The organism is Sinomonas terricola (assembly GCF_034931225.1).
Lineage (GTDB): Bacteria > Actinomycetota > Actinomycetes > Actinomycetales > Micrococcaceae > Sinomonas > Sinomonas terricola.
Genome location: NZ_JAYGGQ010000006.1, coordinates 112,119 through 224,951 on the forward strand (window position 1 = coordinate 112,119; position 112,833 = coordinate 224,951).

105 protein-coding genes and 3 pseudogenes (1 of these 108 cut by a window edge) are annotated in these 112,833 nt (G+C 67.7%); 40 read left to right on the forward strand and 68 right to left on the reverse strand.

All coding sequences use genetic code 11. The annotated features are described in order from the left end of the window. The 4 genes in view from SPF06_RS09915 to SPF06_RS09930 are tightly spaced (at most 10 nt apart) and all read right to left on the reverse strand, a layout consistent with a single transcriptional unit that may run on beyond the window. On the reverse strand, window positions 1-1,191 hold the 5' portion of the coding sequence (locus tag SPF06_RS09915; RefSeq protein WP_323278886.1) for a Gfo/Idh/MocA family protein. 6 nt of this gene lie to the left of the window's left edge; 1,191 of the gene's 1,197 nt are visible here — the first part of the coding sequence; the start codon lies at window positions 1,189-1,191; its stop codon lies beyond the left edge, outside the window. A 10-nt stretch (window positions 1,192-1,201) separates the two neighbouring features. Then, complete coding sequence (locus tag SPF06_RS09920; protein WP_323278887.1) at window positions 1,202-2,104, reverse strand: carbohydrate ABC transporter permease; 903 nt, start codon at window positions 2,102-2,104, stop codon at window positions 1,202-1,204. Then, a complete protein-coding gene (locus SPF06_RS09925; protein ID WP_323278888.1) occupies window positions 2,104-3,006 on the reverse strand; it encodes a carbohydrate ABC transporter permease in 903 nt (300 codons plus the stop codon). The genes SPF06_RS09920 and SPF06_RS09925 overlap by 1 nt, the downstream gene beginning before the upstream one ends. Window positions 3,007-3,008: 2 nt before the next feature. Beyond that, complete coding sequence (locus tag SPF06_RS09930) at window positions 3,009-4,328, reverse strand: extracellular solute-binding protein (protein WP_323278889.1); 1,320 nt, start codon at window positions 4,326-4,328, stop codon at window positions 3,009-3,011. A 324-nt stretch (window positions 4,329-4,652) separates the two neighbouring features. On the opposite strand from SPF06_RS09930, the gene SPF06_RS09935 reads away from it, so the two are divergent. Then, window positions 4,653-5,684, forward strand: coding sequence for a LacI family DNA-binding transcriptional regulator (locus SPF06_RS09935; protein WP_323278890.1), 1,032 nt, complete (start codon window positions 4,653-4,655; stop codon window positions 5,682-5,684). Here SPF06_RS09935 and SPF06_RS09940 read toward each other — a convergent pair. From SPF06_RS09940 to SPF06_RS09955, 4 genes are read right to left on the reverse strand one after another with little or no spacing between them, the layout of a single operon-like run. Next, window positions 5,681-7,537 (reverse strand): glycoside hydrolase family 3 protein, encoded by a 1,857-nt coding sequence (locus tag SPF06_RS09940; RefSeq protein WP_323278891.1) that lies wholly within the window; start codon window positions 7,535-7,537, stop codon window positions 5,681-5,683. The two genes, SPF06_RS09935 and SPF06_RS09940, sit on opposite strands and share 4 nt — an antisense overlap. Window positions 7,538-7,552: 15 nt before the next feature. Next, window positions 7,553-8,464, reverse strand: a complete 912-nt coding sequence (locus SPF06_RS09945; RefSeq protein ID WP_428985744.1) for a carbohydrate ABC transporter permease — start codon at window positions 8,462-8,464, stop codon at window positions 7,553-7,555. 3 nt (window positions 8,465-8,467) lie between these two features. After that, window positions 8,468-9,322: a carbohydrate ABC transporter permease gene (locus tag SPF06_RS09950; RefSeq protein ID WP_323278995.1), complete on the reverse strand. Its 855-nt coding sequence runs from the start codon at window positions 9,320-9,322 to the stop codon at window positions 8,468-8,470. 46 nt (window positions 9,323-9,368) lie between these two features. Continuing rightward, on the reverse strand, window positions 9,369-10,646 hold the full coding sequence (locus tag SPF06_RS09955) for a sugar ABC transporter substrate-binding protein (protein WP_323278892.1): 1,278 nt from the start codon (window positions 10,644-10,646) through the stop codon (window positions 9,369-9,371). Window positions 10,647-10,864: 218 nt separating this feature from the next. On the opposite strand from SPF06_RS09955, the gene SPF06_RS09960 reads away from it, so the two are divergent. Continuing rightward, window positions 10,865-11,959 carry a LacI family DNA-binding transcriptional regulator gene (locus tag SPF06_RS09960; protein ID WP_323278893.1) on the forward strand — a complete coding sequence of 365 codons (1,095 nt, stop codon included), beginning with the start codon at window positions 10,865-10,867 and terminating at the stop codon, window positions 11,957-11,959. Window positions 11,960-12,003: 44 nt separating this feature from the next. Here the strand turns inward: SPF06_RS09960 and SPF06_RS09965 are convergent, their stop codons facing one another. From SPF06_RS09965 to SPF06_RS09985, 5 genes are all read right to left on the reverse strand, one after another. Further along, on the reverse strand, window positions 12,004-13,017 hold the full coding sequence (locus tag SPF06_RS09965) for a PHP domain-containing protein (RefSeq protein WP_323278894.1): 1,014 nt from the start codon (window positions 13,015-13,017) through the stop codon (window positions 12,004-12,006). Between the two features lie 87 nt (window positions 13,018-13,104). Then, window positions 13,105-14,751, reverse strand: coding sequence for an alkaline phosphatase family protein (locus tag SPF06_RS09970; RefSeq protein ID WP_323278895.1), 1,647 nt, complete (start codon window positions 14,749-14,751; stop codon window positions 13,105-13,107). 88 nt (window positions 14,752-14,839) lie between these two features. Beyond that, complete coding sequence (locus SPF06_RS09975) at window positions 14,840-15,607, reverse strand: maleylpyruvate isomerase family mycothiol-dependent enzyme (RefSeq protein ID WP_323278896.1); 768 nt, start codon at window positions 15,605-15,607, stop codon at window positions 14,840-14,842. Between the two features lies 1 nt (window position 15,608). Next, window positions 15,609-16,505: a fumarylacetoacetate hydrolase family protein gene (locus tag SPF06_RS09980; protein WP_323278897.1), complete on the reverse strand. Its 897-nt coding sequence runs from the start codon at window positions 16,503-16,505 to the stop codon at window positions 15,609-15,611. Then, window positions 16,502-17,662: a cupin domain-containing protein gene (locus tag SPF06_RS09985; RefSeq protein WP_323278898.1), complete on the reverse strand. Its 1,161-nt coding sequence runs from the start codon at window positions 17,660-17,662 to the stop codon at window positions 16,502-16,504. Before SPF06_RS09985 ends, SPF06_RS09980 begins: the two co-directional genes overlap by 4 nt. Window positions 17,663-17,849: 187 nt before the next feature. On the opposite strand from SPF06_RS09985, the gene SPF06_RS09990 reads away from it, so the two are divergent. Further along, a complete protein-coding gene (locus tag SPF06_RS09990) occupies window positions 17,850-19,136 on the forward strand; it encodes an FAD-dependent oxidoreductase (RefSeq protein WP_323278899.1) in 1,287 nt (428 codons plus the stop codon). 208 nt (window positions 19,137-19,344) lie between these two features. Here SPF06_RS09990 and SPF06_RS09995 read toward each other — a convergent pair whose 3' ends face one another. Continuing rightward, complete coding sequence (locus tag SPF06_RS09995) at window positions 19,345-19,647, reverse strand: hypothetical protein (RefSeq protein ID WP_323278900.1); 303 nt, start codon at window positions 19,645-19,647, stop codon at window positions 19,345-19,347. A gap of 138 nt (window positions 19,648-19,785) precedes the next feature. Here SPF06_RS09995 and SPF06_RS10000 point away from each other — a divergent pair, with 138 nt between their 5' ends. The 5 genes from SPF06_RS10000 (at window position 19,786) to SPF06_RS10020 (ending at window position 23,639) form a co-directional block, all read left to right on the forward strand. Then, window positions 19,786-20,070, forward strand: a complete 285-nt coding sequence (locus SPF06_RS10000; protein WP_323278901.1) for a hypothetical protein — start codon at window positions 19,786-19,788, stop codon at window positions 20,068-20,070. Window positions 20,071-20,119: 49 nt separating this feature from the next. After that, window positions 20,120-20,479, forward strand: a complete 360-nt coding sequence (locus SPF06_RS10005; protein ID WP_323278902.1) for a non-heme iron oxygenase ferredoxin subunit — start codon at window positions 20,120-20,122, stop codon at window positions 20,477-20,479. A gap of 7 nt (window positions 20,480-20,486) precedes the next feature. Then, on the forward strand, window positions 20,487-21,728 hold the full coding sequence (locus SPF06_RS10010) for an NAD(P)/FAD-dependent oxidoreductase (protein ID WP_323278903.1): 1,242 nt from the start codon (window positions 20,487-20,489) through the stop codon (window positions 21,726-21,728). Between the two features lie 275 nt (window positions 21,729-22,003). Continuing rightward, window positions 22,004-22,651, forward strand: coding sequence for a hypothetical protein (locus SPF06_RS10015; protein WP_323278904.1), 648 nt, complete (start codon window positions 22,004-22,006; stop codon window positions 22,649-22,651). Window positions 22,652-22,715: 64 nt separating this feature from the next. Beyond that, window positions 22,716-23,639 carry a hypothetical protein gene (locus tag SPF06_RS10020; RefSeq protein ID WP_323278905.1) on the forward strand — a complete coding sequence of 308 codons (924 nt, stop codon included), beginning with the start codon at window positions 22,716-22,718 and terminating at the stop codon, window positions 23,637-23,639. A gap of 133 nt (window positions 23,640-23,772) precedes the next feature. Here SPF06_RS10020 and SPF06_RS10025 read toward each other — a convergent pair whose 3' ends face one another. Then, window positions 23,773-24,285: a gluconokinase gene (locus tag SPF06_RS10025; RefSeq protein WP_323278996.1), complete on the reverse strand. Its 513-nt coding sequence runs from the start codon at window positions 24,283-24,285 to the stop codon at window positions 23,773-23,775. A 133-nt stretch (window positions 24,286-24,418) separates the two neighbouring features. On the opposite strand from SPF06_RS10025, the gene SPF06_RS10030 reads away from it, so the two are divergent. Then, a complete protein-coding gene (locus SPF06_RS10030) occupies window positions 24,419-25,174 on the forward strand; it encodes a FadR/GntR family transcriptional regulator (protein ID WP_323278906.1) in 756 nt (251 codons plus the stop codon). A 21-nt stretch (window positions 25,175-25,195) separates the two neighbouring features. On the opposite strand, the gene SPF06_RS10035 is transcribed toward SPF06_RS10030, so the two are convergent. Beyond that, the gene (locus SPF06_RS10035) at window positions 25,196-25,987 is read right to left on the reverse strand and encodes an IclR family transcriptional regulator (RefSeq protein WP_323278907.1); all 792 of its coding nucleotides are present in this window, start codon (window positions 25,985-25,987) and stop codon (window positions 25,196-25,198) included. Window positions 25,988-26,036: 49 nt separating this feature from the next. Between SPF06_RS10035 and SPF06_RS10040 the strand changes: the two genes are divergently transcribed. Then, on the forward strand, window positions 26,037-27,347 hold the full coding sequence (locus SPF06_RS10040) for an MFS transporter (protein ID WP_323278908.1): 1,311 nt from the start codon (window positions 26,037-26,039) through the stop codon (window positions 27,345-27,347). 82 nt (window positions 27,348-27,429) lie between these two features. Here the strand turns inward: SPF06_RS10040 and SPF06_RS10045 are convergent, their stop codons facing one another. From SPF06_RS10045 to SPF06_RS10060, 4 genes are all read right to left on the reverse strand, one after another. Then, on the reverse strand, window positions 27,430-28,065 hold the full coding sequence (locus SPF06_RS10045) for a CG0192-related protein (protein ID WP_323278909.1): 636 nt from the start codon (window positions 28,063-28,065) through the stop codon (window positions 27,430-27,432). Between the two features lie 120 nt (window positions 28,066-28,185). Further along, window positions 28,186-28,614, reverse strand: coding sequence for a DUF3151 domain-containing protein (locus tag SPF06_RS10050; protein ID WP_323278910.1), 429 nt, complete (start codon window positions 28,612-28,614; stop codon window positions 28,186-28,188). Between the two features lie 30 nt (window positions 28,615-28,644). Beyond that, window positions 28,645-29,667: a class II fructose-bisphosphate aldolase gene (fbaA, locus tag SPF06_RS10055; protein ID WP_323278911.1), complete on the reverse strand. Its 1,023-nt coding sequence runs from the start codon at window positions 29,665-29,667 to the stop codon at window positions 28,645-28,647. A gap of 208 nt (window positions 29,668-29,875) precedes the next feature. Continuing rightward, the gene (locus SPF06_RS10060) at window positions 29,876-31,861 is read right to left on the reverse strand and encodes a S53 family peptidase (protein ID WP_323278912.1); all 1,986 of its coding nucleotides are present in this window, start codon (window positions 31,859-31,861) and stop codon (window positions 29,876-29,878) included. A 290-nt stretch (window positions 31,862-32,151) separates the two neighbouring features. Here SPF06_RS10060 and SPF06_RS10065 point away from each other — a divergent pair, with 290 nt between their 5' ends. Next, on the forward strand, window positions 32,152-33,336 hold the full coding sequence (locus tag SPF06_RS10065; protein WP_323278913.1) for a TerC family protein: 1,185 nt from the start codon (window positions 32,152-32,154) through the stop codon (window positions 33,334-33,336). An 81-nt stretch (window positions 33,337-33,417) separates the two neighbouring features. Here the strand turns inward: SPF06_RS10065 and SPF06_RS10070 are convergent, their stop codons facing one another. From SPF06_RS10070 to SPF06_RS10080, 3 genes and pseudogenes are all read right to left on the reverse strand, one after another. Beyond that, window positions 33,418-33,969 carry an SRPBCC family protein gene (locus SPF06_RS10070; RefSeq protein ID WP_428985745.1) on the reverse strand — a complete coding sequence of 184 codons (552 nt, stop codon included), beginning with the start codon at window positions 33,967-33,969 and terminating at the stop codon, window positions 33,418-33,420. A gap of 805 nt (window positions 33,970-34,774) precedes the next feature. Continuing rightward, a pseudogene (locus SPF06_RS22120) lies at window positions 34,775-35,641 on the reverse strand (glycoside hydrolase family 32 protein); the annotation flags it as partial. A 114-nt stretch (window positions 35,642-35,755) separates the two neighbouring features. Beyond that, a complete protein-coding gene (locus SPF06_RS10080) occupies window positions 35,756-36,961 on the reverse strand; it encodes a NosD domain-containing protein (protein ID WP_323278916.1) in 1,206 nt (401 codons plus the stop codon). Between the two features lie 513 nt (window positions 36,962-37,474). Here SPF06_RS10080 and SPF06_RS10085 point away from each other — a divergent pair. From SPF06_RS10085 to SPF06_RS10115, 7 genes are read left to right on the forward strand one after another with little or no spacing between them, the layout of a single operon-like run. After that, window positions 37,475-38,746: an ABC transporter substrate-binding protein gene (locus SPF06_RS10085; RefSeq protein ID WP_323278917.1), complete on the forward strand. Its 1,272-nt coding sequence runs from the start codon at window positions 37,475-37,477 to the stop codon at window positions 38,744-38,746. Then, complete coding sequence (locus SPF06_RS10090; protein ID WP_323278918.1) at window positions 38,746-39,702, forward strand: carbohydrate ABC transporter permease; 957 nt, start codon at window positions 38,746-38,748, stop codon at window positions 39,700-39,702. Before SPF06_RS10085 ends, SPF06_RS10090 begins: the two co-directional genes overlap by 1 nt. After that, complete coding sequence (locus tag SPF06_RS10095; protein WP_323278919.1) at window positions 39,699-40,538, forward strand: carbohydrate ABC transporter permease; 840 nt, start codon at window positions 39,699-39,701, stop codon at window positions 40,536-40,538. The genes SPF06_RS10090 and SPF06_RS10095 overlap by 4 nt, the downstream gene beginning before the upstream one ends. 53 nt (window positions 40,539-40,591) lie before the next feature. Next, window positions 40,592-41,635, forward strand: a complete 1,044-nt coding sequence (locus SPF06_RS10100; RefSeq protein WP_428985748.1) for a LacI family DNA-binding transcriptional regulator — start codon at window positions 40,592-40,594, stop codon at window positions 41,633-41,635. 39 nt (window positions 41,636-41,674) lie between these two features. Further along, window positions 41,675-43,018: a glycoside hydrolase family 32 protein gene (locus SPF06_RS10105; RefSeq protein WP_323278921.1), complete on the forward strand. Its 1,344-nt coding sequence runs from the start codon at window positions 41,675-41,677 to the stop codon at window positions 43,016-43,018. A 29-nt stretch (window positions 43,019-43,047) separates the two neighbouring features. Then, window positions 43,048-44,388, forward strand: a complete 1,341-nt coding sequence (locus tag SPF06_RS10110; RefSeq protein ID WP_323278922.1) for a NosD domain-containing protein — start codon at window positions 43,048-43,050, stop codon at window positions 44,386-44,388. A 30-nt stretch (window positions 44,389-44,418) separates the two neighbouring features. Beyond that, complete coding sequence (locus SPF06_RS10115) at window positions 44,419-44,790, forward strand: hypothetical protein (protein ID WP_323278923.1); 372 nt, start codon at window positions 44,419-44,421, stop codon at window positions 44,788-44,790. Window positions 44,791-44,800: 10 nt separating this feature from the next. Here the strand turns inward: SPF06_RS10115 and SPF06_RS10120 are convergent, their stop codons facing one another. The 3 genes from SPF06_RS10120 to SPF06_RS10130 all read right to left on the reverse strand — a co-directional run bounded on the left by SPF06_RS10120 (window position 44,801) and on the right by SPF06_RS10130 (window position 47,685). Continuing rightward, window positions 44,801-45,448: a TrmH family RNA methyltransferase gene (locus tag SPF06_RS10120; protein ID WP_323278924.1), complete on the reverse strand. Its 648-nt coding sequence runs from the start codon at window positions 45,446-45,448 to the stop codon at window positions 44,801-44,803. A 105-nt stretch (window positions 45,449-45,553) separates the two neighbouring features. Then, complete coding sequence (locus SPF06_RS10125) at window positions 45,554-47,065, reverse strand: alpha-amylase (RefSeq protein WP_323278926.1); 1,512 nt, start codon at window positions 47,063-47,065, stop codon at window positions 45,554-45,556. Between the two features lie 29 nt (window positions 47,066-47,094). Next, the gene (locus SPF06_RS10130) at window positions 47,095-47,685 is read right to left on the reverse strand and encodes a TetR/AcrR family transcriptional regulator (RefSeq protein ID WP_323278927.1); all 591 of its coding nucleotides are present in this window, start codon (window positions 47,683-47,685) and stop codon (window positions 47,095-47,097) included. Window positions 47,686-47,774: 89 nt separating this feature from the next. Here SPF06_RS10130 and SPF06_RS10135 point away from each other — a divergent pair, with 89 nt between their 5' ends. Further along, window positions 47,775-48,656, forward strand: coding sequence for an SDR family oxidoreductase (locus SPF06_RS10135; RefSeq protein ID WP_323278928.1), 882 nt, complete (start codon window positions 47,775-47,777; stop codon window positions 48,654-48,656). A gap of 30 nt (window positions 48,657-48,686) precedes the next feature. On the opposite strand, the gene SPF06_RS10140 is transcribed toward SPF06_RS10135, so the two are convergent. The 4 genes from SPF06_RS10140 to SPF06_RS10155 are packed head-to-tail and all read right to left on the reverse strand — an operon-like array spanning window position 48,687 to window position 51,826. After that, the gene (locus SPF06_RS10140) at window positions 48,687-49,760 is read right to left on the reverse strand and encodes a sulfate/molybdate ABC transporter ATP-binding protein (protein ID WP_323278929.1); all 1,074 of its coding nucleotides are present in this window, start codon (window positions 49,758-49,760) and stop codon (window positions 48,687-48,689) included. Next, complete coding sequence (locus tag SPF06_RS10145; protein WP_323278930.1) at window positions 49,757-50,647, reverse strand: ABC transporter permease; 891 nt, start codon at window positions 50,645-50,647, stop codon at window positions 49,757-49,759. The genes SPF06_RS10140 and SPF06_RS10145 overlap by 4 nt, the downstream gene beginning before the upstream one ends. Beyond that, window positions 50,625-51,422: a molybdate ABC transporter substrate-binding protein gene (modA, locus tag SPF06_RS10150; RefSeq protein WP_323278931.1), complete on the reverse strand. Its 798-nt coding sequence runs from the start codon at window positions 51,420-51,422 to the stop codon at window positions 50,625-50,627. The genes SPF06_RS10145 and modA overlap by 23 nt, the downstream gene beginning before the upstream one ends. Further along, window positions 51,419-51,826: a TOBE domain-containing protein gene (locus SPF06_RS10155; protein WP_323278932.1), complete on the reverse strand. Its 408-nt coding sequence runs from the start codon at window positions 51,824-51,826 to the stop codon at window positions 51,419-51,421. Before SPF06_RS10155 ends, modA begins: the two co-directional genes overlap by 4 nt. A gap of 83 nt (window positions 51,827-51,909) precedes the next feature. On the opposite strand from SPF06_RS10155, the gene SPF06_RS10160 reads away from it, so the two are divergent. The 4 genes from SPF06_RS10160 to SPF06_RS10175 all read left to right on the forward strand — a co-directional run bounded on the left by SPF06_RS10160 (window position 51,910) and on the right by SPF06_RS10175 (window position 57,232). Then, window positions 51,910-52,803, forward strand: coding sequence for an HAD-IIA family hydrolase (locus SPF06_RS10160; protein ID WP_428985746.1), 894 nt, complete (start codon window positions 51,910-51,912; stop codon window positions 52,801-52,803). A 252-nt stretch (window positions 52,804-53,055) separates the two neighbouring features. Then, a complete protein-coding gene (locus tag SPF06_RS10165) occupies window positions 53,056-54,087 on the forward strand; it encodes a LacI family DNA-binding transcriptional regulator (RefSeq protein ID WP_323278934.1) in 1,032 nt (343 codons plus the stop codon). An 18-nt stretch (window positions 54,088-54,105) separates the two neighbouring features. Next, window positions 54,106-54,837, forward strand: a complete 732-nt coding sequence (locus SPF06_RS10170; RefSeq protein WP_323278935.1) for an HAD family hydrolase — start codon at window positions 54,106-54,108, stop codon at window positions 54,835-54,837. Between the two features lie 61 nt (window positions 54,838-54,898). Beyond that, window positions 54,899-57,232 carry a glycoside hydrolase family 65 protein gene (locus tag SPF06_RS10175; protein ID WP_323278937.1) on the forward strand — a complete coding sequence of 778 codons (2,334 nt, stop codon included), beginning with the start codon at window positions 54,899-54,901 and terminating at the stop codon, window positions 57,230-57,232. Between the two features lie 35 nt (window positions 57,233-57,267). Here the strand turns inward: SPF06_RS10175 and SPF06_RS10180 are convergent, their stop codons facing one another. The 9 genes from SPF06_RS10180 to SPF06_RS10220 all read right to left on the reverse strand — a co-directional run bounded on the left by SPF06_RS10180 (window position 57,268) and on the right by SPF06_RS10220 (window position 67,474). Then, entirely contained in the window at window positions 57,268-58,335 is a 1,068-nt protein-coding gene (locus SPF06_RS10180) for an alpha/beta hydrolase (RefSeq protein ID WP_323278938.1), read from the reverse strand. Next, window positions 58,316-58,903 (reverse strand): orotate phosphoribosyltransferase, encoded by a 588-nt coding sequence (gene pyrE / locus SPF06_RS10185; RefSeq protein ID WP_323278939.1) that lies wholly within the window; start codon window positions 58,901-58,903, stop codon window positions 58,316-58,318. The genes SPF06_RS10180 and pyrE overlap by 20 nt, the downstream gene beginning before the upstream one ends. Before the next feature lie 37 nt (window positions 58,904-58,940). Continuing rightward, window positions 58,941-60,170 carry a D-mannonate dehydratase ManD gene (gene manD / locus SPF06_RS10190; protein ID WP_323278940.1) on the reverse strand — a complete coding sequence of 410 codons (1,230 nt, stop codon included), beginning with the start codon at window positions 60,168-60,170 and terminating at the stop codon, window positions 58,941-58,943. A 143-nt stretch (window positions 60,171-60,313) separates the two neighbouring features. Beyond that, on the reverse strand, window positions 60,314-61,633 hold the full coding sequence (locus tag SPF06_RS10195; RefSeq protein WP_323278941.1) for a mannitol dehydrogenase family protein: 1,320 nt from the start codon (window positions 61,631-61,633) through the stop codon (window positions 60,314-60,316). A 10-nt stretch (window positions 61,634-61,643) separates the two neighbouring features. Then, entirely contained in the window at window positions 61,644-63,068 is a 1,425-nt protein-coding gene (uxaC, locus tag SPF06_RS10200) for a glucuronate isomerase (RefSeq protein WP_323278942.1), read from the reverse strand. Between the two features lie 204 nt (window positions 63,069-63,272). Next, window positions 63,273-64,106, reverse strand: a complete 834-nt coding sequence (locus SPF06_RS10205) for a sugar phosphate isomerase/epimerase family protein (RefSeq protein WP_323278943.1) — start codon at window positions 64,104-64,106, stop codon at window positions 63,273-63,275. After that, window positions 64,103-65,026 (reverse strand): carbohydrate ABC transporter permease, encoded by a 924-nt coding sequence (locus SPF06_RS10210; RefSeq protein WP_323278944.1) that lies wholly within the window; start codon window positions 65,024-65,026, stop codon window positions 64,103-64,105. The genes SPF06_RS10205 and SPF06_RS10210 overlap by 4 nt, the downstream gene beginning before the upstream one ends. Continuing rightward, window positions 65,023-66,090, reverse strand: coding sequence for a carbohydrate ABC transporter permease (locus tag SPF06_RS10215; RefSeq protein ID WP_428985749.1), 1,068 nt, complete (start codon window positions 66,088-66,090; stop codon window positions 65,023-65,025). The genes SPF06_RS10210 and SPF06_RS10215 overlap by 4 nt, the downstream gene beginning before the upstream one ends. Window positions 66,091-66,115: 25 nt before the next feature. Continuing rightward, a complete protein-coding gene (locus SPF06_RS10220; RefSeq protein WP_323278946.1) occupies window positions 66,116-67,474 on the reverse strand; it encodes an ABC transporter substrate-binding protein in 1,359 nt (452 codons plus the stop codon). Between the two features lie 138 nt (window positions 67,475-67,612). Here SPF06_RS10220 and SPF06_RS10225 point away from each other — a divergent pair, with 138 nt between their 5' ends. Beyond that, entirely contained in the window at window positions 67,613-68,632 is a 1,020-nt protein-coding gene (locus SPF06_RS10225) for a LacI family DNA-binding transcriptional regulator (protein ID WP_323278947.1), read from the forward strand. A gap of 168 nt (window positions 68,633-68,800) precedes the next feature. Here SPF06_RS10225 and SPF06_RS10230 read toward each other — a convergent pair whose 3' ends face one another. The 4 genes from SPF06_RS10230 to SPF06_RS10245 form a co-directional block, all read right to left on the reverse strand. Next, complete coding sequence (locus SPF06_RS10230) at window positions 68,801-69,967, reverse strand: Gfo/Idh/MocA family protein (protein ID WP_323278948.1); 1,167 nt, start codon at window positions 69,965-69,967, stop codon at window positions 68,801-68,803. Between the two features lie 38 nt (window positions 69,968-70,005). Then, the gene (locus SPF06_RS10235) at window positions 70,006-70,866 is read right to left on the reverse strand and encodes a sugar phosphate isomerase/epimerase family protein (RefSeq protein ID WP_323278949.1); all 861 of its coding nucleotides are present in this window, start codon (window positions 70,864-70,866) and stop codon (window positions 70,006-70,008) included. Window positions 70,867-70,996: 130 nt separating this feature from the next. Next, complete coding sequence (locus SPF06_RS10240) at window positions 70,997-72,049, reverse strand: Gfo/Idh/MocA family protein (RefSeq protein ID WP_323278950.1); 1,053 nt, start codon at window positions 72,047-72,049, stop codon at window positions 70,997-70,999. Window positions 72,050-72,108: 59 nt separating this feature from the next. Next, the gene (locus SPF06_RS10245; RefSeq protein WP_323278951.1) at window positions 72,109-72,456 is read right to left on the reverse strand and encodes a hypothetical protein; all 348 of its coding nucleotides are present in this window, start codon (window positions 72,454-72,456) and stop codon (window positions 72,109-72,111) included. A gap of 86 nt (window positions 72,457-72,542) precedes the next feature. Here SPF06_RS10245 and nadE point away from each other — a divergent pair, with 86 nt between their 5' ends. Next, window positions 72,543-73,388, forward strand: coding sequence for an NAD(+) synthase (gene nadE, locus SPF06_RS10250; RefSeq protein WP_323278952.1), 846 nt, complete (start codon window positions 72,543-72,545; stop codon window positions 73,386-73,388). Between the two features lie 126 nt (window positions 73,389-73,514). Here the strand turns inward: nadE and SPF06_RS10255 are convergent, their stop codons facing one another. Further along, window positions 73,515-74,072: a GlcG/HbpS family heme-binding protein gene (locus SPF06_RS10255; RefSeq protein ID WP_323278953.1), complete on the reverse strand. Its 558-nt coding sequence runs from the start codon at window positions 74,070-74,072 to the stop codon at window positions 73,515-73,517. A 134-nt stretch (window positions 74,073-74,206) separates the two neighbouring features. On the opposite strand from SPF06_RS10255, the gene SPF06_RS10260 reads away from it, so the two are divergent. From SPF06_RS10260 to SPF06_RS10275, 4 genes are read left to right on the forward strand one after another with little or no spacing between them, the layout of a single operon-like run. Continuing rightward, window positions 74,207-75,424 (forward strand): sensor histidine kinase, encoded by a 1,218-nt coding sequence (locus SPF06_RS10260; protein ID WP_323278954.1) that lies wholly within the window; start codon window positions 74,207-74,209, stop codon window positions 75,422-75,424. A gap of 13 nt (window positions 75,425-75,437) precedes the next feature. Then, window positions 75,438-76,058, forward strand: coding sequence for a response regulator transcription factor (locus SPF06_RS10265; RefSeq protein WP_323278955.1), 621 nt, complete (start codon window positions 75,438-75,440; stop codon window positions 76,056-76,058). Between the two features lie 13 nt (window positions 76,059-76,071). After that, window positions 76,072-76,884, forward strand: coding sequence for an exodeoxyribonuclease III (locus SPF06_RS10270; RefSeq protein ID WP_323278956.1), 813 nt, complete (start codon window positions 76,072-76,074; stop codon window positions 76,882-76,884). Between the two features lie 27 nt (window positions 76,885-76,911). Next, window positions 76,912-77,745 (forward strand): DUF8083 family protein, encoded by an 834-nt coding sequence (locus tag SPF06_RS10275; RefSeq protein ID WP_323278957.1) that lies wholly within the window; start codon window positions 76,912-76,914, stop codon window positions 77,743-77,745. A 4-nt stretch (window positions 77,746-77,749) separates the two neighbouring features. Here SPF06_RS10275 and SPF06_RS10280 read toward each other — a convergent pair whose 3' ends face one another. The 5 genes from SPF06_RS10280 to SPF06_RS10300 form a co-directional block, all read right to left on the reverse strand. Further along, the gene (locus SPF06_RS10280; RefSeq protein WP_323278958.1) at window positions 77,750-78,760 is read right to left on the reverse strand and encodes a LacI family DNA-binding transcriptional regulator; all 1,011 of its coding nucleotides are present in this window, start codon (window positions 78,758-78,760) and stop codon (window positions 77,750-77,752) included. A 49-nt stretch (window positions 78,761-78,809) separates the two neighbouring features. Then, window positions 78,810-79,100 carry a hypothetical protein gene (locus SPF06_RS10285; RefSeq protein WP_323278959.1) on the reverse strand — a complete coding sequence of 97 codons (291 nt, stop codon included), beginning with the start codon at window positions 79,098-79,100 and terminating at the stop codon, window positions 78,810-78,812. A 6-nt stretch (window positions 79,101-79,106) separates the two neighbouring features. Then, entirely contained in the window at window positions 79,107-79,991 is an 885-nt protein-coding gene (locus tag SPF06_RS10290; protein ID WP_323278960.1) for a carbohydrate ABC transporter permease, read from the reverse strand. Window positions 79,992-79,993: 2 nt separating this feature from the next. After that, a complete protein-coding gene (locus SPF06_RS10295; RefSeq protein ID WP_428985747.1) occupies window positions 79,994-80,998 on the reverse strand; it encodes a carbohydrate ABC transporter permease in 1,005 nt (334 codons plus the stop codon). A gap of 287 nt (window positions 80,999-81,285) precedes the next feature. Next, entirely contained in the window at window positions 81,286-81,660 is a 375-nt protein-coding gene (locus SPF06_RS10300) for a cupin domain-containing protein (RefSeq protein WP_323278961.1), read from the reverse strand. 177 nt (window positions 81,661-81,837) lie between these two features. Here SPF06_RS10300 and SPF06_RS10305 point away from each other — a divergent pair, with 177 nt between their 5' ends. Further along, window positions 81,838-82,572, forward strand: a complete 735-nt coding sequence (locus SPF06_RS10305) for a GntR family transcriptional regulator (protein ID WP_323278962.1) — start codon at window positions 81,838-81,840, stop codon at window positions 82,570-82,572. A gap of 276 nt (window positions 82,573-82,848) precedes the next feature. Continuing rightward, complete coding sequence (locus SPF06_RS10310; RefSeq protein WP_323278963.1) at window positions 82,849-84,192, forward strand: NAD(P)/FAD-dependent oxidoreductase; 1,344 nt, start codon at window positions 82,849-82,851, stop codon at window positions 84,190-84,192. 470 nt (window positions 84,193-84,662) lie between these two features. Here the strand turns inward: SPF06_RS10310 and SPF06_RS10315 are convergent, their stop codons facing one another. The 6 genes from SPF06_RS10315 to SPF06_RS22205 form a co-directional block, all read right to left on the reverse strand. After that, a complete protein-coding gene (locus SPF06_RS10315; RefSeq protein WP_323278964.1) occupies window positions 84,663-85,577 on the reverse strand; it encodes a cation diffusion facilitator family transporter in 915 nt (304 codons plus the stop codon). Continuing rightward, the gene (locus SPF06_RS10320) at window positions 85,574-85,759 is read right to left on the reverse strand and encodes a hypothetical protein (protein ID WP_323278965.1); all 186 of its coding nucleotides are present in this window, start codon (window positions 85,757-85,759) and stop codon (window positions 85,574-85,576) included. Before SPF06_RS10320 ends, SPF06_RS10315 begins: the two co-directional genes overlap by 4 nt. Window positions 85,760-85,816: 57 nt before the next feature. Continuing rightward, window positions 85,817-86,215 (reverse strand): ArsR/SmtB family transcription factor, encoded by a 399-nt coding sequence (locus SPF06_RS10325; RefSeq protein WP_323278966.1) that lies wholly within the window; start codon window positions 86,213-86,215, stop codon window positions 85,817-85,819. 70 nt (window positions 86,216-86,285) lie between these two features. Further along, window positions 86,286-86,708: a hypothetical protein gene (locus tag SPF06_RS10330; protein WP_323278967.1), complete on the reverse strand. Its 423-nt coding sequence runs from the start codon at window positions 86,706-86,708 to the stop codon at window positions 86,286-86,288. 47 nt (window positions 86,709-86,755) lie between these two features. Continuing rightward, on the reverse strand, window positions 86,756-87,325 hold the full coding sequence (locus SPF06_RS10335; protein ID WP_323278968.1) for a GNAT family N-acetyltransferase: 570 nt from the start codon (window positions 87,323-87,325) through the stop codon (window positions 86,756-86,758). A gap of 24 nt (window positions 87,326-87,349) precedes the next feature. After that, entirely contained in the window at window positions 87,350-87,832 is a 483-nt protein-coding gene (locus tag SPF06_RS22205; RefSeq protein WP_487399474.1) for a P-type ATPase actuator domain-containing protein, read from the reverse strand. Between SPF06_RS22205 and SPF06_RS10340 the strand changes: the two genes are divergently transcribed. Next, a complete protein-coding gene (locus tag SPF06_RS10340; RefSeq protein WP_323278969.1) occupies window positions 87,759-87,926 on the forward strand; it encodes a hypothetical protein in 168 nt (55 codons plus the stop codon). The genes SPF06_RS22205 and SPF06_RS10340 overlap by 74 nt on opposite strands. A gap of 40 nt (window positions 87,927-87,966) precedes the next feature. Here the strand turns inward: SPF06_RS10340 and SPF06_RS22125 are convergent. From SPF06_RS22125 to SPF06_RS10385, 9 genes and pseudogenes are all read right to left on the reverse strand, one after another. Further along, window positions 87,967-88,068, reverse strand: a pseudogene (locus SPF06_RS22125) (multicopper oxidase domain-containing protein); the annotation flags it as partial. Window positions 88,069-89,034: 966 nt separating this feature from the next. Further along, complete coding sequence (locus SPF06_RS10350; protein WP_323278971.1) at window positions 89,035-90,921, reverse strand: ABC transporter permease subunit; 1,887 nt, start codon at window positions 90,919-90,921, stop codon at window positions 89,035-89,037. 37 nt (window positions 90,922-90,958) lie between these two features. Then, a complete protein-coding gene (locus SPF06_RS10355; protein ID WP_323278972.1) occupies window positions 90,959-92,470 on the reverse strand; it encodes an ABC transporter substrate-binding protein in 1,512 nt (503 codons plus the stop codon). Between the two features lie 74 nt (window positions 92,471-92,544). Then, a complete protein-coding gene (locus SPF06_RS10360) occupies window positions 92,545-94,182 on the reverse strand; it encodes an ABC transporter ATP-binding protein (RefSeq protein WP_323278973.1) in 1,638 nt (545 codons plus the stop codon). A 272-nt stretch (window positions 94,183-94,454) separates the two neighbouring features. After that, complete coding sequence (locus SPF06_RS10365) at window positions 94,455-95,624, reverse strand: ROK family transcriptional regulator (protein WP_323278974.1); 1,170 nt, start codon at window positions 95,622-95,624, stop codon at window positions 94,455-94,457. A 1-nt stretch (window position 95,625) separates the two neighbouring features. Beyond that, entirely contained in the window at window positions 95,626-96,633 is a 1,008-nt protein-coding gene (locus tag SPF06_RS10370) for a phosphotransferase (RefSeq protein WP_323278975.1), read from the reverse strand. Between the two features lie 113 nt (window positions 96,634-96,746). Continuing rightward, window positions 96,747-98,096 (reverse strand): aspartate aminotransferase family protein, encoded by a 1,350-nt coding sequence (locus tag SPF06_RS10375; RefSeq protein WP_323278976.1) that lies wholly within the window; start codon window positions 98,094-98,096, stop codon window positions 96,747-96,749. 30 nt (window positions 98,097-98,126) lie between these two features. Beyond that, on the reverse strand, window positions 98,127-98,801 hold the full coding sequence (locus SPF06_RS10380; RefSeq protein WP_323278977.1) for a haloacid dehalogenase type II: 675 nt from the start codon (window positions 98,799-98,801) through the stop codon (window positions 98,127-98,129). A gap of 269 nt (window positions 98,802-99,070) precedes the next feature. Next, on the reverse strand, window positions 99,071-99,742 hold the full coding sequence (locus SPF06_RS10385) for a GntR family transcriptional regulator (RefSeq protein ID WP_323278978.1): 672 nt from the start codon (window positions 99,740-99,742) through the stop codon (window positions 99,071-99,073). A gap of 233 nt (window positions 99,743-99,975) precedes the next feature. Here SPF06_RS10385 and SPF06_RS10390 point away from each other — a divergent pair, with 233 nt between their 5' ends. The 3 genes from SPF06_RS10390 to SPF06_RS10400 all read left to right on the forward strand — a co-directional run bounded on the left by SPF06_RS10390 (window position 99,976) and on the right by SPF06_RS10400 (window position 103,706). Then, on the forward strand, window positions 99,976-101,259 hold the full coding sequence (locus SPF06_RS10390) for an aspartate aminotransferase family protein (RefSeq protein WP_323278979.1): 1,284 nt from the start codon (window positions 99,976-99,978) through the stop codon (window positions 101,257-101,259). A gap of 81 nt (window positions 101,260-101,340) precedes the next feature. Then, complete coding sequence (locus SPF06_RS10395; protein WP_323278980.1) at window positions 101,341-102,813, forward strand: NAD-dependent succinate-semialdehyde dehydrogenase; 1,473 nt, start codon at window positions 101,341-101,343, stop codon at window positions 102,811-102,813. 635 nt (window positions 102,814-103,448) lie between these two features. Next, on the forward strand, window positions 103,449-103,706 hold the full coding sequence (locus SPF06_RS10400; RefSeq protein WP_323278981.1) for a hypothetical protein: 258 nt from the start codon (window positions 103,449-103,451) through the stop codon (window positions 103,704-103,706). A 108-nt stretch (window positions 103,707-103,814) separates the two neighbouring features. On the opposite strand, the gene SPF06_RS10405 is transcribed toward SPF06_RS10400, so the two are convergent. From SPF06_RS10405 to SPF06_RS10420, 4 genes are read right to left on the reverse strand one after another with little or no spacing between them, the layout of a single operon-like run. Beyond that, on the reverse strand, window positions 103,815-104,912 hold the full coding sequence (locus tag SPF06_RS10405) for a tartrate dehydrogenase (RefSeq protein WP_323278982.1): 1,098 nt from the start codon (window positions 104,910-104,912) through the stop codon (window positions 103,815-103,817). Then, window positions 104,909-106,438, reverse strand: a complete 1,530-nt coding sequence (locus tag SPF06_RS10410; RefSeq protein ID WP_323278983.1) for an aldehyde dehydrogenase family protein — start codon at window positions 106,436-106,438, stop codon at window positions 104,909-104,911. The genes SPF06_RS10405 and SPF06_RS10410 overlap by 4 nt, the downstream gene beginning before the upstream one ends. 16 nt (window positions 106,439-106,454) lie before the next feature. Further along, complete coding sequence (locus SPF06_RS10415) at window positions 106,455-107,732, reverse strand: NAD(P)/FAD-dependent oxidoreductase (protein ID WP_323278984.1); 1,278 nt, start codon at window positions 107,730-107,732, stop codon at window positions 106,455-106,457. Window positions 107,733-107,763: 31 nt separating this feature from the next. After that, window positions 107,764-108,438, reverse strand: a complete 675-nt coding sequence (locus SPF06_RS10420) for a haloacid dehalogenase type II (protein WP_323278985.1) — start codon at window positions 108,436-108,438, stop codon at window positions 107,764-107,766. Between the two features lie 329 nt (window positions 108,439-108,767). On the opposite strand from SPF06_RS10420, the gene SPF06_RS10425 reads away from it, so the two are divergent. The 5 genes and pseudogenes from SPF06_RS10425 to SPF06_RS10445 form a co-directional block, all read left to right on the forward strand. Then, window positions 108,768-109,691, forward strand: coding sequence for an ABC transporter substrate-binding protein (locus tag SPF06_RS10425; RefSeq protein WP_323278986.1), 924 nt, complete (start codon window positions 108,768-108,770; stop codon window positions 109,689-109,691). A gap of 13 nt (window positions 109,692-109,704) precedes the next feature. Next, window positions 109,705-110,637 (forward strand): amino acid ABC transporter permease, encoded by a 933-nt coding sequence (locus SPF06_RS10430; RefSeq protein WP_323278987.1) that lies wholly within the window; start codon window positions 109,705-109,707, stop codon window positions 110,635-110,637. After that, window positions 110,634-111,401: an amino acid ABC transporter ATP-binding protein gene (locus SPF06_RS10435; RefSeq protein ID WP_323278988.1), complete on the forward strand. Its 768-nt coding sequence runs from the start codon at window positions 110,634-110,636 to the stop codon at window positions 111,399-111,401. The genes SPF06_RS10430 and SPF06_RS10435 overlap by 4 nt, the downstream gene beginning before the upstream one ends. 106 nt (window positions 111,402-111,507) lie before the next feature. Beyond that, on the forward strand, window positions 111,508-112,233 hold the full coding sequence (locus tag SPF06_RS10440) for a VIT1/CCC1 transporter family protein (protein ID WP_323278998.1): 726 nt from the start codon (window positions 111,508-111,510) through the stop codon (window positions 112,231-112,233). Window positions 112,234-112,483: 250 nt separating this feature from the next. Further along, window positions 112,484-112,833: pseudogene (locus tag SPF06_RS10445) on the forward strand (catalase/peroxidase HPI); the annotation flags it as partial.

Here is a 112,833-nt window from a genome sequence, read left to right on the forward strand (position 1 = left end):
ACCCCCGACTTTGGTCCAGCGAGACTCATCCGCCGCGCTCACCTCGACGGCTTCGAGGACACGCTGCACCTGGAGGGCGTCGGCGAACGACGGCGAAGGCTGCTTCCCGGCGGCGATCGCCTCGACGAGGTCCACGACCTGGTGCGTGAACGCGTGCTCGTAGCCAAGCCCGTGGCCCACCGGCCACCAGTGCCCGGTGTATGGGTGCTCGGGCTCGGTGACCTGGATCCGCCGGAACCCCGCGTTGGGCTCCTGCGCAGAGTCGTAGAACCAGAGCGAGTTCATGTCCTCGAAGTCGAACGCGAGCGAAGCCTTCGAGCCGTTGAGCTCGAGCCGCATCGCATTCTTCCGGCCGAGCGCGAACCTCGTCGCCTCGAAGACGCCGATCGCGCCCGGTGAGCCGGCGCCGCCGTCGAACCGCGCAGAGAAGATCGCGGCGTCGTCGACCGTCACCGGACCCCGCGGCCCGGAGGTGCCGCCATGCCCGCCCAGCCCCACAAAGTCCCCGGCGATCGGCCGCTCCTTGACGAACGTCTCAAGCAGCGCCGAAACGCCCGCGACGTTCTGCCCTGTGACCCATTGCGCTGCGTCGATGATGTGCGCGCCGATGTCACCCAGCGAGCCGGACCCGGACTTTGCCTTGTCGAGCCGCCATGTGAGCGGCGCGTTTGCATCCGAGAGCCAGTCCTGGAGGTACTGTGCGCGGACGTGGCGGATCTCCCCGAGCGCCCCCGAGTCGACAAGCCGCTTCGCGAGCGAGAGCGCCGGCGTGCGCCGGTAGGAGAAGCCGCACATCGAGAAAACGCCGCGGGCCGCCGCTGAGTCCGCGACCGCCGTCATCCGCTCGGCCTCGGAAACCGAGTTGGCCAGCGGCTTCTCGCACAGCACGTGCTTGCCGGCTTCCAACGCCGCGATCGCGATCTCGGCATGCAGATTCCCGGGAGCGCAGATGTCGATGAGGTCGATGTCGTCGCGCTGGATCAGCCGTCGCCAGTCCGTCTCGGTGGACTCCCAGCCGAGCTTTGCCGCGGCCGCGGCCACGCGCTCTGGGTCGCGACCGGCGACGGCGGTGAGCTGCGGCGCGAGCGGGAGGTCGAAGAAGCGGGGTGCGGTCCGCCACGCGTGCGAGTGTGCGGCGCCCATGAAGGCGTACCCGACCATGCCCACGCGGAGGGACTTCGTTTCAGTCACGGAAACTCCTTTACTTGCTGAAGCCTGCGGTGAGGCCGCTCACGAGCTGGCGGCGGGCCACGACGTACACGACGAGGAGCGGCAGCGTCGCGAGCACGACCGATGCGAGAACGGCGGGGATGTTCACGCTGAACTCGCCCTGGAACGTCCACAGCGAGAGCGGCAGGACGCGAGTCGACGGGCTCTGCGTGAGGATGAGCGGGAAAAGGAAGCCGTTCCACACGTTGAGCGCGTCGTAGATCCCCACCGTCACGACAGCCGGCCGCACCAACGGGAGCGCGAGCCGCCACATCATGGCCCAGTCGCTCGCCCCATCCAGGCGCATGGACTCGAAGAGCTCGTTCGGGACGTCGCGGAGGAAGTTGCCCAGGATGAGCACCGAGATGGGGATCGCGAACGCGACTGAGGGCAGGATGAGCGCGAGCAGGGTGTCGTACATGTGCGCGCGGGTGATCATCCAGTAGATCGGGATGATCGTCGCGTGCAGCGGGATCGCGAGGCCGAGCAGGAAGAGCTTGTTGGTCCAGTTGAGGAACCATCCCCTGCCGCGCACAATCGCGTACGCCGCCATGAACGAGACGAGCAGCGTCGGCAGCACGCTCCCGGCTGTGACGATGAGGCTGTTCGCGAAGTACTGCGCGAAATCGCTCTGCAGCACGAGCGCGTAGTTGTCGAACGTCGGCGACGTGGGCGGCAGGAGCGGGTTCGAGGAGAAGAACCCGGCCTGGTCCTTGGTGCTCGTGATCACCACGTAGTAGATCGGCAGGATGATCACGGCGAGCCAGAACCAGCCGCCGAGCGCGCCGAGCACATTGAAACGCGCCCTGCCGCGGCTCACCGCGCGTGCGGAAGCCTGCGGACGACGGCGGGTGGGCGCCGCCGGGGTCACGGGAACTTGCGTCGTGGAAGCCATCAGGCACCTTCCAATTGGCTCGCCGTGCGGTTCTTGCCGCCGAGCCGCTGCAGGATCAAGGCCAGGGCGAGGCCGATGACGACGAGGATGACGCCGAGCGCGCTCGCGGCACCCATGTCGTTGGCCTTGAACCCGGTCAGATACATGTGCAGGGGCAGGAGGCGCGTCGCGTAGCCCGGGCCGCCCGCGGTCAGGACGAATACGAGGTCAAAGTACGCAAGCGAGCCGACGGCCATGAGGGTCGAGGACGTGATGATCGTGTACTTGAGCTGCGGGAGCGTGATGCGCAGGAACTGCTGCACGCGGCCCGCCCCGTCGATCTGCGCGGCCTCGTAGAGCGAGACTGGGATCTGCCGGGCGCCGCCTTGGTAGATGAGCGTGTGGAACGGCACGAACTGCCACGCGATGACGAAGACCACCACGAACAGCACGAGGTCGGAGTTGCCGAGCCAGTCCTGCGCGAGGGCGGGGATGCCGAGGCCCGGCCCCATGCCGAAGTTCGGGTCGAGGAGGGCCTTGAAGGCAATCGCGATCGCCGCCGAGGAGAGCAGGAGGGGCACGAAGTACAGCACCGCGAGGAGCGCCCGGTAGCGCTGGCGGCCCGCCGTGAACACGCCGAGGAGGAGGCTGATCGGGGTCTGGACGATGTAGGAGAAGACCATGATCTTCGCCGTCACGATGAGCGCATTGCCGGTCACCGGGTCGGTGAGGACGCGCACCCAGCTGCCAACGCCGTCGGCCTTGATCTCCCCCAGGCCGTCCCAACTCGTGAAGCTCAGGCCGACGACGCCGATGAGCGGAACGATCGCGAAGACCAAGAAGAAGACGAGGGCCGGAGCGGCCAGCCACCCGGACGGGCCCGTGTCGCGGGCCCGCCGGGCGGCGGTCTTGGTGAAGGCCATGGCTACTTGCCGATCGTCGCGTTCATCGTGCTGACGAACTGCTCGGGGGTGATCTTCTTGAGGAAGATCTGGTCGAGGTTGGCGAGCATCGCATCACCCTGAGCCGGGCTGAGCGCCTGGTCCCACGAGAGGGTGAAGCTCGGGGCGTTCTTGACCATGCCGTAGACGTAGGTCAGGAAGTCCTTGTCCGGGGACGCCGCGAGCTTGCCCTCGATGCCCTTGACCACGGGCACAGCGCCGGAGTCGATGAGGGCCTGGGTGTCGGCGTCCGTGAACATGCCGCTCTTGATGTAGTCCTCGGCAGACTTCTTCTGCGCGTCGGTGGCCTTCGAGGAGACCGACCAGAAGTTCGAGGGGTTGCCTACGATGCTGGCCGGGTCGCCGCTGCCGCCCGAGATGGTCGGGAACGTGGTCCAGCCGATCTTGCCGTCCTTGATCGCGCTCGCGGCGTTCGTCTTCATGCTCTGGTAGATCCAGCCGCCCTGGAGGATCATCGCGGCCTTGCCCGTGTAGAGGAGGGCCTGGTCGGCGTTGCTGTCCGCGGCGATCGAGGAGAAGCCGTTGACGAAGCCGCCTGCGTCCACGAGCTCCTGGATCTTCGTAAGCGCCTGGGCGACGGCCGGGTTGGACCACGCGTTCGGCTTGTTCGCGGCGATGTCGGCGAAGACCTGTGGGCCGCCGATGCGGTCCACGAGGTATTCGAGCCACATGAGGTCGGGCCACTTCGACTGGCCGCCGAGCGCGAACGGGGCGATTCCGGCCGCCTTGAACTTGGGCACGAGGGCCATGAGCTCATCCCAGGTCTTGGGCGGCTGGGCGCCGATCTTCGCGAAGAGGTCCTTGTTGAAGTACAGGACCACAGGCTGGGCGTTGTTGTTCGGGACCGCGTACTGCTTCCCGTTGACCTGGCCGTTCTGGAGCACCGAGGGGAGGTAGCGGTCCTTGACGTCCGGGTTCTGGGCGAGGAAGTTCGTGAGGTCCTCGACTTGGCCGGCATCGACGTAGGACTTGAGGACGCCGCCGCCCCAGCCGTAGATGAACGTGGGGCCCTGCCCGGCGCCGACGGCGGTGCGGACCTTGGTCTTGTAGGCGTCGTTGGCGAAGAAGTCGAGCTTGATGGTCTCGCTCGAGTGGGCGGAATTCCAGGCGTCGACCGACTTCTGCAGCACCGGCTGGTTGCCGCCCGTCAGACCCCACATCGTTGCGGAGTCGGCGCTCACGGCACTGCCGCCGGGGCCCGCCGATCCGCAGGCGGCGAGCGTGATGGCCAGAGCACCCGCGCAGAGCGCGACTGCGGCGGTGCGGACTTTCTGAATGTTCATCGTCTTCCGTTCATCCTCCGGGGTCATCGCTGCCCACCCGGGCTGGGGAGGGGCCACCGGGCTCAGCAGCGAGCCACGGGGCCTTCGGACTGTTGTGGATGTCGAGATATCGAAATATTTCGAATTTCTATCGAGCAACAGGACCACCGTAGAGCGTGACTCGTATCACGGTCAAGGGATTTCAGGCAAAAAGTTCAGAGGCTGAACCAAAACGTCTCAAGCAAGTATCGGCCTGATCGGCGGGACGACGGCGGCAGTTGACGCCGCCGTCGCCGTCCTTCAGACTGAGGCGAAGCGAAACATTTCGAAAGTTGTAGGGATCACATGTCTCTCACGTCCTCGCGCGGCAAGCCGACACTGGCCGATATCGCGCGCCTCACCGGGGTCTCCGCGCCGACCGTGTCGAAGGTCGTCAACGGGCGCGAGGATGTCGCGCCGGAAACCCGCTCGAAGGTTCTTGCCGCACTCACCGAATCCGGGTACCAGTCCCCGGGCCACAAGCGTGCGGCGGACGCGCCGGACGTGGTCGAGGTCGTCTTCGACTCGGTGAACTCGAACTACTCCTCGACCGTCCTGAGCGGCATCCTCGCCGGCGCCGCCGCGATGGGAGTCGAGATTGTGCTCACGACGACGGAAGGCTCGCCGGCGTCGGGCACCGAGCTCGCGACGAGGGCGCAGCGCATGCAGGACGAGCAGCGCGCTGGCATGATCGTCGTGACCTCCGCGTTCAGCGACACCCACCTCGACGCGTTCCGGCGTCGCCGCATCCCCGTCGTCGTCATCGATCCTCTCAACCCGCCCGCCGCGGATGTCGTGAGCGTCGGGGCGACGAACTGGGCCGGCGGGCGCGCAGCCGCGGATCATCTCCTCGACCTCGGGCACCGACGCATCGCGTACCTCGGCGGCCCGGAATCCGCGGAGTGCAACCAGGCGCGCCTGCACGGCTACATGTCCGCGCTCATGTCCCGCGGCGTCGCGTTCGCCCCCGAACTCGTGATCCACGGGAAGTTCCGGGCCGAGCACGGGATCGAGGGGCTCGCCGCGCTCCTCGCCCTCCCCGAGCCGCCCACCGCCGTGTTCGCGGGCAACGACGGGATCGCGGTCGGCGTCCTCCGGGAAGCACGACGGCGGGGCATCCACGTGCCGGAGGAGCTGAGCCTCGTGGGCTTCGATGGGACCGTCCTCGCGGAGGACTCGGTGCCGGCGCTCACGTCGGTCACCCAGCCGCTGCACGACATGGGACGCACGGCCCTCCGCACCCTGCTCCGCGAGGCGCGCGGCGAGCAGCTCGATTCCCACCGCGTCGAGCTCGCGACCCAGCTTGTGGTCCGGGAGTCGACGGCGCGGCCGGCCTAGACGCCCGGCAAGGCATTCGAGAGACTGATGCCGTGTCCGACGCGGAACAGGGCGTCGCGGGATCCCCCGATCGAGTCCGGAGCGTGCTCGCGAACGGCGTCCATCGATGAGGGAAGTTCGAAAGGCAGCCGGCCCTTGGGCGGGATGCGTCCCGAGAGAGCATCGAGCACGGCTTCGTCGCTTGCACCGTAAACGCCCACGATTCCCGCGATCCCGTCCATCGTGGTGAACGGCGTGAGGATCGCAGCTCGGTCGAGGTTGACGATGAGGACCACAGGGGCCTTGACGGCAATGGCTCGTATCCGTTCGACCTCGGCTTCGGGGAAGTCGAGGGAGCCTTGGTGGAACCCCGATTCGAGGAAGAGCCGGTCGCGGTGCTCCCATGGCGCGTTCACCCGGACGAGCGCGAGCTGGGCACGTGCCGGGTCCGGGACGGTCTCGAAGCCTTCGGCGAGGGTGTCCGGGTCGAAGCCGTCGAGGTAGAGCGGGGTGCTGCATTTGACCGGGAGCGCATCGGGAGCGGCCTGAAGCACGGTGACAGACTCGGCCTGGGCGCGGTGCCCGGCTTCCCGGAAGGAGGGGTTGCCTACAAGTGCCGCTGCGGCGTCCTCGTCGACGTAGGGATTATCGAAGAGGCCGAGCTCGAACTTGACGGTCAGGAGGCGCCGCGCCGAGGCATCGATGCGCTCCTCGGCGACCCGGCCCAAGCGGACGAGCCTGAGGAGCAGGTCGACGCACTCCTCGCCCCCGAACTGGTCTGCTCCCGCGTCGAGGATGCGCAGCATGCGCTCTTCGGGGTCGAGGTGTTCGACGCCCCACGCCCGGGCGGGCAGGACTTGGCCTCCGACATGGTTGTCGTTGACGAGTTCCCAGTCGGTGACCACGACGCCGTCGAAGCCGAGTTGCTCGCGCAGCAGCCCGGTGACGATCTGCCGATTGAAGCCGAAGCCAACCTCCTCGATGGACTCGCCGTCGATCTCGAGGCCCACGGGCATGCCGTAGTAGGGCATGATCGCGCTCGTGCGCTTGGCGATCGCGACGCGGAACGGCTCGAGATGGTCCCAGAAGCGCCCGCCGGTGTAGGTCTGCTCGCGCCCGTACGGGAAGTGCGCGTCCTCCCCATCCTTCTGCGGCCCGCCCCCGGGAAAGTGCTTGGTGGTGCAGGCCACCGAAGTAGGCCCGACCCATTCGCCCTGCAGCCCGTCCAGATAGGCACAGCCGAGTCGGGCGACAAGCTGGGGGTCGGCGCCGAGCGTTCCCGGGAGCCGGCCCCAGCGCGGCTCGGTGGCCAGATCGATCGTGGGGTGTAGGGCGGCCCGGATACCGACGGCGAGATATTCCTGACGGACGATGTCGGCGAATTCGCGCACCCGCTCGGGCTCGCCGATCGCGCCGAGGCCGATGGGCTCGGGCCACTGGGACATGTGGCCTGCGGCGAAGGAGACGCCCGTGTTCTCGACGAAGGCGTGCCGGGGGTCGGTGGAGACTGTGACCGGGATGCCGTGCGGCGTCCGTTCGGCGAGCTTCTGCAGCGCGTTGCTCCACCGGGCTGCGAGTCGCGCGTCGGGGAGCCGATGGACGTTGAAATGGTTCATCCGTTTGCCCACGACGACGGTCGTGGTCGGTGACTTGCTGATGGCCCCCGCCGTTTCGATGAGTGCGCCGTCCTGGCCGGCCTCGATGACGGTCTGGAACATCAGCCCTGCCTTCTCCTCGAGGCTCAGCCGAGGCAGAAGGTCCTCGACGCGCGCAGCCACGGGGAGGCGGGGGTCTTCGAACGGGTCCATGATGCCGTTGCCGTTGAGGTCGCGGAACAGGGTCCCGTCCTCGGACGCGAGGTAGTCGGGTTTCATGTGCAGTCCTTTGAGTTACTTGATTCCTGTGCCGATGAGGCTCTGGGTGAAGTGGCGCTGGAGGGCGATGAAGAGCGCGACGACGGGCAGGATGACGAGTGTTGCCCCGGCCAGGAGCAGGCCGTAGTGCGTGGCGTTCTGGCCGACGGAGAAGAGCGAGAGGGCGATGGGAAGGGTGTAGGTGTTCTGCCCTTGGGCGGCGACGAGCGGCCACAGGAAGTTGTTCCAGGAGGCCAGGAACGTCAGGATCGCGAGCGTGGCAAGCGGTGCCCGGCACAGAGGCATGATGATGCCGATGAAGATCCGTGCTTCACCGGCACCGTCCAACCGGGCCGCGTCGATCAGCGAATCGGGGATCCCGGAGATGAACTGCCTCATGAGGAACACGCCGACGGGCGAGGCGAGGAACGGCAGGAACAGTGACGCGTACGTGTTCAGCAGGCCGAGCTTGCTGACCGTGACGAACATGGGGATGAACGTCACAACGCCCGGAATCATGAGCGTGATCAGGACCAGCGTGAACACGAGGCCACGGCCCCGGAATTCCATCTTGGCGAGGGCGTAGCCCGCCATCGAGCAGAAGAGGAGGTTGCCGGCCACCGTGACGCCTGCGACCACGAGGGTGTTCGTGAAGTATTGGCCGATGTTGAGCGGCCCGAACCATTGCCCGTAGTTCTCGAGCGTGAAATGAGCCGGCAGCCACGCGGTGGGGTCGGAGAGGATGTCTCCCTGGGTCTTGAACGAGCTCAGGATCATCCAGGCGAGCGGTAGCAGGGTCACGACGAGGGAGATCGTGAGCACGATGTAGACGACAGGCCGGGAGAGGCTCATGCGTGGGGCCTTGCCGGTGTTCCCACGAGGTGTGGGCGTGGCCGACGCGGCGAGGCGTCCGGTGTCGCGGAGTTCGGTGTCTTGAACGGGTCGCATGGGCTAGTCCTGGGAGCGGAGGATGCGGAACTGGATCAGGCTCACGAGTGCGATCACGACGAACAGGATGTAGCTGGACGCCGACGCCAGGCCGTACTGGCCGAAGCCGAACTGGTTGTAGGTGAAGTACGTGATCGAGAGGGTCGAGTTCAGGGGGCCGCCACGGGTCATGACGAAGGCCTCCTCGAAGAACTGCAGGAACCCGACGCTGAGCAGGACGCTGCCGAGCAGCATCGTGGGGCGAAGGATGGGCAGGGTGATGCTCCAGAACCTCCTCCATGCTCCGGCGCCGTCCACCATCGCGGCCTCCTGCAGCTCCTGCGGAACGGCCTGGAGCCCGGCGAGGAAGATGACCATGAGGGTCCCGGCATTGCGCCACGTTGCCATCACGATCAGCGCCGGCATGGCCCACGCCGTGCTGTTGAGCCAGTCGGGCCCTTGGATCCCGACGAGGCGCAGAGCGGCGTTGAGCGGGCCGTCCGGCTGGAGGATGAACCGCCATCCCGTCGAGACTGCGACGATGCTGGTCACCACGGGGACGTAGAAGCCGACCCGGTACAGCGTGCGGAACCGGCTGATCCCGTTGTTCAGGGCCACCGCGAGGGCGAGCGCAACCACGATGGTCAGCGGGATCCCGACCACGACGAAGTAGCCGGTATTCAGCATGGACCGCAGGAACGTGGGATTCGTGAAGACGGCCTGATACTTCTGCAGGCCCACGAAGTCGACACCGAAGGGGTTCCTGACGTCAGCGGCCCGGAAGTCCGTGAAAGACATCGCGAACGAGGACACGAGCGGCAGCAGCGTGAACACCGCGAAGACCGCCAGGAACGGGGCGACGAAGATCCACGGGGCGATTCGCGGCCCTGTGTGGCCGGACCGGTCGGGGTGAGAGTCCGGGTGCTCATTGCCCGATGCCTACAGTCGAGGCGGTGGCCTGGAGCTCCTGGGCGGCCTGTTGCGGTGTCGTCCCGCCGCGGACCATCTTCTCCATCTCGCTGTCGGCGGCAGAGCTGACCTGCGTCCAGCTCGTGTTCGCAGGAGGCGACTTGGCGTCGTTCAGCTGGGCTTTGAACACCTGCAGGCGCGGGTCGGCCTTCAGATCCCCCTGGTCCCAGGCCGACTGCACCGAGGGCAGGTCACCGGTGAGCTTGTAGAACTGGGCCTGCACGTCTGGGCGCGCGAGGTACTGGACCAGCTTCCAGGCGCCGTCCCGGTTCGCGGCGTTCTTGAACACCGCGAGATCCGATCCGCCGACGAACGAGGTGCCGGACTTCTCCTTCGGGAACGTCATGACCCCGATCTTGTCGCTGAAGGCCGCGCCTCCAGCACTCTCGAGCCCGCTGATCTCCGACGGCGCCCCGAACATGATCGGCGTCTTGCCGCTCACGAAGGCCGCCTCGGTGGCGCCCACTGCGCTGTCGGGGTTCTTGTTGGCGATTCCCTCTGAGAAGAAACTGTCCACATAGGAGAGGGCCCCGACCATCTCCGGGGTGTCGATGGTCCACATCGTGCCAGCCTGATCGGTCAGGTTCGCGCCGTTTGACCAGACGAACGGAAGGATCGACTGGAAGTCGTCGGCCTTCGCGCCGGTCGGCATGGACATCCCGTAGGTGGCCCCGGCCTTGGTCTGCATGGCCTTGGCCATGCCCTTGAAGTCGTCCCAGGTAGCCGGAGGGCTGGAGTAGCCAGCCTTCTCCGCCAAGTCCTTGCGGTAGTACACAACCCGGGTATCCACGTACCAGGGAACCCCGACGGCAGAGCCCTTGACGGTCGCCGCGCTGTTGGCCGCGGAGAACATCCCTGAGGCATCGACGCCGTGCGGGACCTGCTCGAACGCCGACGCGAAGTCAGCCATCCACGTCGTCCCCATCTGAGCCAAGTCCGGGGTAGAGCCGCCGGCGATGGCGGTCTGGTACTTGTCGTGTGCTGATCCCCACGGAATCGCGGTGATCTCGATCTTCGCGTCCGGGTTCTCCTGCTGGAACCCCTTGATGATCTCGCCCAGGTTCTGCGCCTCGGCGCCCTGCGCCCAGACTTTGATGGTCCCGGTCGCCTTGCCGCTGCTGATCGTGCCGGCACTTGCGGCCGCACCAGCGTCGTCGGACCGGCCGCAGGCCGACAGGGTGATCGCGCCCGCAACCACAAGGCCGACTGCCAAAGTCGATCGTCTCTTCAACATCGTCGTTTCCTCTCGAAGGGGGTGAGTCGGGGAAGTGAGCTGGTCGACGTCGATGACTGCCCGTTCCAGTAGTGTACGCGCATACATTTCCACGTGGCAAGAGTCACACCCCCCAGATTGCAAGGATGTCAGCGCGTACATCTTGTGATACCGTCAGGGGCAGGTGCCAAGCTTGAGGCACCCGAGACATCCGTTCCGGGAGCAGGGGGTCACAGCCGATGGGAAGTACGCCGACGGTCTACGACGTGGCTGCCGCGGCCGGAGTGTCGACGGCAACCGTGTCCCGGTTCTTCCGAAGCCCTGACAAGGTCAAGGCCGCCACCCAGGAGTCGATCCGCCACGCAGTCGATGAACTCGGCTATATCCCGAGCGGGCTCGCCCGGGGCCTCGCCGAGCGGCACAGCGGAGTCGTCGGGTTCTACTCGTTCAGCGGCCACGAGCCCGACGAGCTGCTCATGCCCGAGCCCGGTGATCCCGACACCGTCCGCGTAGTCAGCGACGCTTCGACCCGTCCGAGGCTCTTTCCACTGTTCGCAGATGAGGTCCTACGCGGCATCGAGCTCGAGTGCACCGTGCAGGGGCTTCCGCTGGCCGTTGGGTGGCAGAAGCGGGACGCCGGAGGCGTGGCCCTGGACGAGATCGCCCGACGCGTGGATGGGCTCGTGGTGCTCCCGCACGTCATGTCCGAGCCGATGCTCGCACGTCTCGCCCGAACCAAGCCGATCGTCGTCGTCTCGCAGGAGCCGCCGGCGGGCACGGACCTGTGCTCTGTGACAGTCAACAACCGGGGCGGGATGCACGCCCTCGTGACCCATATGATCCAGGTCCACGGAGTCAGGGACTTCTGGTTCGCCGGCCCGGTCGACGACTACGACAGGACCCAGCGCCATGACGGCTTCGAGTCGGCAATCCGCGAAGCCGGCCTTGTCCCGCCGAACGGGCTGAAGCTCGAGGCGACCCGAGGGCGCTACGACGCCCGCGACGAGCTGCTGAAGATGCTCCGGGCCGAGCGCGTCCGCCTCCCCGAAGCCGTTGTCTGCGCCAACGACCAGACCGCTCTCGGCGTGATCGAGGCCTTCTCCGAGGCCGGGATCAGGGTACCGGAGGACGTCGCCGTCACCGGGTTCGACGGAATCGACGCAGGCCGGTTCATCCAACCGGGGCTCACCACCGTGCGCCAGCCCATGGACCTGCTCGGACGCATGGCGGTGCGGATGCTCAGCGAAAGAATGGATGACCCGTCGGCCTCCCCTGCCCACACGGTCCTGCCGGTCCAGCTGCTGCTCCGGCATAGCTGCGGGTGCAGCGGTTAGCGGTAGCCGTAAGCGGGAAATCACCGCACCGTCGGAGACCGCCCCTATCGCCGTCGCCCGGTCCACTCGAGCAGCCGCTCGCGCGGCCACGTCGTGACGATGCGGTCGGCCGGCACGCCGGTGGCCTCGGCCCGGGCTGCCCCGTACCGCAGGAAGTCGAGCTGCCCCGGCGCGTGCGCGTCGCTGTCGATGCTGAACAGGCACCCGGCGTCGAGAGCCCGCCGGATGAGGTCGTCGGGCGGGTCCTGCCGCTCGGGCCGCGAGTTGATCTCGACGGCGACGCCGTTCGCGGCGCACGCCGCAAAGACCCGCGCGGCGTCGAACTCCGATTCCGGCCGCGTGCCGCGCGCGCCCGTGACGAGGCGGCCCGTGCAGTGGCCCAGGACGTCGGTGTGCGGATCCTCGATCGCGCGGAGCATGCGCCGCGTCATCGCCGCAGCCTCGGAGCGGAGCTTCGAGTGCACGCTCGCGACGACGACGTCGAGCTGGGCGAGCATCTCGGGCTCCTGGTCGAGCGTGCCGTCCTCGAGGATGTCGACCTCGATCCCCGCGAGGAGGCGGAAGCCGTCGCCCGTGTGCTCGTTGGCCGCGTCGATGAGGTCCACTTGGTGCGCGAGGCGCTCAGCGGTGAGCCCGTTCGCAATGGTGAGGTTCGGCGAATGGTCGGTCACGGCAAGGTACTCGCGGCCCAGCAGCCTCGCGGCCTGCGCCATCGCCTCGAGCGGCGAACCGCCGTCCGACCAGTCGGTATGGCTGTGGAGGTCGCCGCGCAGGAGCGCGTGGAGCTCGCCGCCGGGCAGCTGCTCGGCGCCTTCGCGCAACGCGATGAGGTAATCGGGCACACGCCCGTCGAGGGCCTGCCGGATCACCTCGAACGTGCGGTCTCCAATCCCCTTCATGCGCCGGAGCCGCCCGTCGCGCACCTGGGCGGCGACGTCGTCGTCCGTCATCCCTGCAATCACGGAAGCCGCGTTGCGGAAGGCACGCACCTTGTACGCCGGGGCGAGGTCGCGTTCGAGCCAGAAGGCGATCTCATTGAGCGCATCGACGGCATCCATGCGCCCATACTGCACCCTCCGTGTCCCGAGGGTGGTCCCTCCCCCAGGAGATTCGGCGGCTCATACGATGGCTGACCTCCGCCGGATTCAATAGGTTGCAGCGTTCGGGAGGATAACAGGCTTCGACGGCTGTTGGCTGAAATCGAAATCGTTCATCAAGTCGCCGAGCTGGGGGCTGTTCTCGCGCACGTCCGGCCTGGGATCGGGCCGCCCGTCCGTGGCGGGGTCAAGGCGCTGACCGTGGAGGAAGATGTCTTCGATGAACTTCGCGTAGGCATCGTGGCTCAGGGTCTGGTGGTCAATGTACCCCTTCTTCGCGTAGGGGCTGATGACGATCCCGGGAACCCTCGGCCCGTAGCCGTTCTGGTCGACCGTGGGCGGCGCAACGTGGTCGTAGAAGCCGCCCCAGTCATCCCACGAGAGGAATATCGCCGTGCTGTCCCAGTCCGGGCCTGACATGATCGAATTGATCAGCCCCGTGACGTAAGCCTGACCGGTACTGATCTGAGCCGGCGGGTGCTCGCTGACGGCCTCCGTGGGGTCAACCCAGCTCACCGCTGGCAGCGTGCCTTCCTTGGCCGCGCTGTAGAAGTTGGTCAACGACTGGATGTCGCCGAGCTGGCCGTCCTGCTTGACGGTGTCGAAGTAGGGCAGCGGGTTCCAGTTTCCCGGCGTGTTGACGTTCTGCGCAACGGGCGCGCACGTCATGGCCGAGTCGTCCTCGCAATCCGGCTCCGTGCCGTTGAACACGTAATAGCCCCACGAGACGTTGTGCTTGTGCAGCAGGTACGTCAAGTCGGTCCATGCATAATCCGGAGGCGCCGTCTGCTTGGTGGCGAAGAGCTGCTGCTTGAGGTTGTCTGGGAGCTGGGCTCGGTTGATCGCCGCGACGCAGGTGGCGTACGTGTCGGTTGCCCGGCAATGCTGGGCAACGAAGGCATGCAGCTCGGACGCGAGGTCGGGGCTGAAGCCCGCCCCCTGGAGCGCCTTCAGGCAGGCATCAGTCTCCGATCCCCCACGACACTGGCCGATCAGGGAATTCCTCAGGCCGGTCGTGTAATCGGGCGGAAGGCCCGGGTTCTGGAGCGCGTTGACGCAGGATTGGGGGTCGCCAACCTTGGTGCAGCTCGCCGACCATTCGGACACCATGTACAGGTGTGATGGAAGGCTCCAGGACGCGTTCGACGCGAACAAGTGGTCCTGGAGCGTGAAGTCCTTCGCATACGTCCAGTAGTTGGGCAAGTCGCGGCCGTCGTGGTAGCCCATGACGTCCGTTGTCGTGGCAGCTCCCGCGCACGACGGCTCGTTCGGGGCGCAATTGGCTGCAGATTGTTCGGCCTGGGCCACGAAGCCGTCCATCTTCCCGCCGTCAATGTCGGCCTTCGCGTTCGCCTGGCCGTGCGGACCGCCGGCGTTGCTGTCGGCCGCGTTGTAGTAGGGCGAGACGCACGAGCCCTTGGCTGGGTCCGGGAGGCACACGGTGGGGACGCCCTTCAACATGGGGATTCCATCGGCACCCGGAAACGTACCGAAGTAACTGTCGAAGGACCGATTCTCCTGCATGATGATCACGACGTGGCGGATCTTGCCCGCGGCGCTCACGTCCGGGCCTCCGGAGGTCGGAGGACTGGCAACGGCGAACAGCCCGTCCGTCACCAGGAAGAGAAGGGCGACCGCGATTCCTGCAGCGATCGCCCGCCGAGGATGGCGCTGGGTCCTCGCTCGAACGGCCATTGGCAGCTCCTCTTGCTTTGGCCCTCCGTGGTCGTGATGCGGATCACCGGAAAATAGTCCCCGAAACTGGGTGAACGCTGGATGCGCCCTAGATCCAGCGCGGCGCGGCCGGAAGCTCAGTGACGTGGGCGCCGTCGTGCGTCGCGGTGAGCGGCGCGCCGGGCTCAGTGCCGCGGCCCGCTGCCCAGCGGACGACGGCGGCGAGCGGCCCCTCGACCAAGGTCGCCCCGGGCTCGGGCTCGCCAAGGGTGAGCCCGTCGTCGGCCCCGCGCCGCACACGCGCGGCCAGGCCGTGGGTCTCGCCGCGCTTCTCCCACGCGCCCCAGATGTCACCGAGGAGGCGGCGGAGGACCTCGGCGGGGATGTCCGCGAAACGAGCGCCATTGTCAAGGTCGACGGCGTGCAGCCACACCTCGCGTGTGCGCATCCACACGGTCTCGGAGACCGGGACGAGCCGCCCCTGCGCCGTGCGGACCTGCTCCTCCCACTTATCGGCGGGGAGGTCGCGCCATTCGACCGAGAGGTGGATCGCGGAGTGGTCGAAGAGGTTCTGCAGCGCGATCGGCGGCAGGGTCGCGCCGAAGTCGATCTCCTCGTTCCGGGCCTCGGGCGAGGAGTACATGGGCATCTCGACGCCGGTCGCGGCCCACTCGACGAGCCGGGCCACCGCTCGCGCGTTGTAGCCCACGTGGGCTATCACGTGGCGGCGAGACCAGCCCGGCAGGAGCGAGGGCTCGTCCAGGTCCGCGTAGGAGAGCTCGCTGAGCTTACGCGCGAAGAACGCCGTGCCACGGCGGGCCGTGAGCAGCCCGGCGCGGACGTCGGCATCCTCGACGAGGTCTTGGCGTGCGACCACCTCAGGCCCCCGTGTCTGTGGCTGCACCCACGACTGAGGCGACCTCGACGCCGGCCGGGGCCACGGCGGGCACGTCGGCCTGGGCGCGGGCGAGATTGCGCAGCTCGCCGATGCCTTCGATCGAGACCGTGACCGTCTGCCCGTCGGTGATGTACACCTCGGGCGTACGAGCGCGCCCCACGCCGCCGGTCGTCCCGGTGAGGATGAGGTCGCCGGGGTTGAGCGTGATCATCTCGGAAATGTAGGAGACGAGGTACTCGGGCCCGTGCACGAGGTCGCCGATCGAGCCGCGCTGCATCTCCTGGCCCGCGACGGTCGTAGTGATCGCGGCGTTGCGGTCGAGCTCCTCGGGGGTGACCATCACGGGACCCACCGGAGTGGAGGCCTCCCAGACCTTGCCCTGGAGCCACTCCTTGGTGCGGAACTGGTACGAGCGCATCGACACGTCGTTCGCGACCGTGTACCCGGCGATGTATTCCCCCGCCTCGGCTTCGGGCACGCGACGGGCGCGCTTGCCGATGACGACGACGAGCTCGGCCTCCCAGTCGATCGCCGGGTCGGAGGCGGGCAGCTCAACGTCGTCGAACGGTCCGGTGAGCGTCTCGGCGAACTTCGCGAACAAGGTCGGGTACTGCGGCAGCTCGCGGCCCATCTCCTTGATGTGCGAGGCGTAGTTCAGGCCCACGCACAGGACTTTCGACGGCGAGGGGACCACCGGCGCGAGGTCCGCGCCCTGCACAGGGTGCTTGGCGCCGTCGGCCTTAACGGCGATCTCGCGCCAGCCCTCCACGGCCAGCAGCGTGCCCAGGTCTGCGTAGCCGGTGATCTCAACAAACGTGTCCCGGTCCTGGCGGACGGCGACGGTCCCGCCACGGGTGCGCAGGGTCGCGAGCTTCACTGTGTCTTCTCCTTCACTATCTTCTCCTTGTCAGGAGCTTGGCCTTCGATGAACGTGCGGTTGAAGTGCAGGCGCTCGAAGATCGGCTGGTCGCCGAACCTGAACAGGTCGAACCGGGTCTCGGCCTCGATGGACCACACGGCCCACGAGGGGACAACGATCATGTCGCCCTTGGCGACCGCGGTCCGCTCGCCGTTGAGGACAAACGCGCCCTCGCCCTCGAACACCTGGTACACGGACGAGCCCACCTCGCGGGTCGTCCGCGTCTGGACACCGGCGCGGAGGCGGTGGAACTCGGCCCGGATCGTCGGCATGACGTCCCCGCCCGTGGTCGGGTTCACGTAGCGGATCGCGGCGTGGCCCTGGCCCACAGTCGCGGGGTGGCCCTCGTCCTCGAGCGCGAGCTGCTCGGTCAGGGCGCGGTCGGTGTGCTCCCAGCGGTACGCGCCGATCGGCGAGCTCACGGTGTTCTCGAGCCGCGAGAGCGGGCGGAGGCCCGGGTGGCACCAAAGCCGCTCCGAGCGGGAGATGTCCGGGGTGGCCTCGTCCGTGACGCGCTCGGTGCCGAACTCGAAGAAGCCCGCGTCCATGCCGTGCACGAAGGGGATGTCGAGGCCGTCGATCCACGCCATCGGCTTGTCGGTCTCGTTGTGGTGTCCGTGGAAATTCCAGCCCGGGGTCAGCAGGAAGTCGCCGCGGGACATCCGCACCGGGTCGCCGTTCACCACGGTCCACACCCCCTCGCCCTCGACCACGAAGCGAAACGCGTTCTGCGAATGCCGGTGCTCCGGGGCCACCTCATGGCCGCCGAGGTACTGGATCGCGGCCCACAGCGTCGGGGTCGCGTAGGGGCGGCCACCCAGCCCGGGGTTCGCGAGCGCGATCGCCCGCCGCTCCCCGCCACGGCCCACCGGCACCAGCTCACCCGCGCGCTCGGCCAATGGCAGGAGCGTGTTCCACCGCCACACGTGCGGGACGGCCGCTGGCGCCGGCACCATGGGCATGAGCTCATCCAGCTGCGTCCACAGCGGGATCATGTTCTCCCGCGCCATGGTCGCGTACATGGCCTCGAGCTCGGCCGCCTCTTCCGGCGTCGGCTCGCTCGCGATCATCGCGTTCACCGCCGATTGGTGCGTGACGTCTCCATGGATGCTCATCGTGGCCTCCTCGCCGTTCGTGGGTCTCCCTATCGAGACTGCGAGGCCGCACCTCGCAGGGCAACGATATTCCGCAGAGCAGAATCTGATTAGCCCCCACATTGGCTGTAAAGACGCCTCGGCGCAGATATTCCGCCCTCCAGAATTTCATTGTTCTGCTGGGCGGAACCTTCCCATCCTGAGTTGCATGTCACACCTTCCCCCCACCCAGCCAACCGCCCCCACCGCCGTCGTCATCGGAGGGGGGATCGGCGGCGTCGCCGCTGCCCTCCGCCTCCGCCAGCAAGGCACGAAAGTCACGCTCGTCGAGCAGGCCCCCGAGTTTGGCGAGGTCGGCGCGGGCCTCCAGCTCGCCCCGAACGCCACCCGCCTCCTCGCAGAGTGGGGCCTCCTCGATCGCGTGCTGAGCGTCGCCGTCGCTCCGAAGAACCTTGTGTTCCGCGACGCCGTCACTGGCCGCGAGCTGCTCCGCAAGGACGTGCAGGGCGAGTTCGCCGAGCGGTACGGCGCCCCGTACATCGTGGCTCACCGCGCCGATCTGCACACGATCCTCGTCGACGCAGCCCGCGGGGCCGGCGTCGAACTCGTCAACGGCGTCACAGTCGCGCGCGCCGAGAACCTGCCCACGGGCGCGCGTGCCGTCACCACAGACGGTCGGGCGTTCGACGCCGATGCCGTCATCGCCGCGGACGGCCTCCGTTCCGCTGTGCGCGCCCAGATGTCCGACGACGAACCCATCCCGTCCGGCTACGTCGCATTCCGCGGTGCCCTCCCGATCTCCGACGTCAAACACGCCTCGGACATGGAGGATGTGGTCGTCTGGCTCGGCCCGCGCTGCCACCTCGTCCAGTACCCGCTCCGGCGCGGCGAGATGTTCAACACGGTCGCCGTGTTCCAGTCGCCCGCATTCCTGCGCGGCGAGGAAGTCTGGGGCACCGAGGACGAACTCGAGGAGGCGTATAAGGACTGCGTCCCCGAGGTCCGCAAGGCGCTCGAGAACCTCTGGCGCGTGCGCTCATGGCCCATGTTCGACCGCCTCCCACTCGCGAACTGGGTCGACGGCAACGTCGCCCTCCTCGGCGACGCCGCCCACCCCATGCTCCAATACCTCGCGCAGGGCGCGTGCCAGGCCCTCGAGGACGCACATGTCCTGGGCGGGCTCGTGCGGGAACACGTCCTTCCCGCCGACGACGGCGAGCGCCGCGAAGCGTGGGCCCTCGCCTTGCGGGAATACAACGAGATCCGCGAGCCGCGCACAAGCCGAGTTCAGACGACCGCCCGCGTCTGGGGAGAGTCGTGGCACATGGACGAGCCCGTCGCCGTCCTGATCCGCAACATGCTGTTCGAGGCAGCGGACGCCCGAGGGGCCTTCCCCTACACCGACTGGCTCTACGGCCAAGACGGGCTGAACCATCCCGCCCAACCCGTGGCCACCTCTCACCCAACCCATGGCCACCTCCTGGCGGGAGTCTGAGCCCAGACCCGGCCACGCGTTTGGCGAAAAGTGGCCACCCGTCTACCCCCAACGCGTGGCCACGTCTCACCCAACCCCTGGCCACACCAAGCACACCATGGTCCCCAGACCCCGAACGGTCACGAACTACGACCTGCTTGAGACGTATCGCGAGCTCGGATTCCTCGTTCGGATGTTCGGGCTCACTCGGGAGCACCCAGCGCGGCGCCTACTCTGACGACGTCACCGGCCCGAAATCCGAACTGATCACCGGGCCCATCCCGATCAGCTCGGACGGTGCCGAGAGCAGAGGCTCGACGACGCGCCGCACCTCGGGCCCCAGTACGGACAAACCGGCTTGGGCGTCCTCGGCGCTCCTCCAGAGGTTCAGAACAAAACGTCGGCCGCCTCCCAGATCCACCGTCAGATTTCCGAGGAAGCCGGGTTGGGCCGCGTGAAGCCGGTCGAACTCGCGCAAGTTCTCCTGCGCCTCCGCCAGCTTGGCCTCATCGAAGGAGTTGATTCTCAACACAGCATGCATCCCAGCCTCCGCGGTCCGCGCTTCCGAAAGCCGCGCCACCGGGAACCGCAGCAGCGCGAGAACTCACCACCACCAGCCTAGCCAGAGGGGACTCTTGAGCCGCGAGTGCCCGCGGCGCACGATAGGACCATGAGCGAATTACCCGACCGGGAGACTCTGCGCGCGCTCGCGGATGAGGGCAACGAACTGGCTCTGGATCGCCTCGCAGACTTGGCCGATGCCCGCAACGACCTGGACGAGCTCCACGAACTGCTGGACGAGGGAAGCCTCTATGCGGGCCGCCTGCTGACCCGCAGAGCCGTGGCCGCGCGCGACCTGCTCGAGCTCCAACGGCTCGCCGACGCCGGCTCCGACGAGGCCGGGCTCGAACTCGACCGGCTCCTCGCCAATCCGCAAAGGACGTGGCCCGAGTAGACCGGGGCAGCTCCACCGCGCTCCCACGCGCCCTACTAAAGTGGTGAGCATGAGTGACGGAATCGACGTCGGCCGCCTTGACGAGATCGACGAGGGCACGGCGCGCGTCATCGAACCCGAGGAGTCCGGCTTCGACGAGCCGATCGCCGTCTTCCACACCGAGACGGGCTGTGTTTTCGCGCTCGACGACACGTGCACCCACGAGGAGGCCTCGCTCGCCGAGGGATGGATCGAGGGCGACACGGTCGAATGCCCGCTCCATTCCTCGAGCTTCGACCTGCGCACGGGCAGGGTCCTGTGCCTTCCCGCGACGCAGAGCGCACGCACGCACAAGGTCGAGGTCGCAGACGGCCGCGTCGTGCTGTACCCCGGCGTCGACGCCGAGGACGCCGCTCGCGTCGGCGAGTAGCCCCCGGATGAACGCGGCGGCGAGCAATTCGGTGCGCCGAATCGTCGTGGTGGGCGGCGGCGTCGCCGGATTCAGCGCGATCAGCGAGCTGCGCATCCGAGGCTACGACGGCGCGATCACCCTCCTCTCCCCCGAGGGCCTCCCCTACGACCGCCCAACCCTGAGCAAGGGCTTCCTCGTCGGCACCGAGGATGCCGCGAAGATCCGCCTCGCGCCCGAGGCGTGGTACGCCGAGCGGGACGTCGAGCTGCTGCCGGTGCGTGCCGTCGCCCTCCGCCCTGCGACGGGCACGGTAGAGCTCGACGGCGGGAGGCAGCTTGCCGCGGATCGCGTCCTGCTCGCGACGGGCGGCTTCCCAAGGCGGCTCGGCGTCCCGGGCGGGGGGCTCGCGCACACCCTGCGGAGCCGTGCGGATTCGGAGGCGCTGGGTGCCGTCCTCACGCCGGGGGCGCGCGTCGCTGTCGTCGGCGCGGGCCTCATCGGCGCAGAGGTGGCGTCGGCCGCCGCCGTCCTCGGGGCGGAGGCGACGCTCATTGATCCCGTCGACCCGCCGCTCGTCCCCGCCGTCGGCGAGGCGATCGCGCGGCGGCTGCACGCGATGCACGCCGAGCGCGGGATCCGCACCATCGTGGGAGCGCCGGTGGAGATCGAGGCGGACGACGACGGCGTAGGCCGCCTCGTGCGCCTCGCCGACGGGAGCACCGTGCTCGCCGATGCGGTGGTCGCCGGGATCGGGATCCTCCCCGACACGTCGCTCGCCGAGGCTGCGTGCCTCGAGGTCGATGGCGGTGTGATCGTGGATCGCGCCGGCTCGACGTCGAACCCGGCGGTCTTCGCGGCGGGCGACGCCTCACGCCGCCGCGGCCCGGACGGTGCGCTCCTGCACCGTTCGGAGCATTGGGAGGCCGCCGTCCACTCGGGTCAGGTGGCCGCGGCCGGAATGCTCGGCCAGGAGCCGCCCGAATTCGGGGCGCCGTGGCTGTGGTCGGATCGGCATGGAGTGCACGTCGAGGCGGTGGGGACGCTCGACGAGCGGCACGCTTCCGGCGCGCGCACCTTGCTGCGCGCTGTCGACGGCGTCCCTCAGGCGGCGTTCCTCCTCGCCGCCGATGGACACCTGCTGGGCTGCGCCGCCGTCGACCTTCCGCTCATGGTGCGCGCCGCACGGCGGATCATCGACCGCGGGATCATCCCAGACCCGGACGCGCTTGCGGACCCGTCGGTCGACCCGCGAAAACTCACCCGCTAATCTCCCCCGGCGGCTCGATTTCGGCTGCGCACTTCCTTGAGGGCATCGCTGCCTGCACCTACCATGTCGGCATCAGCCCAATGTCCGCCACAGGACGGGCTGGGGTCTGGGGTGAGGAAGAAAGGACGGCGCACAGCTGAGAACCGCTCCGTCGACGGCGGGGCGGAACGTGTGGTTGTCACGCCGCCCGGGTTCGCGGCCGCCCGACTCTACAGCGTGACGACCCTTCAATGTCCTCCCTTTGCTTGAGGCCGCGCCTCAAAGGAGTGATCCTCGTGACCCCTCGGAAATTGTTCCCGCGGCGGCACTTGGGTGCCGGCGCATCCATCGTGGCGGGCCTTTTCATGGCGTCGCTCGCCCTTGCGGCCGCTGCCTTCGCGAGCGGCTCGACCGTTCTGCCGGATTCGACCGCCCAGACCCCCGCATGGGTCAACGGCCAGACAGTCACGGTTCAGTACCCCCAGCTCTTCTTCTGTGACCACAGCGTTGCGGCGTCCTCATCCACGGGCTGCGAGGTGGGCCAGGACTCCAATGTGGGTCCCGTCCCCAACGCGGACAGGAACGAGCTCTTCGTCATCGTCCCCCTGTTCGCGAACCCGTCTCCCGCACCGATGTGCCCCATCGCCAGCTGCCCCAACCACCCGCTGACGATCGATCTCTCCCGGATCGCGGGCGCTCTGGGCACTACGCCTGATGCCGTAGCCAATTTGCCGCTCCCGGCGCATAGCCACATCTTGGCCGCTCCCGGAGGCGGTTGGTGGGACATCAAGGTCGTCGCCGTGACGAACCAGACGGCGTGGGCTCAATTGGCTGCTGGAAAGAACGAGGCAACCATGGACGCTCTGCTGAACACGCCTGGCAGCGGAGTGGTCGGCCCGATCCCAACGAATTTCTACCTCTTCTTCAACATCGTGGGGAGCTAGGAACCCTGAGCCCTCCGGCGAGGCCATGCCTGCCGGAGGGCTCCCCCAGTTCAAAGGTGGACACATGACTTACGCCTCCCCGGCGCTGCCGGGCACCACTCGTCGCACCGGATTTCGGGCCACGGGAGCGTTGAGCGCCGGGGCAGCGGGCCTCGCGCTCGTTGGCGCCGGTGCGTGGCTGCCGTGGCTCACCGTGTTCAACGGGCTCACCACGATCAGAGGCTTTGCGCTCGACGGCGGCTACTTGGCGGGAATCGCTCTGCTGGCGGCGGGCATGCTCGTGCTTGCCGGCCGCCGCGGGGGATCAGCGTTCCTCCGGCCTCTCGCGATGATCGGATGCACCGTGGTCCTGGGAGACAGCCTCTTCAGCGGCTGGCGGATCGCGAGCTATGTCGGCGACCCCGGCCCGGCGGCCGGACTGGTCATGCCGGTCGCGGGAATCGGCCCGCTCGTCATGGCCGTCGGCGGTTTGGCGCTGCTGTTCGCAGGGGCCGTCGCTCCCCTGGGCAGACGGCGGCTGGAACCCGGCCTCGGCCTCCCGCTTGTCCTTGCGGTCGCGCTCTTCACGGCCGGGTGGATCCATGTGGTCCTCGCACCCGAGCATTTCGCCGAATCGCTGCTGCTAGGCGTCGGGTTCCTGGCCTCCGGCCTCATGCAGATCGCGCTCTCGTCCCTGGTTGTCGGGCGCCCGCGTGACGGAGTCTTATCACTCTCGATCGCGACCAACGTCGCCTTGATCGCACTGTACGCGTATGCCGTGCTGGTGGGCCTCCCCGGAGATGGCGGAGCCGATTCTGCCCACGCGACCGGCTTGATCATCGGCTCAGGGGAAGCCATCGAACCCACTGGGGTTGCCGCCAAACTGGCCGAACTCGTTGCCTTGGCCTTTGCGATCGTGCTCTTGCGCCGCAGTTCGACGGCGGCTGCCCGGCCTTCGCCGGAGGCACCACTGGGCGCACCGGGCCAGGCGGATTCTGCGAACGGCTAGAGCTGGCCACGCGATGGGCGAGACGTGGCCACGCGTCGGTTGCTGACGCGTGGCCACGCGTCGGTTGCTGACGCGTGGCCACGTCTCACCCAACCTGTGGCCAGCTCTCGCCTAACCCCTGGCCAGATGTCGGTCAGGCGCCCTCAAGGTGGAGCGAGTCGATGATCTCGCCGACGATGGCCTCCGGGCTCTTGGCGATGTCGATGCGGAGCGAGCCCGAGGCGAGCTCCCCGTCGGTGAGCGGCTCGAGGGTCGCGAGCTGGCTCGGGAGCAGTGTCGTCGGCATGAAGTGCCCCGATCGCCCGGACATGCGCTCGGCGAGGAGCTCGGGCGAGCCGTCGAGGTGCGCGAACACGACGCGCCCCTCGGCTTCGGCAAGCAGCTCGCGATAGCTGTGCTTGAGCGCCGAGCACGTCAGGACCGTGCTGCGGCCGGCGCGGGCCTGTTCGGACATCCAGTCGCGGATGCTCCGGAGCCAGGGCCAGCGATCCTCGTCGGTGAGGGGCACGCCGCTCGCCATCTTGTCGATGTTGGCCTGGGGGTGGAACTCGTCGGCCTCGGCCAGCTCCCAGCCGAGCCGCTTCGCGAGGGCCGCGGCGACGGTCGTCTTGCCGGAACCGGCAACGCCCATGACCACGATGTGCATGAATCCCACCCGTACCTCCGCGGAGTCGTCCTTGGCTTCCGAGGAAGCGCGTACGCGGTGGCTTCACCGCCTTTCCGAGGAAGATATCACTTTTCGATTCTTAGGTAGTATCTTTGTTGGAACGAGACGCACTATGACGTCCATCCGGAGCACGAGAGGGCGGCCCATGGCGGGAGCAGCGGCACACGAGCCGATGGCAACGGGCGACGGCGGGCCGCACCGACGCATGCTCGACGCCGTCGGCGAGGACATCGCCTCAGGCCGCCTCGAACCCGGCACGCGCCTCACGCTCGAAGAGCTGCAGAACGAGTTCGGCGTCTCGAGGACCGTCGCGCGGGACACGATGCGCGTGCTCGAGACCATGAACCTCGTCTCCTCGAAGCGCCGGGTGGGCATCGTGGTCCAGGACCCCTCGCTGTGGAACGTGTATGACCCGCAGCTCGTGCGCTGGCGCCTCGCCTCGCCGCGGCCCGAGGACCAGTACGCCTCGCTCACGGAGCTGCGCATCGGCGTTGAACCCGTCGCCGGAGCGTGCGCGGCCCAGCGTGCAACCGGCGCTCAGCGTGCCGAACTGGCAGGCCTCGCGGCCCGGTTGCGCGCCTTCGGCGAGGCCGGCGACCTCGAATCCTTCCTTGAGGCGGACATCGCGTTCCACCGGCTCATCCTCCGCAGCAGCGGCAATGAGATGTTCGCGGGGCTCGACGGCATGGTCGCCGTCGCCCTCACGAGCCGCACCCGGCAGGGCCTCATGCCCTTCCACCCGCGCAGCGAGGCCCTCGACGCCCACGAGCGCGCGGCGGCCGCCATCGTGCGCGGCGATCCCCAAGGCGCCGAGGACGCTCTGCGGGACGTCCTGCACGAGGTGCGCGCGGCGCTCAGGCTCGCGTGAACGAGATTCTGCTGGGCAGAATCAGTGGGGGCTGCTGAGCTTCGCGGCTTCGAGCGCCGCGGCCGCGGCATCGCATGCGGACGCCAGCGCGGCGACCGTCTCGGGCCGCTCGAGCACATCGGAGCGCGAGCGCGGAGCGCTGATCGACAGCGCGAGCCACGCGCGGCCCTGCCCCACGGCACGCCCCATCGCGGCGATGTCCGGCTCAGTCCGGCCGAGATTGAGCGCGTAGCCCCGCGAACGGACGAGGGCGAGCTCGCCCTGAAGGGCGCTGAACTCGTCGGCGCCGAGCTGGTCTCCCGCAAGCTGCGCCGCACGGCCGGTATAGAGCTGGCGCAGCGCTTCGCCGTCGAGCGTTGCGAGGATCGCCTTCCCACCGGAGGAGAGCCGGGCGGGCAGCACCGTTCCGGCCCGGTCCCCCACCCGCAGGAGCTGAGTCGATTCGACGCTCGCGAGGAACCGCACGCCCGTGCCGAAGCGCGCCATGAGGTTCACCGTTTCGCCCACCGCCGCAGCGAGCCTCTCGACATGCGGGTGCACTACCGCGACGACGTCTTGGAGGCGGCCCTGGCGCGTCGCCCCACGGATCGCGGGCCCGGCGGTGTACCGGCGCGACTCGTCCTGGAGCGCGAAGCCGCGGTAGACGAGCGTCGCGAGCAGGCGATGGGCAGTCGACGGCGCCACGCCGATCCGCTCGGCGGCCTCGTTGACGCGGAGCGTGTCCCGCTCCTGGAGCAGAAGGATGAGCTGGAGCGCGTTGTCCACCGATTCGATCGCGTAGGCAGGCTTCTTGACGATCTGAAACTTCTGCATAGCAGAATCCTAGTGCCAGTGCGAGCCGCCCCACGAGAGCATGAATGGCATGTCACTCACTGCTTCCGTCCGCGGCAACGAGGCCGCGCGCACCCACGGCAACGGCCCAGCGTCGGGCCCCGCGCGCCGTCGCACGATCGTCGCGATTGCCATCTGCTGGGGCATGGTCGTCTTCGACGGCTATGACCTCATCGTCTACGGAACCGTCCAGAACAGCCTCATCGAGGGCACCGGCTGGGGACTCAACGCCGCGTCCGCCGGGACCATCGGCTCGATGGCCTTCGTCGGCATGATGATCGGCGCCGTCTTCGCCGGCCGGCTCTCGGACGCGTGGGGCCGCCGCCGGGCCATCCTCCTGTGCGCCATCGTCTTCTCGGTCGCCACCGTTCTGTGCGCCGTGGCCCCCGGCGCCGTCGCGTTCGGCGCCCTCCGCCTCGTCGCGGGGCTCGGCCTCGGCGGACTCGTGCCCTCCGCCAACGCCCTCGCGGCCGAACTCGTGCCCGCGCACCGCCGCGGAGCCATGGCCACGCTGATGATGTCCGGCGTCCCGCTCGGCGGCACAGCCGCTGCGGCGCTGGGTCTCGGCATGATCCCCGCGTTCGGCTGGCGTTCGATGTTCTGGCTGGCCCTCGTCGCGCTCGTCATCCTCGTCCCGCTCGGATGGAGGTTCCTGCCCGAGACCCTCGGAGCCGTCGCCGCACCCGAGCGTGCGGGTGCCCAACGGACGACGGCGGGCGGCGGCTTCCGCGGCCTGTTCCGCGCTCCGTTCCTCGGCCTGAGCGTCCTGTTCGCGGCGTCGACGCTCTTCACGCTGTTCGCGTGGTACGGCCTCGGCACGCAGCTGCCCAAGATCATGCGGGACTCGGGCGCTGATCTCGGCCCCGCCCTCACGTTCACGATCGCGCTCAACATTGGTGCGGTGGCCGGCTCGATCGCGACGGCGTGGGCCGGCGACCGCTTCGGGACCGTCTCAACCTCCGTCGTGGCGGCGTTCCTGGCCGGCGCCGCGCTGATCTCGCTGCTCGTGGTTCCCGCGGGCAGTACCGCCTATGTCTACGGGGCGCTCGTCGTCGCGGGCGTCGGGACGCACGGCACGCAGTCGCTCGTCATTGCGGCGATCGCGGCTCGGTACCCCGACGCGCTCCGCGGCACCGCACTCGGCTGGGCCCTCGGCGTAGGCCGAATCGGCGCAGTCCTCGCGCCGCAGCTCTCGGGCCTCATGCTCGCTGCGAAGTCGATCCCGCCGGCCATGAACTTCGTGCTGTTCGGCGGTTCGGCGATCATCTCGGCGTTGCTCCTGATCGCCGTGGTGGCCCTCTCGGCCGCCCGCCGCGGGCGAGTCGCCGTCGTCGTCCCTTGAGTCGGGCTTCTGCTGCCCAAAGCCGCTTCTCCTGCGTGGATTCCCCACGGAGAAGCGGGTTTGGGCAGCAGTTACGGCTCGGTCATCCGGCGAGCGCGGCGACTGAGTCCGCCCCGTCGCGCCACCGTGCGACGAGCTGGGCACCGCCACCCACCTCGGAGCCGAGCACGCGGGCCACGCGGAGCGTTGCACCGCCGAAGGTCACCTCGCACACGCGGCCGTCGGACACGAGCGCGGGCAACTGCCCGGCCGACCCCGCGAACGGCGCCCCGGCGAACGACGGCGCCCCCGCGCCCGATGCATACACGCGCACGTCGGGCTCCTGGACGCCGACCACGGTATCGCCGTCGTGAACCTCGAGCACCGCCTGCTCCTGCTCGCCGCGCGCGCCGCGCATGAGGGCGGCGACGGCGGCGGGGTCGCCGGCGCCGTCATACACCCAGCGCGTTCCGAGGGCGGAATGCTCCATGGTTCCGATGAGCCACGGCTCGGCGCCCGCGAGCGGCGCGCCGCGATAGGTCAGGACGAGGTGGAAGATCGTGCCTCCGCGCTCGACGATGAACCCCTCGATGCCGACCTCGCCGTCCGGATCATCGAAGCGATAGCTGCCCACGCGGGAGAGTTCGCCGTCGCCGCCTGCCCACGGCTGGCGCGCCAACCACGGGTGGATGAGCTCGAGCTTGGTCGGGACAAGGGTTGCTCGGTGAATGACAGCCACGGAGCCACTGTAATAGTCCCCCCGCCCCACGGCCCGCAGGGCCTGTTGCGACACAATTCAGCGCCGGACCACTCCGTTTGAGGGCTGTTCCGGCGCTGAATTGTGTCCTTGCGAACCCTGCTAGCGGCCGAGCGCCTCGATCGCCGCCTTCGCGGACGGGTCGGAGCCCGCGAGGAACGCGTCGATCCGCTCGGGCTCGCTGTCCTCGCCGAACGCCGAGGCGGCGCGGCCGAGGTTGTAGAGCGCCCGCAGGAAGCCCTGGTTCGGCTCGTGCTCCCACGGGATGGGGCCAGCGCCGCGCCAGCCGTTGCGGCGCAGGGCGTCGAGCCCACGGTGGTAGCCGACGCGCGCGAAGGCATACGACTCGACCGTGTTCCCCGCGGACCACGCCTCCTCGGCGAGGAGCGCCCACAGCAGCGAAGACTCCGGGTGCTTCTGCACGAGGTCTCGCGCCGAGTGGCCGGTCGCGAGGCTCTGGTACACCTCGGTCTCGGCCGGGAGCCGCGTGGGCTCTGGGCCGAGGAGGTTGGTGCGGAACTCGTCACTCACTGAGGCGCTCCCCCTTCGAAGGAAATGTGGCTACTTGATCGACTTGCCCTCGGAGCCGAGCTGCTGCGCGGCTTCGACGACGCGGGCCGCCATGCCCTTCTCGGCCGAGGCGCCCCACACGCGGGGGTCGTAGGTCTTCTTGTTGCCGACCTCGCCGTCGACCTTGAGGACGCCGTCGTAGTTCTTGAACATGTGGTCCACGACGGGGCGAGTGAACGCATACTGCGTGTCGGTGTCGATGTTCATCTTGATCACACCGTAGGAGACAGCGTCGGCGATCTCCTGCTCGCTCGAGCCGGAGCCGCCGTGGAAGACGAGGTCGAACGGGTTCTCCTTGCCGATCTGCGCGCCCACCTCGGCCTGGATCTCCTTGAGCAGCTCGGGGCGGAGCTTGACGTTGCCCGGCTTGTAGACGCCGTGCACGTTGCCGAACGTGAGTGCCGTGATGTAGCGGCCGTTCTCGCCCGCGCCGAGTGCCTCGACCGTCGCGAGCCCGTCGGCGACCGTCGTGTAGAGCTTCTCGTTGATCGCGTTCTCGACGCCGTCTTCCTCGCCGCCCACGGTGCCGATCTCGATCTCGAGGATCATCTTGGCCGCTGCGGTCCGGGCCAGGAGGTCCTTCGCGATGCGGAGGTTCTCGTCGAGCACCTCGTGCGAGCCGTCCCACATGTGGGAGTTGAAAAGCGGGTTGCGTCCGGCCTTGACCTCGGCCTCAGAGGCCGCGAGGAGCGGGAGGACGAAGTCGTCGAGCTTGTCCTTCGGGCAGTGGTCCGTGTGGAGGGCGATGTTGACGTCGTAGTTCTTCGCAACCTCGCGCGCGAACGCCGCGAAGCCAAGCGACCCCGCGACCATGTCCTTGACGGAGGCACCCGACCAGTAGGCGGCGCCGCCCGTGGAAACCTGGATGATGCCGTCCGAGCCCGCCTCGGCGAAGCCGCGGATCGCCGCGTTGAGGGTCTGCGACGACGTGACGTTGACCGCCGGGAACGCGTATCCGCCGGCCTTGGCGGAGTCGATCATCTCGGCGTACTTCTCAGGGGTGGCGATAGGCATGGAAGCTCCTCGATTCAGTCCGCGCAACAAACAGAGCGGAGGCGTGCTGGCCATTCTCATCCTAGCGATCGCGCGGTCGCCCGCCCACGTGCGCCCTCGCACATGACGCCCCGGCCGGCCTGGGCGGGCCCAGACACAGGCGAGGACGACGACGGCGCCCGCTACGCCGTCGTCGTCCTCGTTTCTTCCCCCCAGATCGTGCAGCCTGTCAGTGTTGCTGGGCGACCTGCTGCGCGAAGGCCTCCGTCATGCTCCCGACGCCGGTGACGTCGTCATAGCCGGGCGTCGCGACGAGCGAGCTGTCCAGCCCGAGCGTTCCGACCGCCGTCTGGCCTGTGGCCGGGAACGCCCGAACCATGTTGATGGGCTTCGACGGGGACGTGACGTCCCGCATCGCCGCCCCGGGAGCCGCGGCCGCCTTGTACACGGCCGGGTTCGCGAACCCGATCTGCTTGCCCGTCGCCGCCTGGGCGCTCGCCATGAGACCAGCCGTGAGCGGGCACGAGAGCGACGTGCCGCCGATGCGCTCCTGGATGAACGCCCCGGTGTTGAGCGAGTGGTCGTTCGTGATGGGGCTCAAGCCGATGAGGAAGCCCGTCCACGAGTCGGCGTCGGCCGAGACGTCCGGCGAGACGCGCTTGCCGTTCGCGAGAGCGGCCGGGACAAGCGCCGCCTGATAGGCAGGCTGCGCGAAGACGGCGCTGCGGCCACCGCCCGCGCCCGCGACGAACACGCCTGGAAGCGGCCCGGCGTAGCCGAGCGTGCCGTCCGGCTCAGTGACGATCTGCTGGCGAGGCGTGCCCCACGCGGTCTCGAACAGGTAGTTGTTCGACTTGCCGAGCGCAAGGTCTGTGCCCCCCACCGCCGTCACGAACGGCGAGCTCGCCGGGAAGTCCGGCGACGTGTAGCCGAGGTTGATCTTCTCGTCGCCGGAATCGCCGCTCGAGAAGTAGAGGCCGATGCCCTCCGAGGCCGCCTGGAGGTGGATGTCCTGCTCACCGCGGAGCACGTCCGCGGGGACCGCCTCGCCGAGGTTGCCGTAGCTGTTGCTCACGATCGTCGCAAGCTTCCCGTCGAGGATGTTCGACATGGCGATGTCGATCTGGCCCTCGCAGTCCGCTGCGCCGACGTACAGAACGGACGCGCCAGGCGCCGTCGAGTGGACCGCGTCGACGTCGAGCGCCTCCTCGCCCTGCCATCCGCTCGGCTCTCCGCACAGCGCCTGGTCGTAGAACACGGAGGGAAGGTTCTCGCTGTAGGTGCTCGCGGTGAAGGCCGGAAGTCCGTGCAGAGCCGAGTACTGGTTGGCGTCCTGGAACATCGTCGGCGAGGCGTAGGCGTCGATGATCGCCACCGTCTGGCCGGCGCCGGCCGTCGAGTTGAGGGTGACGCCGTCGCCAAGGCCGTAGGCGGCCTGCATCTGGCCGGGCGTGTAGCCGCACAGGACCGTGGGAACGGACGTGGCCCCGGTCTGCGTCGGCGGAACCGTGGCTTCCTTCTCGTCCCAGTAGTGGGAGCACGGGGTCGCGACCGGAACCGGCGGGACCTGGCCCGCGGGCGCGGCGTCGCTGCCTTCCGTGGAATTCGTCGGGCGCGTGAGCGTGCGGCCCTGGTCGATGCTCACTCCGGCGACGGACGGCTCGAGATCCCCGGGGACGGTAGGCGCGCGATCCGGGCCGATGAGGTCGTGGCCCTGGAACGAGTAGGTCTGCTCGGCGACCTGGAACGCGGCGTTGATCTGGGCCACAGTGCCGCGGAACACGACGTACATGCCGCTCTCCGGGACCCCGGTGACGACCATGCCCTGAGCCTTGATCCACGCGACGAGGTTGTCCGTTGCCGCCTGCGTCGGCGCGAACTGCGCCTTCCACTGGGCCGGGCTCAGGTACTGGCCGTACTGGGCGCTCCCCGGCGTCGAGACCGCAGTGGCGAAGGCCTGGGCGCCGGCTTCGTCGCGCAGGTTGAGGTAGATCTCGCCTTCCACGGTCGTGTTGCTCAGCGGGATGCCGGTCTTGGCCCGCGAGCCCGCCCACGGGGGAACGGATCCAGGGTATGCCTTGGACTGCGACGGCGGCGGGCCGGGTGGCGCGGCCACGGCGACGGCCGCGGTTCCCAGCCCGACGGCGGAGGCGAGCGCGACTCCTGCTGCCAGTGAACGGATTGTCAGTCGACGGGAAAGCTGTTCTGCGGCCATAGACCCTTCTCCTCACAGGCGCGATCTGCCTGACTTGAGCGAGACTAGTTGTGAAAGAACCTTTGCAGGAGATCCCGGAAGCTGGGAGTTTGCCCTGAGTTTTTCCACCTCGAGTTCGCAGTCTGGGAACTGTCTGGGTTAAGCTGGTGACGCGCAGGGGAGTATCCCACGCGCTGCATCCGTCAACACGTCAGGCGCGGGAGCCTGGCCGGGTGCAGCGGTCTTCCGGAATCAGATCGGCGGATGGAAAGACTTGCGGCGGTTACGCCTGCCTGCGAAAGGGACTCCTAGTGTCCGTCTCTCCTGCCGTCTGGGCCATCACGATCGTCGTGATCCTCGGTCTTCTGGCCTTCGACTACTTCTTCCACATCCGCAAGGCGCACGCCCCGACCTTGCGCGAGGCGGCCATCTGGTCGTCGGTGTACGTCGGCGCGGCGGTGCTGTTCGGCGTCGTCGTCCTCCTCCTCGGGGGAACCGAAATGGGCGGCCAGTACTTCGCCGGCTTCATCACCGAGAAGGCGCTCTCGGTCGACAACCTCTTCGTGTTCCTCGTGATCCTCGCGAGCTTCCGCGTGCCGCGCGAGGACCAGCAGAAGGTGCTCCTCTTCGGGATCGTGTTCGCGCTCATCGCACGGACCCTGTTCATCTTCCTCGGCGTCGCCCTCATCAACAGCTTCGCGTGGATCTTCTATGTCTTCGGCGCGATCCTGCTGCTCACGGCCGGCCAGCTCCTCAAGCCCGACCACGGTGGAGACGAGGCGGACAACATCATGATCCGCCTCGCCCGGAAAGTCCTCCGCACCTCGCAGCGCTACGACGGGGACAAGCTGTTCACGATCGAGAATGGCAAGCGCGTGCTCACGCCGATGCTCCTTGTCATAGTGGCGATCGGCGGCACCGACGTCCTGTTCGCGCTCGACTCGATCCCCGCGATCTTCGGCCTCACCCAGAACGCGTACGTCGTGTTCACCGCGACCGCTTTCTCCCTCATGGGGCTGCGCCAGCTGTTCTTCCTGCTCGACGGGCTCCTCGACCGGCTCATCTACCTCTCCTTCGGCCTCGCCGCGATCCTTGCGTTCATCGGCGCGAAGCTCGTGCTGCACGCGCTCCACGAGAACACGCTCCCGTTCATCAACGGCGGCCAGCATGTGCCCGTGTTCGAAGTGACAACGGGGCTTTCGCTCGCGGTAATTGTCGGTGTCCTGGCCGTGACGATCGTGGCCTCTCTCGTGAGCCCAGCCGGCAAGGCGCAGACGGCCATCAACAACGCGCGTCGCCACGCCCAGAGCTATCTCGACCTCGACTACACCGCCGACCCGGCTGAGCGCGAGCGCGTCTACCAAGACCTCGTCGACGAGGAGCGGGAGATCCTCGCGATGGACAAGAAGTACCGGGACAAGGCGAAGGACGTCGAGGCGATCCGCGAGAAGGTGCGCGAGGCGCACGCGCGGCACGCGGAGTACCTCGCGCGGTAGCCGTCCGGTCCAGCGCACCCCGCAAACGGACGACGGCGTGTCCCGGCTGCGCGGCGCCGTCGCCCGTTCTGCGGTCGGACGCTAGGCCGGCCGCCGCCCCTTTCCCCATTGGAAGGTCGGCCCAGGTGGGTCGGGGACGGCTGCGCGCGCCGCGTCGTCGACCGCGCGACGGCGCCGCAGCTCGAGCGCGAGGCTCTCCTGGCCGCGCGCCATGGCCCAGCGATGGTTCGCCGCGAACACCGGCTTGAACAGCCAGCTCAGCCTGCGCAGGAGCGGCTTGCCGACGCTCACGGTCCAGTCGTAGCGGACCACCGTCTCAGGCCCGTCCTGGGTGAGGGTCCACCGACCGGTCCCATTGAGATCGCCTCGGGCCGAGATCGCGAAGCCGTCCAGGGTGATCGGTTCCGTGACAGTGAACGTCCAGCGGAGCGTGTACGGTAGCCAGCCCTTGGTGAACAGGTCAATGCGGCGGCCGAGGCCCTGGGCGTCGCCCGGGTCGAGCATCCGCACATCGAGGTACACCGAGGGCCACCACCGCGACAGGTCGGCGCCGTTCCGCAAGATCGACACGACCTCTTCGCGCGTCCCGGCGACGCGCCACCACGTCACGAACGAGTAGTCGGTGCTCGCCACGTTGCTCCGTTCCGGCCCTCCCGCCCGCGCTGCGGACGACTTGGCCGTCGACGACGAGGCGCACCGCCGTGTCTTGCGCGACCGTGACGGGGTTGTCGCCGAACATGATCTGGTCGGCGAGGATGTGCCCCCAGCCGCCGGAGTTCTCGTCCACGATCTGGACGGTCGCCGTCTGCCCTTGGTACGCGTTGAGATCCAAGCTCACCCAGTCGAGGTGCTCGTTGTTCTGCCCAGTCGCCGTCGCCACTACTTGACCGTTGACGACGACGTTCACCGACGTCGGGTTCGGACCGCCCCAGGGGTGGTTGCCTCCCCCGACGAGCAGGTTCACGTAGCGCTTCGAGATGGTGAACGACGGCGACGTGATAGTCCCCATCGCCGTGTCGACGTTCGTGAAGGTGTTGACGAGCCCGCTGCCGAGGTAGCCGCTCACGGGGTTCTGGTACGGAAGGGTGCCGGGCGCGGGTCCCGTTCCGACGAAGTCGCCCGTCGTCTGCCAGCCGCTCCCGTAGCTCGTGGCTTCGAAGTCCGCGAAGGTTGTGCCGTCCGGGATGCCGCCGGGCGTCACCGAACCGGGAACGTACGGATGGTTTCCGCCGCCCGCGAGGAAGTTCAGGTAGCGGTGATCGATCGTGAAATTCGGCGAGCTCAGCGACCCCGTGGAGCCGTCGCCACCGTTGAAGCTGCTCGCGTACCCGGCCCCCGACCAACCCGAGACGGTCATCTGGTTCGGCAGCGTGCCCGTCGCGGGGGCCGAGCCGAACGCGGTGCCGGTGGCCGTCCAGCCGTCGAAGGACCCCGAATCATAGCTTCCGAGGCCTGTACCTGCCGGCGGGACACCGTCGGGCGTGAATCCGTGCACTGGATCGAAGCTGCCCGTGAAGTATTGCGCGCCCGATCCACCCGCGACCCCACCCGGATTGAGATTCACGATCAGGACCCATTCCTGCTGGTTCGGATTCGCGGGGTCCGGCAGCGGGAAGAGGTCCGGGCATTCCCACGGTCCACCGGTCGCGCCGGCCGGCCCGAAATCATTCAGATGCGTCCACTGCTTGAAGTCGGGAGAGCTGTAGAACGTGACCTTGTGCTGATCCGACAGCGCTGCCGCCATGATCCATTCGTTTCCTGGCGCGTACCAGAAGACCTTGGGATCGCGGAAGTTGTTCGACCCGATGTCCAGAACGGGATTCCCCGCGTATTTGGTGAAGGTCTGGCCGCCGTCGGTGCTGTACGCGAGGGCCTGCGATTGGTTCCCCGTCGCCTTGTTCACGGCCGTGTAGATCGCGACGAGGGGAGGATTCGTACTCGTGCCGAATCCGCTCGTGTTGTTGGTGTCGAGGACGGCGCTTCCCGAGAAGATCATAGTGGCGGCGTCTTCGGGAATGGCGACGGGCAGTTCGGTCCAGTGGATGAGATCCGGGCTCACCGCGTGGCCCCAGGACATGTTGCCCCACGTGTTTCCCGATGGGTTGTATTGGTAGAAGAGGTGGTACTGCCCATTGGCGTAGACGAGCCCGTTGGGATCGTTCATCCAATTCTGGGCTGGGGTGTAATGGAATTGGGGTCGGTAGGTTTCCGTATAGGTGGTGTCGGCCGAAGCCGGGAGCGTCGGGAGAACCATTCCGGCGGCCAGGGCGATCGCTGAGACCGCCCTCCGCGTGTTCTTCACCATTGAGGCGTGCCTTTCTCGTCGTCATTGACAAACAGGCCTTACAAGGGGCGGCGCAGTCGACATGGACTGCGCCGCCCGGCATCTCGGCGGATCAAGCCGCGCGAGACAAAGGGTTCAGGGGGTTGCCCTGAACGAGTACGTGCTCTGATACGGCTGGAACTGGGCCTGCGTGCCACTGTCGAGGACTTTGGTTCCCGTGGTGGACGAGTCCAGGACGACGGTCATGACTGGCACCGCGCTCGCCGTGTTGTTGGCAGCGATGTAGTTGTTGCTCCCGGAGGACACCAAGATGATCGTCGGCGTCTGCCCTGCCGGAGTGATGGCCGAGGAGGGGACGTCATAGGTGAAGTGGTTCGCCGTGATCGTGTTGCTGTTTCCGTAGACATGGACGAGGCCGTAAAGATCGTCGAGACCATTGTTGTAGGGCTGCATCGGGCCCCACGGCTCGGGCTGGCGGAGGAAATGGTTGCTCGAGATCAGGTTCTCGCTGCAGACTCCCTCGAAGACCACCATTCCTGGGTAGAAGGCGTGGAGGCGGTTGGCTGTGATGCTGCAACGGGTCGAGGTCTTCACATGGACCATGCTGTTGCCGCGCGGGAAGATGTTGTTCCCGGCAACGAGCAGACCAACGTGGTTCTCGGCGAAAATCGAGAAGCCAACATAACCGGCGCCGATGTGGTTGTTGGTGACTTTGGAGGCCTGGCCCGACCCGACGAGTTCAACGCAGTTGCCGCACTCGGCCAGGAAATTGTCGCTCACACTCAGGGCGTCGGTGTCCCTCACGACGAGGCCGTGCTCGAGATAGACCATCCCCATGCCTTCGATCCGGCACGAGTCATTTGCAGAATCGAAAAGGATGCCGGTCTTGCCATTGACGTAGGAGTTCTGGTTGGTCCCGAACGACACTCCATCGAGGCAGAAGTTCTGGAAGACGACCGCACTCAGGCGGGGGTCGCCCGTGCGGTAGACCCGGAATGCCTCCGCGTTGCCGTCCGTGTTCTCGACCCGAATGCGGCTGCCGCCCGGGTTGATCTCATGCCAGCTCGAGGTGTCCGAGGTGTTGTAACGGATGCTGAGCGATGTGAACCCATGCCCGGAGCCGCGGATCGTCAGGAAGCTCACGTCGATGTTGACGCGGGTCTTGAGGGAATAGTCGCCCGGCGGGATGTAGATGACGCCGCCTGGCTTGGACGCTTGGCTCGTCTGCTGGGACTTGATGTCGGCGATGATGCTATTGATCACGAGGCCGATGTCGTTGTAGGGAGAGGCGGAGGGGTTTCCCGGCACGCTCCAGGTCGTGACGTCGTAGACGGTGGTCACTGTGTCGATGTTCCTATCTCTCGATGGGTCAGAGGACGCCGATGATGTTCCGGTAGTCAGCAGCCGAAGGGGCCGATTCCGTTGCGGGGGCTGCGGGTACGCTCGCGGCCGCTGCCGGTGTGGTCGCAGCCGCAGCCAGCGGAACGGCAGCGAGGGATAGCACGGCCACTTGCAGCACTTCCCGTCTGGCCCAAGCCCGTGGCGACGACGGCGCGGTCTTAGATGGCATGACATCCTTCCGAGTGCCAAAATGCCAAAACGATTTGTCTGTGGCATGCGTCACTTTAGGGACGGGAAAGAGAGCCGTCAACCGTGCTCAGAGGCCACCTGGGGGCCAAAAGAGTTTGGCCGGATCGACGAAGATTTTGGCCGGTTTTGGCACTTGACGGTCCGCTTCCGGCAGCTCTAGCGTCTTGCCAAGACGTTTTGCCAATACGTTTTTCCAAGACGTCCCGTCCCCCTGAAGTTCGCACAGAGCAGTGATCAAGCTGCAGAGGAAGATTCGGAGTAAGGATGCTTCGCAAGAAAATCGCCGTGGCGGCAGCGCTCGCCACGACGGCCGCCATCGCGATGAGCGGCTGCGGCGTAGGCGGCAGCACGTCGTCGGCGTCGGGAAAGTCCATCACGGTCCTCGTGGAGGCCGGCGGCCACGCCGAGCTCCAGCCGATCGCGGACGAGTTCACGAAGGAAACGGGCACGAAGGTCTCCTTCGTCGAGCTCCCGTATGACGGCCTGTACAACAGGCTCAACAGCGAGTTCACCTCCGGCAGCGTCTCCTTCGACGTCGCCGCGATGGATGCGGTCTGGCTGTCCGCGTTCAAGGACGGTGTCACCCCGCTGGACAGCCTCTTCACTGACGACGTGAAAGGTGACCTCTTCCCGTCCCTCGTCAAGGAGGCGAACGTCGGCGGGAAGTACATCGGCATGCCGGTATGGACCAACTCGGAGGTCCTCTACTACCGCAAAGACCTCTTCAACGACCCGGCCAACCAGGCTGCCTTCAAGGCCAAGTACGGCTATGACCTCAAGCCGCCGACGACGTGGCAGCAGTACATGGATGCCGCCGCCTTCTTCACCAAGGATGGGATGTACGGCACGGACATGAAGGGCGCGGTCGAGACGGAGTATCTCGCGATGCTCTCGCAGACCGGCGAGCAGACCATGGTCCTCAGCCCCGACGGGTCGAAGGTCTCGCTCGGCGACGCGAACAGCCTCAAGGCCCTCCAGTTCGATGATGGCCTGGCCAAGTACGCCCCTCCGGGCGCAGCGCAGGTCGACTGGGCCGCGGCCCAGAACCTCTTCAACCAGGGCAAGACCGCCATGTCGCTGTTCTGGGGCCACGAGTACCGCTCCATCCCCAAGGACGCAGCCGTCAATGGCAAGGTGGGCGTCGCCCAGATGATCGCAGGCCCCGGCGGTGTCGCCGGCGTCCCGGGCGCGTGGTACCTCTCGGTGCCCAAGGCCAGCGGGCAGCAGCAGACCGCAACGGACTTCCTGAAGTTCGCGTACGACCACAATGAGCTGTCGGCCCAGACCTCCCTTGGCCTCGTGGCCCGCAAGTCGGCGTTCGCGAAGTACGAGAACCAGAGCGGCTACGAGAACTACAAGCCGCTCATCGACACGCTCAACGCCCCGAACACGATCCCGCGGCCGGCAACGCCCAAGTGGCAGCAGATCGTAGACACCGTCCTCGTCCCGATGATCCAGAAGTCCCTCCAGCCGGGGGCCGATGACCAGGCCCTGCTGAACGCTGCGAAGGAGCAGGTCCAATCGCTAGTCAAGTAGTGGTGGACCGCGCGGGTGGCCTCACGGGCCACCCGCGCCGGTCCGCCGGAAGGAAATCCCGGACCCGCCTGACCGACCGCCGCTTCGCGGCCCTGCTGATGCTGCCCGCCGGGGCGTTCCTGGCCGTCTTCATCGGCTGGCCGCTCGTGCAGTTCGTCGTCGACGGGTTCTTCAAGATCGCACCGATCGCCGGAGGCTCGCGGGAGTTCGTCGGCTTCGGGAACTACGTCCGGCTGTTCCAGGACGCGGACTTCCTCAACGCATCGTGGCGGACCCTGCTGTACGCAGTGATCGTCGTGACGCTCGAGTTCGTCCTCGGCCTGGCCGTGGCGCTCGTCTTCTCGGCCCTGGGCAATGCGTCCCGGGTCTTCAGGACGGTGTTCCTCTACCCGCTCATGATCGCCCCGATCGTGGCGGGCCTCCTGTGGCGGTTCCTGCTGATCGACAATTTCGGCATCGTGAATGAGCTGCTGACCAGAGTCGGCATCATGCACTCGAGCTCGGACGTCCAGTGGCTGTCCAACCCGAACATCGCCCTGTTCTCGGTCGCCATTCCGGACGTCTGGCTCACGACGTCGTTCATCACGCTCGTGCTGTTCGCCGGCTTGCAGAACATCCCCGGCGATGTGATCGAGGCGGCCCGCATCGACGGCGCCCGGTACCCGACCATCCTGTTCCGGATCCTCCTGCCGCTCCTGCGCCCGGTCATCGCCGTCGCCCTCATCGTGCGCGGGATCGACGCCGCCAGGGCCTTCGACGTCATCCTCATCCAGACCAACGGCGGGCCCCAGTCCAGCACCGAGACCCTCTCGCTCCTGATCTACCGGACCATGGTCCGCTTCGGCGACCCCGGCCTGGCGAGCGCGATGGGCACGGTGTACCTCGTCGTCATGCTGGCGGTCGCGCTCGTCGCGATCCTCTCGATCTGGCGCCCCGGAAGTGAGGAGAAGCCATGAACGGGCTCGAAGTCCGCAAGCTCAGCTCGAAGACGATCCTCTGGATCCTGCTCGCCGCGGTCGTGCTCCTGTACGGCTTCCCCTTCCTGTACATGCTGCTGACGTCTTTCAAGTCGCCGCTTGAGACCATCGCGGTTCCGCCGAAGGTGCTCCCGAGCCAGTGGACCGTGGCCAACTACGTCGCAGCGCTCTCGAAGGGCGGCGTCATCGCGTCGTTCGTCAACAGTGTCGTCACGGCTTCGCTGAGCACGCTGTTCTCGCTCGCGCTGGGGCTGCCCGCTGCGTACGCGGTGGTCCGCTACAAGACCCGGACGGGCCGCTTCTTCATCGTCGCGGCCCTCGTGACCCGCATGGTCCCGCCGATCGTGATCGGCGTCCCGATGCTCTCGATCTTCCACAATCTGGGACTGTCAGATACCTCGATCGCTCTCGCCATCGCCCACACGACCATTTCGCTGCCGCTTTCGATCTGGCTCATGTCCAGCTTCTTCGAGGCGGTCCCGTCAGACCTCGAAGAGGCGGCGAAGATCGACGGCTGCTCCCGTCTCGGCGCGCTCTGGCGCGTCGTCATCCCGGTGGCATCGGGAGGTGTCGCCGTGACCGCGATCTTTGCCTTCCTGGCCTCCTGGAACGAGTTCCTCTTCGCCCTGCTCCTCACTGCAGTCCGGGCGCAGACCACGCCAGTGGTGATCGCCAACTTCCAGACCCAGTTCGGCTTGGACTGGGGCTCGATGACGGCGCTCGCGGTCGTCTACTCGGTCCCCGTGATCCTGCTGACCCTCCTCCTCCAGCGGCGCATCGTCGCCGGACTCACCCTCGGCGCGGTCAAGGGCTGACGCCCCGCGCCGGTTGAAAGGAATAATCACGCCATGGAGAACCCGGGGAAGGGATCCGTGTGAAGACGGCGGGCATCCGAGATGTGGCCAAGCTTGCGGGCGTCTCCGTGACGACGGTCTCGCATGTGCTCAACGAGACCCCGCACACCCGCGTGGCCGAGGAGACCAGGAACCGCGTCCGCGAGGCCGCGAAGTCGCTTGGCTACGGGCCCAACCGGGTCGCGCAGGCCCTGCGGACCCGACGCTCGGGACTCATTGGGCTCCTGAGCGAGGAGATCGCGACCACGCCCCACGCGGGCAGGATCATTCTCGGGGCCCAGGAGGCCGCGCGCGCCCATGGCCTCACCTTGGTCATCGTGAGCACCGAGAGGGGCGACGGCGTCACGGCGCACCAGGCGGACGTGCAGGCACTCCTCGACCGGCAGGTCGATGCGATCTTGTACGCCACCATGTACCACCGCAGGATCACGCTCCCCCCGAACCTGGGCGCCGTGCCCGCTGTCCTCATCGACGCCACGGACGGCGCGGGCGCGCTCCCCGCCGTCGTGCCCGATGAGGTCGGAGGCGGCGTCGCCGCCGTGCGGCACCTCGTCGAGGCCGGGCACCGCCGGATCGCCTTCCTGAACAACGACGACGACGTCCCCGCCACCCATGGGCGCTTGGCCGCCTACCGGCAGGTCCTCGCCGAAAGCCGCATCCCGTACGACGAGAACCTCGTGGGCGAGACGGTATCGGAAACCGCGGAAGGCTACGAGCTGGCGAAGCAGATCATCGCCCGCTCCCAGCCGACGGCCCTCTTCTGCTACAACGACCGCATGGCCATGGGCGCCTACCGCGCCTGCCGCGAACTCGGGCTGCGGATCCCGCAGGACATCTCCATCGTCGGTTTCGACAACCAGGAGATCATCGCGGCCAACATCTTCCCCGCCCTGACCACGGTCGCCCTGCCCCACTACGAGATGGGTGCCTGGGCGCTCGAGACCGCGGCCGAGATGCTCGCCGAGGGAAGCGACCGCCCTGCGGGGCCCTTCGAGCCCGTCCTGCTTCCCTGCCCGCTCGTGCCCCGAGACTCGGTCGCCCCTCCCCGGCAGGCCTGAGAAGCCCGACGACACGTCACGATCCACAGAGAGACTTTCATGCCACAGCATTCCGCGACCGACGAAAGCCCTGTCGCCGTCGACCACAGCAGCGCGACGGAACGCCAGCTCTCGCGCCCGGCCTTCCACTTCACATCCCCCTCGGGATGGATCAACGATCCTCTGGGACTGACCTTCCACAGCGGCCGGTACCACCTCTTCTACCAGCATGTCCCCGGGTCCGCCGACTGGGCCCCGCAGTGCCGGTGGGGCCACGCCACGTCCGACGACCTCCTCACCTGGCAGGTCGGGCCCATTGCCCTCGAGCCGGGAGAGGGCGACGGCGGCTGCTGGTCGGGCAGCATCGCGACGGGGCCCGGCGGGAATGCCACCCTGTTCTACACGTCGGTCGATGACGACGCCTTCGAGATCGGCAGGGCCCGCACCGCGCGTCCGGCCCCGGGCAGCGGCGTCAGCTGGGAGGGCTGGGTGAAGGGCCCTGTCGTCGCCGAACTCCCCGAAGGCGAGGAATCGGTCGCGTTCCGGGATCCCTTGGTCTTCCACGACGGCGCCGCCTGGCGCATGATCATCGGCTCCGGCCGCCCCGACGGGACCGCGGTCGCCTACGCGTGGACCTCCGACGACCTGTCCGCGTGGCGCTACGATGGCGTGTTCGCGTCGCGCCGCTCGAGCGAGGACGACGGCGTGTGGACCGGCTCCGTATGGGAATGTCCCCAGGCAATCCGCGTCGGTGAGAAGTGGGCATTGCTCGTCTCCGTCTGGGAGCCGATGCGCCCCCACTACGAGGCCTACGCCCTCGGGGACATTGTCGACGGGCGCTTCGTCGCCGAGACGCCCTGGCGTCGGCTCACCTATGGCCCCTCCTACTACGCCGGTTCGGTCTACCGCGACAAGGCAGGCAAGCCGGGGATCGTCTACTGGCTTCGCAACGTCTCCGACCCAGGCGCGGGATGGGCTGGCGCGCACAGCCTGCCGCATGAGCTCGCGCTCATCGGAGACCGGCTCGAAGTCCGCCTCCCGCTGAGCCTCGCGGGCCGCCGGGGCTACGGCGAGCCGCTCGCGGCACTCGAGGAGCGCGAGATGCCAGTCGGTGGCGCGTTCGACGTCGAATGGTCGCACGGAGGCAGCCTCTCCCTCGACGAGGGCATTCGGAATGTGTTCCGGCTCGAGCGGACCCGAGGGCCCGAGGGAAGCAGCCTGACGGCGACCTCCGACGCCGGGCAGTGGTCCGTGCCGTGCAGCGGCCCGGTGAGAGTCGTCGTCGACGGTCCCGTCGTCGAAATCATCGGCTCCTTCGGCGCACTCGCGTTCCCGGCACCCCGAGAGGGAGGCGCCACGCTTGCGTCCCGGGGCGCCGATGGCACGGTCTACACACTCGGCTGAGCTCCGTCACACCGCAAAGGGAAGAACGCATGTCAAGCAACAATCACTACGACGTGACGGCGTGGCCCGTCGGCAATCCGTTTGACGACATCGGCGAAGTCATCAACAGCATCCTCGCCGACATCAAGGACCGGCAGACTGTCGCCGACGCGAACAACGGAGGAAAGCCGGGCGCGGTGATCTACATTCCGCCCGGGGACTACCACCTTCGCACGCAGGTGGTGATCGACGTCAGCTTCCTCAGGATCCATGGCTCGGGGCATGGCTTTACGTCGTCGAGCATCCGGTTCAACGTTCCCGACGACGAATGGCCCGACTTGCATGAGCTGTGGCCCGGAGGAAGTCGCATTCTCGTCGACATTCCCCTCACCGGCGACGAGGAGGAATCCCAGGGAGCCGCCTTCTACGTCGAGCGAACCGGGAGCCCGCGCATCAGCTCGGTCGAATTCTCCGACTTCTGCATCGATGGGGTGCATTTCACCTCGGATGGCTCGGAGCTGCATCCGGAGAACACCTATGTCAACGGCAAGACCGGCATCTATGTCGCGAATGCCAATGACTCGTTCCGGGTGGCAGGAATGGGGTTCGTCTACCTCGAGAACGCTCTCACGATCTACCACGCGGACGCGCTTTCCGTTCACGACAACTTCATCGCCGAATGCGGAAGCTGCATCGAGCTGCGCGGGTGGGGGCAGGCGTCAAAGATCACCGACAACTTGATTGGAGCCGGCTTCAAGGGTCACTCGATCTACGCCGAGAACCACGGCGGGCTCCTCATCACCGCGAACAACGTCTTTCCCCGCGGTGCGAGCAGCGTCCACCTTGACGGCGTGACGCGGTCAAGCGTCACGAACAACCGTCTGCATTCGTTCTACCCCGGCATGGTGGTTCTTGCCGCGAATAGCTCGGAAATCCTCGTGGCCACGAATCATTTCTTGCGTGACCATGAGCCCTGGACGCCATTTTTCGGAGTCGACAACGGTCTGGACGACCTCAACGGGCTCCTCCGCATCAGCGGCAGCAACAACTCCGTTGTCGGCAACCACTTTTCCCAGATCATCGACTCGCAGCGCATCCGTCCGCAGGGCGCAAGGCCCGTCGTCATCCGGCTCGTGGCGGGCGCTGGCAACTTCGTCTCCAACAACCATGTGGTGGCGATGGACGTTCGGACCACGTCGAACGACTCATGCTACTCGGCTCAGGTGGACGCCCTCTTGACCACCGAGGCCGCGGACGGCCTCGCGGTGACAACGGTGATGGTCGATTCCGAATCGGCTCGAAATACGATTCTTGATTCCGGGAGCGAGACCCAGGTCGTCGCAGATCGGACGGTCAACGCGTTGAGGCCCACACCGACAATCGGCTTCTAGCCGCCCTCAAATGGAAGACATACTGGGTCGGTGGAACTCTGGCAGAAGCTTCAGATCAAACCGGACGCCGTCGTCGCCGTTGTGAACCCGCCAGCCGACGGGCATGGGCTCACCGGGCCGTTCACCCAGACGGACGACGCCGCATCGGCGAGCGCCGTCGTGGTCTTCGTGACAAATCGGGCCGAACTCACGGCTCACGGCTCCCCCGGCGTGCAGGCGGCGCTCGACGATCGTCTCGCATGGTTCGCATACCCCAAGGCGAAACAGCTCGGCACCGACCTCAATCGCGACCTCCTTGCCCAGGAGCTCGTGGCCCAGGGCATCGATCCGGTGCGGCAGGTCTCGCTCGACGACGTGTGGTCCGCCCTGCGATTCCGACCGGCGTTCCGGGCCGCGCGCTGACCGGAGCCCCTCAGGCCTTCGGCACCTGCCCGAAGACCCATCGCCGGATCCACGCGTGCATCGCGATGGCTGCGGCCGAGGCGGCGTTGATGGAGCGGGTTGAGCCGAATTGCTCTATCGAGAGCGTGGCCTGCGCCGCGGCGTGCACCTCCGGGGTCAGGCCCGGGCCTTCCTGCCCGAAGACGAGGACGCAGCGGCGGGGCAGCTCGTAGGTCTCGAGCGGTACGGAGTCCGGGAAGATGTCGACGCCGAGAATCGCCAGATCCTCCGACCGTGCCCACGAGACGAAGTCCTCGACAGTCGCGTGATGCCGGATGTGCTGGTAGCGGTCGGTGACCATTGCGCCGCGACGGTTCCATCGCCGTCGTCCGATGATGTGCACCTCTTTGGCGAGGAACGCATTCGCGGTGCGCACGACGGTCCCGATGTTGAGGTCGTGCTGCCAATTCTCAATGGCGACGTGGAATTCGTGGCGGCGGGTGTCCAGCTCGGCGACGATCGCCTCGTGCTTCCAGTAGCGGTAACGGTCCAGCACGTTGCGGCGGTCGCCGCTCGCGAGGAGCTCGTGGTCCCAGTGGTCTCCCTCTGGCCAAGGACCCCTCCACGGGCCGACGCCTACCTCGTGCTCACGCCGTTCGTCTTCGCGCTCTTCTGTCACCGATCCAGCGTAGAGGGATGAGAGGTCACCTGCTTCAGGATAGTCACGCTCTAAGCTCGGTTTAGAGCGTGACATTTCAAGAAGAACACCACTCCGGTCCGCGGTCTACCCGCGGACACGATCCCCAAGGGTGAACGCGAGCGAGCCCTTAGCGGGGACGCTCACCGACGCAAAGCCGAGCGAGTCAACGGTCACGGTCCCTCCTGTGCACGCGCCGTTCACCGATGCTCCGCTGATGACGTCGCAGTACGTCCCCGGCGGCATCCCGGTGTGAACGTGGAGGGGGGCCGAAGCGCCGCCGTTATTGATCGCGACCCACGCCTTGTTGGCGCGGCTGAACGCAATGAGGTTCGCGCCGTCGTCGTACCAATTGGCGACGTCGGCACCCGCGGCGGCGTTGTGCCACGCGACCATGTGCAGGATCGCAGGTTCGCGGTCGACGCACGCCCACGTCGTCGCGCAGTCCGTGTCGGTCACGTAGCCGTTCGTGTCCGAGGGCGGCGAGTCGTCCCCGCCGTTGAACCTGAAGGCGGAGTAGACCTGCGGCGTGCCGTAGCCGCTCGCGAGAAGGAACTGCGTCGCGAGGACGTTCGTCGCGGCGTCCTTGTAGCTCAGGGTGGAGCCGTTGCGCTCGGTGTCGTGGTTCTGGACGAACGCGAGCTCCTTGCCCGAAGGCAGCAAGCCTGCGCCGAATCCCTTGAGCGCGGCGATGCTGCCCGTGAAGGCGGACTTGAGCTCGTAGGCCGTGTCGAAGCCGAGCAGCGATCCCTGCCCCTCGAACGCCTCGGGCGCGAGCTGGCCCGTGCTCCCGGGGAACACCTCGAGCGCCATGTACGGACGGTCGCCGTCGACGGTGTTGCGCAGCCGGGCCTCCAAAGCCGCGAGGTCCGTCTGGCCGATGTGCTTCGCGGCATCGACGCGGAAGCCCGAAACGCCGTAGCCGATCAACTTGTTGAGATACCCGGCGAGCGTCGAGCGCACCGAATCGGATTCAGTGCGGAGGTCCGCAAGCCCGAGGAGCTCGCAGTGCGTGACTTCTTGGAAGCCGTTCCAATCGTGGATCCCGTTGTCCGGCTCGGGGCAGTCGGCCGGGTAGTGGTGGAAGTCCGCGTAGCCGTAGTCGGGGTAGCTGTAGTGGGTGTACGAAACACCGCCGTATGAGAGGTCGCCTTGGCCGGTCGTGTGGTTGATGACCGCGTCGACGTAGACCTTGACGCCAGCCGCGCGGCACGCGGAGACCATGGCCTTGAACTGCTCCTCGTTGCCCATGCGGCTCGTGAGGCCGTAGTCGACCGGCTGGTACACCTCCCACCAGGGGTGGCCGTCGCGCGCCAGCGAGTCCTGCGGGGGCGCGACCTGGACGCCGGCATAGCCGTTCGGGCCGAGGACGTCCGTGCATTCCTTCGCGACCGACGGCCAGTTCCATTCCCACAGGTTCGCGATGACGTCCTTGAAGTGCTGTGGCGAGTTCTGGTCAGCGGCTGAGTGCAGGGGCGGGGCGCCCGGGTCGGCGCCGGCCGGTGGGGCGGCGAGGAACGAGAAGGCGGCGGCGATCGTGGCGGCGAGGGCGAGTGGTTTAAGGGCAGAAGCCGCGCGGCGGCGTCGTGATTCCGGCACGGCCCCCACTCTGGGCGACGTTCGTCACATCAGTCAAGGTCTTTGACTGCCGTTGTTGATACGCTCAGCACGCCCTTCGCCTGCACCATCGATTCGCGGAGGATGCTGAGCAGGTCCTTCTGGCGTGATTCGCGGACCCAGCCCGCGAACGCGACCTTGAAGACGGCGATCCCCTGCTCGGCGGCCAGGCTCGCGGTTGGCTCAGGGACCCCGCGGGCCCGCAGCGCCTCGGACATGACCGAGGCGAAGGCGGAGAGCTTGATCAATTCGCGCTCCCTCAGCTCCGTGTTCGTGGACACGACCGCGTCGCGCAGCCTCACGCGCTCCGGGTCCTCCTGGAGCACGGCACCCACCGCTTCGAGCGCTGCGCCCACGGCATCCATGGGTGTCGCCGAGGCAGGTGCCTCCGCGACGGTCCTCGCGAGCAGTTCCTGCGCCATCTCCGTGCCGTAGAACAGGACTTCGCGCTTGTCGGCGAAATGCCGGAAAAAGGTGCGTTCGCTCAGTCCGGCCCGCGCGGCGATCTCCGCAACGGTTGTCTTGTCGAACCCCTGCTCGGCGTAGAGCGTCAGCGCGGCCTGCGCCAGACGTCCCCGCGCGTTCGGCTCCCATCGACCCATACCTCGATGATAGGTGATGACAGCAGCTGACATCACGTCTAGACTTGTGATGTCAGCAACTGACATCACACTCCTCGGGAGGTTCCTTCATGCGCATCTTCGTCACTGGCCCGTCCGGGTGGATAGGTTCAGCCCTCATCCCGGAGCTCATCGCGGCTGGCCATCAAGTCCTCGGGTTGGCAAGGTCGCAGGCCTCCGCTGCGAGCGTCCTCGACTTGGGTGGCGAGGTGCTGCGCGCCGACCTGAGCGACCTGGACGCCCTCCGCGCTGGGGCCGCCGAGTGCGACGGCGTGGTCCACCTAGCATTCATCCACGACTTCACCGACTTCGAGGCCTCGGTGAGGGCCGACTCGGCTGCAATCAGCGCCTTGGGCGCCGCGCTCCAGGGGTCGGGCAAGCCCCTGGCTATCGCCTCCGGGACGCCCGCCGTACCGGGCCGGCTCGCGACTGAGCGCGACAGGAGCACGTCCAACTCGCCGGCGGCCGGTCGTGAGGCCAACGCCCAGGCGCTCTTGGCCATGGCGGACCGCGGAGTCCGCTCCGTCGTCGTGCGGCTGCCCCGGAGCGTGCACGGCGAAGGCGACCGACACGGGTTCCTGCCGCGCCTGATCGCAAGGGCCCGCGACACAGGCGTCTCCGGCTACGTGGGAGATGGGTCCAGCCGCTGGCCCGCCGTGCACGTGCTGGACGCCGCTCACCTGTTCCGCTTGGCCGTGGAGCAGGCACCGGCGGGATCCGTGCTCCACGCTGTCGGCGACGAAGGCGTGCCCATCCGGGATATCGCCGAGGTCATCGGCCGCCACCTCGGGGTGCCGACCGGCGCGGTCCCGGCCACGCAATTCGGCTTCCTGGGCGGGATCCTCGCTGTTGACCAGCCCGCCTCCAGCATGCTCACCCGTGATCTGCTCCCGTGGCAGCCGTTCCAGCCAGGACTTATCGAGGACCTCGGCAAGGGCCACTATTTCGCGTGAGGCCAGGACATGCGCAGGCCTGACCTCGGCCTACCCCGCGTAGACCGAGACCGCCGCGGCCTTGACGACGAGCACGACGTCGGCCCCCGGCGCGAGATCGAGCTCGGCGGCGGCCGCCGGGGTGAGGTCCGCGACAAGGGCAGTCCCGGGGGACGCCGCGTGCACGCGGATCTGCGGACCGCGCGGCTCGAGTTCGCGCACGACGGCGCGCCATGAGTTCCGCGGCGAGCCGTGCGGCTCCTCGCCGGCCCGGAACACCGCGACGTCGGCTGGGCGGAACACGGCGACGGCGTCGTCGCCGGACGAGGGCACGTCGTGGCCGGCCGGCCCGAGGCCGAAGACCTCGCCGAGCCCCGCCACGAACAGGGAACCCTCTGCCGTCGCCGGCCCCCGCACGAAGTTGAGCCCGGCGAGCCCGGCGGCGAAGCGGCTCCGCGGACGCTCGAGGAGCGCCGCCGTCGGCCCCTCTTCGGCGACTCGCCCGCCCTCGAGCACGACGACGCGATCCGCAAGCAGGTGCGCATCGAGGGCCTCGTGGGTGATGACGACGGCGGTCCGCCCCGCGAGGACGCGCCGCAGAAGCCGGCGCAGGGCGGGGGCTGCGGCGACGTCGAGCGCCGCAAACGGCTCGTCGAGGAGCAGGAGATGCGGCTCGGCCGCGAGGGCCCGGGCGACGGCGACCCGCTGCGCCTGCCCGCCCGAGAGCTGGGCAGGACGGCGGTCGGCGAGCGCGGCGGCGTCGACCTCGCCGAGCCAGTGTTCGGCGGCGGCGCGCGCCGCGGCCCGTGGGGCACCGGCGGCGCGAGGGCCGAAGGCCACGTTGTCGAGCACGCTGAGGTGTGGGAACAGGAGCGGCTCCTGCGCGAGGAGCGCGACACCGCGCGCGTGCGGCGGAACCCACTCCCCCGTCGCGGTGTCGAAGAGGACGCGGCCGTCGAGCTCGGCGCGGCCACCGTCGGCGCGCACAAGTCCCGCGGCGAGCCCGAAGAGGGTCGACTTCCCCGCGCCGTTCGGCCCGAGGACGGCGACAGTTTCGCCGTCGGCCACGTCGAGCGAGGCATCGACGCCCCGCTCCCCCACGACCGCGTGCATGCGGAACGTCATGCTTCGGCCGATCCCGCAGCGCGCCGACCGTACGCGACGCCGACGACGACGGCCGCGACGACGACAAGCACGAGCGCGAGCGCGACGGCGGCGTCGGGATCCACTTCGCGCTGCAGATAGACCTCGAGCGGGAGCGTGCGCGTGACTCCTTCGAGGCTTCCGGCGAACGTGAGCGTTGCGCCGAATTCGCCGAGGCTGCGCGCGAACGCGAGCACAAGCCCAGACGCGAGCCCGGGCAGGACGAGAGGGAGCGTGACACGCCGGAACACGTGCGTGGGTGCCGCTCCGAGCGTCGCAGCGACGTCCTCGTAGCGGCCACCGGCGGTGCGCAGGGCCCCCTCGAGGCTCACGACAAGGAAGGGCAGCGAGACGAACGTCTGCGCCATGACGACGGCCACGGTTGTGAACGCGAGCTGCACGCCCAGCAGATCGAGCCAGCGGCCCACGAGCCCGAGGCGCCCGAACGTGTAGAGCAGCGCGAGACCGCCGACGACCGGCGGGAGGACGAGCGGGAGCAGCACGAGAGAGCGCACCCAGCGGCGCCCGCGGACCGGGCCGCGGGCGAGGACGAGCGCCATCGGGACGCCGAGGACGAGGCACACGGCGGTGCTCGAGAGCGCCGTTTCGAGGCTCAGGCGGAGGGCCGCGAGCGACGACTCGGACGTGATGAGCGGCACGAAGCGCGCCCAGTCGACACGCGCGAGAATCCCGAGGAACGGGACGAGGACAAGAAGCGCGCCGAGTGCGGCGGGAACGTAGATCCAGCGCGGAAGGCCGGAGTAGCGGCGCGACGTGGCCCTCGGGCGCCGGACCTCGCGGGGAACTGGCCCCGGACGCGAGCGAGCGCCGTCGCCGTCGTCGGCCTTAGGGCGCGCCGAAGCCGGCATCTCCGAGGACCTTCCGGCCGCTCTCCCCGCCGACGAAGTCGACGAAGGCCTGGGCCAGCGCCGCCTCCTTCGACTGCTTGAGCGCCGCGATCGGGTATCGGTTCACAGCGGCCGAGGATTCGGGGAACCCCACGCCCTCGACCTTCCCGGCCGCGCCCTTGACGTCGGTGACGTACACGAGGCCGGCGTCAGCGTCGCCCGATGTCACTTTGGCCAGCACGTCCGCGACCGATTGTTCCTCGCTCACCGGCTTGAGGGCGACGCCTGCCGAGGCCGCGGCCTTCTGCGCGGCGGCGCCGCACGGCACCTGCTTCGCGCAGACGACGAGCCGGACGCCGGGCTTCGCGACATCCTGGAGCGAGTGGATCCCTGCAGGGTTGCCCTTGGGCACCGCGAGCTCGAGCACGTTGCTCGCGAAGATCCGCGGCGTGCCGCTCGCGAGGCCCGCGGCAGTGGCCTTGGCCATGTTGGCCTCGTCCGCGGAGGCGAACACGTCCGCGGGCGCGCCGTTCTGCAGCTGCGCGACGAGATCGGACGATCCGCCGAAGTTGAGGCTCACGGTCGTGCCCGGGTGACCGTTCTCGAACTCCTGGGCGAGCTCGGTGAACGTCGCCTTGAGCGAGGCAGCGGCGAACACGCGGAGCGTCACCCCGCGCGGAGCGAACGACGACGCCGCCGCGCTCGACGTCGGAACCTCGCCACACGCGGTGAGCGCGAGAACAAGCGCCGCGGCGACCGCCACAAGCTTCGGCCAGGCGTTGAGCGTTCCCTTCACGGGGCCTTCCCTCCGGAGGTTTCGACGATGACATTCGTGGCCTTGACGACGGCGGTCGCAACGCTGCCGGGTTCGAGGCCGAGCTCCCGGACCGCCTCCGAGCTCATGAGCGAAACAACCCGGTACGGCCCGCATTGAAGCTCGACCTGAGCCATGACACGGTCTTCGACGACCTTCGTCACGAGGCCCACGAAGCTGTTCCGCGCCGACCGGGCGACCCCGCTCGCGTCACGCGGCGCCGTCGCCTGGCGGCGCGCGAGCTCGGCGAGTTCGGCGCCGTCGACCGCGGCGCGGCCCGAGGCGTCCTTCGCCGGGGCGAGCGCACCGGCGTCGACCCAGCGGCGCACGGTGTCGTCGCTCACGCCGAGGAGGCTCGCGGCGTCGGCGATGCGGATGAGGGGCATGAAGAAGATTCTATCCGCATCTGCGGACACTGTTAGCACAAGCCTCCGCAGATGCGGAAGCTGCCGCGGTAGTGCTGTGCAGGATGAAAGACTGGGCGCACATCGTCCCTCGAGCAGGAGGCACCATGGCCGAAATCGTCGCCCCCACCACCGACGCCTCCCCCGCCGCCCCGGCGCCGGCGCCAACGAAGGTCGCGTACCGCAGCGGCCAGGACATCGAGTGCTGGCTCACCGACATGGACGGCGTCCTCGTGCACGAGAACCACCCGATCCCGGGAGCGCCCGAACTCATCCAGCGGTGGGTCGACACGTCGCGCCGCTTCCTCGTCCTCACCAACAACTCGATCTTCACCCCCCGCGACCTCGCCGCCCGGCTCCGCTCCTCAGGCCTGTCGATCCCCGAGGAGAACATCTGGACCTCGGCGCTCGCGACCGCTGTCTTCATCAAGGACCAGATGCCGGGTGCGCGCGTCTACTGCATCGGCGAGGCAGGGCTCACGACGGCGCTCCACGAGGCCGGGATGATCCTCACCGATCAGGACCCGGACTACGTGGTGCTCGGGGAAACCCGGACGTATTCGTTCAACGCCATCACGACCGCGATCCGGCTCATCGTGGGCGGCGCGCGCTTCATCGCGACCAATCCCGACGCAACTGGGCCGTCGAAGGAGGGCGTCCTGCCCGCGACCGGCGCCATCGCCGCACTCATCACGAAGGCCACCGGCAGGGAGCCGTACACGATCGGCAAGCCCAACCCGATGATGTTCAGGTCTGCGATGAACCAGATTGACGCGCATTCCGAGACGACGGCGATGATCGGCGACCGCATGGACACGGACATCGTCGCGGGCATGGAGGCGGGCCTCCACACCGTGCTGGTGCTTTCCGGCATCACCCAGCAGGACGACATCGCGACCTACCCGTTCCGCCCGAACCAGGTGCTCAACTCCGTTCAGGACCTGCTCAAACAGCTCTGAGTTGGCGCTCTCAGCACTCGACTTCTCCGTGCGAAACCCGCATCTCCGTGGGAAACCCGCATCTACGTAGGTAATCCGGGCAGCAGATGCGGCTACGGGCAGCAGGCACAGGCCCTCTGCCCCCCCCCCGCGACCCATTCGCCCTTCAACGCGAGCATCTTGTAAACGCTTACAGCTCCTGCTTACACTTTTCCGGGCGCGGTCGGGGCGCCAGTTCATTCCCTCATGATGAAAGGGCTGAGGCCGTGTTGTGTGACTGACCGCGCACGCGCGACGATCCGCGACGTCGCGACCCTCTCGGGTCTCTCGATCTGCACCGTCTCGCGGGCCCTCCGGGGCCTACCGAATGTCTCTCTCGACGCCCAGAAGCGCATCGAGGATGCGGCCGAAAAGCTTGGCTACCGCGCGTCGTCGGCCGCCTCCCGCCTTGCAGGCGGGCGCACGGGCCAGGTGGCGATCATCGCGCCGAAGGCCACGAGCTGGTTCTTCGCCGAAGCCGTCGAAGCGGCCGAGGAGGTCTTCGCGGACAGCGGGCTCGACACCGTGCTCGTGAGCCTCCGCGGCCAGGGCAAGGTCCGGGACAGGCTCTTCGACGACCCGACCGAATTCTCCCAGCGGGTCGACGGCGTCCTGCTGTTCGGCGTCAATCTCGACGCGTCCCAAGTGGAAGCGCTTTCAGAATCTCGCCTTGCGGTCGCGAGCGTCGGCCTCGAGGGCGTCCCGTGGGACAACGTCGGCATCGACGACGAGGCCGCCGCGTGGGCGGCGACGCGCCACCTCCTCGACCTCGGCCACTGGGACCTCGCGATGCTCGCGGGCAGCGAACCCAGCCACGGAACCGTCACGACAGCGGCCCAGCGCCGCGCCGGCTTCGAGCGCGCCCTCGACGAGGAGCACCTCGAGCCGGACCCGGACATGATGGTCAGCGCGCCCTCGACGATCGACGGCGGCTATCAGGCCATGACCGAGCTCATCTCCACGAGGCGCGTCCCCGGGGCGGTTTTCGCGGGCTGCGACGAAGCCGCGTTCGGCGCCCTCAAGGCCATGCGCGAACACGGGCTTTCGGCGCCCAAGAAGGTCTCGCTCATCGGCATCGACGACCATCCGATGAGCTCATTCCTCGGGCTCACGACCGTCGCGCAGCCAGTTCCGGATCAGGGCGCGTTTGCCGCTACGCTGCTCGCGGAACGGCTCCAAAACCACGACGACGGTGGCGCCCCCCACGATCACCGGCTCCCCACTCCCCTCATCGAGCGCAAGACCACCCGCCGTTCACGGCACTGAACCCCGGAAGGCCTCCCCATGCTCCCCCAGACCCAGCTCGACCTCTGGACCGGAACCGACGCCCTGCTCTTCGATCTCGACGGCGTGCTCACCCCGACGGCGATCGTGCACGAGCTCGCGTGGCGCCGCCTCTTCGACGCGTACCTCGCCGCCGCAGGCAGGGGCCCCGCCTACGAGGACGCGGACTACTTCGACCACATCGACGGCAAGCCGCGCTTCGACGGCGTCCGCGATTTCCTCGCCTCCCGCGGGATCGTCCTGCCCGAGGGTCCGCTCGACGACGACCCCTCCCACGAGACCGTGCAGGGCCTCGGCAACCGGAAGAACGCGCTCTTCAACGCGATCATCGAGAACGACGGCGTCGCCCCCTACGAGGGGTCTGTGCGCCTCGTCGAGGCGGCCAGGGAGCGCGGGCTCCAGCTCGCCGTCGTCTCCTCGTCCCGCAACGCGCCCGCCGTCCTGCGGGCCGCGGGGCTCGACGGCGCCTTCCCCATCGTCGTCGACGGCTCGCTCGCGGCCCGCGAGGGGCTGCCCGGCAAGCCCGACCCGGCCACGTTCATCCACGCGGCCGAGCTGCTCGGCGTCCCGCGGTCGGCGTGCGTCGTCGTCGAGGACGCGGTCTCCGGCGTCCAGGCCGGGGCAGCGGGCGGCTTCCGCGCCGTCGTCGGCGTCGACCGCGGCGCGGGACCGGACCAGCTGCTCGCCGCAGGCGCGACGCTCGTCGTCGCGGACCTCGCCGAACTGCTCTGAGCTTCACAGCCTTCGTTCTCCGAAAGACCCCTTTCCCCACCACCCGAAACGGCGACTCATCATGACCCTCGTCTCCGCAGACCGCACTCGCTTCCCCGTCGACCCGTGGGCGCTCGTCGAAACGAGCCACGCCCCCGGTTCGGAGGGCGCCCTCGAAACCCTCTTCAGCCTCGGCAATGGCCATCTCGGCGTCCGCGGCGCCCACGTGGCCGAAGCGGACGCCGGCCTGCCGGGCACGTTCGTCAACGGCTTCCACGAGATCTTCGACATCCGCCACGCCGAGAACGCCTACGGTTTCGCGAAGCAAGGTCAGCGCATCCTCTACGTCCCCGACGCGCAGCAGACGGTCGTCCGGGTCGACGGCGAGCACCTCACCCTCGCCGGATCCGAGGTCCTCGAGTACCGGCGGCGGCTTGATTTCGCGACCGGCGTCTACGAGTGCACGGTCGTGTGGAAATGCGTCTCCGGGGCGATCGTGACGACGACCGAGCGCCGCGTGCTCGGCGCCGCCTCGCGCTCGAGCCTCGGCGTCGAGCTCGTCATCAGCGCCGATCGCCGCATCGTGGCGGACGTCGAATCGCACGTCGTCAACCGCCAGGACCAGCCCCGGGACGACCACTCCGAGCACGATCCGCGCCGCGCAGGCCGCCACGCGGGCCGCGTCCTCGAGCCGATCGCAGCGGAGGGCACCAATGGAAGCCTCCGCCTCGAATGGGCGACGGTCGCCTCGCGCCAGCACCTCGCCGTCGCCGTCGACCACGCGTCCAACAGCCCGATGCCGCCGTTCTCGACCGAGCCCGGATCCGATCGCAGCGGCGTCCGGTACGTCCTCCCGCTCGACCCGGGCGAGACGTTCCGGCTCGAGAAGCGCGTGGGGTACGCCGTCGCGCAGTCGAGCTCCGCGGGGCTCCTCGACGCCGCGGCCTCCGCCGCGCGCCCCTTCGACGAGCTGATCGCCGAGAGCACGGCGCACTACGCCGCCTACTGGGCCGTGGCCGACGTGCAGGTCGGCGCCTCCGACGAACTGCAGCAGGCCGTCCGGTGGAACCTCTTCCAGCTCGCGCAGGCGACGTCGCAGGCCGGCGTCGCGGGCATTCCCGCGAAGGGCGTGACCGGCTCGGGCTACGAAGGCCACTACTTCTGGGACCAGGAGATCTACCTCCTCCCCTACCTCACGTACACCGCGCCCGCGGCGGCCCGGAAGGTCCTCGAATTCCGCCACCGGATGCTCCCCGCGGCAACCGAGCGGGCCGCCGAGCTCAACGTCGACGGCGCGCTGTTCCCGTGGCGCACCATCAACGGCCAGGAGGCGAGCGCCTACTACGCCGCCGGCACGGCGCAGTTCCACATCAACGCGGCGATCGCCTTCGCGGCGGCGCGCTATGCATGGGCCTCGGCCGACGGCGGATTCCTCGCCGGCCCGGGCGCAGACATCCTCGTCGAGACCGCCCGCATGTGGGCCTCGCTCGGCTTCTTCGGCAAGAACGGCCAGTTCCACATCCACGGGGTGACGGGGCCGGACGAGTACACGGCCGTCGTGAACGACAACCTCTACACGAACGTCATGGCGCGCTTCAACCTCCGCGTGGCGGCGGGCCTCGACCACCCGGGGATCTCGGACACCGAGCGGCTCCTGTGGTCCCACATCGCCGAGCGGATCGCGGTCCCGTACGACTCGGACATGCGTGTCCACGCCCAGGACGCCGACTTCATGACCCTCGAGCCGTGGGACTGGGAGACGCCGCGCTCCAAGTACCCGCTGCTCCTGCACTTCCACCCCCTCGTCATCTACCGCCACCAGGTGATCAAGCAGGCCGACGCGGTGCTTGCGATGTTCCTCCAGTGGCAGGACTTCACGGCCGAGGAGAAGCAGCGCGCGTTCGACTTCTACGACCCCATCACCACGGGAGACTCGACGCTCTCGGCGTGCGTCCAGGGCATCATGGCCGCCGAGGTCGGCTACCTCGACGAGGCGATGCGGCACTTCCTGCACGCCGTGTTCATCGACCTCGACGACCTGCACCGCAACACGATCGACGGCGTCCACACCGCCTCCGCGGGCGGCGTCTGGGCCGCGCTCGTGAACGGCTTCGCGGGCTTCCGCGATCAGGGCGCGCTCCCGTACTTCGACCCGCGCCTCCCGCGGGAATGGGGAAGCCTCTCGTTCCGGCTGCAGCTCCATGGCCGGAGCCTGCGCGTGCGCTTGACGGCGACGCAGATCGAGCTGGCCGTCGAGGGCGGCAAGCCGCTCGACGTGAGCGTGCAGGGGAGCGTCGTGGCGGTGGGCCTCGAGCCGACGGTCATCGAGCTCAGGCCCGCGCCCGCGCCCGCGCCGAGCGTGTTCCCGCGGCCGTTCCCGACGGCGGGGCTCAGCGCCCTCGCGCCCCTCAACTAGAGACTCGGCACGTCCGAGCTACCCGCCCGCCCGAGCTACCCCACCCCGCCACCCGCGCCGCCGATCTTCAGCGGGAGCGGGAGGAGGCGCGGGAGCAGCGCCCCGAGCACCGTGTTGTACACGAGGGCGCTCCACTCGGGGCTCGCGTGCGCGGGGAACGCGCCGAGCGTCTGGAGCGACGAGGAGATGAGGTTGTCGGGGAAGTACGTCTCCCACCGGGCGCGGGCCGAGGCGTAGTCCACGGTCTGATCGCCGGGGTTCCCGATGAACCCCAGCTGGGCGCGGCCGAGCTCACCCGCGAAGCGCGTGACGTCCCAGTTGTAGATGTACTGGGACTCCGTCTGGATGAGGACGCTCGACGGCGCGAGCGGCGTGAGCTGCTCGAGCGTCTGATCGACCACTTGGGTCCAGGTGCGCTCGTGCTTGTTGACGATCCGCTCGCCCAGCTCGTACCCGCCCCGGAGGATCGACGGCACACGGAAGCCCAGCTCGTAGAGCTCCACGACGCCCTCGAACCACGAGAGGTCCTTGACGTCGTATTTCGAGGCGGGAGTCGAGTCGAGCACGATCGCTCCGACCGACGGCCCGGAACCGTCGCGAAGGAGCCGCGACGCGACGTCGACGGCGAGCATGCCGCCGAACGAGTGGCCGTAGAAATGCAGCTCAGTGAGCCGGTTCCGCTCGGCGTGGCTCAGGATGGCGCTCACGACGTCCCCGGCCTCGAGCCCGTCGTTCGAGTAGCCCACCGCCGCGAGCTGGCCCCGCTCGCCCAGCGACGGTCGCAGGAGGGTGATGATGAGCTGGGCCTCTTCCCAGCTCGTCTTGTAGCCGGGGAACAGGATCCACGAGGTTCCGGGGAAGCGCCGCCGCGCGTCGTCGTCGTTCGCGGTGAGGACCACTGTCTGCCGCCGTTGATCCTGGATCGCGCGCGTGGCGAACATGTCCACGGCGAGAAGTCCCGCCGCGAGGGTGCCGCCCACGAATGCCCGGCGGCTCACGCGCCTCAGCCTGTCGACGGCGTGGAGGCCCGCGGCCAGCTCACGGATCCCGCCCTCGCCGAGGGCGGGAGGTCCGTGGCGCCTCTCAGTCGAGTCCGAGCTCATCCTTGCTGAACGCGTACAGATACGGCACGCCTGCCTCGGCCTCGATCCGCTCCTTCGCTCCGGTCGCGCGGTCTACGATGACGGCGACGGCGGTCACGTTGCCGCCCGCGTTGCGGACGCCCTCGACGGCGGTGAGCGCCGAGCCGCCCGTCGTCGACGTGTCCTCGACGACGACGACCTTCCGCCCCTCGACCGAGGGGCCTTCGACCTGGCGGCCCATGCCGTACGACTTCTGCACCTTGCGGACCACGAACGCGTCGACCTCGCGCCCCGCCTCGCGCGCCGCGTGCATCATGGCGGTGCCGACTGGGTCCGCGCCCATCGTGAGCCCGCCCGCGGCCTCGAGCGCAACGCCCGCGCGATCGACGAGATCGAGCATGACCTGGCCCACGAGCTGCGACGCCTCGTGGTGCAGCGTGATGCGGCGGAGGTCGATGTAGTAGTCCGCCTCCTTGCCGCTCGAGAGCGTCACGCGGCCGTGCACGACCGCGAGTTCCTTGATGAGCTCGAGGAGGCGGGCGCGCGCGGTCGCCAGGTCGGGCAGGGCAGAATCGAGGGGCGCAGTCATGGCTTCGATTCTAGTTGCTGCGCCCCTCGCCCTCGCGTCACCAGTCGTGGACGGTGCCGTCGACGAGCCGGTTGTACGGAAGGTAGGCCTGCTGGTACGGGTACGACTTCGCCGCGTCCTCGTTGAATTCGACGCCGAGGCCCGGCTTGTTGCCCGGATGCAGGTAGCCGTCCGTGAACGTCATGGACTGCTCGAACACGGTGTTCGTCGCGTCCGAGTGCTGCATGTACTCCTGGATCCCGTAGTTGTGGATCGCGAGGCCGACGTGCAGCTGCGCCGCGAAGCCGACTGGGGAGATGTCCGTGGGGCCGTGGAAGCCGGACTTGACCTGGTACTGCGCCGCGTAGTCCATGACCTTCTTGAGCGGGCTGATGCCGCCGAAGTGGGTCGAGGCCGCGCGGACGTAGTCGATGAGCTGCTCCTTGATGAGCGTCTGGAAGTCCCACACGGTGTTGAAGACCTCGCCGATCGCGAGCGGAGTCGTGGTGTGCTGGCGGACCAAGCGCAGAGCCTCCTGGTTCTCCGCCGGGGTGCAGTCCTCGAGCCAGAACAGGTCGTAGGGCTCGAGGGCCTTGCCGAGCTTGGCGGCCTGGATCGGGGTCATGCGGTGGTGGCCGTCGTGCAGGAGCGGGATCTCGGGACCGAACTCGTTGCGCACGGCCTCGAACACGGTCGGCAGGTGGCGCAGGTACGCACGCGTGTCCCAGTCCTCCTCGAGCGGGTATGCGCCGCGGCCAGCGGGCTCGTAGTCGTACCGCTCGCCCGAGGACTGCGCCTGCGCGGCAACGCCGTAGACGGCCTTGATCCCAGGGATTGCGGTCTGGACGCGGATCGACTTGTAGCCCTTCTCGAGGTGCTCGCGGATCGAGTCGAAGAGCGAGGGGATGTCCGTGCCGGACGCGTGCCCGTACGCGCGCAGGCCCTCGCGCGACGCGCCGCCGAGCAGCTGGTACACCGGCAGGTTCGCGACCTTGCCCTTGATGTCCCACAGCGCCATGTCCACGGCCGCGATCGCGGCCATCGTCACGGGCCCGCGGCGCCAATAGGACGAGCGGTAGAGGAACTGCCACGTGTCCTCGATCCGGTGCGGGTCCTTGCCGATGAGCAGCTGCGCGACGTGCTCCTTGAGGTACGCGGCGACGGCGAGCTCGCGCCCGTTGAGCGTCGCGTCCCCAATGCCCGTGACGCCCTCGTCGGTCGTGATCCGCAGCGTGACGAAATTGCGCGACGGGCTCGTCACGAAGACATCGGCGGCAACGATCTTCATGTCGTTCCTCTCTATCCAGTGCGTTTGTTGCTCGGGGGCCGCCGCTCGCGTGAGCGGCGGCGCTGGCTTCGGTCCCACGATAGTGATCCGCTGCGTCGGGTGGCAATCGCTTGCCACTATTTGCCATCCGTTGCAGCGGGCGGTCAGTCCTCGGCGAACGTGCCGAGCAGGCTGTCGACCCGGTCGACGACGGCGGCCTCCCCCGCGAGGTCCGCGTCCACGAGGCCGAGGAGGGCCACAGTGCGTTCGCGGCCCTCGAGCGCGAGCGCGGCGCGCACCTCCTCCTCGAGGGGGTCGTGGAACTCGGCGCGCTGCCCGACGACGCTGACAAGATAATCCATCCACGCAGCGATCATGCGGGCGGCTCCGATCCCGGAGCGCCCTTCGGCCCGCTCGGCCCGCAGGACGGGGACTGCGCGCATGCGGAGCTTGAGCGATCCGTCCTGGGCGATCTGCGCGAGATAGTGCGCGATCCGCGGGTTCGCGAAACGCTCGACGAGCGCTGCGCGGTAGCCCGGGACGTCGAGCGCCGGGAGGGTCAGGTGGCGGGCGGCCTCGTCCCAGAACGCCTCCATCGCGTCGCGGCACACGGGGTCTGCGAGCGCCTCGGCGACTGTCGCATGGCCCCGCAGCTGCCCCGCGTAGGCGAGCATCGTGTGGGCGCCGTTGAGGAGCCACAGCTTGCGGTTCTCGAACGGCTCGATGTCCTCGACGAACTGCGCGCCGGCATCCTCCCACGCGGGCCGGCCCCCGGGGAACTCGCCCGAGAGGATCCAGCTCGCGAACGGCTCGGCCACGACGGGCGAGGCGTCCCGGTACCCGCACCGCTCGGCGACGAGGGCGACGTCGTCCGGCGTCGTCCGCGGGGTGATGCGGTCCACCGAGGTGCCCACGAAGCTCGCGTTCTCCCTTACCCACGCGGCGAGTCCGGGGTCCACGGCCTGGGCAATGCGTTCGACGGCGGCGCGCGCCACGTCGCCGTTGCCCGCGACGTTGTCGCAGCTCACGATAGCGATCGGACCGGCCCCCGCGTCCCGGCGCGCGGCGAGACCCCTCGCGAGGCGCCCGAGCGGCGAGTCCGGGCCGCCGTCGTCGTACACCTTCTCCGTGACGGTGAGGGTGACGATCGCGGTCGACGGCGCGGCGAGCAGCTCGTTGAGGCGCTCGGTGTCCGCGCCGTCGACGGCCTCGGCTATGGTGGGGACGACTTCGAAGCGGTCGCCGTCCGCGGCCCGCTCGATGAGCGTGAACAGCCCGTCCTGGGGGGCGAGCGCGAGGGCCGCGTCCGGGCGTCGGCCGGTGAAGGACGCGATGCCCCACTCGGCCGCATCCGAGGCGTGCGCGGTGAACCACGCCTGATGCGATCGGTGGAACGCCCCGAGACCCAGGTGGACGATGCGCACGGGCGGGGCCGGGGCGCCCTTGCGGCTCAGGACAGGCAGCTCGGTGGCGGTTCTGGTCACGGTTGTTCCCCTAGAGCTTGAAGACCCGGCGCGGCGCCGCGTCGACGATATCCACGATGAGCTCGTGCGCACGAGCCTCCGTGAGGCGGTGCTCCGCAACGAGCCGGGCCAGGAAAGAGGCCTCGATCCGCCGCGACGTGTCGTGCCGCGCCGGGATCGAGCAGTACGCGCGCGTATCGTCGATGAAGCCCGACGAGCGCGAGAAGCCGGCCGTCTCGGTCACGGCCGAGCGGAAGCGCAGCATCGCGTCCGGAGCGTCGAGGAACCACCACGGAGCGCCGATGTAGACGCTCGGGTAGAACCCGGCGAGCGGGGCGAGCTCGCGCGAGAACACCGTCTCGTCGAGCGTGAACAGGACGAGGTGGAAGTCCTTGGCCGTGCCGAAGTCCTGCAGGACGGGGCGGATGCCCTCCGTGTAGTTGACCGCGAATGGGATGTCGTGGCCAGTGTCGGCGCCATACGCCGCGAACGTCGGCGCGTGATGGTTGCGGAACGAGCCGGGATGGATCGTCATGACGAGACCGTCCTCGACGGACATCCGCGCCATCTCGTACATCATGTGGGCCTCGAACGCGTCTCGGTCGGCAGCCGTGGCTTCCCCGCGGCGCGCCTTCTCGAAGAGGGCCTCGGCCTCGGTCGGGGACAGCTTGAGCGTGAGCGGCGTGCGCACGCCGTGGTCGGCCGAGACGGCGCCGTGCTCCACGAAGTAGCGGCGGCGATTCTCGAGGGCGCGCAGGTAGCCCGCGAAGCCCGGAACGCCGTCGGACGCCTCATCGGCGAGCCGTGCGACCCGCGCCGCCCACTCCGGGTGGGCGAGATTGATGTACGGGTCCGGGCGGAAGGTCGGGATGACGCGGCCCGCGAACGATTCGTCCTTCGCGAGGCGGCCGTGGGCCTCGAGCGTGTCGAGCGGATCGTCGGTCGTGGCGAGGACCTCGATGTTGAAGTCCTCGAACAGCCGCCGCGGCCGGAAGCCGGGATCGGCGAGCTTGGCCGCGATCGCGTCGTACGCAGTGTCGGCGTTCGAGCCTAGGGCGTCGACCATCGAGGACGGCAGGCCGAAGACGTGCTCGAACTCGCTCCGGAGCCAGTACCCCGACGCCGTGCCGTCGAAGAGCGGCCACGCCTCGGCGAAACGGCGCCAGGCCGCGCGGGACGCGGCCTCGCCCTGCGGCGCGCCCGAGCCCACCCCGAGCTCGCTCAGCGGAACCCCGGACGCGTGGATGAGCCGCGTCACGTAGTGGTCCGGGCTCACGAGAAGGGACGTCGGGTCGGTGAACGGCTCGTCGTCCGCGATCCACTCGGCGGGCACGTGGCCGTGCGGCGACAGGATGGGAAGATGCTCGACGTCGGCGTACAGCTCGCGCGCGATCTGGCGCGTTCCGGGGTCGGCCGGGAGGAGGCGGTCAGGGTTGGCGGCAATGGAGTCGGTCATCGTCTCTCTCATTTCGCTACGCATGGTCGGTTCGGGCCTCGGGGGCGGGCGACGGCGGCCGATCTCCCCCGAATTGGCGGCGAGTTCCCCAGCTTTCGAGGCCCACGCGCGGCGTGTCGCGGGAAAACCTCGGGGAGTCGCGCCGTCGTACGCGTAAAGCTGGGGAAATCGGAGGGAAAGTTGGGGAAATCGGCAGCGCGTCGGCTAGATCGACGCGACGCCCGCGGCGTCGAGGACTTTGGCGAAGGCGCGCGCGGCCACGCCGAACGCGTACGGCCCGCTGAAGCCGCCCGTCTCGTACGCGTACGCGAGGTGCGGCTCGAGGGAGGCGAAGCCGGTGTAGCCGCTGTCGCGCAGGGCCTCGACCGTGCGGAGCACTTCGCCGTCGCCCTCGCCCGCGGGGACAACCTGACCCGTCGCGAACAGCGCGTCCTTGACCTGGAGATACACGACGTGCGGGCGGAGCAGCTCGTAGCCCTCAGTGAACGGCTTGACGCCGACCTGGACGAAGTTCGCCGGATCCCACGCGAGCTTGAGCGCCGGAGAGTTGACCGTCTCGACGATGTCCGCGACGCGGGACGGGATGTCGCCGAAGATGTCCTTCTCGTTCTCGTGCACGAGCGTCACGCCCGTGCCCTCGGCGCGGCGGGCCAGCGCCGTCATCCGCTCGATCACGGCGTCGCGCACATCCTCCGCCGCGCGCCCCTCGTAGTAGAAGGAGAAGATCCTGATGTACGGCGAGCCGAGGACCTCCGCGGCGCGCAGAGCCCGGCCCAGCCGCTCAACCTCGTGCTCAACTGGCAGCTCGACGTCCACCTTGCCGATCGGCGAGGCGATCGCGGAAGCCTTGAGCCCGGCCTCGTCCAGGATGCCTTTGAGCTCGGCGAGCTGCTCCTCGCCCAAGTCCACGATGTTCGTGCCCCATGCGCTCCGGACCTCGATGTAGCTCGCACCGAGCGCCCGCATGACGGCCGCCTGGACCCGCGGGTCCGCGTCAATCTCGTCGCCGAAGCCGGAAAGCTCCCATTCGACTGTCATTTCACTCCTCCGGCGGTGAGGCCGCCCACTAGGTACTTCTGGAAGAACAGGTACAGGATCACGACGGGCGCCGCGCACACGAGCGCGGACGCCATCATCTGGCCGTAGTACGGGATCGCGCCGCCCTCGGTGCTCGTCGCGAAGATCTGGAGCGCGACTGCGGCCGTCTGGCTTTCGGGGTTCGTCATGACTGACGCGAACAGCACGTCGTTCCAGCCGAGCAGGAACGCGAAGATCCCGGAGACGATGATGCCCGGCCAGCTCAGCGGAAGGATGATCTTCGTGAGGATCCCGAGGCTCGACGCCCCGTCGATGCGGGCTGCTTCCTCGAGCTCCCTCGGCAGGCCGCGCAGATATGTGACCATGACCCACGTCGAGAACGGGAGGGCGAACGTCAGGTACGTCACGAACAGGCCCCAGCGGGTGCCGATCACCTGGATTCCGAGGTATGTGGCCGCCGAGGAGAACAGGACGAACACGGGCAGCACGAGCAGCGTGCCGGGCACGGACTGGAGCGCGAGGAGGCCGCGCATGATCGTGAGGCGCCCCAAGAACTGGTACCGCACGAGGACGTACGCCGTGCCGATCGAGAGGGCGGCCGAGACGATCGCCGTCGAGCCGGCCACGAGGATCGAGTTCGTGAGCCCGTTCGCGAGGCCGACGCTCGACCAGATGTTCGCGTAGTTGTCCGGCGTGAACACCGCGGGCCAGAAGTCGCCGCGGGCCACGGAGATGTCCGAGTTGATGCTCGCGAGGAAGATGTAGCTGAGCGGCACGAGCACGAACAGGGCGAGGAGCGCGATCACGACGGCGAGGAGCCAGTTCGGGAGGAGGCGCGTGACCTCCGTCTGCTGGCGGGAGCCGGGACGGTCGACGGCCGCGGGTTGGGCTCCGCGGCGCGGCGCAACGACGGTGCTCATTTGCGGCCTCCGGGGGTCTCGGCGTCGTCGAGCTTGACGGCGCGCAGGTACACGAAAAGCGGAATCGCGATGAGGATGAGCGAGACCACGGCCATCGCGGCGCTCAGCCCGAAGCGGAAGCTCTGGAAGCTCGTCACATACGTGAGCACCGGGAGGAGCTCGACGTCGTGCGGGGCGGGGATGCCGAACAGGACGAACGGGAGCGTGAAGTTGTTGATGTGGTTGAGCATCCCGATGATGAACGCGAGCGAGATCGGCCCGCGGAGGTACGGGAAGACGACGTAGCGCAGCTTGGTCCACCACAGCGCGCCGTCGAGGGCCGCGGCCTCGTGGACTTCGTGGTCCACGGCCTGGAGCCCCGCGAGCGCAAGCAGGTAGATGAACGGCCACGACGCCCAGATCTGCACGAAGACGAGCGTCCAGTACGTGTTCGGGCCGTTGAGGAAGAGGCCGGGATCCGCGCCGAAAAGGTGGAACGCGTGCTCGACGATGCCGCCCGGCTGGAACATCGTGCGCCACACGGTGGCGACGACGAAGGACGGCAGGACGTAGGGGATGAGGAAGACCGAGCGGACGACGGCGCGGCCCTTGAACGCGTTCTGAGTCGCGACCGCGGCGGCGATGCCGATGGGCATCGCGATGATCGTCGCGATGAACGAGTAGGAGACGCTCAGCCAGACGCCGTGGAACAGCTCGGTCTGGGTGACGGCCTCGACGTAGTTCGCGACGGCGATGAACGGCGCCTCGACCCATTGACGCAGCGTGTACTGGTCGAGGTCGAGGAGCGACATGTAGATGCCGAGGAGGAGCGGCACGATGATCACGACGATCATCAGGAGGCCGCCCGGGATCATCATCCACAGGGGCCGGTTGCGCTCGGACGGGCCGCGGCGACGGCGGCCGCCGGGGGTCTCGACGCCGACGGCGATGGCCGGAACGGCGTCGGCCACGCCGCTTCCGGAGGCGGTGTCCGGGCCGACGGCGTAGGCCGGCCCGGGGGCCCGGCGCGCCGTCTGGGCGGCGCGCCGGGTCTCGGACGCAGAGTTGCTTGCAGTCGTCATGATGGGATCGCGGATGTGACTCCGCGCCTCACTTCGCCCGATCGAGGGAGGACTGGGCCTTGGACTGCGCGTCCTGGATGCGCTGGCTCAGCGAGGCATCCGGGACGTTGCCCGCGGCGAGGTCCGGGATGCTCTGCACCGTCACGTTCAGCAGGGCGAGCTGGATGTCGCCCCACGCGCCGGTGAACGGCGTCGCGTACGACTTCTTCGCGGCGTCGGCGAGAGCGGCCATGTGCGGGGCGGACGTGAGCGTCGCGAGCGCGTCGGCGTTCGCCGGCAGGTCGCCGAACGTCTTCTGGTAGTTGAGCTGCTCGTCCTTGCTCGTCACGAGGTTGATGTACGCGAACGCGAGGTCCTTGTTCTTGGAGTAGTTCGCGACGACGAGGTTGTCACCCGAGAGGATCGATGCCGCGGGAGTCGCGCCCGACTTGGGCGACGAGTCTCCGGGGGCCGCGACGGGCATGAGGGCGTAGTCGTACTTGTCCTTGAGGGCCGACTTGTCGAGCGTCGGAATGGAGCCGGAGCTCGTCATGAGGAAGTACCCAGCCTTGCCCGCCGCGAAGTCGGCGAGAGCCTGGCTGTTGCTCCAGCCCACGGACGCGGGGTTGACCACCTTGTCCTTCGTGAGCCAGCCGAAGTACGTCTCGTACGCCTTCTTGACTGCAGGGTCACTGAGCTTGGCCGTCTTGCCGTCCACGAGCTGGTTTCCCGCCTGGACAGACATGGCCCAGATGTACTTCCACGGATCGAAGTTGTCCTTGTAGGCGATGGCCATGCCGTATTGGCCCTTGGCCGGATCGGTGAGCTTCTTGGCCTGTTCGGCGAGCCCGTCCCACGTGCTGGCCGGGGCGTCAATGCCTGCGGCCTTGAGGAGGTCCTTGTTGTAGGCCATGACGAACGGGCGGCTCACGAACGGGATGCCGGCGAGGTGGTCCTTGTCCGGTCCCGAGATGCCGAGGGCGTTCTGGTTGAAGCGGTCCTTGCCGCCGACCTTCTTCCAGTCGTCGTCGCTCAGCGTGACGAACGCCTTCGTCGCGTAGGCCGTCGGCGTGAACGTGGTGCCGAGCGAGTAGACGTCTGGCCCCTGGCCCGAGACGACGGACGTCTGGATGCGGGTCAGTTCGTCGTTGGCCGAGGTAAAGGTCTCGAACTTGAGGTCCGCGCCCGTCTGCTCCTTGAACTTCGCCTGGATGCTGGACATCCACTGCTTCTGCTGCTCGGGGTACGCCGTGTTGACGTTGACGAGGACGTCGAGGGTCTTGCCTGCTCCGTTGACTGCGCCACCGGATGAGCTGCCGCCGCTCGACGATCCGCCGCCGCAAGCTGAGAGGGCGAGGGCCGCGGCCGTCGCGATCGAGGCCAGGGTGGCCTTGGTGCCGAAACGCATGAGTCTCCTCCTTGAGTACGAACCGGGGAGCCGCTGTGACTCAGCTCACCCCATGCATCGATAGGACGAGCCTAGGAAGGATGGAAACAATACGGCAAGCGATTGCCAAAAGTTGCCAGCGATGCTGCAATGGACGGCATGAGCCAGGAGGTCAGCCCGTCCGCCGAGCGTATGCCCACGATCCGCGACATCGCCGAGCGGGCGGGGGTTGCGACGTCGACCGTCTCCCGCGCGCTCTCGAATCCGCAGCGGGTCAACGCGCGCACGCGCGAGAAGATCGAGCGCATCGCCGCCGAGCTGCATTATGTGCCCAGCACGCAGGCCCGCGGGCTCAGCTCGGGGCGGACGGGCGTCATCGCCGTCCTCGTCCCGGACATCACGAACCCGTTCTACTTCGACATCATCCGGGGCACGCAGTACCAGCTCAAGGCGTCCGGGTACACGCAGCTCCTCGTCGACACCGAGGAGGCGACCGACGTCGAGCTCGACACCCTGCGCAAGCTGCGCCGCTCGACGGACGGCGTGATCCTCGCGGCGTCGCGCCTCACGGACCAGCAGCTCACGGACACCGCGGCGCGGCAGCCGCTCGTCACGATCAACCGGGCGACGGCGGACGCGCCCACAGTGCTCATCGACACCCCGGGCGCGATGGTCCAGGCCCTCGAGCACCTCGCGTCGTTCGGCCACAAGTCCGTGGTCTACGCGGGCGGCCCCACGAGCTCCTGGTCGAACCACCGTCGGTGGAAGGCGATCGAGGAGGCGGCCGCGAGGCGCGGCATGACGGCGACCCGCCTCGGGCCTTACGCGCCGACGGCGCTCTCGGGGGCGGCAGCGGCCGACGGCGCATTGGGCACCCGGGCGACGTCGGTCATCGCCTTCAACGACCTCCTCGCCATCGGCATGCTGCAGCGGTTCCGCGAGCGCGGCGTGCGCGTGCCGGAGGACGTGAGCATCGTCGGGTGCGACGACATCTTCGGTGCCGACTTCTGCAATCCCCCGCTCACGACCATCTCATCGCCCATCGAACAGGCCGGCCGCGTTGCGGTGTCGATGCTCATGGCGCAGCTCGACCCGATCCGCGGCGGCACGCCCCGCAAACTCGCCGTCATGCCGACGCACCTCAAGGTCCGGGCGTCGACCGGCCCCGCGCCGAGCTGACGCCACCCCCAACGCGCGGCCACCTCTCACCAACGCGCGGCCACCTCTCGCCAACGCGTGGCCACCTCTCACCAACGGGCGGCCACCTCTCACCAACGCGTGGCCACCTCTCACCGTTCCAGCACGAGAGGTGGCCAGGCGTAGGCCGAAAGGTGGCCACTCGTCGGGCTAGCCGCGCTGCGGGAACTTGCCTTCCTCAGCGATCTTCTTGTTGAGCTCGGCGAGGAACTCGTCCTCGTCGAAGTCGATGGGGACTTCCTTGCCCGTCCAGCTCGAGAGGTGGATGGCGTTCGCGAGGCGCACGCCGAGGATCCCGTCGCTGCCCGAGGCGATGAGCGGGGTGCCGTCGAGGATGTTCGCCGCGAAGTTCTCGAGCACGGCCGCGTGCTGGCCACCCCACGCGGTGTCGAACTCGAGCGTCTCCTGCGTGTAGTAGTCGTCCGGGTTGAACTGGTCGCTCGTCATCCGCCAGACGTCCTCGGGCGGAATGCCCGCGTTGATCTCCTGCTCGGGCGCGCGGAAGCGCGTGACGACAGCGGTCTTCGAGTCGGTGACGACGATCTTTCCCCTGTCCCCGGTGATCTCGAAGCGATCCGTGCCCACGAGCTCGTGCGTCGCGGTCGTGAACGTGCCCGTCGCGCCGTCGCCATAGTCGACGACGGCGACGACCTCGTCTTCGACGGCGATGTTCCGCCGGAAGCCGTACCCGGCCTTGGCGAAGACGCGCTGCGGCACGCCGCAGATCCACTGCCAGAGGTCGAGCTGGTGGGGGGCCTGGTTCACGAGGACGCCGCCGCCCTCGCCGCCCCACGTCGCGCGCCACGCGCTCGAGTCGTAGTACGCCTGCGGCCGATACCACGTGGTGATGATCCAGTTCGTGCGCCGGATCGCGCCGATTTCGCCCGAGTCGACGATCTCCTTGAGCCGCCGGTACAGCGGATTGGTGCGCTGGTTGAACATGATCGCGAACGTCAGCCCGGGCTTCGAGGCAGCGAACTCGTTGAGCTCGCGGACCTGCTTCGTGTAGACGCCGGCCGGCTTCTCGACAAGCACGTGGATGCCCCGCTCGAGGGCCTGGATCCCCATCTGCGGGTGCAAGTAGTGCGGCACCGTGGTCACGACGGCCTCGACGGCGCCGGACTCGAGCATGGCCACGTAGTCCTCGAACCGGGCGACGTCCGGGTACTTCTCCGCGATCTGCTCGCGGCGCGCCGAGTCCGTGTCCGTGATGGCCGCGAGCTCGACGTTCGGGACGCGCCCCTCTTCGATGAGGCGCGCGTACTGGCTGCCCTGGTTGCCGAACCCGACGATGCCGAGGCGGACTTTCCTGCTCATGCTGTGCTCCTTGGTCGCTGCGGACGGACTGCTGCGGGTTAGAAGAGGTCCTGGAACCCGAGCCCGACGAGATTGGTATGAGAGATGGCGAGGGCGTCGAAGACCGTGCGGCCGTAGAGCTGGTCCTGCTCGACAAGCAGGTACTTCGCCCCGGCCTCGACGGCCGCCGGCACGATCGACGCGAAGTCGAGATTGCCCTCGCCGACCTCGGCGAACTGCACGACGTCGGCGAAGTGGCGCACGAAAGCCTCGTGGTCGCCCTCCGCGTGGGCCTTGACGCCCTCCTCGGAGAGCGCGCCGATGCGGTAGTCCTTGAGATGGACCATGGCCGTGCGTCCCGCGTACTTCCCGAGCGTGCGGACGGGGTCGAGCCCACCGCGCTGGACCCAGTGGACGTCGATTTCGAGCCCCATGCTCGGGGCCTCGTCCGCGAGGATGTCCATGATGTAGCGGCCGCCCAGCTTCGCGAACTCGACGTGGTGGTTGTGGTAGTACAGCGTGATGCCCTCGCCAGCGAGGGCCTGGGCAGCCTTCTCGGCGCGCTTCGCGTAGTCCACGACGCTCTCCTCCGAGCGCAGCTCTGCCATCGGTGCCATGCCGATGCGGAGCATGTCCGTGCCGAGCCGACGGCAGTCTGCGACGGCCCGTTCGATGTCGGCCTCGAGCGGATACGGCGTGGCACCCTTCTCGCCGTCGAGCTGCGCGGAGAGGGCTGCGTATTCAATCCCGAGCTCGCCGCGGGCCCGCTCGAGCTCGGCGACGTTCGCGGGGTCCATGGGAATCTGCGAGACCTCGACGGCGCGATACCCGAGGTCCGCCACCTTCCGGAGCGTCTCGAAGGGGCCGAGCTCCGCGAAGCTCTCCCGGAGCATCATTGCCTGGACGCCAATTCTGGCCATGAGTGCACTCCTCGTTGATCTGCCTGCCGCATGGTGACGGCCATCACTCGCTTCTCACCGTAGGCTCGCCCGGCACACGATGGAAACCGTTTGCCATCCGTTGCCAACCACCGACTCGGGGCCCGCGAGCCTAGACCCACTCCCCCGGCGCGTAGGTGCGGGCGTACACGTCCTTGATGATCCGCAAGGGCGCGCAGGCCTCCTCGGCCCCGATCCAGAAGGGGCGGTCCGAGCCGATCGACGCGTAGAAGTCCTCGATGAGCAGCCGATGCGACGCGCCCCAGTAGCTCCGCTCCCCCGGAAGGATTCCCTCCTCGTGCACGATGTCGACGCGGCCGTCGCCGTGCCGCACCGTGAGCGCGCCGCGCAGGCTCAGCTCCGCGCGCTCGGTGGTGATGTCAAGGGTCACGGGCGAGTTCACGGCGTTCGCATTCGTCGCGAAGAAGACGGACCGCAGCGTTCCGCCGTCGGCCGTCGTGTGCTCGAGGAGGATATCCGCGGTGTCCTCGACCTCGATGGCGCCCGCGAGCGCGCGCGTCGACGCCGCCCCGCCCACCACGCGCGCGGGCCCGACGAGCCATTCGAGCAGGTCGAGCGTGTGGATGGCCTGGTTCATGAGGAGGCCGCCGCCGCTCCCGGCCCACGTGCCGCGCCACGGGCGGGCCGCGTAGTAGTCGGGGGTGCGGTGCCACATGACGGTCGCCGTCGCGCCGACGATGCGCCCAAGGCCCCCGCGCGCGAGCAGCTCCTGCAGCGCCCGCACCGGCGTGTTGTAGCGGTTCTGGAAGCACACGCCGAGCTGGGTGCCGGGCCCGCGGAAGGCCTCGCGGGCGGCTACAGCCAGCGCCTCGGCGTCGGCGAGCGTGTGCGCCACGGGCTTCTCGGTCAGGACATGCACCCCGGCGGCGAGGGCCTCGCGCGCGAGCGGCGCGTGCGCGTCGTGCGGCGTGCACACATGGACGACGTCGATGCCCCCTTGAGCGAGCAGCTCTCCGAGGCTCGCGTGGCCGGGGACGCCGTGGGCTGCCGCGGCGGCGTCCCGCCTCCCCGGGTCGACGTCGACGACGGCGGCGAGCGTGGCGCCGTCGATCGTCTCGATCGCGGCGAAGTGCTGGGCCGAGATGTCGCCACAGCCGACGACGGCGATCCGGAGCGAGGCGGGGGCGGGCTCTTCGAGGGGCACCGTCCCACGCTAGCCCACGGCGCCCGCGCGAGGGCAACCGTTTGCCACGATTGCCGGGGCTACTCCTCGTCGATGCGCTTGAGCAGGTCGCCGAGTGCTTCGCGGATCTCGTGGTGGTCGTATTGACTCGCGCGGCTCTCTCCCGAGATCACGGCGCAGCGGTGGACCTTGGCGAGGTCCCCGTACGGGAACTTGTAATGGGCCTTGGTGTCCTCGGGGAACTCGTCGTCGACGCCGAGGAACCATTCGGAATAGCCGCCTGTGCCCTTCGACTCGAGGAACTTGTTCAGCTTCTCGTTGTCGGGGGCGTGCTCGCTCCAGTCGTCGCGGGTATCGCGGACCACCTTCCCGTCCCGCACGAGGGACTTCGCGTGGTCGAAGGCCTTGTGGTTGAGCTTGATCGCCATCTCCGGTCTCCTCTTTCGGTTATCGCGGACAGTGACGACATTCCCCGCTTAGCCATCCGGAAACATCGCTGACGTAGGCTAAGGCCATGCGCGAACTCCAGGCCAAGATCATCGACGAGATGGGCGTCAAGCCGCAGATCGACCCCGCCGAGGAAGTGGAGGCGAGGGTCGCGTTCCTCAAGGACTACCTCAAGGCGACGGGCGCGAAGGGCTTCGTCCTCGGGATCAGCGGGGGCCTCGACTCATCGCTCGCGGGCCGCCTCGCGCAGCTAGCCGTCGAATCCCTCGCCGAGGAGGGCGTCGAGGCGGACTTCATCGCGGTGCGCCTCCCGCACGGCGTGCAGCACGACGAGGAGGACGCCAAGGCCGCCCTCGAGTTCGTGCAGGCCAAGTCCGAATGGACGTTCAACGTCAAGCCCGCCGTGGAAGGCTTCGAGGCCGAGTACGAGCGGACCTCAGACCGAGAGCTCAGCGACTTCGTGCGCGGCAACACGAAGGCCCGCGCGCGCATGATCTCCCAGTACATGATCGCGGGCGAGCGCGGCCTCCTCGTGATCGGCACCGACCACGGCGCCGAGTCGGTCACGGGCTTCTTCACGAAGTTCGGCGACGGCGGCGCGGACATCCTCCCGCTCTTCGGGCTCAACAAGCGCCAGAACCGCGAGCTCCTCCAGCACCTCGGGGCGCCCGAGCGTATCTGGCAGAAGGTCCCGACGGCGGACCTCCTGGACCTCGAGCCCGGCCGCCACGACGAGCACGAGCTCGGCATCACCTACGAGGAGATCGACGACTACCTCGAGGGCCGGGACGTGCCGGACGAGGTCGCCGAATCGATCGAGCGCCGCTACCTCGTGACGCGCCACAAGCGCGCCACGCCCGTGACGCGCTTCGACACATGGTGGCACGAGGGCGCGACCGCCTGGACGAAGTAGGTCCTACGGGCCGCAGCTTCCCGACCGCGGCCCGATGGCGCGCGCAGGCGGCACCGCAACGCGCGCGAGAACATTGACGGCGACGCCCCTCCCAAGGGCGCGTCGCCGTCGTCCTCCGCGCGGGGATCAGTGCGCGATGGCCTCTGCGCCCGCAGCGGCGCAGGCCTCGTCAAGCGCGCCGTCGGGAGCGCCGCCGACGCCGATGCCGGCCACCGAGGCGCCGTTGACCTTGAGCGGCACGCCGCCCGCGAGGAACAGCGTGCCCGGGAGGTCGGCGATCGAGGGGCCGGGCGACTGGATGCGCTTCGCGAGCTCGCTCGTCGGGGCCCCGAAGGCCGCAGCCGTATAGGCCTTCTGCTTCGCGGCCTCGATCGTGTGCTCGGCCGCGTTGTCTCCGCGGAGGAGGGCCTGGACGGTGCCGAAGCGGTCCACGAGGGCAACGGTCACGAACGGCAGCTTGTCCGCGACGCACTTCTCGAGGGCTGCCTGCACGGCCTTGGCCGAAGCGGTCGCGGTGATGCGGTTCTGCGCGACGGTCGTTCCCTCGGCGGCCTGGACGTCGACGGCGCGCACGGCGGCGGGGGCAGCGGGCGCTGCGGGCTGGACGGCGTTCGCGGCGACGGTGATCCCGCCCGTCAGGACCGCGGCACTCGCCACGGCGGCGACGACAGAGCTCTTCTTCACAGGTTCCTCCTCAGGATCGATGGTTCTCACCTATCGTCGCGAGGAGTCGGGGGCCCTACATCGGCCGGGCGGCTCCGCCTTCCTAGCCAAAAGTATGAGACGAGGGCGGCCGCGTGCCCTCTACCATGGCGTTCATGCCGGATTCCGTCGCCGCCCGCGAGCTGCGCGCGGGCCGCCCGCGACCGATCGACGCGGTGGTCCATGCGAGCTTCGCCGTGCTGCTCGTCGCGTCGGGCGCGCGCTACGCGATGCGCCACAGTCCCGAGGAGAACGTTCCCGTCCTCGTGCTCGGCCTGGCCGCGAGCGCGCTGTACGCCCTCATCGCACTCGTGCCCGCGGGCCACCGATCCCGCGTGTCGTGCGGCACGGCGGTCCTCGCGGCGTGGGCCGCGCTGGTGCTGCTCGCGCCGAGCTTCGCATGGTGCTCGCTTCCCCTCTTCTTCGTGTTCCGCACGGTCTTCGGCGGCTCGACAGCGGCTCACGGCTCGATGCGGGCCGGTCATGCGGCGACGGCCGTCCTCGCGGCGTCGACCGCCGTGGGCCTGTTCCGCCTGAGCGGCTGGTCGGATCTCGCGATGCTCCTCGGTCCCCTCGCAGCGGCCGTCCTCTTGAGCCTCGTCTCGGGGCGGCTCGAGGAGGACGCGCGGGAGCAGGCCCGTCTCACGGCGACCCTGAGCGGCACCCGCGCCGAGCTCGCGGAGAGCCAGCGCCGCGCGGGCGCGGCCGAGGAGCGGGCCCGCGTCTCGCGCGAGATCCACGACACCGTCACTCAAGGGCTCGCGTCGAGTCTCCTGCTGCTCGAGGCCGCCCAGCGCACGGGGACGAACGACGACGGCGCCGCGGCCGGCCGCGCGAAGGTCGCCGAGGCCGCGGGGCTGCTCCGCGAGAGCCTCGCGGACACACGTGCCCTCGTGCACGATCTCGCGGCCCCCGGCATCGACACGGCCCCGCTCCCGGAGGCGCTCGAACGCGCGGCGGCGCGGTACGTCGACCGGCCGCGGCTCCACGTGAGCGGCATTCCGCGGGAGGTCCCTGCCGAGATCCGCCATGCGCTCCTGCGCGTCGTCGCGAGCGCGGCCTCGAATGTGCGTCGGCATGCCGGGCCGGCCGAGGTCACCCTCAGCGTGGGATTCCTGCCCGACGCCGTGACGGTCGACGTCCACGACTCGGGCCGCGGCTTCGACCCCGCTCGGCTCCCCGCGCCGTCGGCCGAAGGAGGGTACGGGCTCCGCGCCATGCGGCAGCGGGTCGAGCAGCTCGGGGGCACGTTCTCGGTCGAGAGCGCACCGGGCGAGGGGACGATCGCCGCGGCCGAGGTTCCGGCGCCGGGCCCGGGGGAAGGCGCATCATGACCGAAGGAGCATCATGATCACCGTCCTCCTATGCGACGACCACCTCGTGGTCCGCAGCGGCCTCCGTGCGCTCCTCGGCACGCAGCCCGACCTCGAGGTCGTGGCCGAAGCCGGCAAGGGCGAGGACGCGGTGCGGCTCGCGGCCGAGCATGGGCCCGATGTTGTCGTGATGGACCTCGGCATGGGCTCGGGGATCGACGGGATCGAGGCGATCCGGCGCATCCGGGCGGGCAATCCGCGCCAGGCCGTCATCGTGTTCACCACCTACGACTCGGACGCGGATATCGTCCGGGCCGTCGACGCCGGCGCGATGGGGTATGTGCTCAAGGACGCCGCCCCCGAGGAGATCTTCGCGGCGGTGCGCGGCGCCGTCGTCGGACGCCCTGTGCTCAGCGCTCCCGTCGCCTCGAAGCTCTTCCGGCAGCGCGCCCGTCCGGACGATGCCCTCACGCCGCGCGAGGCCGAACTCCTGGGGCTCTTGACCGAGGGGCTCAGCAATCGCGAGCTCAGCAAGCGGCTCTTCATCTCGGAGGCGACAGTCAAATCGCACCTCGCGCACATCTACGCGAAGCTCGGCGTCGATTCGAGGGCCGCAGCAATCGCAGCGGCCCTGCGGCGGGAGGGCATGCGCTGATAGCGTGGGCAGCGTGAAGATCGCCACCTGGAACGTGAACTCCCTCCGCGCGCGGGCCGACCGCGTCGAAGGCTGGCTCCTGCGCAGCGACGTGGACGTCCTCGCGCTCCAGGAGACGAAATGCCGTGACGAAAGCTTCCCGTGGGAGCTCTTCGAGCGCAACGGCTACGAGGTGGCCCACTTCGGGCTGAGCCAGTGGAACGGCGTCGCGATCGCGTCCCGTGTGGGGCTCGACGACGTCGAACGCACGTTCCCGGATCAGCCCTCCTTCGGCAAGGGCGGAGTGGCCGCGGAGCAGGAGGCCCGTGCGATCGGGGCGACGTGCGGGGGCGTGCGCGTGTGGAGCCTCTACGTGCCCAACGGCCGCGCGCTCGACGACGAGCACATGCCGTACAAGCTCGAGTGGCTAGCCACGCTCAACAAGCACGCCAGCGAGTGGCTCGCGCAGGATCCTGCGGCCCAAATCGCCCTCGTGGGCGACTGGAACATCGCGCCACGCGACGAGGACGTGTGGGACATCGAGCTCTTCCGCACCGAGGGCTGGACGCACGTGAGCGAGCCCGAGCGCGAGGCATTCCGCGCGTTCGAGGAGACCGGGTTCACGGACGCCGCGCGGGCCTACACCGCGGGCCCGGGCGTGTACACGTATTGGGACTACAAGCAGCTTCGGTTCCCCAAGAAGGAAGGCATGCGGATCGACTTCGTCCTTGCTTCCCCCGCGCTCGAGGCCCGCGTGGTCGGCGCCCACTTCGACCGCGAGGAACGCAAGGGCAAGGGGGCCTCGGACCATGTGCCGGTGGTGGTGGAGCTTGCGGACGGACAGTGACGCCCGCCGCCGCGAAGGCGCGCTGAGATGAGCGGTACGCGCCGCCCGAGCAGGCCACTCTCGTCCCATCTGCGCGTCTACGAGCCGATCGAGGCGTTCAGCGCAGCCGAACGCGAGCGGGTCGAGGCCGGCCTCCCCCACGCAGGCGGCCGCGAAGAGCTCGACACGGCCGAGTCGACCGCGGCGCTCGGCCGGGTGATCGGCGAGACAGGGGACCCGTTCCCCGGCGACGGCACCGAATTCACGCGCTCGCTCACGGTCAACGGGAAGGTCCTGTACTGCCCGAGCCAGCTTGTGCTGCGCTCGGGCCTCGCGGCCGAGTCGGTCATCAGCACGGCGCCCCGGATCCTGGCCGAGCTCATGCTCCCCGAGGAAGCGCGGGAGCGGCACCAGGCCCGCGTGGACCGCATTGCGGCGGAATCGGCCTCGCCGCGGATCAACACGCGCGAATCCCTGTGGGGCATCCCGTTCAGCTGGTTCGTGCTCTTCCAGGAATCGGACCCCACGGAGGTCGTCGAGGACGGCGACCATGTGCGGACCGTACGGATCGTCGCGCCGTGGGGCAAGGCCATCAACCGCGCACGCTTCGCCGTGGCCAATCTCGCGCTCGCGGCGCCGGACATGAGCATGCTTGACGAGCTCACGTCGCTCACCGAGTGGCTTGAGGAATTCCACCCGGACTCGGCCGTCGAGCTCGACTATGGTCGGGTTGCGGACAGGGTCTTTCCCGACGAATCGTGCCTTGACGTGCGGCTTGGCATCGAATGCCTCGCGGAGGGTGACATGACGGGGGCTGCCGCGGCGTATCGGCGGCTCGCCTCGCGCTGGATCCCGATCCGCCAGCTCGCGCGCGCCTCGTAGCCCCTCAGGGGCGGGGCGGCGCCGTCGACTCGCGGACCACGAGCCGCTGCTCGGCGGTCTCGTTGTGCACGGCCCCCTCTTCCCCCGAGAGTTCGGCGAGGAGCATGCGCGTGCCACGGCGGGCCTGCGCCGTCGGGTCCTGCCAGATGGTCGTGAGCCCGGCCGCGGCCCCCATCTCGTGGCCGTCGATCCCCACGACGGAGAGGTCCTCCGGGATCCGGATTCCCTGCCGACGGGCCTCGAACATGACCCCGAGCGCCATTTCGTCCGAGGCGCACATGATCGCCGTCGGCCTCGGGGCGGGGAATTCCATGTAGCGGCGCATCGCCTCAACGCCACTTTCGACCGTGAAATTGCCGAACAGCGAGGCATCCGGATTGAATTCGAGGCCCGCCTGGTGCACCGCCTCGCGGAAGCCCTCGACGCGGATGCGCGGAACGCTGAAATTCAGGTCGGAGTCGTCCTGCCCGTGAAGGAGCGCGATGTGCCGGTGGCCCAGCCCGATCAGGTGATCCGTGACGGACTTCGCGGCCGCGTAGTCATCGATTCCGACGTTGGAGCAGCCCGGAACCGGCCCGCCGACGACGACGAGGGGCATGTCGATCGTGTGGAGATCGTCGATCTCCTCCTGGTGCAGGTACATGCACAGCAGCAGCAGAGCGTCGATCTGCTTGTGCACCATGGCCTTGCTGAAAAGCCGCTCTCGGGGCTGCGTCCGGCCGCCGAGGTTGAAAAGGGAGAGGTTGTAGCCCCGGTCATGCAGCTCAAGCTCGACGCCGTCGATCGCCTTCCCGAAGAACCACCGGTCGACGTACGGGGCAAGCACGCCGATCGTGCGGGTCTTGCCGGACGCGAGCCGAGATGCGGCCGACGACGGGACGTACCCCAGCTCCTTGGCCGTGGCGAGGATCTTGGCGCGGGTCCGCGGCGACACTCTGGGAAGCCCTCGGATGGCCCTCGAAACCGTTGCCGTCGAAACCCCAGCTGCCGCGGCGACGTCCTCGATGCCGACCATGTTCCCTCCGTGATCCGCCGGCCACTACGCCGGCGAGAGACACGCCGACTCAGTGCTCGGCGTCGTGTGTGTTCCCCCGAAGCACCCTACGCCTCAAGGCCCACAGGCCTCCGATTGCTACGAGCGACCCCGCAAGGCCCAGCGCCCACCACAGGGCGGGCTGCCCCGTGACCTCGAGCCACACCGTCACGACGAGCAGGATGAACGCCCAGAATCCGACGAACCCGATGAAGATCTCGAACTGTTCGATGACGGCCTGCCTCGGGCCGGAGGAGCGGCGGTATGCCTCTCCTCCGACCGCGAAGTGGTCCAGCGGACGGTGTCCGTGCTGTTCAGCCACGCGTTCTCACTTCACCGCGCCGGCGGTGAGGCCGGCGACGATCTTGCGCTGGAAGATCAGCACGAGCGCGACGAGCGGAATCGTGACGATGGTTCCGGCCGCCATGATCGCCGTGTACGGCTCCTGGTGCGGCTGGGCACCCGTGAAGGACGCGATGGCGACCGTCACGGGCTTCGTCGCCTCCGACGAAAGCTGGGACGCGATGAGGAACTCGTTCCATGCCCCGATGAAGGCGAGGATCGCCGTCGTGAACGTCGCCGGAGCCGCGAGCGGCAGGATGACCTTGCGGAACGCCTGCCCCTGCGTGCAGCCGTCGATGCGGGCGGATTCCTCGAGCTCCCACGGCATCTCGCGGAAGAACGAGGTCAGGGTGTACACCGTGAGCGGGAGCGTGAACGAGATGTCCGGAATGATCATCGCCTGGTACGAGCCCATCCAGCCGATGTTCGTGAACAGCTGGAACAGCGGCGTCACGAGAGCCACGCCCGGGAACATCGAGGCCCCGAGGATGAAGCCCATGACCGCGAACTTGAACCGGAAGTTCAGTCGGGCCAGCGCGTAGGCGGCGAAGACGCCCACGACGAGTGCGACGATCGTCGTGGCGCCCGCGACGATGAGGCTGTTCAGGAGGTTCTGGGCGAAGTGGTTGCCCAGACTCGTATCGAACACCGTGGCGAAGTTGTCGAGCGTCACGTGGTTCGGGTACGGGGTTGACTCGAACGTGTAGCCCGTGTCGCGGAAGGCCGTGACGATCATCCAGTAGAACGGCGCGAGGCACCAGATGAGGATGACGGCTGCCTGGACGTAGGTGCGCACGGACCCCCAGTCGAAGGCACGACGGCGCGTGGGCGCCTGCGCGGTGCGGGCGGCGGTTGCAGTCGCGGTAGCCATGGTCACTTCTTTCCGGACGAGGTGGCCGCGCCCACGGCGTTCGCCCCAAGGAAGCGGACGAAGATGAACGCGACGAGGAACACGGTCAAGAATGTCAGCGTCGAGACCGCCCCCGCGCTGTTGAAGCCCTCGCGGATCTGGTCGACCACGAGGATCGAGAGCGTTGTGGTGTTGTTCGCGCCGCCGGTCATGATCGCGGGCAGGTCGTACATGCGGAGCACGTCGAGCGTGCGGAACAGGATCGCGACCATGAGCGCGGGCTTGACGAGCGGAAGCGTGATCTGCGTGAAGCGCTGCCACGTCGACGCGCCGTCGACCTTTGCCGCCTCGTAGACCTCATCCGGGATGAGCTGCAGGCCGGCGAGGATGAGCAGCGCCATGAACGGCGTCGTCTTCCACACGTCCGAGATGATGATCGCCCACTTGGCCGGCCACTCCGAGCCGGTCCAGAGGATCTGCGATCCGAAGAGCTTGTTGACGATGCCCTCGAACGCGAAGACGAACACGAACAGCTTCGCCGTCACGGCCGTCGGGATCGCCCACGGCACGAGCACCGCGGCGCGGATCGCACTGCGGCCACGGAACGCGCGGGCCATGATGATCGCCATCCAGAAGCCGAGAACGGTCTCGAGGACGACGGTCACGAGCGTGAAAAGGAATGTCGTGCCCATCGCGCTCCAGAACTGAGCGCCGAGCGTGCCGGGCGGGCACGCGGCACCGTTGCACTGCTGGGCAAGCCAGTGCGTGTAGTTGTCGAAGCCTGCGAAGCCGCCCTGGACGAAGAAGCCGGTCGTTGGGTCCAGACCCGCGTCCTTCTGGAAGGACATGACGACGGCGTTGACGACCGGGTAGACGATGACGACAGCCAGCAGGATGATCGTCGGGGCAAGCAGCACCGAGGCCCAGCGGCCCTGCGTGATCTGCTTTCGGTCCGCGCTCTCACGCCCCGGCATGAGATGGGTTGCGGCGGCTTTGGTTTCGGCCCGTGCCGGGACCTCTGTGGACATTGGTGACTCCTTTGTTCCCCCTTGATGTGGGGGGCGGGGGGGGGGGGGGGGGGGGGGGGGGGGGGGGGGGGGGGGGGGGGCGCGCGGGCGGGGGCGCCCCCCGGCCCCCGCCCCCCGGGGGCGGCGCCGGGGGCCCCGCCCCCCCCCCCCCCCCCCCCCCCCCCCCCCCCCCCCCCCCCCCCCCCCCCCCCCCCCCCCCCCCCCCCCCCCCCCCACCCCCCCCCCCCCCCCCCCCGCGGGGGGGGGGGGGCGGCGCCCGCCCCCCCCACCCCTCCGTCGTCTCAGGTTCAGTCCGTCGCAGCACGAAGGGCTTCGAACGGGATGACCACCCATGACTTGCGCAGGCTCTCATGGACAGTCCACGTGCCAGTCCATCCTTCGGGGGTGATGAACAGCGATCCAGGTCCGATATCGAAGGCCGTGCCATCCTCCTCCTTGATCGTCGCGCTTCCGGAGACAATCTGGCACAGCTCGTGATAGCCGACGCGCGTGCTGGAGAAAGTGCCGGGTGTCACCTCCCATACGCCGGCACGGATGCCTTCCGCGGACTCCCACACAGTGCGAGACGACTCGGTCTGCCCGGGAACCTCGGCTGTGGCCTTCTCGTGATGCTCACCTGCATCACACAGGGTCGCATCCGTGATCACGATTGCTTTGGTCATGTGCTGGCCTTCCACGTCGATGGTCCTCAAAGTAATGTCCGTATGCTCCCAATCAAATCGCCCGATTGTCAACTATGAACAATGCTGCTAAAGTGGGAATTGGCTCTGGCATCATCTCTTAGCACTACGGCTGGCGGGATGCGAGAGCTTCACCAGCTTGAACTCGAGGAGGGTTCCGTGAACGGGGTGCACACACTCTCTGCCATTGCCACCAAACCGACCGCGGTTATCATTGCCGACCAGCTTCGGGAAGGGATTATCGACGGCGTGTTCGAACCTGGCGACCAGATCAACGAGGCACAGGTCGCCAGTCAGTTGAACGTCTCCCGCGGGCCTGTCCGCGAGGCGCTGCACCGGCTCATGCAGGAAGGCATTCTGATCGGCCGGCCGAACCGGGGCGTGTTCGTGCGGAAACTGACCGCCGCCGACGTCGGCGAGGTCTACCAGGCCCGCGAGGCGATCGAACTCGCGGCCGCGTCGATCCTCGCGGGGAAAGACGCTTCATCCCGGGTAGCGGTCACCGAGCAGCTCAACCAGGTCATCTCCCACATGCGGGAGGCCGTCGAGGCCCGTGATTGGTCCGCGGTACACCGTATCGACCTGGAGTTTCACACGACGCTGGTTCGAGAGGCTCGCAACACGCGGCTCATGCGGGCCTACGCCACTCTCGCCACAGAGGCGCTGATCTGCATGGCGCACTTCGCGGATGCCCACCCGGATCCTGACCACGTGCTGCTAAAGCACCAGGAAATCGTGGCCCTTCTTATGGCCGGGGATCTGCCCGCGCTCCACGACACGCTTCGTCAACACCTGTCCGTCACCGAGGACGAGCTGCGTTCATCCGACGACGTCGAGCAGCCGCTCGCGTCGCCTGACGAAGCCATGGCGGCTCCAGCCCTTCGATCCGTCTGATAGCTCCTTCAACCCGTCGGAGTGGTGAAGAAGAGGAGGGCCGGTCTCCCGGCCCAACCATTCGAGATTTATACGACAGACGAGATGCCTCACGCTCCACGATGAGCGCGACAGCAGCGCATGGCGTTGTGACCAGAGACGCTGTGTCCGTCTGGCGTGACCAAGAAAGGTGTAGTCGTGTTTCAAAATGGGCTCCCGAAGGGCACGGCACCTGGTGCGACCCTTCCTCCACCAGCACCAGACAAGCGCTGGGCGCGGAGCCTGTGGCTCGAGGGAGTGGTCCGGAACCTGAGGCCAAGAGAGCAGCTTTCCGGCGACCACACCTGCGATGTCGCCATCGTCGGGGCCGGATTCGGCGGGCTATGGACGGCCTACTACCTGCAGGCCGCGGACCCGTCCCTGCGCGTCACCGTGGTCGAGGCCGAGGTTGCGGGATTCGGTGCTGCCGGTCGCAATGGCGGCTTCGTTTCGGCGGGTATCGCCGGCAGCGGCGCACGCTACGCCCGGGCCAGCGGTTGGGAGAGCGTTCTGCGGGCCGAGCGCGAGACGCAGCACGGGGTCGACGAGATCGGCCGTGTCGTGTCGGTGGAAGGGATCGACTGCGGTTATCGGAAGGAGGGGGCGATGACCTTGGCGACTACCGAACCGCAATTGCATCGTCTCCGCGCCAGAGTCGAGGCAAAGCATCGTTTCGGGCTCGGCCCCGAAGACGTCCGGCTTCTCACCAAGGATGAGGTTGCCGAGCTGATCCCCGGGGCGGCCGATGTTCTCGCGGGGTCCTTCACCCCGCACTGCGCTCGGGTCGATCCCGCTCGGCTGGCTCGCGGGCTGGCCGACGCCTGCGAGCGTCTCGGCGTCAAGATTTATGAACAGAGCCCAGCGGAACGCCTGGGCCCCAAGACCGTTCAGTGTCGCAACGGACGCATTTCGGCCGAAGTCGTCGTACGAGCCACGGAGTCCTACACGATCCGCGAACGGGGCGAGCGACACAGTTTCCTGCCCCTCTACTCCTTGATGATCGCCACCGAACCGCTGCCGCAGCAGACCTGGGACGAGCTCGGGTGGCGGGACGGTCTCGGGATCGCGGACATCAGGCACCTCTACTACTACGCCAACCGGACGATCGACGGCCGGATCGCACTGGGCGGCCGAGGAGCGCCATATCGACTGACCGACCCGATCTCGCCCAAGAATGAGCGAGATGCCGGGGTCTACGAGCGGCTGTGCGCCACTCTGCGCGACGCGTTTCCCGCCGCGTCGCAGGCTCGGATCACACATCACTGGGGCGGCCCTCTCGCGGTCCCGCGCGACTGGTGCATGAGGACGAGCTTCGACCGCAAGACTGGACTGGGTTTCGTGGGCGCATTCGGCGGTCACGGCGTTGTCGCCGCGAACATTTCCGGCCGCACCATGCGCGACCTGATCCTGGACGACAGCACCGACCTGACCTCGCTTCCCTGGGTCGGGCACCACACCCGGAACTGGGAGCCCGAGCCCATTCGGTTCATCGCTTCGAGGCTCATCGCCAGGACGCTCAACGCGTGCGACGCGTACGAAGAGCGCACGGGAAAGCCGGCGAAGCGCGCACGGCTGGTCAAGCCGTTCCTGCCGCCGAGCTAGCGGCAGCCTACGGAGCTCCATCCAGAGCAGTATCGGGCTCGTCTCCAAGGCGAAGAACCTTGACGCATCCGTACGTCCATGTGCCCGCGACCAGGGCTCCACACAGGCGGCTGTGCCAACAGGCAGATTCACGAGGAAGATCAAGCGCCAGTCAAGCTGCCCCGAGCGTCGCAACGGCTAGCGACAAGCGTTCCTCTCCGCGTGATTTGGGCTAGTCAGTCATCGATCCTTACCACTGGCGCTCCGTCGAACCCGGGTGCACGGAGGTCTCCGCATTCGGGCGCGCCGTTGCCGCAAGCGCTACAGGGCCCGGAAAGCTCTTGCGATGCCTGGACGCTTCGGCCGGAGGCCACTGCCCCAGATGGTGCAATCCCCACAGAAGCCCTTGCGAGAATCAAGAAGGAGGGCCGCCGCGTCACTGGGTAAATTGCCCTGCCCACGGCGGCCCTCCTTCTAGCGTCTGCCAGCGGTCAGCTTGGGCCGGTTGCCACCGTGACCTCTTCGAGGTTCGGCAGGGAGTGGCCGAGCCGGTGTTGGGCCTCGCGGCGCACCCGGTCCGCGTCCTCGACGGTCGAGCCGGGGGCTACGCTCACCACGGCAGTGCCGTGGATGCGGTGACCGATCCAGCGCAGTTGGAGCTTCTCGACACCAAGGATCCCGGGAGTGCTTTTGAGTGCGTGCTCGGCCCGGTGGACGAGGTCCGGCTCGATCCCGTCCAGCAGGCGCCGCCCGATGCTGCGGATCGTGCCCCAGAGCAGGACGAAGATCGTGATGCTGATCAGCAGGCCCACGATCGGGTCGGCCAGCGGGAACCCGAGCATCACACCGAGCGCGCCCACGACGACGGCGAGGGACGTGAAGCCGTCCGTCCGGGCGTGGACCCCGTCCGCGACCAGGGCGGCCGACCCGATCCGGCGCCCGACCTTGATCCGGAAGACCGCGACTGCCTCGTTCCCAGCGAAACCGATCAGGCCGGCACCCACGACCCACCAGAGGTTCTCCAGCGGGTGCGGATTGAAGATCCGTTCGACGGACTGCCAGCCGGCGACAATCGCCGAGAGCGCGACCACGATGATGATGAACAGACCCGCGAGATCCTCGGCCCGGCCTAGGCCGTAGGTGTAGCGCCTGGTCGCCGGCCGACGGGCCAGGATGAACGCGACCCACAGCGGCACTGCGGTCAGCGCGTCGGAGAAGTTGTGGACCGTGTCCGCGAGCAGAGCGACCGAGCCGCTGAACAGCACGACGGCGAACTGCAGGATCGTCGTGCCCAGCAGCGCGAACAGGCTGATCTTCAGCGCCCGCACGCCCTCTGTGCTGGCCTCGAGCGCGTCGTCGATCGAATCGGCCGCGTCATGGGTGTGTGGGACGAAGAACTCCTTCACTGTCGCCCAGAAACCCGTGCCGTGTTCGTGGCCATGCCCGTGCCCATGCGGGTGTGGATGCCCATGTCCGCCGTGGCCGTGCCCGTGGTCACTGTGACTGTGACCGTGGGCGGAGGGCCCGTGCGGATGCTCGTGGCCGCCGTGGCCCGGCCCGTGGCCGCTGTGGTCGTGTCCGTGGTCATGCTCGTGGGGCGGACCCGCGTGGGGTGCGAGGTTTTCGGACGCTGGTTTCGGGATAGTCATCTGAACTCGATCTCCTGCTGCGTGTTGGGGAAGAGAAGCGCCTGCTGCTGGTGATGGCGCGGCAGTGACGGACCCATGTGCTCGGCGTGGTTCAGAACGTCGACGATCAGCTGGCGCACATGGTCGTTCTCGAGCCGGTAGAAGACCCGAGTTCCCTCGCGGCGGGTCGCCACAAGACGGGCCAGGCGCAGCTTGGCCAGATGCTGCGAGACCCCGGTCGGCGGCTTCTCGGCCACCTGCGCGAGGTCGTTCACCGCCAGCTCGTCGTCGACGAGAGCCAGCAGCAGCCTGAAGCGCGTCGCGTCGGCCAGCATCTGGAACACCTCCGTCGCCAGGTCCATCTCTTCCGGGGTGGGGCGGTGCCGCGCGGCGGTGGCCTGGTTGTATGCGTTCATGTCTTGGCTCATGAGTCCGTTGCAGGTCGGCGGTGGCGTGCCACCTGCACCGCCACCACCGGCGGGATCGCTAGGATGAAGCCGCGTATTCGTCGATGGCTTCGGCATGGATGTGCAGCATGCGGGCCAGGAGTCCGTTGCCGCGGGTGAACTTCAGCAGCGGCTGGCCCCCGGCTGCGGCGGCCTTGGCGGAGCCGTCGAAGAATGCGGGGCCTTGATCGGGCGTCTTGTCCGTCTTGTCATCCGGGTAGAGAGGGTTGACTGTGTTCTCGATCTTGGGCCAGAGGGCGCGGGCAGCCTCGGTGGACTCGAAGTCGAGGGCGAGGACGAGGGTGTTGTCGAAGAGCTCGCCTGCGGTCTCCTTTAGCACGGCGCCGCCGAGGTAGCCGGGGTGGCCGTCGAGCTCACGTAGCCAGCCGCTCAGGTAGGTCCGTGCCTCCTCGCCCTTCTCCGGGTTGGCGACGAAGATGAACAGGTCACGGCGCTTTGTCACGGTAGTTCCTTTCCTAGGAGTGATGGTGAAATGGGGGTCGTGAAGAGTCAGGGGACGCGGAATTGGACGTGGCCGGGAAGGCTGTCGAACTCGTAGAACATCGCCTTGGAGATGCCGTCGGTGTCGTCCTCAACGAGGCTCGCACCCATGGACGTCCAGAAGGCGACCGCGCCCGGGGAGTGCAGGAAGGTGTGGAAGACGATCCGGCCGTAGTGCCCTTCTGCCTGCGCCCGGTCCAGGATCGCCTTCACGACCGCCCGGGCGATCCCGCGGCGTCGCTCCTCGCGCAGGACATAGACCCGGACGATCTGTCCGGTGCTCCCGTCGCGGTACCGCTGGACCAGGTGCTCGGGGCTCAGGCCTTCCTTGAGGGCGCCGCCCCGGATGCCGCCGGTGGCGATCACACGCCCACTGATGTCGTCCTTCACGACGAGCATGAACGGGCCCTCGGGGACGGAGTACCAGCCCATGAGGTCTTCGATGTCCGCGTGGATGGCCGGATCGTAGTCGGACTGGAAGTCCTCGGCGATTGACCGCAGCATGACGGCCCGCGCCTCTTCGAGGTCTCCCGGAGCCAGGTCGCTGACCGTGTATCTCGCTCGGGGGTCTTGAATCATCGGGCCTCTCCATCCGAAAGCTGCCTATCTGCATTCATAAGCAGATACTGACAGATCAATGTCACTATTGTCAACAATCAGGTAGATTGGAGATGTTGGCTGGGGAGCCCCGTCCCACGACGAGAACGAGCCAGAAGGCTGCCCGGTCGGCGAGCCGCTGGCCCGGAGGCCTGGGAGTTCTGGGCCTCCTGCACCAGGGCGACAATCTGGGCCAGCGCGGTCTCGGACCCCACCACCTATGTCGCCCGCACCCGCATCGTCCCGGTGGTGTTGCTCGAGGCGCCGATGACCTGGTCGCCGATGCCCTTGGCGCCGGGCAGGCTCTCGCCACCATCGACTCGTCAACCTCGGATTGGCCCTCCTCCACGATCCCGTCCCGGGGATCTTGGCGGCCGGGCGGATCAGGAGCAGGTCACCGGCCTGCATCTGGGCCGTGGGTACCTCGGCGGTCTCGCCGTCCCGGATGACGACGGCGACCGGCGGGGCCAGTTCGAGGAGCGTCCGGATCGCCTCGTTCGCACCGCCCCGGGCACGCATCTCGAACCAGTGCCCGAGCAGCACGAAGGCCGCGGGCATGTATGCGGAGCTCACGGTCAATTGACCCAAGGGGCGGCCTGCGGGTGCAGACCGCCCTCCGTATCTCACCTGACGTAGCTGAGGACGCCCATCATGCCCTGGGCGGCGTGGTAGGCGTTGTGGCAGTGGTAGAGCCATTGGCCGGGGTTGTCAGCGTCGAGGTGTGCCTCGCACAGCCGAAGTCGCTTCAGCCAAACAATACCCCCCTCGGGTATCCAAGAGCCAAACCGAATCGGTCTGCGGGGTGAACGCTCCACGATCGGCAGCCACGCGAAAGGGGCACGCGGGCAGGCCTCTCGGCCTCAGCGCAGGCGGGAAATGGTGAGGGGCGACCAGGCGATGGACCCCCGCCGCGTTCGGCAGCTGTGCCGCGTCCGCGAGGGTGTGCAGGCAGTAGGCCGCCAACTCCCCGGGCAGCGGCGCGCGTCGAGGCAGGCCCATCCGGATCACGCCTGACCGCGTTGCCACCCTCGACCCCGCACCGCTCACCGGGGAGGCATGCCAGGACGGCACGTGCCACGGCGGCCCCCTCACGCTGCTCGACAACGATCCGACCGGCACCCCCGGGAGCAGGCGCGCGATGATCGACATGATGGCCCTCACGGACAGCCCGGTCGACCTGACCGTCTCCGGGACGGACACCCAGGCCACACACCCGTGCCCCGGGAGTCGCTCCTGCATGGAGCAAGGCTAGGATCTGCGAGCTCGGCTCATCTGTTCCAGCTCGAGGGCCGGATTCGAGCAGCTGGCAGGCGCTGGCCTGCAGATCGAAGTCCGAAGCCGTGTTCCGATGGATCCCGACAGCGGCGGCGGCCTCCCTTCAGCTCTGCCGACGCTGATGAGACGGCCGCTGCGCCTCCGGCCGGCTGCTCTCGCCGGCTCGGACGAGACTGCCTGGGTCCGGCCGCCCAGCGGTAGCAGACGCTCTTCGGCACCCCAAGCGCGGCGGCTGGGGCAGCCGTGAGCTGGCCGACGGCTTCCATCACCTCGAAGAACGGCTCGCGGTCACACTCGGAATACCTCTGGCGCTTCGGTTCGTCGAATGGCGATCCCATGGTCGTTGCTCCTCACCGAAACAGTGGGTGTTGCAACGATCATTTGGACTCGCCGCCCTCCTCTTTTGATGACTTCCCTTACTTGATTTCCTCGAAGCTCCTGACGACGGGAGTCGGACCGGTGTTCCGGGGCCCCCGGTTTTTCGAGCTTCTTAAGCGCATGCGGCGGATTCCTCCGCGGCCACTTCGAAAATCGACGGTGAGACTGGAGAGCGAGACCGCGAACACTGACAGGAGCACCAGTGCTCCCGCGGGAACAAACACCACAAGAGGTGCGCGCTCGATGTACGGCATACCCTCAGCGAGGATCAGGCCCCAGTCCGGCGCCGGCGGGCGTGGGCCGAGGCCGAGGAAGCCGAGCGCGGCGAGCGCAAGGGCAATGCCCGGCAGGCGCAGGGCAGCATGGCGGAACACGGGGCCGACGACGCCAGGCAACACATAGCGGATCATGAGGCGGGCCCGACCCACTCCCAGCATCGGCGCTACCTGCACATACGGCTGGGCCCTGACCTCGGCTACGAGCGCTGCCGTGTGCGCGGCGAGCGGCGCCCATCCGGCCAGGGTGATCGCCAGGGCCGCGCCGATGGCCGAGGGACCGAGGATGCCCGCGATGATGAGGCCGGCGATGACTGGCGGCAGTGCGTTCTTGACCTCGATCAGGCCGGCTGCCGCGTTTGGGAACATCCCGATGACGATGCCCAGGACGAAACAGAGAATACTGACCGCGATCGCGACGAAAACGGTGTCGAGCGCGCCGTGAGAGATCCGTGCCAGCAGGTCGCGGCCGGATTCGTCGGCGCCCAGCGGAATCGGCCAGGACGGCGCAGCGAGGCGCGGCCATACAACGGCATAGGGATCCCGGGGCAGGCCCAGGAGGACGAGGATCATGATGACCGAGAGTGAGGCGATCGGAAGGATCCAGGCTCGGCGCGGGCTCGGTGGCTTCGGTACTGAAGTGGGGAGGGCATGGGTTCGCAGCGCGGGCCCGAGCAGTACGCGGCGGACGATTCCCGCACTGACCCCCAGGAACATCGCGAGGAACATCAGGAAGATCACGCCGGCTTGGAGCATGGGCAGGTCCTGGGATTGTGCAGCACTAAGGGTCGTGCGCCCAATGCCAGGGATCGCGAACACCTGCTCGACGGCGACAGCCGCGGCGGTGAGCCCGACGAAAACAAGGCCGATCTGCGGCGTGATGCCAGGGAGCGAGCGGCGGATCACCGCAGTGACGAGGCGCGTCTTCGAGAAGCCGGCGACCGACCATGTCGCCACCCAGTGTTCGCTGAACGTGCTAGCCACGGCGTCTGAGAACAGCCGTCCCATGTAGCCTCCAGCCGGCAGCCCCATGGAGAGCGCCGGAAGGACCGCATCGGACAGATTCGCCCAGCCGTACGGGGGGAACCACCGCAGCCCTACAGCGAAGACGACCAGCAGGAGCGAGGCGAGGAGGAATTCGGGCATCGAGGTGAAAGCTGCCGCGAGGCCGCCACCCGTCCGATCGCTGCGTCCCGCCAAACCCCTGCGGAAGGTCGTGATGCTCAGGGCCGCGGCAACAACCGTCGCCACGATCAGCGAGAACACCATGAGCGAGAGGGAGACGCCCAAGGCGCGTAGGACTGTGGGCAGCACCGGCTGCTGGCTGACCCAGGACACACCCCAATCGCCGGTCAAGGCCTTTCCGAGCCAGGTGAAGAAGACCCCGAACGGCCCGGAGTGCAAGCCCAGCTGCTGCCGCACCGCTTCCAACGCGGCTGGCGTCATGTCCGCCTCGCTGTAACGTGCCCGGAAGATCGAGACGGCGGGATCCCGATTGGACAGCCAGGGGAGCATGCCCAGGAAGAAGATGACGGCGGCTGCCGAGATGACCCGCGACGCTGTGGGAACCCATGCGCGCCACCTGCCTCTGCTCTGAGGGCCTTGAGCGCGTCTCCGAAGAATCGGGACGAGCTGGGTGGAGTCGGCCATGGCTACTCCTTCTGCTCCGTGCTCATAGTGCTTCCCATTACCGTGCGACCGTGGTCTCGTTGGTGACCAGACGTCGCTCGTATGGATCGCGGACGGCGCCGTTGACTCCAGCAGCCTCGCCTTGGACGGCCCGCTCGTTCACAAGGGGGACCACGACGTCCTGCTGGAGGAGCATTGCCTCGACACCCATGACCGCCTTCTGCCGGTCCGGGCCCAGCTTCTGCGTCGAGGCATTCGCAATCGCCTGGTCGATCTCCGGGTTGCAGAGTTGGGCGAGCACGTAGCCGGTGCCCTTGCAGGTGTAGTCGCTGCGGAGGTAGCCGACCGGGTCACCGGTGTCCAGCGCGGACGACCTTGAGCCGATCACGATGTCGAATGCCCCGTGCAGCGCATCCTTGGACAGGTTGGAGTACTGGCGGATGTCCTGCTTCACCACGAAGCCCGCCTTCTCCAATTGCTGCTGGACGAGCACCGCGTCCTCCGGCAGCTCGGAACGATCCGTGTAGGTCGCCAGGGTGATCTGCTTGCCCTTTGCATCGCCGGGGGCGATGGATGACGCGGTGTTTCCCCGCAGGTCCTTCGCCCACGGGATGGCGGGTCCGAACAGACCCTGCGCGGCGTCGGCGTGACCCTCGTAGACGTTGGAGACGATGGCCTTCGGGTCAAGGACGGCCCGCGCCGCGGCCCTCATCGAGGGGTCCGCGAAGACGCCCTTGGAGTTGTTGAAGTAGATCGAGGTGGTGCGGGGCATGGGGACCTCGTGGAGCAGCTTCGGGTCCATCAGGGAGAACTGCGAGACGGGCAGGGCCGCTGCGATGTCGGCAGCTCCGGACCGCAGAGCCGCTGCACGCGCTGTCCCGTCGGTAACGAAAGTGACGTCGATGCCGGCAGCCTTCGCCTTCTGCCCCCAGTAGCCGTCGTAGCGGTCCAGGGTAACCGTCGAAGTTCCACCGACGTTGGTGATCTTGAACGGCCCAGTTCCGGTGCCGACCGCGCTGACTGTACCGTCTGCCTTGTACGCCGCCGCGGAGAGGATCGCCAGCTGCGGGTTCGAGAGGCGGGCAGGCAGGACCGGGTCCGATGTGGCGGTGACGATCCGCACGGTCGAATCGTCGGGCGCCGAGAGCTTCAGGTCAATCCCGCCCAGCACACTCGGACGCGTCTTCGCGTCGAGGGCCTTCTGCAGCGAGTTGACAACCGCCTTGGCATCAAGCTTCGTGCCGTCCTGGAAGGTGACGCCCGTGCGGATGGCGAACTCCCAGGTCTTGTCGTCGATCTGCTTCCATGATGTCGCGAGCGAGGGCTGCGGATTCCCTGACTCGTCGAGCTGGGCGAGCGACTCGGTGGCATCCCAGCGAGAGAGGTCCGACGCATCATCGCTGTAGGGCGAAAGCCCGGAGCTCGGCGCAATGGCCATGGCCAGTCGGATGCGTGCGCCGCCACCGGCTGACGCGTCAGCTGATCCTCCGGCGAAGCATCCGGTAAGGGCAAGGGCGGAGGCGAGCATGAGTGCGCCGGTCATCGTGGCTCGGCGGCGTACATGGTTCATTGGGTGAGCCTTTCGGGGGATGGGCTTAAGTTGAGGGGATTCGGGAATGCTGCGGAGGTCGTGCGAGAAGAGGGTCATCCCTCCACGGCGACCAGGGCTTGGGGAAGGACATGCAGCGTGGGGATCGCCGCCAGGAGTTCCCGGGTCCGGGGATGCTGGGGATCGGTGAGCAGTTGGGCTGTCGGGGCGTCTTCGACGACCTCGCCACCGTGCATGACCACCGTTCGGTGACACATGCTGGCCACCATGGACAGGTCGTGTGAGACCACCACGATGCCGGTGCCGCGCTCGTCTGAGATGCGGGTCAGGAGGGCCACGATCGACTCGCGCATCGGCAGATCCAGTCCGCTGACCGGTTCGTCCGCGATCAGGAAATCGGGCTTCGTGGCGATCGCGCGGGCGATCGCCACGCGTTGCGCCTGCCCGCCCGAGAGCTCGTTGGCGCGGCGAGAAAGGAACCTCTCGTCGAGCCCGACGGATTCGAGCGCCTCTCGTACCGCCTGGTCGCGGTCGCCGGGAACCTTCAGCCGGACCAGCGGTTCGGCCACGAGCTCCCGGACGGTCATGAGCGGGTGAAGCGAGCTGGCGGGATCCTGAGGCACGTACTGCACCCGGCGCCGGTACCACTTCAGCTCGCGGATGTCCGCGGGAAACACCTCTTTCCCATCGCAGGCCACGGCCCCCGTGTCGGTGGAGTCCAGGGCCAGCAGGATTCTCAGCAGAGTCGTCTTGCCCGAGCCGGACACGCCCACAATCCCAACCCGCTCGCCCGGCGCAATGGCAAGCGTGGTCGCCTCGAGTGCGATTTTCATGTCCGGCTTGGCGAACGGCTTCTTGCGGGGCATGGGATACGCGCGGCTCACGCCGCCGATATCGAAGAATGCCGGCCCTCCGGGGGCCTGCACCTGCCGGTCCGCGGCCTGGAGCTTCTCGATGTAGGGCTCGACTGTCGCAGCGCGCGCCGCCCGGATCAGCTCACACGTGTAGGGGTGCTTCGGCGAGGCAAAGATCTCGTGGATCTGCCCTTGCTCGACGATGTCGCCGTCTTTCATCACCACCGAGTCGCTGCACAGCTCTGATGCGACCGCGAAATCGTGGGTGATGAACAGCAGGGCCGGGGTGTCCTTGCCCGTCGTGTACTTCTTCAGCACCTCCAGGACCCGCGCCTGCGTGACGACGTCGAGCGCCGTCGTCGGCTCATCGGCGACCATCAGGCGCGTATTGCACGCAAGCGCCAGCGCAATACACACCCGCTGACGCTGGCCCCCGGACAGTTCCGAGCAGAATCGGTTGACGAGACGCTCGGGATCGGGGAGCCCCACCGAGCCGGCCAGTTCGATGGCGGCCTTGAGCGCGTCCCGCCTGGAGAGCCCGCGATGACGGCGAAGCGGCTCGACGAGCTGATCGCGGAGGCGCACCAAGGGATTGAGTGCAACGGCGGAGTCTTGGAACACCATCGCTACGCGCGCATGGTCCGGCCTCTTCGACACCGGAAGGCCGAGCACCTCGACTCCGTTGATGCGGATGCTGCCCTCGGTGACTGCATTCGATGGCAACCGCCCTAGGACGGCGGCCGCGGTGAGGGACTTGCCCGAGCCGGACTCGCCGAGCAGGCAGACCCGCTGCCCCTGCGCCACGGCGAACGAGATCCCCTTCACGATCTCTCGACCACGAATCGAGATCTTCAGGTCAGTGACTTCAAGAGTGTTCACGATTTCCCTCTGCATTTTCGCGGGGACGCATCATCGAAGATGCCCCGGATCGTTGCTTCAACGCTAGAAGTGGACAGGCAAATTGTCAACACTCAAACAATAGACTTCCCCGAGGGCAGATCAGCTGGTGCAGACAACCGGGCTAAATGAGAATTGTTCGCAAAAGGTGCCGCGACAGATTAAAGCTCATCCCAAGGAAAATCCCGCGGGTGCGGAGTCGACCGGGATGCCCACAGACTTTTCCGGAGATCACCCCAGTTGGAGATGGCGACTCAGAAGGCCGGCGAGGGCTGATCTGCACGGTGGCCCTGGCGACGCGCTTCCAATACCGCGTCTCTCAGCCGGTCCCCCACTAGCCCGAGGGATGCGTGCATTGCGCCCCGTGCCACGGACAAGCCGAGCACCTGCGGTGCCACCTTGACCTCTGGGACGGTCGGAAGGCTCTTGTCGAGCCGCCTTCGCACCTCGGGAAGGACTTCCTCGATCAGCGGCCGCAGTCGTCCCACGCAAAAGACCGATTCCGGGTCTAGCGTCACGGCAACTGCACTGACAGCGGTGACCAACGCGGTGGTGAACGAATCCAGCACCTCCGAGCGCGCCACCTCGTCGTGCGGTTGGAGCCAGAGATCTTCGATCCGTTCGAGGTCGAGCCCCCGCCCTCTGGCAAACCGGAGAAGGCCACCCGTGCTCAGCACCTCCTCGAGGGGCTCGTCGCCGACCCCGGAGAAGAGCACACCGATATCGCCGAAGGACGGCGTCCGGCCTCGGAGGAGCTCTCGCTCCGTGCAGCCGGCAAAGTTCAGGATGCTGCTCAAGCTGAAGAGCGCGGCATTCCTGAGAGCGGCATTCTCGACGAGGATCCCGAGCAAGGACGCATTGGCGTCACTGTCGAGGAGCACGGGAGCGCTGACCAGGCCCGTGAGCTCCCGCTGGAGAGCGGAGCCTGCGAAAACCTTCATCGATTCCCTTGGGCCGAAGACCTCCGTGCCACCCCGCACACGGCCGGGCACCGCGGCGACGACCTGGCGCAACGGCCCCTCTGCTGTTTCGGCGGCCTCTGCCATCAGGCCGATCAGCCACTCTGCGGCGCTTCTGACCTCCTGGTGGTCCATCGTGGGCACGGTGATGTGCCGGATCTCCCGGCCCCTCAGATCGGAGACCAGGACACAGGTGGTCTGCATGCCGAAGCTGATGCCCGCGACGTGCCCCAGCGCGCCAGGCACGTCGAGGTAGGTGGATCGGCGGCCGCGACCGGTGAGTTCGTCGACCCCGCCGTCGACGACGCACCCGTCGGCCCGAAGATCTTCGACCGCCCGAGACACCGTGGCCTTGCTCAAGCCGGTGAACTCGATGACCTCGTTGCGCGTCAAGGGCGCCCGGGAGAGCAGCACATCAAGGACCGACGCCTTGTTGTAGTCGCGCGAAGTCGGATTGCCGGTCACCTCACGACCATACCGAACTTGTTCCTCCAGACGACGGCCCACCCCGGAGTTGTGCCACAACGTCCGAAAGGGGTACGGCCAGGGACCGCTCTACATTGATCCAGTCATCCTTGGCATGGGCGAGGAGGTAGTCGCGCCGTTCTGGTACGCGCTCCGCACGCCAGTTCGCGATGAGCGCGCGGAGGGTGAGTCTCGCCAATGCGGCAACCGGCAGCAGCGGAAGCTCCCGGTCCTTGAGTGGCCGCGTCCTTTCGTAGCCGGCGACAAAGGAACAGGCATCCCGCCAAGGCTTCTCCGGCACCCGGCCGATCAGGTTCGCCAGGGACACTGCGGGGTCGAAGATCACAGCGCTGCGCATGGTGTCGCCGAAGTCGATGACGCCGGTCACATAGTCGTCGCTCTGCTCATCGACGACCACGTTGTACGGACTGTAGTCGCCGTGGATCACTTGCGTTTCAAGCTCGCCCAGTCTTGGCACGACGGCTCCTTCGAAAAGGCGAAACACCCTTCCGGCCAGCTGGCGGTGCTCGGCATTCGCAGTGTGCTCGACGAGGTCCGTCAGCTCGTGGAAGTGCCGCAAGTCCCACACCAACGCGCGTCGATCCGCCGGGTGCGCGAATGCCGCGAGCGCCACGTCGACTCGCCCCAGCATCTCGCCCACCTTGGCGATTTGGCCGCCGTCTGGATTCGTCTGCGCCCAGACTGCGCCCTCGACAAAGATGAACACCCGCAGGATGCGAGTCCCGTCGTCCTTCGTCTTGATCACCACGTTGTCGCATCCGTCGACGGTCAGCCTCACCCGTTGGACCGGCAGCTCCGCAGCGGCGCCTTCGAGAAAGCGCATAGCGGCGGTCTGCAACCCGACGACCTCCTGTGCCTCATCGGGTGGTGAGACCTTCACGAGATAGTTGGCCTTCTCAGTCCTGAGTCTGAACGTGTCATCCTTCTCCGTCGCCAACTGCTGGAGACGTCCGGTGAGCTGGTACTCCTTCTCGAGGAGCTTGCTCACCAGACTCACGTCGACAGGCATATGAGTCGACCCCAAGCCACTTTCGGCGAAGAGCCGTTGAGCCGGGTTCAAGGCTGGTGTGGCGTCCACTGTCAATCCCTTCAGCCAGACTGCTAGAGACGGACTTTCGCGACCTCGGCGAAGGCCTCCAGGAACCGGGCCACATCGGCGGAGCTGAAAGCCAGTGGAGGACGGATCTTCAGCACGTGGGCCCCCTTGGCAGTCCCGCTGATGAGAACTCGACGATCGCGCAGGTCGTTGATGATGTCCTCGGCCCGTGCGCGGTCAGGCGCGAGCGTCTCGGGGTCCTTGACGACCTCCACGCCGATGTACAGGCCGCTGCCGCGCACTTCGGCCACGTAGGGCGATGCCTGCGTGAGCTCTTCGAGGCCGGCGCGCAGCGCCGTGCCGTTCTCGACTACACGCTGCTGCACGTTCTCCTCGTCGAAGACGTCCAGCACAGCGGCCGCGGCGACGACCGGGACCGAGCTGCCGGCGAAGGTGTTGAAGTAGCGAACGCTCCGTCCGAACTCCTCGGCGACCTCGGGCCGGAACACCACACCCGAGATGGGCAACCCGTTGCCCATCGGCTTGCCCATGGTAACGATGTCCGGCAGCACGTCGTGGCGGCTGAAGCCCCACATCGAGTCCCCCAGCCGGGCGAATCCCGACTGCACCTCGTCGGCAATGTAGAGGCCGCCGGCGGCATGCACCTCCTCCACGACGGCCTGCATGTAGCCGACTGGATCGGTGAAGATTCCGTCGCTGCTGTAGGCACAGTCGGCGACCAGCGCCGCGAGCCGGTAGCCGTGGCGTTCGAGGTCATCAATCGCGCCGCGCACTTGGAGGCGCATGTGCTCGGCCAGCGTAGATCCGGGCGCGACGAGTCGCGGGTCCGGAGGATCGATGAGACGGACGTTCGGTCCCAGCGGTGAGCCCGGGCCCAGACTCGGCGAGAAGCTGGCGACTTCGCGGGTGAGGCCGTGGTAGGCCCAGCGAGTCACGATGATTCCCTCGCCACCCGTGTGGAACCTCGCCACGCGCATGGCGAGATCATTGGCCTCCGAGCCGCTGCAAGCAAGGCTCACCTTCGACAATCCCCCTGGGAACGTGGCGAGAAGCCGCTCTGCATAACCCACCAGCGCTTCCTGGACGTAGCGCGTATTGGTGTTGACTGCCGCCATCTGTCTGGACACCGCCTCGACTACCCGAGGGTGGGCGTGTCCCACACAGGGAACGTTGTTGTAGGCATCGAGGTAGTCATTGCCCTCGCGGTCGACCAAGTGGGCTCCGTGACCGGAGACGAACTCGACCGGCTCCCGGTAGATCAACGTGTAGCCAGGACCGAGCACCTCGTTCCGCCGTCGGATGGTCTCTTGAAGGTGCTCGGGCAATGCGCCCAAGGCACCGGGGTCAAACCGGTTGGGGTAGCTGTCGATCGCTCGGCTGAGGCTGGAAGGCATTCGTGGGGTCCCTTGGTCGTCGTGTCTAGTTCAGATGCCGAGCATTGTGTTGAGCTCGTCCAGGGACTTCACCGTCACAAGCCCGTAGCCCGGGGGCACCGGGTCGTAACCACGATCCAGCAGCACCAGATTGCGGAAACCCATGTCGTGCATAGGCAGAGGGTCATAGCGGGTGTGCGATGACACGTGCACGAAGTCCCCGGGCGCCGCATCCAGCTGCTCCAGCATGTACTCGAACGCGCCGTACCGAGGCTTGTAGTAGCCGGCCCGCTCCGCGGAGAAGACGGCGTGGAAGTTCGCGCCCAGCCGCGGCACACTCTCCGCGAGGAAGGAGTCGTCGGCGTTGGACAGGATCACCAACTTGTAGTGCTCGCCCATGGTCTTCAGCGGCGCGGGAACATCCGGGTGCGGACCCCAGGTCCTGATGCCGTCGGCGAATCGCTTTCCCGCACGGGGGTCTGCCTCGATTCCCCACTTCCGGCAGACCCGCTCGAAGGCGCTCTGGAGCACCTGCTCGTAGGGCTGGTACTCACCGCACACCTGGTCATAGCGGTAACCGCGGAACTCCGCGACGAACCGATCCCAATCCTCAGCGGGGATCTGGTCGCCGACCAGTTCCCTGGTGATCGGGGTCATCTGCCAACTGATGAGGGTGCCATAGCAGTCGAACGAGACGTACTTCGGACGGAAGCTGGGGGTGGTCATGAAGAGCGCCTTTCTCTCGGGATGCCGTCACGTAGACCGACATCTTCGCCTGATCCCACGATAGCCCAGTTTGTTTCAGTTGCAAACTGAAACTTGAACCTTCGCCGCACGATCCTCCTGACCGATCAGCCCAGGGCCTGATGCCTCAGCCGGCACCCCACCCGGAAGCCCGCGGACTCGAAAAGCCCTCGCGTCAAGCCGTCTGGAAATGCATCGGGCCCGGACAAGCAGAGCTTGTCCGGGCCCGATGCCGAATCGCCTGTGAGGGGCTATGAGGCAGCAGTGCTGTTTGCCCCTTGGATAGGGAGTAGCCTTGCGATCGCGTCGTCCTTATGCGCGTCCAGGCGGTCCATCACCAGATCACGCTTCCCGTCGCGGATCGCCTCGGCGATCCCCCGGTGCTCTTCAACGCGGACCGATTCGTCGTCGTACCGCCCTTGGAGGCGGTTGAGGCACATGCGGGTCTCCGTCAGGAGCGTGGCGTGCATCTTCGAGAGCCTTGGGCTCGCGGCCATTTCCACGAGCTTTTCATGGAAGGCGATGTCGGCTTCCGAGACGGCCGTGTCATCGCCTGCAGCCCTGGCCGCATCCATACGTTCGACCTGCCTGAGCAGTTCCGCTCCAGCCCGGGCGCCATCGCCGTCGGCAAGGATTCCGGCAGCCGCCTTCTCCACTGCCGTCCGCGCTTCATAGATGTCCCGAATGTCCTCGTCGTCGAATTCGGCGACAAAGACCCCCCTATTGCGGATGCTCACAAGAAGCCCCTCCTGGGTGAGCCGCTGGATCGCCTCGCGAATCGGCCCCCGGCTCACGCCGAGTTCCCTGGCGATGTCTGCCTCAACAAGCTGTGCGCCGGGCGGCAGCGCACCCTCAGCGATGTGCCCTCTCAGCTGGGCGGCAATGAGCGACGGCGTGGACTCCTGGACGATGGGCTGGAGCACCCTGCTTGACTTCATGACGCTTCCTGAGACTCGACGACTATGTTGTCGACAATCATATCGCGCACTCGCACCGAATCCGGGGGTTTCGTGAGACTGCGTACACAGCCGAGAAACTAATCTCCCCTATTGTGAGATTGTTGACAATCAAGAAGGCATGTTTCAGGATGGAAGCGAGACTCCGACAACCGTAGGGGCAGCACTCTTGCCGCACCCCACTAGAAAGAAGGTGCACCGTGGCTTCCCTAAGCCCCGTCCTCAAGCAGGCGACGCCCGTGGTCGTCGACCATGCCTTCGGCAGCTGGATTTTCGGCACCGACGGCGAGCAGTATCTGGACTTCACGACCGGCATCGGAGTGACCAGCACCGGACACTGCCACCCCAAGGTCGTCGCAGCCGCACGCGAGCAGGTCGGCAAGATCATCCACGCCCAATACACCACGGTGATGCACAAGCCGCTGCTGGAGCTGACCGAGAAGCTCGGCGAGGTTCTCCCGGCGGGCCTCGACTCGGTCTTCTACGCGAACTCCGGCTCCGAGGCAGTCGAGGCCGCGATCCGGCTGGCCCGGATGGCGACGGGACGGCCCAACATCGTCGTATTCCAGGGCGGATTCCACGGCCGCACGGTGGCCGCCGCCTCCCTCACGACCGCAGGGACGAAGTTCTCCGCCGGCTTCGCGCCGCTCATGGCGGGTGTGCACATGTCTGCCTTCCCGCACGCGTATCGCTATGGCATGGACGAGGCGAGCGCCGTCGCGTTCGCGCTCAGGGAGCTGGACTACCTTCTCAAGACCCGCACGGCCCCCGAGGACACGGCCGCGTTCCTCATCGAACCGGCACTGGGCGATGGCGGCTACATCCCCACCCCGCCCGCCTTCATGGATGGCCTGCGCGATCGGGCCGACCGTCATGGAATCAAGCTCATCTTCGACGAGGTCCAGGCCGGCGTCGGGCGCACGGGCAAGTTCTGGGGCCACCAGCACTCCCACGCGGCTCCGGACATCATCATCACGGCCAAGGGCATCGCGTCCGGCTTCCCCATCTCGGCAATCGCCGCGTCCACGGAGACCATGTCCAAGGCATGGCCGGGCTCGCAGGGCGGAACCTACGGAGGCAACGCCGTCTCGGCAGCGGCAGGTGTGGCCACCCTTGAGGTGATCGAGGAGGAGGGGCTCGTCGAGAACGCCCGCCTCCGCGGGAATCAGATGCTGGCCGGGCTCAAGGAGATCCAGACCCGCTTCCCCACGATCGGCAACGTCCGAGGCATCGGCCTCATGGCCGGCATCGAGTTCACCGCACCCGATGGCACGGCCGACGCCGCCACAGCAGGGGCCGTGCAGCAGGCAACCGTCGAGCAGCGACTCCTGACCCTCACGTGTGGCCCGGAGGGCAATGTCGTCCGGCTGATCCCGGCACTCATCGTGACCGAGGCAGAGATCGCGACGGGGCTCGAAAGGTTCGAAGCCGCCGTCTCCGCAGTTCTCGGCGCGCCGGCCATACCGGCGGGAGTCGGTTCCTGAACCAGCGGCCACGGACTTTCCCTCCGCACAGCCGAGAAGCACCTCCTCAACCACCCCCTACGGCACCTGAAGGACAAGCCAGTGACCATCACCACTCCCCTCGTCGATCAGCTCCAAGTCGACCTGTTCATCGACGGACAATGGACCGCCTCCTCATCCGAGAAGCGCTTCCGGGTCGAGAATCCGGCGACTCTCGAGACTCTGGCCTACGTGGCGGACGGCACGCCGGACGACGCACAGCGTGCCATCGAGGCCGCCGGCGCGGCCCAGGCCTCATGGGGCCGGACCTCGCCCCGCTTCCGCGCCGACATCCTCCGCAAGGCCTACGAGATCGTCCTCAGCAGGGCTGAGGAACTTGCCGCCATCATGACCTCGGAAATGGGCAAGCCGCTTGCGGAGGCCAAGGGCGAAATCGCCTACGGTGCCGAATTCCTCCGTTGGTTCTCTGAAGAGGCCGCAAGGATCGACGGCGACACCACGACGTCGGTCGACGGCGCCAACCGCATCCTCGTGACGAAAGAACCGGTAGGTCCGTCCATTCTCGTCACGCCCTGGAACTTCCCGCTTGCCATGGGCACGCGCAAGATCGGCACCGCCATCGCCGCAGGCTGCACGATGGTCTTCAAGCCGGCAGAGCTCACCCCGCTGACCTCGTTGGCCCTCGCCGCGATCCTCAAGGAGGCCGGGCTGCCGGACGGCGTGCTGAACGTCGTGCCGACCTCGAGCGCCTCCTCAGTGGTCAGCGTCTGGATGAATAGCGGGATTGCCAGGAAGGTCAGCTTCACCGGCTCCACCGAGGTGGGGAAGATCCTGCTCAGGCAGGCAGCCGAGAACGTGCTGCGCTCCTCCATGGAGCTCGGCGGCAACGCTCCCTTCATCGTCCTGCGGGACGCGGACCTCGACCGCGCCGTCGAGGGCGCCATCGTCGCGAAGATGCGCAACATGGGCGAGGCCTGCACGGCCGCGAACCGCATCTACGTCCACCGGGAGATCGCCGACGAGTTCAGCCGCCGGTTCGCCGAGCGCATGGACGCCCTCGTCGTCGGCGATGGGGCTCGCCCCGGAACCCAGGTAGGGCCCCTCATCGACCAGGACGGTCTCGACAAGGTGCAGCAGCTCGTCAACGATGCCGTAAGCCGTGGGGCCAAAGTCCTCACCGGAGGATTCCGTCCGGAGGGACCGGGCTACTTCTACAAGCCCACCGTCCTCGTCGACGTGCCTGCCGACGCCGAGATCAGCCGGACCGAGATCTTCGGCCCCGTCGCCCCCATCACGGTCTTCGACACCGAGGACGAAGTCATCCGGATGGCCAACGACACGGAATGGGGCCTGGTCGGATACGTCTTCACCCAGGATCTCGACAAGGCCGCACGTTTCTCGGCCTCACTCGAAGTCGGCATGGTCGGGGTCAACACCGGAATCGTCTCGAATCCCGCCGCGCCGTTCGGAGGCGTCAAGCAGTCGGGACTCGGCCGCGAGGGCGGCCGGGTGGGCATCGACGAGTTCCTCGAGTACAAGTACACCGCGATCCCCGTACCGGCCCCGCAAGCCTAGCCAGGGTCGCGCCAAGGGCGGCGAGACGCCAGAGGAGCCAAGGAGGCTCACTGGCGACTCGCCGCCCTTTGCTGTGCCCGGAACCCTCGAAGCCCATGTTCTGATTGTCACCACTTCCACAAAATGATTGTTGACAATCTACGAGATGAATGCCACACTAGTGGAAAGAGACCGCTTGTGCGGTACACCGGCTGCATTCCAGAACTGGCCCTTCGTACCGCACCACACCTCAGGGAAGAGGTAGAGGGCGATGCCGACCAGTGGATCACCAACTATTCCGCAGCGATGGCCGTGGTTTCTGATCCTCCGTCAGGAGGACCGGTTCGCGGCGACGGGCGAACATTGCCCCACCAGCGGAGCCTGGACTTCCCCGGCCTGGCCATCTGCCGCCGTCGTCGTCCTCAAGGGCGAGATCATGCCGCCCCTCTACGGGGAGGCCGTCCAATGGCACTACACCGCGGAACTGAACCCCGTTTCGGCTCTCGATCTGGAAAGCGTCATGGCAACGAAAACTGCTACGGGATCCCACCGACGGCGGGCGCCCGGAGCTGCCACCATCAAGGGAAAGGAACAGGGCCGTGAAAGCGAGAGCGCGTTTCACTCACAGGAACAGTAGCGCGGCCACGCGTGTGCATATGAACGAATACCAAAGTCTCGAGCTCGACGAGGACCTGATGGCACCGCCCCTCGCGTCCGGCGTACCCCACCACGAGTGGGGATCCCTCGAGAGGGACGATCGAGTGGCAGTCCACCGGAGCTGGGAAACCCGTTTCACCGGAACAGTCGACGTCGTCGCCCACGACGGGACCGTCTTCTGGGTGTGGGGCGATGAGGGCCGCGGGAGGTTTGCCGTCCACGCCGACGACGATGTCAGCGTGTGGCGGACGGAATAGTCCCGAGATCGATCACCTGGAATGAGGAGAAGGCCGAACGCGTCCAGCGTTCGGCCTTCTCCATGATCTTGTAGATCCTGCGCGGCTGTAGATCCTACGCGGCGCCCCTCATCGTTGAGACGGCCGGGAAAGCCCGGCCACCTGCTCGTCGGCCTGGGCGTCGATCATCGACAAGACCGCCTCCGTGAATTCCGCCGTCGAGGCTGTTCCTCCGATGTCCCGGGTCCGCACTCCGTCTCGGAGCACCGCTTCGAACGCAGTCTGCAGATGCCGCGCCGCTTGGGTGTGGCCGAGGTGTTCGAGCATCATGGCCCCGGACCAGATCTGGCCGACGGGGTTCGCAACGCCGTTTCCCGCGATATCGGGGGCGGAGCCGTGGATGGGCTCAAAGAGTGAGGGGTAGCGGCCCTCAGGGTTCAGGTTGGCACTCGGGGCTAGTCCGATCGAGCCCGTGACCGCGGCGGCGAGATCGGAGAGGATGTCGCCGAACAGGTTGGAGGCGACGATGACATCGAGCGTCCAGGGCTTCAGGACGAGGTGGGCCGCGAGGGCGTCCACGTGCTCGGCCGTGAGCGTGACGTCAGGGTAGAGGCTCACGGTCTCGGCGACGATCTCGTCCCAGAACGGCATCGTGTGCACAATGCCGTTGCTCTTCGTCGCGGACGTCAGCCGCCCACGTCGGGAGGCCGCGAGGGACGCCGCATAGTGGGCGGCCCGTGACACTCCCAAGCGGGTGAAGACGGCTTCCTGGACAGCGCCCTCCTGCGGGAGGCCACGGTACATCCGTCCACCGATCTCGGAGTACTCCCCTTCGTTGTTCTCGCGCACGATGACGAGGTCGATCGGGTGCTCGCTCGCGAGAGGGGCGGCAACACCGTCGAGCGTCTTGACCGGGCGGAGGTTGATGTACTGCTGGAACTCCCGGCGAATGGGGATGAGCAGCCCCCACAGGGTCTCCGCATCCGGAACCTCGGGTGAGCCCACGGCTCCCAGGTAGATCGCGTCATGCAGCGCAAGCTGCGGCAGGCCGTCGTCGGGCATCATGCGACCGTGCTGGAGGTAGTAGTCCGAGCCCCAGTCGAAAGGGGTGAATTCCAAGGTCAGCGAATGAAGCTCCGCGATCCGCTCGAGGCACGCGATCGCGGCAGGCACCACTTCCCTCCCGATGCCGTCACCGGGGATGACCGCAATCCTGTGGGCGCTCACGAGATGTGTCCGAGTCCATGGTGCAGCTGAGCGCGCGCCCCGCCGGCGAAGTTGATGATGGTGTTCTTCGGCTCGGTCATCTCTCGAACGGCGTATCTGAGCCCTTCGCGCCCCACCCCGGACTTCTTGAATCCGCCGAACGGCATGGAGTCGATTCGCACGTCGCTGGTCTCGTTGACGACGACGGTCCCCACCCGGAGCCTCTCCGCCACCGTGAGTGCCAGATCGATGGATTGAGTGAAGACTCCTGCTTGGAGGCCGTAGTCGGAGTCGTTGGCGGCTTCGATGGCTTCGGACACCTCGGAGAAGGGAATGATGCTCACCACGGGGCCGAACACTTCCTCGCGGATCACCCTGCTGTCCACCGGCACATCGGTGAGGACCGTGGGCTCATAGTAGGAACCCCGTCGCCGGCCACCCACCTGGACAGCTGCGCCGCCAACGCGGGCTTCCTCCACCCATTCGGCGACCCGGAGTGCCTCGGCCTCGGTGATGAGCGGGCCGACGTCGGTGCTGCGATCGAGCTTCGGTCCAATGCTCAGGGACTCGGTCCGGCGGACGACGTGGTCAAGGAGAGGCTCGAACAGCGAGGCGTGAACGTAGACGCGTTGGACGGAGAGGCAGTTCTGCCCGGCGACCCCGAAGGCGCCGGCCACAATGGCCTCGGCCGCCGCCTCGGGATTGGCGTCGGCGAAGACCACGGTGGCGTTGTTGCCGCCGAGTTCGGACAGGAACTTCTTCGCCCCGGCGACGGCCGCGATCCGGTCTGCGGTCCGCGGGCCGCCCGTGAAGGAGATCAAGTCCACGCGGGGGTCGCTGACAAGGGCTTCGGACACCCCGGGGCCGGTCACGACGGCGGCGATGCGCCCCGAGGGGACGCCCGCCTGAAGGAGCAGCTGGACTAGGGCGAGCGCGGACAGCGGCGTCCGGCTCGAGGGCTTGAGGACGACGGCGTTGCCTCCTATGAGGGCTGGGCCGATCTTGTGCGCTACGAGGTTCAGCGGGTCGTTGAACGGCGTGATCGCGGCAATGATCCCCAGAGGATGGCGCCTGTACCAGCCGGTCTTGCCCATTCCCGCGAGGCTGTCCTCGAAGCCGAGCGTTTCCCCCTCCACCTCTGCCGAGGCTGCAGCGGAAAGCCTGAGCGTCTCGATGCAGCGACGCACCTCCTGCTCGGCTTCCCGGACCGTCTTGCTGCTCTCGGCGGCAATGATCCCCGCGAAGCGCTCGGACTGTTCGCCGAGCAGGAAGGCGGCCCGCTCGAACGCCTCGCGGCGGGAACGCAGCGGCCACTCGTGGCCCTCGAGCTCTCGGTGGAGGTGCGCAATGGCCCGTCCGACCTCGGCAGAAGTGGATTCGCAGACCTGCCAGAGCAGGAAGCCGTCCTCGGGATCCCTGACGTCGAAAGTCATGTTCGTCGTCTGCCACTGGCCTTCGATGAACGCGCCTCCGGGGATGCCGGCGGCGACGCCACTCCTGTCGACCACTTTCGGGCGCGTTTCAGCGACGAGTGTCTCTGGAAGCACGGATGCGTTCTCCTGCCTAGCTGAACCGGTCGTGGACTTTGGCATACGCGCCAATGAGGGGCAGGAACCAGGGCGGACCGAAGTGGCCGGGAACCGGAGGATTCTTGATGCCCCTCCAGACGTTGGCCGTCTCGTCGCCCGCCATGTACTGGACCATCTTCTTGCCCATGTGGGTTGCCATCTGGACGCCGTGCCCGCTGTAGTTGAGCGAGTAGAAGACACCGTCGTGAATTCCTGCGTGCACGATCTGGTCCATGGAGAGGTCCACGAGACCGCCCCACGTGTAGTCAACTCGGGTGTTGGCGAGGTAGGGGAAGAGCTCGGTCATCGCCTTGTGCAGGATTTCGCCGCTCTTGACGTCCGAATCCGGGCTCGAGAGCGCGAACCGCGCCCGGCCACCGAAGAGGAGCCTGTTGTCGGGGGTGATCCGGAAGTAGTAGGTGAGCATCTTGCTGTCCGAGGCCATCCGCCGGTTGGGAAGGATCCTGTTCACGACGTCGTCGGACAATGGCTCCGTCACGATGATGAAGCTCCCCACGGGGATGACGCGCCGCTGAAGCCAGGGCGTGATTCCCCCGGTGTAGCCGCTCGTGGCGACGAGGACCTGCTTGGCCCGCGTGATCCCGCGCGTGGTGTGGACATCGTGCACGGTCCCCGAGATTCTCTTGAGCTCCGTGACTCCTGCGTTCTCGCAGACGAAGGCTCCGGCGTTGGCGGCTGCACCAGCCAGGCCGTGGACGAACTTCCCCACATGGAGTCCCGCCCCCATGGGGTCGAGCATGGCTCCGTGGTAGAAGTCGCTGCCGATCTCGCTGTGGATTTCCGACTTCGGGATAACTCGGACGTGATGATCGGCAAGCGTGGCCAGCAACTCCTGCGACCTCAGCATCCCCTCGTAGTGGGAGGGGTGGAATGCGAGTGAGAGCTTGCCGTAACGGCTGTAGTTGCAGTCGATGCCATAGTCGCCCACCAGCTTCTCGACGGTGTCGATGGCGTCGTTGTACTCATTGAACATCTCGACGGCTCGCGTGTTCCCGTACCGCTTCACTGCGGTGCTGAAACCGATGGCCAGTCCCGTCGTGGCCATTCCTCCGTTGCGGCCGGATGCTCCCCAGCCGACGGTGTGGCGCTCGAGGAGGGCGACGGTGGCCCCCTGCTTCGCGAGCTCCAACGCGGCAGACACACCGGTGAAGCCGGCACCGATGACGGCGACATCGACATTCTCAGGGATTGGCGTGCGCCGGTAGTCACCGGACGGTTCGGCAGTGTCGAGCCAGTAGGGCGTGAGTTTCATGGCGTGACTTCTCTTTCGGCGATGCGGCGGCTCAGAGACCGAGGAGCGTGTTGAGCTCGTCAAGCGACTTCACTGTCACGAGGCCGTAGCCCGGGGGCACCGGGTCGTAGCCGCGATCCAGCAGCACCAGGTTGCGGAAACCCATGTCGTGCATCGGCAGAGGGTCGTAGCGGGTGTGCGACGAGACGTGCAGGAAGTCATCGGGCGTGGCGTTCAGCTGATCGAGCATGTACTCGAAGGCTTGGTAGCGCGGCTTGTAGGCCCCAGCCTGCTCGGCGCTGTAGACGGCATGGAATTCCGCACCGAGCCTGGGGACGCTGATGTCGAGGAAGGAGTCGTCCGCGTTGGAGAGGATGACGAGCTGGAAATTCTCGCCCATGAGCTTGAGGGGGGCCGGCACGTCGTCGTGGGCCACCCACGACCGGACGGCCTCGCCGAACTCGGCGCCGGCACCCTCGACGGGGTCCAGCCCCCATCGCTTGCTCACCCGGTCGAACGAGTCCTGCAGGACCTGCTCATAGGGGTAGTAGTCGCCGCAGACCTGGTCGTAGCGGTAGCCGCGGAACATGGCCTTGAAGGCAGGCCACTGCTCCTCGCTCAGGCGCCCTCCCAGCAGACGGCGAGTCGTGGAGTCAATCGCGAAGTTGATCAGCGTGCCGTAGCAATCGAAGGAGATGTACTTCGGCCGGAAGTTCGTCTCTGCCATGGTGTTCATCCTTTTCATCGACATGAAGCGCGGGCTTAGACCGCAAACTGTGCCTGCCCGTGGGTCTCAAGAGCCTCGTGATCACTCTAAGATCCCTATTGTAGATTGTCAACAGTCTTACGGCGCCTTGATCCGGCGCGGGCGTTCGAGTGGTCGTAGTTTGGCAGACTGTTGACAATCTACAACTAAGACGGTTCTATTGCAGAAGATCCGTTTCGAGCCGGGAGCCGGGTCCCGCCACCTGTCGGTCCCCTCATTGGCTCCGGACCAGCCGGACGGCCGGAAAGCACACCGTCCGCGTCTGCTCACACCATTCGAAGGGAAGCCCTATGAAGACCAGAAGCAAGGCTTATACGGCAGCAGCGGCGCTGGCCGTCCTCGTGACGCTGAGCGCCTGTGGCAACGCGTCCGTCGCTTCAGCACCCGGAAGTTCAGCGCCGTCCAACGACTCTGACATCGCTGCTAACGTCCAGCCAGACCCGGCTGCGGTGAAGCTCCTGCCGCAGTCCTTCAAGGACAAGGGCGAACTGACGGTAGCCATGGACCTTCACTACCCCCCGACGACGTTCCTCGCGGCGGACAACAAGACGCCGATCGGCATGAACCCCGACATTGCGCGGCTCATCGCCGCGAAGCTCGGCCTGAAGCTCAAGTTCGAGAATGTCGTCTTCGACACCATCATCCCGGGCATTCAGGCCAATCGCGATGACTTCACGGTGACGACGATGGCTCCCACAGCGGACCGGCTCAAGGTCCTGGACATGATCAACTACTTCAAGGCGGGGAATTCCATCGCGGTGCCGGCAGGCAACCCGATGAAGCTCACCAATGAGACCCTGTGCGGGAAGAACATCGCCGTCACGGCCGGTTCGAGCGGCCAGCTGAAGCGGCTCCCTGCCCTCTCCGAGCAGACCTGCACGTCCAAGGGACAGCCGGCCATCAACGCGGTGACGCTGCCCAACGTCCAGGACGCCCTGACCCAGCTGGCCTCAAAGCGCGTCGACGGCATCCTCTATGACACGACAGGTCTGGCGTGGGCGGCCAAGCAGCAGCCCAATGCCTTCACCCTCCTGACCCCCCAGATCAACGTCGGCTCCAGCGACCTCACGGCCATCGGCCTGAAGAAGGGATCTGCCCTGACCCCGGCGCTCCAGGCCGCCGTCCAGTCGGTCCTGGACAGCCCCCAGTACAAGCAGTCGCTGACGAACTGGGGCCTTGACGCGGGTGCCATCACGGATGCCAAGCTCAACTAAGGAGGGGGCTTCCATGCTGCAGACGGTCAGTCACGGAAGCGGACCCGGCATGAACGGAGCGGACCCCGCGCTCAAACCTCGCCTAAGGCGCAGGAGCGCCTTCGACTACGCGGCGTGGATCGTCTGCGTCCTGCTGGGGGCGGGCGCCCTCTTCTCGGTGTCGACGAACCCGAACTTCCAGTGGGGCGTCGTCGCAAAGTACGTCACCGAGCAGTCGATCCTCGGCGGGCTCCTGCTCACGATCTTCCTCACGGTCGCCAGCATGCTCCTCGGGACGCTGCTCGGGCTGCTGCTGGCGATCATGCGGTCGTCGAAGGTCAAGCCCGTCGCGTTCACCGCCGGGGTCTACCTCACCCTTTTCCGCGGCACCCCCGTCCTGGTCCAGCTGATCTTCTGGTTCAACATCGCCGCTCTATACCCGAACCTGACCATCGGAATACCCTTCACCGGCCTCGGCATGCCCGTCGATGTCAACGCCATCATGTCTCCGATCACGGCCGCCCTCGTCGGACTGACGCTCAATGAGGCCGCCTACATGGCGGAGATCATTCGAGGTGGCTTCGCAACGGTCGGCAAAGGCCAGATCGAGGCTGCCGACTCGCTCGGGATGAGCACAGGGATGAAGCTCCGCAAGATCGTCATCCCTCAGGCCATGCCGTCGATCATCCCGGCGACCGGGAACCAGTTCATCGGCATGTTCAAGGAATCCTCGCTCGTCAGTGTGCTCGGAGTCGCCGAGCTCCTCCAGAGCGCCCAGCTCATCTACGCCCGCACCTACGAGACGATCCCGCTCTTGATCGTGGCCAGCCTGTGGTACCTCCTGATGACTCTTGTCCTGAGCTATCCGCAGTCGCTGCTTGAGAAGAAGTACTCACGCTCCACGTCAAGACTCCCGAGAAAGGCGCGCAACGTGGCGCTCACGGATCCGGAAGGTGTTGCCCGATGAGAGCCGACGGCACGATCTACGCCCGGAGCATCCGCAAAGCCTTCGGCTCCAAACCCGTCTTGAAGGATATCGACGTCGACATCGCGAGCGGCGAAGTCTGCTGCATCATCGGCCCGAGCGGGTCCGGCAAATCCACTCTCCTGCGATGCCTCAACGGCCTCGAAACGGTCGACTCGGGCGTGCTGAAGGTCAACGGCGAGCACTTCGGCTATGACGAAACGCCCGCCGCCTACCATGCGGTGAGCCGGAAGCGGCTCGCCGAGCAGCGCACCAGGATCGGCATGGTGTTCCAGCAGTTCAACCTCTTCCCCAACATGACCGCCCAGGAGAACATCATGGCCGGCCCTGTTCTGGTCAAGGGAGCCGACAAGCGGCAGGCCGCCACGCAGGCGCAGGAACTGTTGGCCAGCGTCGGACTGCGCGGATTCGGCGACTGCTATCCCGCCCAGCTCTCAGGCGGGCAGCAGCAGCGCGTGGCCATCGCCAGATCGTTGGCCATGGACCCGCAGATCATGCTCTTCGACGAACCCACCAGCGCCTTGGATCCCGAGAAGGTCGGCGAAGTCCTGGCCGTCATGCAGGACCTCGCGAGGAAAGGCATGACGATGGTCGTCGTCACGCACGAGATGAACTTTGCCCGCGAAGTCTCCGATTCCCTGCTGTTCATGGATGACGGTTGCGTCGTCGAGCGCGGCGACGCCAGGGAAGTCCTCGGCAATCCCCAAGAGGGCCGGACTCAGGCCTTCCTCGAGAAGGTTCTCTGAATGTCGTCTGCAGCCGCGGCGACCAGATAGCACCACAGGACCCGGACGCCGACGTCCGGAATAAGAAACAGAGAAGGAAATGACAATGATCAGCGCAACCGGCGATATGACAACAGAATTGGGCACCAATCTCCATCCCGAACCGCAGGGAACGGCACTCGCTGCGAAGCTCAACTGGCTACGCGCGGGCATCCTCGGTGCCAACGACGGCATCGTGTCCGTCGCTGCCGTTGTGGTCGGCGTCGCGGGCGTCACCACGAACACCGGCCCTATCCTCGCAGCGGGCATGGCAGCCCTCGTAGGCGGCGCGATTTCGATGGCCCTCGGCGAATACGTCTCTGTCAGCAGCCAGAGCGACAGCCAGAAGCACCTCATCGCCAAGGAGCGCCAAGAGCTCAAGGAGAAGCCCGAGGAAGAGCTCGCCGAGCTCGTCGGCCTCTACCGCGGCAAGGGCTTGTCCGAGGGCCTTGCCACGAAGGTGGCGCAGGAGCTGACGGCCCACGACGCGCTCGGCGCCCATCTCGATATTGAACTGGGCATCGACCCGGACGAAATCGTCAGCCCGTGGCACGCGGCCCTGGCGTCGGCGATCTCCTTCCTCTGTGGTGCCGTCCTCCCCATGCTGGCAATCCTCCTTCTCCCGCAGGGTATCCGCGTCCCCCTGACCTTCGCAGCCGTCCTTGTGGCGCTCGCACTCACAGGCGCTGTTGGCGCATGGATCGGTGGTGGCTCGCGAACTCTGGCGTCAATCCGAGTGGTCGTGGGCGGCGCACTCGCTCTCGCCACAACCTTCGCGCTGGGCAGCCTGCTCGGGACGACGGGAATCGCCTGATCGCGCGACAGCGCGAGTGAATCCCAGGCAGAAGAATGAGATTCCGCCTGTACATGGGCTTGATGCTGCTCATCCTCGCCACTGGAATTGCCCTCGCCATCGTCGCAGCCACCCCGTTGACATCAGCCGTTGGGCTGGCCTCCATCTCCGTCGGGGGTGGAGGCCTGTCGTCAGGCATCTTCAGCGAACTCGCGCGACGGTCCTGAAAACCATTATCAATCCCGGAAGGAATCCCGTGTCTGAGAGCACTATGTCGACCGAGTCCGAGGCCGCTGTTTCGAAGTGCCCGGTGGCGCACGGCGCTGCCCGTGTGCACCCGACCCAGGGCGTGGCCAACAGCGAGTGGTGGCCGAACAGGCTGAACCTGAAGATCCTGGCGAAGAACCCGGCGGTGGCGAATCCGCTGGGGGCCGGGTTCGACTACGCGGCGGCGTTCGGCGCGCTGGACCTGGATGCGGTCAAGGCTGACCTGGCCGAGGCCATGACGGACTCGAAGGAGTGGTGGCCGGCCGACTTCGGCCATTACGGGCCGTTCATGATCCGCCTGGCCTGGCACTCGGCGGGCACCTACCGCTCGCACGACGGCCGCGGCGGGGCCGG

Bases quoted from the DNA above. Each gene is read 5' to 3' on its own strand.
- SPF06_RS10020 (WP_323278905.1), top strand. From the start codon at position 22,716: ATGACTTACGCCTCCCCGGCGCTGCCGGGCACCACTCGTCGCACCGGA.
- SPF06_RS10040 (WP_323278908.1), top strand. From the start codon at position 26,037: ATGTCACTCACTGCTTCCGTCCGCGGCAACGAGGCCGCGCGCACCCAC.
- SPF06_RS10145 (WP_323278930.1), bottom strand. From the start codon at position 50,647: ATGCCGGCTTCGGCGCGCCCTAAGGCCGACGACGGCGACGGCGCTCGC.
- SPF06_RS09955 (WP_323278892.1), bottom strand. From the start codon at position 10,646: ATGTTGAAGAGACGATCGACTTTGGCAGTCGGCCTTGTGGTTGCGGGC.
- SPF06_RS10175 (WP_323278937.1), top strand. From the start codon at position 54,899: ATGACCCTCGTCTCCGCAGACCGCACTCGCTTCCCCGTCGACCCGTGG.
- SPF06_RS10130 (WP_323278927.1), bottom strand. From the start codon at position 47,685: ATGGGTCGATGGGAGCCGAACGCGCGGGGACGTCTGGCGCAGGCCGCG.
- SPF06_RS10275 (WP_323278957.1), top strand. From the start codon at position 76,912: ATGAGCGGTACGCGCCGCCCGAGCAGGCCACTCTCGTCCCATCTGCGC.
- SPF06_RS10430 (WP_323278987.1), top strand. From the start codon at position 109,705: ATGCTGCAGACGGTCAGTCACGGAAGCGGACCCGGCATGAACGGAGCG.
- SPF06_RS09940 (WP_323278891.1), bottom strand. From the start codon at position 7,537: ATGAAACCCGACTACCTCGCGTCCGAGGACGGGACCCTGTTCCGCGAC.
- SPF06_RS09965 (WP_323278894.1), bottom strand. From the start codon at position 13,017: ATGGATGCCGTCGATGCGCTCAATGAGATCGCCTTCTGGCTCGAACGC.
- pyrE (WP_323278939.1), bottom strand. From the start codon at position 58,903: ATGACTGCGCCCCTCGATTCTGCCCTGCCCGACCTGGCGACCGCGCGC.
- SPF06_RS10400 (WP_323278981.1), top strand. From the start codon at position 103,449: ATGAACGAATACCAAAGTCTCGAGCTCGACGAGGACCTGATGGCACCG.
- SPF06_RS10280 (WP_323278958.1), bottom strand. From the start codon at position 78,760: ATGGTCGGCATCGAGGACGTCGCCGCGGCAGCTGGGGTTTCGACGGCA.
- SPF06_RS10160 (WP_428985746.1), top strand. From the start codon at position 51,910: ATGAAAGACTGGGCGCACATCGTCCCTCGAGCAGGAGGCACCATGGCC.
- SPF06_RS09990 (WP_323278899.1), top strand. From the start codon at position 17,850: ATGTCACACCTTCCCCCCACCCAGCCAACCGCCCCCACCGCCGTCGTC.
- SPF06_RS10085 (WP_323278917.1), top strand. From the start codon at position 37,475: ATGCTTCGCAAGAAAATCGCCGTGGCGGCAGCGCTCGCCACGACGGCC.
- SPF06_RS10230 (WP_323278948.1), bottom strand. From the start codon at position 69,967: ATGAGCAGGAAAGTCCGCCTCGGCATCGTCGGGTTCGGCAACCAGGGC.
- SPF06_RS10095 (WP_323278919.1), top strand. From the start codon at position 39,699: ATGAACGGGCTCGAAGTCCGCAAGCTCAGCTCGAAGACGATCCTCTGG.
- SPF06_RS10060 (WP_323278912.1), bottom strand. From the start codon at position 31,861: ATGGCCGCAGAACAGCTTTCCCGTCGACTGACAATCCGTTCACTGGCA.
- SPF06_RS10205 (WP_323278943.1), bottom strand. From the start codon at position 64,106: ATGACAGTCGAATGGGAGCTTTCCGGCTTCGGCGACGAGATTGACGCG.
- SPF06_RS10375 (WP_323278976.1), bottom strand. From the start codon at position 98,096: ATGCCTTCCAGCCTCAGCCGAGCGATCGACAGCTACCCCAACCGGTTT.
- SPF06_RS10210 (WP_323278944.1), bottom strand. From the start codon at position 65,026: ATGAGCACCGTCGTTGCGCCGCGCCGCGGAGCCCAACCCGCGGCCGTC.
- SPF06_RS10355 (WP_323278972.1), bottom strand. From the start codon at position 92,470: ATGAACCATGTACGCCGCCGAGCCACGATGACCGGCGCACTCATGCTC.
- SPF06_RS09970 (WP_323278895.1), bottom strand. From the start codon at position 14,751: ATGGCCGTTCGAGCGAGGACCCAGCGCCATCCTCGGCGGGCGATCGCT.
- SPF06_RS10155 (WP_323278932.1), bottom strand. From the start codon at position 51,826: ATGCCCCTCATCCGCATCGCCGACGCCGCGAGCCTCCTCGGCGTGAGC.
- SPF06_RS10425 (WP_323278986.1), top strand. From the start codon at position 108,768: ATGAAGACCAGAAGCAAGGCTTATACGGCAGCAGCGGCGCTGGCCGTC.
- SPF06_RS10005 (WP_323278902.1), top strand. From the start codon at position 20,120: ATGAGTGACGGAATCGACGTCGGCCGCCTTGACGAGATCGACGAGGGC.
- SPF06_RS10265 (WP_323278955.1), top strand. From the start codon at position 75,438: ATGATCACCGTCCTCCTATGCGACGACCACCTCGTGGTCCGCAGCGGC.
- SPF06_RS10420 (WP_323278985.1), bottom strand. From the start codon at position 108,438: ATGGCAGAGACGAACTTCCGGCCGAAGTACATCTCCTTCGATTGCTAC.
- fbaA (WP_323278911.1), bottom strand. From the start codon at position 29,667: ATGCCTATCGCCACCCCTGAGAAGTACGCCGAGATGATCGACTCCGCC.
- SPF06_RS10110 (WP_323278922.1), top strand. From the start codon at position 43,048: ATGTCAAGCAACAATCACTACGACGTGACGGCGTGGCCCGTCGGCAAT.
- SPF06_RS10380 (WP_323278977.1), bottom strand. From the start codon at position 98,801: ATGACCACCCCCAGCTTCCGTCCGAAGTACGTCTCGTTCGACTGCTAT.
- SPF06_RS10335 (WP_323278968.1), bottom strand. From the start codon at position 87,325: ATGATTCAAGACCCCCGAGCGAGATACACGGTCAGCGACCTGGCTCCG.
- SPF06_RS09920 (WP_323278887.1), bottom strand. From the start codon at position 2,104: ATGGCTTCCACGACGCAAGTTCCCGTGACCCCGGCGGCGCCCACCCGC.
- SPF06_RS10300 (WP_323278961.1), bottom strand. From the start codon at position 81,660: ATGACCAAAGCAATCGTGATCACGGATGCGACCCTGTGTGATGCAGGT.
- SPF06_RS10350 (WP_323278971.1), bottom strand. From the start codon at position 90,921: ATGGCCGACTCCACCCAGCTCGTCCCGATTCTTCGGAGACGCGCTCAA.
- SPF06_RS10030 (WP_323278906.1), top strand. From the start codon at position 24,419: ATGACGTCCATCCGGAGCACGAGAGGGCGGCCCATGGCGGGAGCAGCG.
- SPF06_RS09945 (WP_428985744.1), bottom strand. From the start codon at position 8,464: ATGCGACCCGTTCAAGACACCGAACTCCGCGACACCGGACGCCTCGCC.
- manD (WP_323278940.1), bottom strand. From the start codon at position 60,170: ATGAAGATCGTTGCCGCCGATGTCTTCGTGACGAGCCCGTCGCGCAAT.
- SPF06_RS09930 (WP_323278889.1), bottom strand. From the start codon at position 4,328: ATGAACATTCAGAAAGTCCGCACCGCCGCAGTCGCGCTCTGCGCGGGT.
- SPF06_RS10010 (WP_323278903.1), top strand. From the start codon at position 20,487: ATGAACGCGGCGGCGAGCAATTCGGTGCGCCGAATCGTCGTGGTGGGC.
- uxaC (WP_323278942.1), bottom strand. From the start codon at position 63,068: ATGACCGACTCCATTGCCGCCAACCCTGACCGCCTCCTCCCGGCCGAC.
- SPF06_RS10220 (WP_323278946.1), bottom strand. From the start codon at position 67,474: ATGCGTTTCGGCACCAAGGCCACCCTGGCCTCGATCGCGACGGCCGCG.
- SPF06_RS10260 (WP_323278954.1), top strand. From the start codon at position 74,207: ATGCCGGATTCCGTCGCCGCCCGCGAGCTGCGCGCGGGCCGCCCGCGA.
- SPF06_RS09960 (WP_323278893.1), top strand. From the start codon at position 10,865: ATGGGAAGTACGCCGACGGTCTACGACGTGGCTGCCGCGGCCGGAGTG.
- SPF06_RS10295 (WP_428985747.1), bottom strand. From the start codon at position 80,998: ATGTCCACAGAGGTCCCGGCACGGGCCGAAACCAAAGCCGCCGCAACC.
- SPF06_RS10170 (WP_323278935.1), top strand. From the start codon at position 54,106: ATGCTCCCCCAGACCCAGCTCGACCTCTGGACCGGAACCGACGCCCTG.
- SPF06_RS10025 (WP_323278996.1), bottom strand. From the start codon at position 24,285: ATGCACATCGTGGTCATGGGCGTTGCCGGTTCCGGCAAGACGACCGTC.
- SPF06_RS10325 (WP_323278966.1), bottom strand. From the start codon at position 86,215: ATGAACGCATACAACCAGGCCACCGCCGCGCGGCACCGCCCCACCCCG.
- SPF06_RS09935 (WP_323278890.1), top strand. From the start codon at position 4,653: ATGTCTCTCACGTCCTCGCGCGGCAAGCCGACACTGGCCGATATCGCG.
- SPF06_RS10440 (WP_323278998.1), top strand. From the start codon at position 111,508: ATGACAACAGAATTGGGCACCAATCTCCATCCCGAACCGCAGGGAACG.
- SPF06_RS10290 (WP_323278960.1), bottom strand. From the start codon at position 79,991: ATGGCTACCGCGACTGCAACCGCCGCCCGCACCGCGCAGGCGCCCACG.
- SPF06_RS09985 (WP_323278898.1), bottom strand. From the start codon at position 17,662: ATGAGCATCCATGGAGACGTCACGCACCAATCGGCGGTGAACGCGATG.
- SPF06_RS10140 (WP_323278929.1), bottom strand. From the start codon at position 49,760: ATGACGTTCCGCATGCACGCGGTCGTGGGGGAGCGGGGCGTCGATGCC.
- SPF06_RS10320 (WP_323278965.1), bottom strand. From the start codon at position 85,759: ATGACCACGGACACGACCACAGCGGCCACGGGCCGGGCCACGGCGGCC.
- nadE (WP_323278952.1), top strand. From the start codon at position 72,543: ATGCGCGAACTCCAGGCCAAGATCATCGACGAGATGGGCGTCAAGCCG.
- SPF06_RS09925 (WP_323278888.1), bottom strand. From the start codon at position 3,006: ATGGCCTTCACCAAGACCGCCGCCCGGCGGGCCCGCGACACGGGCCCG.
- SPF06_RS10105 (WP_323278921.1), top strand. From the start codon at position 41,675: ATGCCACAGCATTCCGCGACCGACGAAAGCCCTGTCGCCGTCGACCAC.
- SPF06_RS10225 (WP_323278947.1), top strand. From the start codon at position 67,613: ATGAGCCAGGAGGTCAGCCCGTCCGCCGAGCGTATGCCCACGATCCGC.
- SPF06_RS10415 (WP_323278984.1), bottom strand. From the start codon at position 107,732: ATGAAACTCACGCCCTACTGGCTCGACACTGCCGAACCGTCCGGTGAC.
- SPF06_RS10235 (WP_323278949.1), bottom strand. From the start codon at position 70,866: ATGGCCAGAATTGGCGTCCAGGCAATGATGCTCCGGGAGAGCTTCGCG.
- SPF06_RS10435 (WP_323278988.1), top strand. From the start codon at position 110,634: ATGAGAGCCGACGGCACGATCTACGCCCGGAGCATCCGCAAAGCCTTC.
- SPF06_RS10035 (WP_323278907.1), bottom strand. From the start codon at position 25,987: ATGCAGAAGTTTCAGATCGTCAAGAAGCCTGCCTACGCGATCGAATCG.
- SPF06_RS10180 (WP_323278938.1), bottom strand. From the start codon at position 58,335: ATGAGCTCGGACTCGACTGAGAGGCGCCACGGACCTCCCGCCCTCGGC.
- SPF06_RS10245 (WP_323278951.1), bottom strand. From the start codon at position 72,456: ATGGCGATCAAGCTCAACCACAAGGCCTTCGACCACGCGAAGTCCCTC.
- SPF06_RS10000 (WP_323278901.1), top strand. From the start codon at position 19,786: ATGAGCGAATTACCCGACCGGGAGACTCTGCGCGCGCTCGCGGATGAG.
- SPF06_RS10135 (WP_323278928.1), top strand. From the start codon at position 47,775: ATGCGCATCTTCGTCACTGGCCCGTCCGGGTGGATAGGTTCAGCCCTC.